Source organism: Lentzea sp. HUAS12 (assembly GCF_024125735.1).
GTDB lineage: Bacteria > Actinomycetota > Actinomycetes > Mycobacteriales > Pseudonocardiaceae > Lentzea > Lentzea albida.
Genome location: NZ_CP099738.1, coordinates 5,347,501 through 5,461,693, shown reverse-complemented (window position 1 = coordinate 5,461,693; position 114,193 = coordinate 5,347,501). Strand labels below are relative to the sequence as shown.

Genomic DNA, 114,193 nt, shown 5'->3' with positions numbered 1-114,193 from the left:
GCCACAGGTCGTCCCACCAGCGCATGGTGACCAGGTCGCCGAACCACATGTGCGCCATCTCGTGCAGCACGGTCTCGGCGCGGCGCTCGTAGAGGTAGCGCGTGACGCGGCTGCGGAAGACGTAGTCCTCGAGGAACGTGACGCAGCCCGCGTTCTCCATCGCGCCCGCGTTGAACTCCGGCACGAAGCACTGGTCGTACTTGCCGAACGGGTACTGCACCCCGAACGCCTTGTGGAAGAACCCGAAGCCCTGCTTGGTCTCCGTGAACAGCCGCTCGTGGTCCATGTGCGGGGCGAGCGAGGCGCGGCAGTAGATGCCGAGCGGGATCTTGAAGTCGCCCTCGACGAACTCGTCGCGCCACTCGGCGTACGGGCCGGCGACCAGGGCCACGATGTAGGTCGACATCGGCTTGGTGGTCGCGAACGTGTGAACGGCCGAGCCGCCCTCGCCGTCCTCGGTGGCGGTGATCTCGCCGTTCGAGATGACCTTCCAGTCGTGCGGTGCCGTCACCTGCATGGAGTAGACGGACTTGAGGTCGGGCTGGTCGAAGCACGCGAACATGCGCTTGGCGTCCGCGGTCTCGAACTGCGAGTACAGGTACACACCGCCGTCGACCGGGTCGACGAAGCGGTGCAGACCCTCGCCGGTGTTCATGTACCGGCAGTCGGCCTCGATCGTGAGCTCGTTGGTCTCCGCGAGGTCCGGCAGCCTGATGCCGTCCTCCTCGCGGTAGTCGGAGACGTCGATCTCGCTCCCGTTGAGCACAGCGCGGTGCACGGTCGCCGCCACGATGTCGATCCACGAGGAAGCACCCGGAGTCCGGCTGCGGAACACCACGGTGGTGGTGGAGCGGAACGTGTCCGTACCCGGCTTTCCGCCGCCGTCGGTCAGGTCCAGCTCGATCCGGTAGGACTCCACTTCCAGCAGCTCAGCACGGTCCTGAGCCTGGTCGCGGGTGAGGTTGGGCGCGGCCACTGGTCACCTCGTCTGCCACGCGTTTGGTTACGCGCTGACGTCGTCGGGAATGGTTATGACTCCCGCATCCAATCACGGAACCGGCGTACGGGAAGAGATGACAGGGTGATCTGGTTGGGCTGATGGGGCGATAACCGCACCCGACGCGACAGAACGCGACCGAAGGGGCACGCATGGCCGACAAGGCGAAGGTCGACTTCTACTTCGACCCTCTTTGTCCGTTCGCCTGGATCACCTCCCGGTGGATCCTCGAGGTGGAGAAGGTCCGCGACATCGACCTGAGCTTCCACGTGATGAGTCTTTCCGTGCTGAACGAGGGCCGTGACCTGCCCGAGCAGTACAAGGAGCTCATGACGAAGGGCTGGGGTCCGGTCCGCGTGGCCATCGCCGCCGAGCAGAAGTTCGGCAACGAGGTGCTGCCGAAGCTGTACACGGCGCTGGGCACGCGCATCCACAACGAGGGCATCAAGGACTTCGACGAGGTCATCCCGAAGGCGCTCGAGGAGGCCGGCCTGCCCGCCGAGCTCGCCGAGGCCGCCGACTCGACCGAGTACGACGAGGCGCTGCGGGCCTCGCACCACCGCGGCATGGACCCGGTCGGCATGGACGTCGGCACGCCGACCATCCACATCGACGGCGTCGCGTTCTTCGGCCCGGTGCTGACGAAGATCCCGCGGGGCGAGGAGGCGGGCACGATCTTCGACGGCGCCCGGCTGCTGGCCGGCTACCCGTACTTCTTCGAGCTGAAGCGCACCCGGACGGGTGACCTCGACTTCAGCTGAGCCCGGATTTTCTGTCAGGGGTGCTCGCTACCGTCCCTGACATGGCAGTTCACCGCGTCGAAGTCGCAGTCCAGGGCCCTTGGTCGCTGGCCACCTCCCGCGCGTTCTGGGAGGGCTTCACCCCGTCCGCGCTCCCCGAGCGCACGGGCGAGGCGCTGGAGGCGACCTTCCTGGTCGAAGGTGAGTGGCGCCGTGCTTCGGTCTCCGTGACCCAGCACGGCGCCACTGCTGTTCTGTCGCTGTCCGGCGCCGGCGACCTCGACCGCGCGGCGGCGCAGGTGTGCCGCTTCCTGTCCCTGGACGTCGACGGCCGCGCGTGGCCCGACGTAGGTCTGCGAGACCCGGTCATAGCTCTCGCCCAATCGTCGTTGCCCGGCTTGCGGCCGTGCGGCTTCTACTCGCCGTACGAGGCGGCGGCGTGGTCGGTGCTGGCCCAGCGGATCCGCATGTCGCAGGCGGCCGCCCTGAAGGCCTCGCTGCTCCGTGACGGGGTGTTCATCCCACCGGCGGAGCTGCGCGGTGCCGCCCTCGACCTACCCGGCCGCAAGGCCGAGTACCTGCGGGCGGTGGCCGAGGCCGCGCTGGACGGGGTGCTGGACGGCCCTCGCCTGCGTGCCCTGAAGCCGGCCGCCGCCGTGCTGGAGGTGCAGCAGGTCAAGGGGCTGGGGCCGTTCGCGGCGGAGCTGGTGGTGCTGCGCGGGGCCAACGCCCCGGACGCCGTGCCGCACAACGAGGCCCGGCTCAGCGACGAGGTGGCGGAGCGGTACGGCAGGCCGCTGGCCGAGGTGTCGGAGGCTTGGCGGCCTTACCGGACGTGGGCTTCGGTGCACCTGCGGGTGTTGCGGGAGCGGCGGCTGGCAGGGGTGCCGGCAGGTGCGCAGGCCGAGGCCGTGCCTGGCTGAGCCGCGCCGTGGCTGAGCGGCGCTTGGCTGAACGGCGCTTCGCTGAGCCGCGTCCGGCCGAGCCCGCGCTTGGCTGAGCCGCGTCTTGCGGAGTCGCGCCTGGCCGAGCTCGCGTCTCGCTGAGTCGCGCCCGGCCCAGCCCTGCCTCGCTGAACCGCGTCGCGACAGCCGTACCGCGCTTCCGGCGTGGGCTTGCCCGCCGCCTCTGCAACTCCGCCCCCATCTCCACCCCGACCCCCGCCCATCCCCGCCCCGCCCCATCCCCGCCCCACTCCGACGTGACCGCCGCCAGCCGATGTGACAGGCTGACCTGCTGTCAGCGCAGTGGTGTCACATCCGCCTGGAGGGCTCTCGTGATCGAGGTCGTCAACCCCGCCACCGAGGAAGTCATCGGCACGCTCCCCGAAGGCACACCGGCCGACGTGGACGCGGCCGTGGCCAAGGCCGTCCAGGCCTTCCCCGCGTGGTCGGAGACCCCGGTCGAGGAACGCGCCAAGGCCGTCCAGGCGATCATCGACGGCCTGAAGGAGCGCGCGGACGAACTGGCCGCCACCATGACCCGCGAGATGGGCACGCCCCTCACCTTCAGCCAGAAGGTGCAGGTCGCGAACCCCGTTTCGATCGCCGAAGGCGTCGCGAAGGTGCTGGAGGCCGGCTACTTCGAACCGGAGGAGATCGGCAACTCGCTGGTCTTCCGCGAGCCGGTCGGGGTCGTCGCGGCGATCACGCCGTGGAACTTTCCGCTGCAGCAGATGGTCGCGAAGGTCGTCCCGGCGCTCGCCGCGGGTAACACCGTGGTGCTCAAGCCGAGCGAGCTCGCGCGGGGGACCGCCGACCTGCTCGCCGAGATCATCGCCGGCGCGACTCCGCCGGACGTGTTCCAGCTCGTCCACGGCACCGGGCCGGTCGTCGGGGAGGCGCTGGCCGCTCACCCGGACGTCGACATGGTGTCGTTCACCGGCTCGACGAAGGCGGGGCGGCGGGTGTCCGCCGTGGCCGCGGAGACGGTCAAGCGGGTGGCGCTCGAGCTGGGCGGCAAGTCCGCGTGCATCGTGCTCGACGACGCCGACCTCGGGCGCGCGGTGAAGATCGCGGTCGCGAACTCGTTCATGAACAACGGCCAGGCGTGCAGCGCGTGGACCCGGCTGCTGGTGCCCGCCGAACGCCACGACGAGGCGGTCGAGCTGGCCGCCCAGGCGGCGAAGAAGTACACCCCGGCCGACCCCGCTGAGCCGTCGACGCGGATCGGGCCGGCGGTGTCGAAGGCGCAGCGCGACCGCGTCTTCGGCTACATCCGCAAGGGTGTCGAGGAGGGGGCGACGCTCGCCGCCGGTGGGCCGGAAGCCCCGCTGCCGCGCGGTTTCTACGTCACGCCGACGGTGTTCGGGGGCGTGACGCCGGAGATGACCATCGCGCAGGAGGAGATCTTCGGGCCGGTGCTGTCGGTCATGCCGTACGCCGACGAGGCCGACGCGGTGCGCATCGCGAACTCGACCATCTACGGACTGGCGGGTGCCGTGTTCTCCGCGGACACCGACCGGGCGCTGCGGGTCGCGAGGAGGCTCCGCACCGGGCAGGTCGACATCAACGCGGCCGCGTTCAACACGAGCGCGCCGTTCGGCGGGTACCGGCAGTCGGGCAACGGCCGCGAGTTCGGGCGGTTCGGGCTGGACGAGTTCTGCGAGGTCAAGTCGGTCCAGCGGTAATTGAGCTGCGCGCGGCGCCGCACGCGCGTATCACTGCGGGCATGGCTGACTCGGCGCTGAGCATCCGGACCATCACCGAAGCCGACCTCCGCGACTTCCAGGGGGTGATGGCGTGGGCCTTCCTCAGCGATCCGGCGGGGGAGGACAGCAAGTGGCTCAAGGTCCTCGAACCGGACCGGGCGCACGCGGTGTTCGACGGCGACGAGATGATCGGCACCGCCGGGATCCTGAGTCGGCAGATCACCGTTCCGGGTGAACGCCAAGCCCCGGCCGGAGCCGTGACCGTCGTGTCGGTGAAACCCGGCCATCGGCGTCGTGGCGTGGCTTCGCTGCTGATGAAGACGCAGCTGCACGGCATGCACGAGAACGGTGAGGCGGTCGCGATGCTGTGGGCGTCCGAGGGGGCGATCTACCGCAGGTACGGGTACGGCGAATACGCCACAAGCCTCGCCATGCTGACGATGCCGACGCGTATGCCGTTCCACAGCAACGTGCATGTGAGCGACGCACGGATCCGTCAGGTGACGCGAGAAGAAGCGCTGCCGGTCATGCGCGAGATCCACGAAAGGGTGTGGCGCAAGCGGGTCGGTTGGGTGAGCCGGGTCGAGCAGACGTGGGACGTGCAGCTGGGGGACCGCGAGGTCGACCGCAACGGGCTCACCTCCTACCGGTACGCCCTGCACCCCGAGGGGTACGTGGTGTTCCGGGTCAAGTACGCGGGGGATTCCGGCGGTCCGGCCAACGAACTGCACGTCCGCGAGCTCGTTTGCGAGACGGACCAGGCGTACGCCGACCTCTACCGGTTCCTGCTGGACATGGACCTGGCGGCGAGCATCTCCTTCTACACCGCCTGGGACGACCCGATTCTGCACATGGTCGACAACCCGCGGAAGGTCCGCCGCGAGGCGACCGACGCGCTGTGGATCCGGATCGTCGACGTCGACCGGGCGCTGCCGCTACGCGCGTACTCGTCCGATGTGGACAGCGTGCTGGAGGTCGAGGACTCGTTCTGCCCGTGGAACTCCGGCCGTTGGCGCCTCACGGTGAAGAACGGGGAGGCGGCGGTCACGCGCACCGAGGACCCGGCGGACGTGTCGCTGGACGTCGCCGCGCTCGGCAGTGTTTTCCTCGGCGGGCCACGGCTTTCCGTGCTCAGGCACGCACACCGCGTGGTCGAGCACACGCCCGGACACGTGGACGCGCTGACGTTGGCGTTCCTCGGCACACGTGAGCCACATTGCCCCGAGGTGTTCTGACGGAACTCACGGCCGTTGTTGCTCGTTGACGGATCACCTGGTGTGGGAGGTAATGCCGTGGGCACCGTCGTGTGGGTCGTAGTGCTGGTACTGCTGGTCGCTGGTGTGTTCTACCTGGTCAGTCAGAGCAACGCGCGCAAGGCGCGGGAGCTCGACGACGCCAAGGCGGAGGCACGTCGCTGGGTCGAGCGGCTGGGCGGGCAGGTGATGAGCCTCACCGGCAGCAACGCCGCCGCGACGCAGGCGCTGGCCGACGCGTCCGAGCGCTTCACCGCCGCCGGGTCGCAGATGGAGCAGGCCCGCACGATCCCGCAGGCCAAGCTGGTCACCGAGACCGCGATGGAGGGCCTGCACTACGTGCGCGCGGCCCGGCAGGCCATGGACATGGACCCCGGTCCCGCCCTGCCCGAGAGCGCCGGCCAGAAGCAGGCGGGTGCCGTCAGCGAGGACCGCCAGGTCAGCGTCGAGGGCCACCAGTACGCCGCGTCGCCGCACTCCGGTTCGGGCACGCCCTACTACTACCCCGGTGGCATGGTCGCCGGACGTCCGGTGCCGCGTGGCTGGTACTCCGAGCCGTGGTGGAAGCCCGCGCTCGTGGCCGGCGCCTGGGGCGTGGGCACGTTCCTGCTGATGGACGCCATGTTCTCCGGCATGCACGGCGTCGGCGACTACGGCATGGGCGACATGGGCATGGGCGACATGGGGGACATGGGCGGTGTCTCCGACGCCGTCGACATGGGCGACACCGGGGGCTTCGACTTCGGCGACATGGGCGGCGGGTTCGACTTCTAGCCCGCTACGGCTGGCAGACCGGGCACCAGAAGAGGTTGCGACCCGCGAGTTCGGTGGTCAGGACCTCGGTGCCGCAGAGGAAGCACGGCTCCCCGGCGCGGCGGTAGACGTACACCTCACCGCCGTGCCGGTCCACGCGCGGCGCCCGGCCCATGGCCTTCGGCATGTGCTCGCGGCGCACGGTGTTGATCTGCCCGACCTTCACGCCGTCCTTCATGAGCACGACGAGGTCGGCCCAGATCGCGTCCCACAGCTCGCGGCTCACCTTGGTGCCGGTCAGCATCGGGTTCACGTTGTGCCGGAACAGCACCTCGGCGCGGTAGACGTTGCCGACGCCCGCGAGGACGCTCTGGTCCATCAGCAGCACGGCCAGCGACTGCTTCGACCGGATGATCCGCTCGTAGGCGCGGTCCGGGTCGGCGTCGCGGCGCAAGGGGTCGGGCCCGAGCCGGTCGCGGATCGCCTTGACCTCGGCCTTGTTCAGCACCTCGCACGCCGTCGGGCCGCGCAGGTCCGTCCAGTGCGTCTCGCCGACCATCCGCATGCGGACCTGGCCCACGGGCAGCAGGACCGGCAGCGGCGACTCGGTGAACGTGCCGTACAGGCCGAGGTGGACGTGCACGATCGCGTCCGGGCCGTACACGTGGAACAGGTGCTTACCGTGCGCCTCGGCGCGGACGAGCTTCCGCCCGTCCACAAGGGACGCCGCGAAGCGCCCCTGTGGACTCGTGACGGCGACGGGCCCGCCCGCGTACCGGCGCTGGTGCAGCCGCGCGAGGCGGTGCAGCGTGTGGCCTTCGGGCATCAGGCCCTGTTCTCGTAGGCGCTGACCTGGTCGATGCGGCGCTGGTGGCGCGGCTCACCCGAGAACGGCGTCCTGAGGAACTCCGACACGATCTCGGTCGCCTCCTCGGTCGTGTGCTGGCGGGCGCCGATGCCGACCAGGTTGGCGTCGTTGTGCTGACGGGCGAGCTGCGCGGTGTCGACGTTCCACGCCAGTGCCGCGCGGGCGCCCTTCACCTTGTTCGCGGCGATCTGCTCGCCGTTGCCGGAGCCGCCGATGACGACGCCCAGGCTGCCGGGGTCGGCGACGACCTTCTCGGCGGCGTCGACGCAGAACGACACGTAGTCGTCCTGGGCGTCGTACTCGTGGGCGCCGACGTCGACGACCTCGTAGCCCTGCTCGGTGAGAGCCTTGGACAGGTGGGACTTCAGCTCGAAGCCAGCGTGGTCTGCTGCCAGATAAACGCGCACGTCACGAGTCTGACACGCTGGTGTGTGTGTTCAGCCAAGAGGGGTACCAGCTGAAGCTGGAATGGGGGCCCGAGGGCGTCCACGCGCTGCGGGACTGCGACGTGCTGGTCGTCGTGGACGTCCTGTCGTTCACGACGTCCGTCGACCTGGTCGTCGGCAACGGGGGCCAGGTGCGCCCGTCCCGCTGGAAGCCCGCTTCGGGCCGGACTTTGCGACCAGCGTCACTCGTCGACGCGACCGGGCTGGTCGAGCTGCCGTCGCCGAACGGGTCGAACCTCTGCGCGCTCGCGGGGGAGACCGGCGCACACGTGCTCGCGGCGTGCCTGCGCAACGCGTCCGCCGTCGCCAGGAGGGCCCAGGAGCTGGGGAAGACCATCGGGGTGGTCCCCGGCGGCGAGCGCTGGGGCCTCGACGTCCTCCACTCGGGTCCGCGCGAGTTCGGGCCGTTGCGCCCGTGCGTCGAGGACTACCTGGGTGCGGGCGCGGTCATCGCGGCGCTGGCGGGGAAGGCGTCGCCGGAGGCGCGGCTCGCGGCCACCGCGTTCCGGACCACCGACGTGCCGGCCGCGGTGCGGGGCTGCGGGTCGGGCCGGGAGCTGGTCGAGAACGGCCACCGCGCCGACGTCGACCTCGCGGTGCGGATCAACGTCAGCAGCGCCGTCCCCGTGCTGGTCGACGGGGTCCTGCGGTGATCGGGATCGCTCCGGGCGTGTTCGTCCGCCGGCACGCCGAACTCGACCTGACGCTCGGGCTCGTCGTGGGGTTCGGCGAGTCGCTGCTCGTCGACTCCGGCATGGACGTCGCGTTGGCACGCGAGGTGCGTCCGTCCCGGATCGTGTTGACGCACAACCACTTCGACCACGTGCTGGCGACCGAGGCGTTCCTGCCGTGCGAGGTGTGGGCGCACGAGGACTGCGTCGTGGACTCCGGGCTGCTCGAAGACCGGGCGAAGTACTACGACGACCCCTTCACCGGCACTCTCGTCGCGCCCACGCACACGTTCCGCGACACCGTCACGCTGGACGTGGGCGGGCGGCGCGTCGACCTGCACCACTTCGGTCCCGCGCACACCTCGCACGACGTGGTCGTGCACGTGCCGGACTGCGGTGTCGTGTTCGCGGGTGACCTGGTGGAGCAGGGCGCGCCCGCTCAGGCGGGTCCGGACGCGACGCCGTCGAACTGGCGCCACGTCCTCGACCGGCTGCTGGAACTGGACCCGCGCGTCGTCGTGCCGGGCCACGGGGACCCGGTCGACGCCCGGTTCGTGAGGGAGATGGCTATCCCGGAGGCCACGTGAGGCCGCGCCCGCCCAGGACGTGGCAGTGCACGTGGAAGACGGTCTGGCCGCCGTCCTTGCCTGTGTTGAAGACGAGCCGGTAGCCGGACTCGTCGATCCCCTCGGCCTTCGCCACCTGGTGCGCGGTGGCGAGAACCTGCCCCGCGAGCACCGGGTCGACGTCGCCGATCGCCGCGTGGTGCTCCTTGGGGATCACCAGAACGTGCGTGGGCGCCTTGGGGTCGATGTCGCGGAACGCGAGCGTCGTGTCGGTCTCGGTCACGACGCTCGCCGGGATCTCGCCCGCGACGATGCGGCAGAACAGGCAGTCGGTCACGCCCGCATCGTATTGGTACCGATCGGCCCTGTCGTTCATGCCCGCCGACGGTGAACCATGTCCGCGTGAAGGGCGCCAAACTGCTGGTGGTCGTGCGGTGCCTCATCAGTCTCGCGATCGGCGTGCTGCTCCTGGTCCTCGCGATCCGCTTCGGTGAGGCGCTCTGGCGGGCGTTCCACTAGTTCCTCAGTGGACGAAGCAGAACTCGTTGCCCTCCGGGTCGCGCATGACCTGGAAGCTGCCCTTCTCGTCGGTGTGCACGACACCTTCGCGGGTGGCGCCGAGGCTCACCGCCCTCACGACCGCGGCCTCGATGTCGTCGACCTCGAAGTCGAGGTGGAACCGGTTCTTCACGTCCTTGCGCTCGGGCACGGGCTGGAACGACATCCGCACCCCGCCGGGCGGTTCGACGTGCGCCCACCCGAGCTCGCGGTTCACCGGCTCACCGCCGAGCAGTTCCGCCCAGAACCGGACGAGCCTGCCCGGGTCGTTGCTGTCGATGACGATCTGTTCCAGCCTCACGTCTCCACCAGGTTCTCTCGGGCCCAGTCACAACAGAGGTCGAGCAGTCCGAGCACCTTGTGCCCCCGCGCCGTCAGCTCGTACTCGACCCGCGGCGGGTTCTCCACGAACGCCTCGCGCGAAACCGTCCCGTCGCGCTCCATCGCCCGCAACGTCTCGGCGAGCACCTTGGGCGTCACCCACGGCATCTCGGCACGGAGCTGCGTGAACCGCCGCCGCCCGTCCTGCAACGCCCGCAACACGTGCGCGGTCCACTTGTCACCGATGCGGTACGGCAGGTCGTGCGTGCATTCCACCTGCTCACCCCCGATATCGTTGCGGAAACCGGCTGTCCGCACCCTACCTTCGCGCTCATGGCGAAGATCGTTGTTTTCGGTGCGTCCGGCAGAGCGGGCCTCCAGATCGCGAACACCGCGCAGGCCCGCGGCCACGAGGTGACCAGGGTCGGTCGCGACCCCGGCGTGCGACCGGACGTGGCGGCGAACCACGACGTGGCGGTGAGCTCGGTGGTCGACCTGGCACGGGACCCGGCGGAGTTCTACACGGAGGTCTCCCGCGCGCTGGTCGCCTCCGGAGCGGGCCGCATCATCGTGGTCGGCATCTACACCCTCCTCGAAACGGCACCGGGCGTGCGCGTGGTCGACTCCCCGGACTTCCCGGCGGAGTTCCGGCCGTTCTGCCTGGGCCACGCGGCAGGAGTGGAGGTGCTGGCGGCGTCCACCGCGGACTGGCTGGTGATGAGCCCGGCGGGCAACTTCGGCGGCACCCCGACGGGCCGCTACCGCCTGAGCCAGGCGACCCCGTCCGACACCCTGACCTATGAGGACTTCGCCCTGGCAGTGGTAAACGAGATCGACCACCCAACCCACCGCCACACGCAGCTGGGCATAGCCTCAGCGTGACCTAAGTCACTGCTTGGACTGGCCGGCCAGGGGAGATGGGGGTCCGGGGGCGGGCCCCCGGCGTGGGGGTCTGGGGGCTCGGCCCCCAGAAGAAAATGCAAGAGACCGACCCGGTCTGCGCCCTCCGCAGACACGAGTCGGCCTCGGTCACGAGCGGGCGACGGGAATCGAACCCGCGTAGCTAGTTTGGAAGACTAGGGCTCTACCATTGAGCTACGCCCGCGTTGCCGCCCTGTGTGGGGCTGCGGTCGTTACTTTAGCGGGTGGCGGTAAGCTGGTTGCAACCGGGGCGTGGCGCAGTTTGGTAGCGCACCCGCTTTGGGAGCGGGGGGTCGCAGGTTCAAATCCTGTCGCCCCGATCGGTTGACGAAAGCCCTCGACGACACGTGCCGTCGGGGGCTTTCGACGTCCGGCCTCCTAGGCCAGGTACCGGCTCACCCAGGCCGCCAGCACCTCCGCCACGTAGCCCGCGTCGGCCCGATCGGTCAGCAGGTGGTCGGCCCCGTCCAGCGCCACGAACGACTTCGGGTGCCGGGCCGAGTCGAAGACGAGCCGCGCGTTCTCGATGCCCACCGTGTCGTCCTGCGGGGAGTGCATGACGAGCAGGGCCCGGCGCAGGCCGGAGATGCACGCCGTCTGGTTCTGCTGGTTGATGTCGAGCAGGAAGTCGTTGCTGATGCGGAACGGGCGGCCGGCCAGCAGCACCTCGGCCACGCCTTCCGCCTCGATCCGCGACTTCGACGAGCCGAAGAGGTGCTCGACGTGGGAGGTGTCGAAGGGGGCTCCGATCGTGACGACCGCGCGTGCCTCCGGGATCTGGTGTGCGGCGGACAGGACCGCGGTGCCGCCCAGGGAGTGTCCGATGAGGACGCTGGGAGCGCCGATCGTGTCGCGCAGGTGGTGTGCGGCGCAGACGAGGTCGTCGACGTTCGAGGTGAAGGTGGTGTTGGCGAAGTCGCCGCCGGACTGGCCGAGGCCGGTGAAGTCGAACCGCAGCACGGCCACGCCTCGTTCGGCGAGCCTGCGGGCTATGCGGGTTGCCGCCACCGAGTCCTTGCCGCAGGTGAAGCAGTGCGCGAACACCGCGGTGGCGACCACGTCCCCCTCGGGCAGTTCCAGGCGGCCCGCGAGTTCCTGGCCGTGGGTGCCCTCGAAGACCGCTTTCCGGTTGTTCATGACCTCTATGGTGCGTCACGTGCGTTACCAGTACCTCGACGGCCGGCTGCGGCAGGCGTTCGACGACGCCGGGCTCGATCGCGGGCAGCGGGCGTTGCTGCAGGGCGTGTTGCGGGCGCTGGATCCGGACGCGCACCTCGGGGAGCACGTGGCCGGGCTGACCAGTGCCGTGCTCGCGGTCACGCGTGCGCGGACGGCGTTGGAGAGCCACGCGACGGAGGACCAGCCCCGGTGGAACCTCCTGCGCCGCATCATCACCACCTCGCTGGCGTGCACGGACGCGGCCAAGCCGGCATTCGTCCACGGCGGGGCGGGCGAACTCGCCGGAGCGCGCAGGATCCTCAAGGGCGTCGACGCGGCCATCGCCGAGGACGGGCAGAAGCTGGATCCGCAGGTCACGGCAGCGGCGGCCGCGAAGCTCGATCCGGACGCGCTGGCGGAGGCCGTCAAGGGGTGGGTCGCTCCACTGTGGAACGGTGTCGCGCTTCCGTTGCGCGCCAGGATGATCGCCGAGGTCGCCGTCGTCGTGGCGGTGCACGGGCGGGACGGCGGGAACCTGCGCGCGGATCTGTTGCGGTGGCTCAAGAAGCCCGGCGACCTGACCGCGTTGCTGTGGCCGCGCGAACAACGGCACGTCGTGGCGCTCGTGGTCCGGGGTGCACGGCACCTCAGGCACCTGGACGAGCTGTTGCCACAGGCGCGGCAGGAGCCGTTGCACCGCACCAGGTTGCCGAAGGACGACTTCCTCAAGGACGCCGTCACCGGGTCGTCGGTGCTGGTGCGGCTGCCGGTCGAGGCGGCGGACGTGCACACGGCCGCGCTGCGCGGGCGCCGGGTGCTGAGCGAGGTGCTCGACCAGTACGCGGCGGGGGAGCGGCTCACCGAGTTGCACATCGCGCCGCTCTGGCAGGTCAGCGGGCCGAGTGGGCGGGTCACGCGGGGCGCCGAGCACCAGCGGACCGTGAACAACGCCTACCCGCTCACCGCGTACTGGCCCGAGGAGCTGCGCAGCGCGATGCGGGTGGCGAACCTCGCGCGTCAGGTCGACGCGCCGATGGCGGGCGCCGGGCTCGCGTGGAGCGCGCTGGAGGCGACGGGGCTCGACCCGGGCAAGATCGCGTGGCTCGCCAAGGGCTGTGCGCTGCAGATGCTGCGGCAGCACCTCGTCAGCCTGCACGTCGTGGTCACCAACCACGACTCCGGGCTGCGCGGGCCGCTCGACGCGCAGGTGCCGACCACCGGCGTGAAGCACCACCTGAAGTCGGTCGACTCGTGGCTCGAGGTGCTGATCCCGCACACCCGCCCGCACGCGCCGCTCGCAGCCGCCCAGGAGGCCGTGACCGCGCTCGCGGAGAGCGAGGGCGGTCTGGTGCGGGACCTCGTCGAACTGTGGCGGGGCAGGCTCGCCGACTCGAAGGCGCTCGCGGCCTGGCTGCGCGAACAGGAGGACACCGCCGCCGCGCTGCTGGAGTGGCTCTACGTCACCAGGAACCTCGCGTTCCACGCCGGGAGGTTCGCCTCGCCGACCGACACGCTCACCGCGCACGCCGGACAGGCCGTGGCGGACCTCACGCTCGAGTTCCTCGGCAACTGGCGGACCGTCGAGAGGCGGCAGGGCCGGCGGGAGACCTCCGCCGTGGAGATCTACCGCCGGCTCGCGCAACGGCAGGACCAGCTGGTCGCCCGGCTCAAGCGGGCGGGATCGGTCCGGAGGCTCAGCGTCGAGGACATCTCCGGGCCTGACGAGAAGTGGTGGTCGCGGGGGAGGAGTTGAGGCCGAAAGTTACGGCTTGGCCTTGGTGAGCCAGTCCTCGACCCGGTCCGGGTTCGCCTCGACCCACCGCTTCGCCGCCTCGTCGGGCGACATCTTGTACTTCGCGATGAACGACGCGACCGTGTCCTGCTCGTCGTTGCTCCACTGGAAGTTCTGGACGAGCCGTGCCGCGGGGCCGCCCTTGTCCATGAACTTCTTGGACGCGATCTTGTCGAGTTCGTAGCGCGGGTAGTCGCAGGCGACCTTGGCCGCGTCCGCGTCGCACCCGGCCTGGTACTGCGGCAGGTCGACCTTGACCAGCTCGATGTCGAGGTGCAGCCACTGCGGCTCGAAGAAGTAGCCGATCAGCGGCGTCTTCTTCTCCTGGGCCTGGCGGAACGCCTTGATCAGCGCTTCCTCGCTGCCCGCGTAGACGACCTTGTAGTTCAGGTCCAGGTTCTTGACGAGGGCCTCGTCGTTGGTGACGAACGACGGGTCGCCGTCGAGCACCTGGCCCTTGCCCTCGGACTGCGCCGTCCTGAACTTCTCGGCGTACTTGTTCAGGTTCTGCCAGTTCGTGATGTCCGGGAACTCCTTCTTCATCCACGGAGGCACGTACCAGCCGATCACTCCCTTGTTGCCGGACGGGCCGACCCGCACGGCGGAGCGCTTCTCGTCGATGTACTTCTGCTTCAGGTCCTCGTGTCCCCAGTTCTCGAGGATCACGTCGATCTCGCCGGAGTCGAGGCCCTGCCAGGCGGTCTGCTCGTCGACCTCCTTCTTCGTCACCTTGCAGCCGAGCCGCTTCTCGGCGAGGTACGCGACCACGGCCGCGTTCGCCTCGTAGCCGACCCACGGGTTGACCGCGATGGTGATCGAGTCGCAGGGCTCGGTGGGTGCTGCCGAACTGGAGCGCGGTGATGCCGTTGAACCACCGCCACAACCGGCAATCGTCAACACGAGCGTCATTGCCAGAGCGATTCTGGGCGCTTGCACGAACAACAGCTCCTCATCGGAGGGGAAGAAGCGGGGCAAGAAGACCGCTCAGTTCAGCTTTTCCCCATCCGTGAGATCGCGTCAAGTCATGGGATGACCGGTTGTCCACAAAGGATCAGGTTTGTATCGGCCCTTGACCGTACTCGTGTGAAGGTCAATGCTGTCGCGCATCGAGAAACGGTGTGCGCAGTCCGCAACAGGTCGGAGTGGTTTGGCGTGGATCCCGTGATTTCGGTCAGGGACCTGTGGAAGGTTTTTGGCCCCAGCGCAGCTCGGGTGGCGGCATCGGACGAGCTCAAAGCGTTGTCACGGCAGGAGTTGATGGACCGGACCGGTGCCGTCGCCGCCGTGCGCGGAGTGGACTTCGACGTCGCTCCCGGTGAGATGTTCGTCGTCATGGGATTGTCCGGTTCGGGCAAGTCCACACTGGTCCGTTGTCTCACGAGGCTCGTGGAACCGACCGCTGGAACGATCACGTTCGAAGGCGAGAACATTCTCGAAGCGGACGCGAAACGTCTGCGAGACCTGCGCAGGAACAAGTTCTCCATGGTCTTTCAGCACTTCGGTCTGCTTCCGCACAGGACGGTCGCCGACAACGTCGGTTACGGCCTGGAAATCCGCGGGGTACCGCGCGCGAAACGTGGGGAGCGCTCCCAGGAAGTGATCGACCTGGTGGGGCTGACCGGTTACGAGAAGTCCTTTCCGGATCAACTTTCCGGTGGTATGCAACAACGCGTCGGCCTGGCGCGCGCACTCGCGGGCGACCCCGACGTCCTGTTCTTCGACGAACCCTTCTCCGCGCTCGACCCGCTGATCCGGCGCGACATGCAGTCCGAGGTCATCAGGCTGCACCGCGAGGTCGGCAAGACGATGGTCTTCATCACCCACGACCTGAGCGAGGCCCTCAAGCTGGGCGACCGCATCCTGATCATGCGCGACGGCAAGGTCGTGCAGGTCGGCACCGGGGACGAGCTCGTCGGCGCGCCGGCGGACGACTACGTGCGCGACTTCGTGAGGGACGTGCCCCGCTCGAACGTGCTGACGCTGAAGTGGATCATGCGGCCGCCGCGGCCCGACGACGACCTCGACGGCCCCGAGCTGGCGCCGGAAACCGTGGTGCGGGAAGCGGTGCGCAGCGTGCTGAGCGCGGGCAGGCCGGTGAAGGTCGTCCGTGACGGCGAACTGCTCGGGGTCGTCGCAGACGAGGAGATCCTCGGGGTCGTGGCCGGGGAGGCGTGATCTTGGTAGCCGTCGCCGTCCCCACCTCGCAGCCCAGGGCGTTGCAGCACAGGAAGTCGCTGGTCCTCGCCGGGATCGTCGTCGTCTGGCTGGTGCTGTGGGTGCTGTTCCGCAACGTCTGGACGCTCTCGCTCGGCGCCGCCGACCTGACGCCGCTGCACCGCTGGATCAACGACGTCAACGACGCCGTCGGCGCGTCCAGGAACTCGAACCCCGTGTTCCTGTACTTCTTCAACGAGATCCGGCTCGTCATCGACGAGTTCGTGACGTTCGTTCAGGCCCTGATCGCGCAGCCGTCGTTCGGCAGGCCGGTGCCGGTGATCGGCTGGCTCGGCGTGGTCGCGATCGCGGGCTTCGTGAGCCTCGCGGTCGCCGGCTGGCGGGTCGCGCTGCTCGCCGTCGCGGGCTTCGTGTTCCTCGGCCTGCAGGGGTTGTGGCAGGAGAGCATGGACACGCTCTCGCTGACCCTCGCGGCCGTCGTGATCTCGCTGCTCATCGGCATCCCGCTGGGGATCTGGGCGGGCCTGTCCGACCGGGCCCACCGGCTCCTGACGCCGGTGCTCGACTTCATGCAGACGATGCCGACGTTCGTCTACCTGGCGCCGCTCACGCTGTTCTTCCTGATCGGGCCGGCGTCCGCGACCATCGCGACGCTGATCTACGCCGCCCCGCCGGCGATCCGGATCACCGCGCACGCCATCCGCTCGGTGCCGCGCAACACCGTCGAGGCGAGCGAGTCCCTCGGCGCGACGCGGAACCAGACGCTCGTGAAGGTGCTGCTGCCGTCCGCGCGCAAGACCATCGTGCTCGGCGTCAACCAGACGATCATGGCCGCGCTGGCCATGGTCACGATCGCCGCGCTGATCGACGCGCCGGGCCTCGGCAAGACCGTCGTGAAGGCGCTGCAGACCCTCGACGTCGGCACGGCGTTCAACGCGGGCCTCGCGATCGTGGTGCTGGCCATCGTGCTGGACCGCGTCACGACCGCCGCCGCGAACGAGCGCCGCGGGCTTCCGCGCTGGGCGTTGTTCGGCGGTGCCGCCGTGACGGCCGTCTGCGTCTACCTCTCCTACACCTACCTGTGGGCGGCGGAGTTCCAGTCGGACGTGGAGATCGGCAGCTCGATCAACAAGGGCGCGACGGCTGTGACGGAGTGGGCGCAGGACTCGCTTCCCGTGCTCACCGGCGGGTTCAAGGACTTCGTCACGTTCGCGTTGATCAACCCGCTGCAGGCGCTGCTGGCCGAGTCGCCGTGGTTCCTGGTGGCGCTGGTGGTCGTCGCGGTGTCGTTCCTGGTCGGCGGCGTCCGGTCCGCGGTCGTGTCCGCCGCGTGCGTCGCGCTGCTGATCGCGACCGGCCTGTGGCAGGACTCGATGATCACGCTGGCGTCCACGCTGGTCGCCACGATCCTGGTGATGGTCCTCGGGGTCGTCGTCGGCGTGTGGATGGGCCGCAGCAGGCGGGTGGACCGCGTGATCCGCCCGGTCCTCGACGCGGCGCAGGTCATGCCCGCCTTCGTCTACCTGGTGCCGTTCCTGGCGTTGTTCTCCGCGTCGCGCTTCACCGCGATCATCGCCGCGGTGGTGTTCGCCGCACCGGTGGCCATCAAGATCATCGCGGACGGCATCCGGGCGGTGTCGCCCGCAACGGTCGAGGCGTCCACGGCGCTGGGGTCGAGCTCGTGGCAGACGATCGTGAAGGTGCAGCTGCCCATGGCGCGCGGAGCGTTGACGCTCGCCGCCAACCAGGGCCTGATCTACGTGCTCTCGATGGTCGTCGTCGGCGGTCTCGTCGGTGCCGGCGCGCTCGGCTACGACGTGGTGGCCGGGTTCTCGCAGGGCCAGTTGTACGGCAAGGGGCTCGCGGCCGGTGTCGCGATCGTCGTGCTCGGCGTCATGCTCGACCGCCTCACCCAGGCGGCCGCCAAGCGGTGGACCAACTAGGAGGTCTGGACAGTGGCAAGGCACAGCGTGCTCGGAACTGTGAGCGCGGGGCTCGTGGCGCTCGTGGTTCTGTCTGGTTGCGGTGGCGCCAAGGTCGGTGACACCTCCTCGGGTGCGACCGGCGACTGCGGCACGTTCAACCTCGCGATCAACCCGTGGGTCGGTTACGAGGCGAACGCGGCCGTGCTCGCGCACGTGGCCGAGAAGGAGCTCAAGTGCAAGGTGACCAAGAAGGAGCTGAAGGAAGAGGTCGCCTGGCAGGGCTTCGGCACCGGTGAGGTCGACGCCGTGGTCGAGAACTGGGGCCACGACGACCTGCGCAAGAAGTACATCGACGAGCAGAAGACGGCCGTCAGCGCGGGTTCCACGGGCGTGAAGGGGCAGATCGGCTGGTACGTGCCGCCGTGGCTCGCCAAGGAGCACCCCGACATCCTGGACTGGAACAACCTCAACAAGTACGCGGACCAGTTCAAGACCTCGGAGTCCGGCGACAAGGGCCAGCTGCTCGACGGCGACCCGTCGTTCGTGACCAACGACGAGGCCCTGGTCAAGAACCTGAACCTGAACTACAAGGTCGTCTACGGCGGCAGCGAGACCGCGCTGATCCAGGCCTTCCGCCAGGCGGAGAAGGACAAGAAGTGGGTCATCGGCTACTTCTACTCGCCGCAGTGGCTGCTGAACGAGATCAAGCTCGAGAAGGTGAAGCTGCCCGCGTACACCGCGGGGTGTGACGCCGACGCCGAGAAGATCGCCTGCGACTACCCCGACTACGACCTCGACAAGATCGTGTCGAAGAAGTTCGCCGACGCCAACGGCCCCGCCGCCCAGCTGGTCAAGAACTTCAAGTGGACCAACGAGGACCAGAACACCGTGGCGAGGTACATCGCCGAGGACAAGATGAAGCCCGAGGACGCCGCCAAGAAGTGGGCGGACGCCAACGCCGACAAGATCAAGGCGTGGCTGCCCAAGGCCTAGTCAGAGCCTGAGCACGGCAGCGGGGTGTGGTTCCTGGACGAGAGGAACCACACCCCGCTGCTGTTGTGGCATCACGCGGCCTTCGGTCCGGCGGGAACCTCGGGCTCGTGGCGGTGCGTCATCCGGTGCCACCACGACCGCGGCTTCCCGCCGTTGCGGTAGTACTCCTGCACGCGGCGGGCGTCCTCCCGCAGGGCTTCCTGCCGGTAGTCCATCTCCGCCTTGATCGCCTCGGGCGTCCACTCCATCCGACTCACTCCTCAGGTCGTTGCTGACAACGATGAGAGTGCTCCTGAGGGGTGGCCGCTTGCATCGGACGATCACCTAAGGCATCGCCGCGAACCCCTTACCCGGGGGCCGCGACCGGTCAGTCGGTTCGTGCGTTGCCGCCTGCCGCCGGCCGGACGGTGGCCGTCGTGGCGCGGGCCTCGTTGTCGTCGGGCTTCGGGTCACCCGGCGACCAGTTCTCGATCACGGCCTTCGCGCGGAACGTCACCGCGCCCGTGGTCGCGTCCTGAGCGGAGTAGGTGTAGGCGAACGGGAACACGACCTGACCGGTCGGGGACGCCGCCACCCGCTGGGTGGAGTGCCCGATCTCCTGGTCGTAGGCGCCGTTCACGCCGACCTTGTAGAGCGTGACCTTGACGTCCTCGGCGTACCGGGTGTTCGCCACGGACACCTTGATCGGCTTCGTCTGACCCGCCCGTGCCGACGTGGGCACGGTCAGAGCCGCGATCGACACGTCGTGCGTCTCGACCTTGACCTCGGTCTCGCTCGACCCGGTGCGCCCGTCGGCCGTGGTGCCGGTCGTGACGACCCGGTACGTGCCGTCCTCGGCGTAGCGGTGCTGGAACACGGGCGTCGTCACCGGGTGGGTCGTGCCGTCACCCAGGTCGACGGTGCCGCTGACGAGAGGCCGCCCGGCCGGGTCGCCGGAGTAGTTGTTGAACCACAGGTCGGCGTACACCGACGGGAAGCCGGAGACGTACGTGAACGGGCTGATCTCCGGAGCGGTCTGGAGCCACGCCGTGAACGTGCCGGCGTCTTCGGCGTCCTCGGCCAGCCGCACCAGGTAGGTCTGGCCCGCCTTGGCCGCGAACACCGCGCCCTGGTCCTCGGCCTCGGACGACACGCAGTCCACTTCGGACAGGTCCGTGGCGAGGTGCACGCTGATCGACGCCCGCTGCGTGACCACCTGGACGAACCGGTCGCGGGTCGTGGTGTAGGAGTACCAGACGGACCGGGTCGCCGCGGTGTCGCAGCTCGGCGGCACCTCGCCGGGTTCGGCCGTCGCCCGGGACAGGTCGCCGTCGAACGTGGACGGCAGGGACGCCACCGCGGCGGAAGCCCTGCTGTCGTTGGGTTCCGGCGCGGAGGCGTTGAGCGTGAACGTCACCGGGCCGCCCCCGCCCGCGTAGTACTCGGCCAGCAGGAAGTAGTAGGTCCTACCCGCCTCGACGTGCACCGACTTGGCGCCGCCGACGCTGTACGTGCAGGTGCCCGGCTCCATGGACAACGCGCCACGCTGTCCGGTGTGGACGGACAGGAGCGGTCCGTAGCGGCCGCTCTGCGCCTTCGCGCGGACGATGCCGTCGCTGGGAGCCGTGTACTTGAGCCACACGGATCCCTGGCTGTAGGAGTAGCAGGAGGTCGGGTCGTCCGGCGCCTTGGTGGAGCCCGTGGTGTCGATGGTCGCGCTGAACGGCAGCGCCGTGATCTCGGTGGCGGTGTCGAAGTCGTCGCCCGCGGGCGGGGCGGCGTGCGCGACACCGGGTGCCAGCGCCGCCGTCACCGCCGCGGCGAGCGCGACGACCGACACGCGCAAACGCGTGGACAGTCTCATGGTTCCCAAGGTCAGTTCGCGAGAGCGGTGGTCGTGGCCGCCGGACGGACGGTGGTCGCGATCGCGATCACCTCGTTGTCCATCGGGCGTGCGTCCTGCACCGGGTAGGGCAGCGAGAGCACGGCGCGGAACGTCACCTTGCCGATCGCGGCGTCCTCCGGGGTGAAGGTGTACGCGAACGGGAAGGAGACCTTGCGGGTCGGGTGCGCCGGCACGTCGAGCGTGAGCACACCGACCTCCTCCCACCAGTCGCCGTCGCTGCGGAACAGCGTGACCGTGGCCTTCTCCAGGTACCGGGTGTTGCCGACCTGGACGGTGATCTGCTTCTGCTGCCCGGCCCGTGCCGAGGCGGGCGGGGTGAACTTGGTGATCGCGACGTCGTGCGTCTTCACCGTCACCGTGGTGGTGTCCGTGGCGGTGCGGCCGTCGGCGGACGTGGCGCTGACCGTCACCGTGTAGACGCCGTCCACCGAGTAGCGGTGCCCGACCTGCTCCTCACCGGTGGGCGCCGAGGTGGTGCCGTCCCCGAAGTCGACGACGGAGGTCACCGCGTTGCCCCACTGGGCGGAGTGGTCGAGGGTGAACCCGACGGTCTCGTAGACCGACCGGTCCCCCGACGAGCCGGAGTAGACGGACGTTTGCAGCGCGGGCGCCTCGTCCAGCCGCACCGTGACGGGCGAGGAGTTGGAGGTGGGGCCGGAGACCTGGATGTAGTAGGTCGTGCCCGCGTTCAGGCGCATCGCCTTGCCGTCGTAGTAGCTCGCGCCGGTGCACCCGACCTGGCGCAGTTCGGTGAGCGACGGGCCGTCGTAGATCGCGAGGCGGGGCCCGCTGCCGTTCGTCTGCACGCGGGCGAGCACCGACTGGGTCGTCGCGGGCGTGTAGGAGTACCAGGCGCTCGGCGATCCCTCGGCACCGGAGCAGCCCTGCGCCACCGGTTCGTCGGTCTCGTAGCCCGCCAGCGCGAGGTCAGGGCCCGGCGTGCTGAACGGCAGCGACGGCACGGACTGCGCGTCGGCGAAGTCGTCGTTGGCGAGCGGTGCCACCCGCTGGACCGTCAGGTTCACCTGCGCGCCCGGCGTGGAGGAGTCGCTGACCATGAAGTGGTACCTGGTGCCGGCCTTCGCCCGGAACGTGATCGGCCTGCTGTTGGCCGAGGTGCAGTTGTTCGGGAAGTACCTGAGATCACCCCGTTCACCGGTGAACGCCGTGGTGAGCAGCTGCCGGCTGCTGCCGTCCGTGCTGATCCGCAGGAACCCGTCCTCGGTGGCGGTGTGGCTGAACCACACCGAGCCGCGCGGCGAGTAGCCGTCGCACGCACCGGGGTCGTCGGGGGCGGTGGTCGCCTCCGACAGGCTCTGCTGCGCGGTGAACGGCAGCGCGGTGATCGGCGTCGCGGTGCCGATGTCGTCGTTCGACGGTGGTGCCGCGTGCGCGACACCCGGAGTGACGATCCCCAATGCGACCACGACGACAGCCGCGATCGATCTCCAAGAAGGCATGCGAAAAAGACCCCCCAAAACCCCCTGCCTCCACCTTCCCCCGACGGAGGCACTCGGGCACATGATGCGCCAGGCGGGGTGGAAGTTGACCACCCCGCCGCAAGTTGCCCCGAACGGCCTACTTCTGCATGGCCGTCACGTCTGCCGCCCACCGCCACGGCTCCGCGGTGCCACCGGGCAGCGAGTTGAAGTACTCCCAGCCCGCCACCCCACCGAAGTTCGTGTACTTGGTCTTGAGACTGGTCACGGTGTTCTTCAGGGTCGTCGTGGACACGTAGCCCGACCCGCCGTTGGCCGAGTTGGTGAGGACACCGAGCACGACCTTGTTCGCCGGGATCAGCCGCCGGTTGATGATCTGGTCGTAGTTCGCCGTGCTGCCCGCGTTGCCCCAGCCGTTGTAGAACTGGCCGTTGAACCACGCGATCTTCGAGCCGTGGCTGCGGTACAGGTCCTCGTAGTTGAAGCCGGACAGGTTGCCGCCACCCCACAACGCCGACGCGACCGGCGAGAGCGTGACGATGAAGTTCGCGCCGAAGTCGGTCTTGAGCTGGTCGATCACGCGGCGGATGCCCGCGATCGACATCCGCTCCTCGACGTCGAGGTCGACGCCGTTGAGCCTGTAGGTGCGGATCGTGTCGCGCAGCAACGGGTAGTAGGTGTCGAACTGCGTGTCGAGCCGCGCGAACGAGCCCTGCGCGGCGCCGCCGACCATGCCGATCACGTTGACGCCGCGGGCCTGCATGGCGGCGAGGTCGGCCCACATCTGGGTGTACCGCGAGTGCGACGGCGGGTGGTCGTTGAGGTGGACGATCCTGTTGTCGTTGAGGTGGATCGCGGCGACGAGGACGTCGGTGACGCCGGTGCCGCGGTCGAGCAGGGGCTTGGGCGAGACGTACGTGCCGGTCGCGCCGTTGCTGTACTGGGTCTGGTAGTAGACGACGGTTCGCTTCTGGGTGGCCGCCTGGGCCGGTGGCGCGGCGAGCGCCACCAGCAGCAGGGCCAGGAACAGCTTCTTCATGCGCTACCTCGTGAATCGCAGGGTGATCACTTGGAACGGGCGCAGCACCACCTCGGCCGTCGCGTCGGCCAGCGGCCGTTCGAGCAGGTCGGTCTCCTGGATCCGCGTGTGGGCGAAGGAGGTGCTGATCGAGGCGCGGGCACGGCCGCCGTGCGCCTCGTAGAGCCGGACGACGACGTCGCCCGACCGGTCGTCGGCCAGCTTCACGGCCTCGACCCTGACCGCGGGGTTGTCCGTGCGCACCAGGGGTTCCGGCGTCACGGAGCCGCGGACGGCCTGCGGCGGCAGGTTGATGCGGTAGCCGGCGTCGATGGCCGCCGGCAGGTCGCCGACCACGAGGGCGTAGCGGAAGCGGTGCTCGCCCTGGTCGGTCTCCGGGTCGGGGAAACGGGGTGCGCGCAGCAGGGACAGGCGCACGGTCGTGGTGGTTCCACCGTCCTCACGGGTGGTGCGGGTGACCTCGTGGCCGTAGGTCGAGTCGTTGACCACCGCGACGCCGTAGCCGGGCTCGCCGACGTGCAGGAAGCGGTGGGCGCAGATCTCGAACTTCGCGGCCTCCCACGAGGTGTTGGTGTGCACCGGGCGGTGCAGGTGGCCGAACTGGGTCTCGGCCGTGGAGACCTCGGCGCGCAGGTCGAGCGGGAACGCGATCTTGAGCAGCTTCTCCCGTTCCTGCCAGTCGACCTCGGTGTCGAAGTCGACCTGCTTCGCGCCCTCGCGCAGCCGGATGGTCTGGGTGAGCACGGAGTTGCCGAACTTCGCCCTGACCACGACACCGTCCGAGACATCGATCCGCTCGGACGGGATCAGGTCGGCCTTCCAGTTGCGGTAGAACGGGTCGATGTCCCAGGCGTCCCACTGGTTCGGGTTGTCGCGGTGCAGCTGCGGCATGCCGGCGAACCCGTGCGGCGGCAGGACCTCGCGGTCCTCCTCCAAATCGAGGATCGAGGTGACGATGCCCTCGGCGTCGATCGTGACGCGCAGCCTGCCGTTGTCCAGCACGCCGTCGGCCGGCGCGACGAACGGCCTGGGGGCGTCGCCGCCGAGCACGTCGAACGTCAGCTCGTCGTCGCCGTCGCCCTTCAGCGCGTCGATGGCGGTAGCGGTCAGGGCCTTCAGCTCGGACGCCACACGGGCGTAGGTGGCCTCGGCCTCGCGGTGCACCCAGGCGATCGAGCTGCCCGGCAGGATGTCGTGGAACTGGTGCAGCAGCACGGTCTTCCACAGCCGGTCGAGCTCGTCGTACGGGTAGTCGTGGCGCTGGAGCGCCGCGGCTGTGGCCCAGTGCTCGGCCTCGCGCAGCAGGTGTTCGCTGCGGCGGTTGCCCTGCTTGGTCTTGGCCTGGGTGGTGTAGGTGGCGCGGTGCTTCTCCAGGTACAGCTCGCCCGCCCACACCGGCGCGTCCGGATACTCGTCCTGCGCGGCCTGGAAGAACTCGCGCGGCGGTTCGACGCGCACGGTCGGGGAGCCTTCGAGGTTCGCGACGCGGTGCGCGGTCTCCATCATCTCGCGGGTGGGGCCACCGCCGCCGTCGCCGTAGCCGAACGGCACCAGCGACCGCGAGGCCTTGGCGTGCTCGGCGAACTGGCGAGACGCACGGGCCAGTTCCTCGCCGGACAACGACGAGTTGTAGGTGTCGACGGGCGGGAAGTGCGTGAAGATCCGCGTGCCGTCGATGCCCTCCCACCAGAAGGTGTGGTGCGGGAACTTGTTGATCTGGTTCCACGACAGCTTCTGGGTGAGGAACCACCGGGAGCCCGAGAGCTTGATCAGCTGGGGGAGTGCGGCGCTGTAGCCGAACGAGTCGGGCAGCCAGACCTCCTCGGTCTCCACGCCGAAGTTGTCCAGGAAGAAGCGCTTGCCGTGCACGAGCTGGCGGGCCATCGCCTCGCCGCCGGGCATGTTCGTGTCCGACTCGACCCACATGCCGCCGACCGGCACGAACTGTCCACTCCGGACCTTCTCGCGGACGCGGTCCCAGACGTGCGGGTGGTGGTCCTTCATCCACGCGTACTGCTGCGCCTGCGAGCAGGCGAAGTAGAAGTCCGGGTACTCGTCCATCAGCTTGGTGACGTTCGAGAACGTGCGCGCGCACTTGCGGACGGTCTCGCGCAGCGGCCACAGCCAGGCGGAGTCGATGTGGGCGTGACCGATCGCGGAGACCTTGTGCGCGGAGGCGTTGGCGGGCAGTGCCAGCACACCGGCCAGTTCCTCGCGGGCCAGGTCGGCGGTGGCGGCGACCTCGTTCAGATCGAGCGCGTCCATCGCCCGGTCCAGCGCGTGCAGGATCTTGTGCCGGCGCGGGTCGTGGTCGGGGAGCTCCTTCATCAGGCCCTGCAGCACCTCGATGTCGAGCATCAGGTGCCACACCTGCGGCTGGAAGACCGCGAGCTCGGCCTTGAGGATCTTGTACAGCGGCTCGGTGCCCGCGGTCTCCTTGTCGCCCAGCGCGGTCGGCAGGAACGGGTGGAAGTCGAGGATCGTCGGGTTGCCCGCGGCCTCCAGGTAGAACAGCACCTCGGAGCCGTCGACGGGCAGGTAGGTGTTGCGCGGCTCGATGCCTTTGATGGGCTCACCGGACGCCGTGTAGGCGAGGCCCTCGGACTGGAAACCGGGGCCGGGGTGGGTGAAGCCGAGGTCCAGCACGACCTCGACCTGCTTTCCTTTCCACGCCTCGGGGACCGTGCCGGTCAGCCGGAACCAGCTCGTGCTCCACGGCGCGCCCCAGGCGTCGCCGACCTGCGCCGGCGCGTAGGTGGCCGCGAGGGCTTCGGCGACCGGGACGGGTTCGTCCGGCACGGTCCAGACGGCGAGCTCCAGCGGTGCGGTCTCGCCGTAGACGGCCGGGCGGATGCGTTCCTTCAGCGTGCGGTTGAGTCGTTCTTCCAGCAGCGCGCGTTCGTCGTGCACGTGTTCACCCCAGCTCGATCGAAGCCCGCACGCCCTGGCGCGCGAGGCTCATCCACTCGTCGAAGAAAGCGCCGCCCGGACCCCAGGAGGGCCGGTCGCCGTGCAGCGTGATCGGCGTGCGCTCGACCGGTGCGTGCACTGCCTCGCGCACGATCCGGGCGATCGCCTCGCCGAGCGGCTTGGCCTCGCGTTCCGTCGTCAACAACCCCAACTCGTACTCGCGTTCGGGGAAGTCCACCAACGCACGGTCGACGTCGTGCGAGCACCACCACGTGACGCCCCACAGGTTCGAGCACGTCAGCACGTTCGCAAGCGTTTGCTCGGCGAACCGCGGCGCCTGCTCCGCGCTGATCTCGGGCTGGGCGGCACCGACCTCCTGCAGCCACACGGGCCGGTCCGGGTCCTTCGCGTGCGCCTTCGCCAGCTCGACGAGGTACTCGGCGTGGTGGACGCTCTCCACGGACATCGGCCCGTAGCGCTGCGCGGTGCCGTTGAAGACCCATGAGTGCACGGTGGTCATCGCGCCCTTGTTGGCCGCGTGCTCCGGCAGGAACGCGTGGTCGCTCTCGTACCAGACGGCGTCGTACTCGGAGTGGACGTGCGGGAGGCCCGGTGCGGCCTTCTCACACTCGTCGAGCAGCGCGTCGATCCACTCGCCGGCCTGCTCGGGCACGCACGGGTTCGACTCGGTGAGCAGGTTGACCTCGTTGCCCAGGGTGAAGCCGAGGAAGTTCGGCTTGTCCTTCAGGGCCTCGGCGAGCGTGCGGACGTAGAGGCGCTGCCCGTCGATCACGTCGGGGTCGGTGAAGATGTTGCGGCGGTGCCAGGTCTGCACCCACGACGGGTAGAAGTCGAAGCTCGACAGGTGCCCCTGCAGGACGTCGACCTGGACGTCGAGTCCTGTTTCGCGAGCCGCGTCGAGCACCAGGGCGAGCTGCTCGACGGCCTGCGGGCGGACCAGACCGCGGTTGGGCTGGAACACCGGCCACAGCGGGAAGACCCGCACGTGGTCGAGGCCGAGACCCGCGATGGACTCGAAGTCGCGCTGGACGTCGTCGAGGGAGAAGTCGAGCCAGTGGTGGAACCAGCCGTGGGACGGGGTGTAGTTCACGCCGAAACGCAATGGATCATCCCTTGATCGCGCCTTCTCCCACTCCGCGGAAGAAGTGCTTCTGCAGCAACAGGAACAGCAGGATCAGCGGCACGACGGCGATGATCGTGCCCGCCGCGACCAGCCGCTGGTTCTGCACGAACGTGCCCTGGAGGTACGCCAGGCCGATGGTGAGCGTGTACTTCTCCTGGTCGCTCAGCACGATGAGCGGCCAGAGGAAGTCGTCCCAGCTGAACATGAACGAGAACAGCGCCACCACGACCAGCGTGCCCTTCACCGACGGCAGCGCGAGGCGGGTGAAGCGCTGCCACGCGTTGGCGCCGTCGATGACCGCGGCCTCCTCGACTTCGGCGGGGAGTGCGAGGAAGGCGTTGCGCATCAACAGGACGTTGAGCGCGGCGATCGCGCCGGGCAGCACGACCGCCGTGAGCGTGTTGGTGAGGCCGAACCCGCGCATCACCAGGAACAGCGAGATCATGATCGCCTCGAACGGCACCAGGATGCTGCTCGCGAAGATCACCGCGGCGAACCGGCGGCCGCGGAACTCCAGGCGTGCCAACGCGTAACCGGCCATGGCCGCGCCCAGGCAGTTCGTGATGACGTTGACGCTCGCGACGCCGAGCGAGTTGAGCACGAACGACCAGACCGGCACCACGTCGGCGACGGCCGCGTAGTTGGCGAAGGTCGGGTCGTCCGGGATGAAGTCGGGGACGAACACGTCCTCGTCCGGCCCCTTGATGCTCGTGACGAACTGCCACAGGAACGGGCCGATGCTGATCGCGAGGATGGCGAGCAGACCGAGGTAGCGCAGTGCCAGGGAGCCGTGGGCGCGCTTCACAGCTGGTCCTCCCTGCGGTTGAGCCTGAGGGTGATCAGCAGCAGGCCGAGCAGGATGACGAAGAGCACCACGCTGAGCGCCGACGCGTACCCGACCTCACCGGTGAGGCCGCGGCCGACCGACTGGATGAGCATCACCAGCGTGGTGCTCGCCCCGCCCGGCCCGCCGGTGCCGCCCGACAGCAGGTAGATCTCGGAGAACACGCGGAACCCGTTGACCGCGCTCAGCGCCGCGACCAGCACCATCGTGGGCCGCAGGCTCGGCACGGTGACCGACCAGAACCTCCTGACCGGTCCCGCGCCGTCGACCATCGCGGCCTCGTGCAGGTCCTTCGGCACGTTCGCGAGCGCGGCCAGGTAGATCACCATGTAGTAGCCCAGGCCGCGCCAGACCGTCACCACCATCGAGCTGACCAGCAGCAGCGTGGAGTCGGTCAGGAACCCGATCCTGGTGCCGCCCAACGCCTCCACCACGCTGTTGACCAGGCCGCGGCTGTCGAGCAGCCACGTCCAGATGAGCCCGACCACGACCGTGGACGCGATCACCGGCGTGAAGAACGCCGTCCGGAAGATCCCGATGCCCGGCACGACCTTCTGCGCGAGCATCGCGATCAGCAGCGGCAACAGCACCAGCGGCGGGACGACGCCCACCATGTACAGCAGGCTGTTACGCGCGGCGGCCCAGAACTTGGGGTCCTGGACCATCCGCGCGAAGTTGTCCACGCCGGTGAACCGGCCGCCGCCCAGCGCGCTCGCGTCGGTGAACGCCAGCACGATCATGTTGAAGAACGGGAAGATGACGAACAGCAGGCAGATGGCCAGTCCTGGGGCCAGGAACAGCCACGGCGTGTACGGGCGGTGGGTCACGGTGCCTACTTCAGAAGCCGGTTGCACTCGGCGACGGCGTCGTCCAGCGCCTGCTTCGGCGACTTCTTGCCGAGCATGGCGTCGGCGAGCTGCTGCAGCAGCGCCTCGCGCATCTGGTCGCTGAACTGCACGGGCGTGTAGTTCACCGCCGTCTTGAGCTGCTTGGCCGCGGCCACCCGGACCCGTGCCTCGTCCGACCCGTCCTCGGTGGTGAAGTACGGGTCGTCGCCGCCCTTGCTGGTGCTGGGGAAGATCGAGGCGAGCTTGGCGAACGCCACCTGGTTCTCCGCGTTGGTGAGGAAGCGGCCGAACGCCAGTGCCGTGGCCTGGTTCTTGCTGCTCTTCGGCACGCTCACGCCGTGCAGGAACATGTTGGCGCTGCCCGTGTTCGTGATGGGCGTGGTGATGCCGATGTTCGCGTAGAGGCTGGGCGCGTCGGTCTTGAACTTGCCGAGGTCGTACGCGCTGCCCGCGTTCATCGCCGTCTGCTGCGCCATGAACTTCGCGCCGGCGCCCGTGTAGTTCTGCGTGAGCGCCTCGGGGATGAGCGCGCCCGCGTCGTACATGCGCTTGTAGGTCTCGACGAACTCGACGCCCTTGGGCTCGTTGAACGTGAACTTGTCGTTCTCGAACAGCTTGACGCCGTACAGGCCGAAGTCGGCGATGCTCGGGGTCTGGCCGAGGATCGCGACCTTCTTCTCAGCCAGCTTGAGCGCCGTGGCCTCGAGTTCCTTGAAGTTCGTCGGGGGTTTGGCCGGGTCGAGGCCCGCCTGCTGGAACAGGGCCTTGTTGTAGAAGATCGGGCCGGTGTTGAGGTACCAGGGGAAGCCGTAGCAGCCGCCCTTGCCGGGGATCTCGAACGCCTGCCAGGCGTTCTCGAGGTACTCGGGCCTGGCGTCCTTGAGGCTCTCGTCGAGGTCGACGAGCTGCCCCGCCTTGGCGAGCGGGAAGCTGAGGTCCGGCGGCACGTTGATGACGTCGGGCAGGCTGCCCGCGCTCGCGTCCGCCATGACCTTGGCCAGGTACCCGTCCGCGGGCTGGTCGACCCACTTCACGGTGGTGCCCTGGTGCTGCTTCTGGAAAGCGTCGACGACACCGTTGACGTAGTCGGTGTACTTGGGCTTGAGGGACCAGGTCTGGAACGTGATCTCGCCCGTGACCTGGCCTGATGCGCTCGATGACGTGTTGGACGTGCCGGACAGTCCACAGCCCGCCACGGGCACCGCCGCCAGGCCCGCGAGGAACGTGCGCCTCTTCATTGACACCCACCTCCTTGGTCGCGGACCCTAGCTAAACCGGTTTATCTCCGGCTAGCCTCCGAACGTCTTGTTGTCTGGTTCTGGACAGGGTGCGCGTGTGAAGAGGCCAACGATCAAGGACATCGCCGCGGCCGCGGGGGTCTCCAAAGGCGCCGTGTCGTTGGCCCTGAACGGCCGTTCCGGCGTGTCGGAGTCGACCCGCGCGCGGGTGCTGGAGGTCGCGTCCTCGCTCGGGTACCGGCCCTCGGTCACCGCCCGTGCCCTGTCGTCCGCCTCCGCCGACGCGGTCGGGCTGGTGCTGGTGCGCCCGCCGCGTGCGCTGGGGGACGAGGCGTTCTTCTTCCAGCTGATCGCCGGGATGCAGTCCGAGATGTCCTGCGCGCTGTTGTTGCAGGTGGTCTCGTCCCGGGAGGAGGAGATCGCGCTCTACCAGCGGTGGTGGGCGGAGCACCGGGTCGACGGGGTGTTCCTGGTCGACCTGCTGGTGTCGGACCCCCGGGTCGAGTTGATGACCGCGCTCGGGCTGCCGGCCGTGGTGGTCGGTGGAGCCGGCCACCACGGTTCGCTGGCTTCGGTGTGGGCTGACGACTACGCGGCCATGACGTCCGTGGTGGAGCACCTGAAGTCGTTGGGGCACAAGCGGATCGCGCGGGTGGCCGGGTTGTCGTCGTTGCTGCACACGGTCCGGCGGGACGCGGCCTTCGCCTCGTCCGTTGTGGACGGTGTGGTGGTGGCCGGCGACTACACGGCCGAGTCGGGAGCTGCCGCCACTCGGGCGTTGTTGTCCTCGGATGCTCCGCCTACGGCGATCGTGTACGACAACGACGTGATGGCGGTCGCGGGAGCCGAGGTGGCCGCGGACCTGGGGGTCGCCGTGCCGCAGGAGCTGTCGATCGTCGCGTGGGACGACTCGGTGCTGTGCCAGCACGGACGGCTCACCGCGTTGTCGCGGGACACGTTCGCCTTCGGGGCCAGGGCCGCGCGGGCGCTGGTCGCGGTGATCGAGGGCGCTTCGCCCACCGACGTCGAGGACGTCCTGCCGGAACTGGTCGTGCGGGCCAGTTCCGGGGTCGCGCCGGGAGCCTGAGGAGTCGCACGCGGCACCCGCGTGCGACTCCGGGCGTCAGGTCAGCGACGCGACCTGGTCGCTCACCACCTGGGCCGCCGCCGACACCAGGGCCGTCACCGCCGGGTTCGTCGAGTTGTCCTGGCGCCACCCGAACTGCGTGTACACGCGGAAGGTCGGGGACCAGGGCAAGCGGACCAGCCTGCCGTCGGCCAGTTCGGCGGACACCGTCACCTCCGGCATGAGGGCGATGCCCAGGCCCGAGGCGACCGCTCGCTTGGCGGCGTCGACGGAGTCCAGTTCCAGGACCGGGGCCCTCGTGTCGTCGTAGCCGAGGGAGTGCTCGAAGAGCTCGTGGTACGAGGCGCCGTTCTCCGCGCGGATGAGGGTGCTGCTCGTGAGGTCGTCCTCGGTGAGCGACTGGCGTTGGGTGAGCATGTGGTTCGGGCCCGCCACCATGACGAGGGGTTCCGGGCACAGCACCGTCGTTTCCAGGCCGTCGCGCGGTTCGATGGCGCCGATGAAGAACGCGCAGTCGAGTTGGCCGTCGCGCACCGAGTTCAGGTTGTTCAGCGCGTTGCGCGAGTGGAGTGAGAGTTGGACCGACGGGTAGCGCCAGCACATGTATTCGATGAGTGGTAGCAGACGGTAGTCGGTCAGGCTCTGAGCGGAACCGATGACGAGTTTGCCGTGCGGCTCGCCGTTCATCGTGATGGCTTTTCGAGCCTTTTCGGTGAGGTTGATGATGTTTCGTGCGAACGGGAGTAACTCCACGCCCGCGGACGTCATCTGGATACCTCTGGGGAGACGTCGGAAAAGGACGACCCCGAGGGCCTCCTCCAGCGCCTTGATGCGGGTGGTGATGGTCGGCTGCGAGCAGTTGAGCGTGGCTGCGGCCTTGGTGAAGCTCCCTGTCTGAACCACGGTCGTGAACGCGAGAAGCTGGCGTGTCTCCATCAGGCGGATCCTCGGGGTAAAACGGTGCGACGTCTTTTTCTCGTTCGTTCCCGTGGTCCTGTTACGGATGGTGCGGGAGCAGTAACGCTACCTGTCCGCGGAGGCGGGATGATTGGTGCTTATGGAGTCATCTCCACGGGGCACGGAAAGGCTGTTTCCGCCGAACGAGTGAAATTGTGGGCAATGTTTTGACGCGCCGTAGTGGGGTGACTTCCTTCTGTGAAGCCTTTCGCGAGGCGAACAATGAACGGGCCGGCGGGAAGCGGTGCGGACCTGTCCGGAGATCGCTTGGACGTGTGCCGCGGCGCGGCGGTTCCGGGGCGCGTGCGACGGCCGGGCCGGCGGTCCGTTGCCGCTCGGAGCGGGGTGGCGGCGGTCACGGTGCGGGTCTCGCCTAGACTCGCTGGGAATCCGGGCGCCCGCAGTGGTGGTACCGGCTGTCTTGCACGTTCTTGTTCGTATCGAGGAGTCCACGTTGAAGAGCACCGTCGAGCACCTGAGCCCGACGAGGGTCCGGATCAACGTCGAGGTGCCGTTCGACGAGCTCAAGTCGAACTTCGACCAGGCGTACCGGAAGCTCGCGAAGCAGGTCCGCATCCCCGGCTTCCGCCCGGGCAAGGCCCCCGCCAAGGTCCTGGAGAACCGCATCGGCCGCGCCCCGGTGCTGGACGAGGTCATCCAGGAGGCCATCCCGGCCAAGTACCTGGAGGCGGTCAACGCGGGTGAGGTGCGCACGCTCGGCCGTCCGGACTTCGAGGTCACCAAGATCGAGGACGGCCAGACGCTCGAGTTCACCGCCGAGGTCGACGTCCGCCCCGAGATCACCGTGCCCGCCTTCGGCGAGCTCGCCGTGACCGTCGACGAGCAGGAGGTCACCGACGAGGACGTGACCACCCAGCTCGACGAGCTCCGCGCCCGCTTCGGCACGCTGACCGGCGTCTCCCGCCCGGTGCAGACCGGCGACTTCGTGATCGTCGACCTGTCCGCCACCGTCGACGGCGAAGAGGTCGAGGAGGCGCGCACCAGCGGCCTGTCCTACGAGGTCGGCTCCGGCCAGCTCGTCGAGGGCATCGACGAGGCTCTCGTCGGCGCCTCCGAGGGGGAGACCAAGACCTTCACCACGACGCTCGTCGCCGGTGAGCACGAGGGCCGTGAGGCCGAGGTCACCGTCGTGCTGAGCACCGTCAAGGAGCGCCAGCTCCCCGAGCTCGACGACGAGTTCGCGCAGCTCGCCAGCGAGTTCGACACGCTGGAGGAGCTCAAGGCCGACCTGCAGACCCGCCTGGGCCGCGTCAAGAAGATGCAGCAGGGCGTGCAGGCGCGCGACAAGGTCCTCGAGGCGCTGCTGGAGACCACCGAGGTCCCGCTGCCCGAGGGCATCGTCCAGGGCGAGATCGACGCGCGCAAGCACGACGCCGTGCACGCGTTCGACCACGACGACGCGAAGTTCGCCGCGTGGCTGACCGAGCAGGGTCAGACCGAGGAGGAGTTCGACGCCGAGCTGCGCACGGCGGCCGAGCAGGCCGTCAAGACCCAGCTGGTGCTCGACTCGATCGCCGACGCCGAGCAGGTCACGGTGTCCGACGGCGAGCTGACCGAGCGGATCATCTACCAGGCCCAGCGCTTCGGCATCTCGCCGGACGAGTACGTCAAGCGCGCGCAGCAGTCCGGCCAGCTCGGCGCGATCTTCGCCGACGTCCGCCGCGGCAAGGCGCTCGCGAGCGTCGTGCGCCAGGCCGAGGTGTCCGACACCGCGGGCGCCAAGCTGGACCTCGACGAGCTCTTCGGCGAGACCAAGTCCGATGAGGACGGCCAGGAGGCGTGAGTGGATCGTCTGAGACGGGTGAAGCCCATCTCAGACGGGCAGTTCACGCGCCCTACCGCGAGCGGGCGAGCTCCATGAAATACAGCTGATAGCGAACGCGGGCGGTGTCGGGCATCTGACGCCGCCCGCCTTCGTTAAGGTCGATCGCAGAGAGTTTTCGCTTCCAGATTCGTTCCACCTGGAGTTAGGCAGGCAGACGTGACGCAGCACTCCTTCCCGACCCCCGAGATGCGGTCGGCCACCGCCGGGATGAACCTCAACGACTCGGTGTACGAGCGGCTGCTCCGCGAGCGGATCATCGTCCTGGGATCGCAGGTCGAAGAGGGCATCGCCAACCAGATCACCGCTCAGTTGCTGCTCCTCGCCGCTGAGGACCCCGAGAAGGACATCACGCTCTACATCAACTCGCCGGGTGGCTCCGTCACGGCGGGCATGGCCATCTACGACACGATGCAGCTGATCCAGCCGGACGTGGCCACGTACGCGATGGGCCTCGCGGCCTCGATGGGGCAGTTCCTGCTCTCGGCGGGCGCGCCCGGCAAGCGCCACGCGCTCCCGCACGCGCGCATCCTCATGCACCAGCCGTCGGCCGGTGTCGGCGGTACGGCCGCGGACATCGCGATCCAGGCGGACATGCTGACGCGCACCAAGCGCGAGATGGCCGAGCTCATCGCCGAGCACACCGGGCAGTCGGTGGAGACCATCACCCGTGACTCCGACCGCGACCGCTGGTTCACGGCGCAGGAAGCGCTGGAGTACGGCTTCGTCGACAAGGTCGTCACCCGCGCGCAGCCGGTCGGCGACTCGAACCACTGACGTCAGCTAGGAGACCTCAAGTGAGCCAGTTCCACATGCCTCAGTCGCGGTACGTGCTGCCGTCGTTCGTCGAGCGCACCAGCTACGGCATGAAGGAGTCGAACCCGTACAACAAGCTGTTCGAGGAGCGCATCATCTTCCTCGGCGTGCAGGTTGACGACGCTTCGGCCAACGACGTCATGGCGCAGTTGCTGGTCCTCGAGTCCGAGGACCCGGACCGCGACATCCTGATGTACATCAACTCGCCGGGTGGCTCGTTCACCTCGCTGATGGCCATCTACGACACCATGCAGTTCGTGCGTCCGGACATCCAGACGTACTGCCTCGGCCAGGCCGCCTCGGCCGCCGCGGTGCTGCTGGCCGCCGGCACGCCCGGCAAGCGCCACGCGCTGCCGAACGCGCGAATCCTGATCCACCAGCCCTCCATGGAGGGTGCGTACGGTCAGGTGTCCGACCTGGAGATCCAGTCGAACGAGATCCAGCGCGTGCGCCGCCTGATGGAGACCACCCTCGCGCGGCACACCAACCGGACGGCGGAGGAGGTTCGCGAGAGCATCGAGCGCGACCGCATCCTCACGGCCGACGAGGCCAAGGAGTACGGCATCGTCGACTCGGTGCTGCCCTACCGGAAGCTTTCCGCCAAGTCCTGAGGTGCCGGCGGACGGGCGAGGCGTGCTCGTGAGGAGCGCTCGCCCACCCGCCGTCCGGGGAGGTCCCCGACCCTGGGTACGTCCCAGGGGCTGGGAAACCACTCCGCGGACATCGCTCGCCCACCCGACACGCCGATGTGACCGGTCATCTGGCCTGATCGGCGCGTCGGGGGCACGCGGGTCCTCCCCTGAAACGGGGTCGGCCAGGTACCGTCAGGAGAACGGGCTTCGCACCCACAGCCAGTGGGACTGCCACAGCAAGTCAGCAGGCGCACTACAGCAGGTGTGCGCCGGAGGGGACATAGGTCAGCGGTCATGGCGCGTATCGGTGACGGCGGCGACTTGCTGAAGTGCTCTTTCTGCGGAAAGAGCCAAAAGCAGGTGAAGAAACTCATCGCCGGCCCCGGCGTCTACATCTGCGATGAGTGCATCGATCTCTGCAACGAGATCATCGAGGAGGAGCTGGCCGAAGCCGGTGACGTGAAGCTCGACGAGCTGCCGAAGCCCGCCGAGATCCACGAGTTCCTCGACCAGTACGTCATCGGCCAGAGTGATGCCAAGCGCACCCTCTCCGTCGCCGTCTACAACCACTACAAGCGCATCCAGGCGGGCGACCGCGGGCGCGAGGGTCGTGACGACGGCGTCGAGCTGGCCAAGTCGAACATCCTGATGCTCGGCCCGACGGGGTGCGGCAAGACCTATCTCGCGCAGACGCTCGCGAAGATGCTGAACGTGCCGTTCGCCATCGCCGACGCGACGGCGCTGACGGAGGCCGGGTACGTCGGCGAGGACGTCGAGAACATCCTCCTGAAGCTCATCCAGGCCGCCGACTACGACGTCAAGCGCGCCGAGACGGGCATCATCTACATCGACGAGGTCGACAAGATCGCTCGGAAGAGTGAAAACCCGTCGATCACGCGCGACGTGTCCGGTGAGGGCGTGCAGCAGGCGCTGCTCAAGATCCTGGAAGGCACCACCGCCTCGGTGCCCCCGCAGGGCGGCCGCAAGCACCCGCACCAGGAGTTCATCCAGATCGACACGACGAACGTGCTGTTCATCGTGGCCGGTGCCTTCGCAGGCCTGGAGAAGATCATCCAGGACCGGGTCGGCAAGAGGGGCCTGGGCTTCGGCGCCGAGGTCCGCTCCAAGGCCGAGACGGACGCGGCGGACTACTTCGCCGACTCGATGCCGGAAGACCTGATCAAGTTCGGCCTGATCCCCGAGTTCATCGGGCGTCTGCCGATGGTCGCCTCCGTCACGAACCTCGACAAGCCGTCGCTGGTCTCGATCCTCACCGAGCCGAAGAACGCCCTGGTCAAGCAGTACCAGAAGCTCTTCGAGATGGACGGCGTAGAACTCGAGTTCACCAAGACCGCACTCGAAGCGGTCGCCGACCAGGCGATCCTGCGCGGCACCGGTGCCCGAGGCCTGCGCGCGATCATGGAGGAGGTCCTGCTCCCGGTGATGTACGACATCCCGAGCCGCACGGACGTCGCCAAGGTCGTCATCACCGAGCAGACGGTGAAGGAGAACGTGAACCCGACCATCGTGGCCCGGCAGCCCTCGCGCCGAGAGCGCCGCGAGAAGTCGGCCTAGGTTCGAGCCACAACGCGAAGGGCGCCCGGGAAACCGGGCGCCCTTCGCGTTGCGGCGTTGTAGGGCGCGCGGCTTGGGGCGTGGTGGGGCGAGCCGGAGATGGGGCGGCGGGGCGGTGATGGCGCCGGGCACCCGAGCCGGCGTTGATGCGGCGGGGACGTGGCGGGTGCGCCGCGCTTCTCGGCGTCGATGAGGGTGAGGTGGCGGCCCAATCCGGCCGCCTGGGGCCATGGGACGCAACCACGACTTCCTTTCGCCCGCCGCTCAACTGGCTCCTGCCTGCCGCGTCCCGCGTCCCGCGCCCGCCTGCCGCTTCCCACCCGCGCGCCCGCCGTCCGCGCGTCTGCCTACCGCCTGCCGCCCGCTGGCCACCGAGCGCCTGCCCGCCTGCCCGCCTGCCTGCCGGCTTCCCACCCGCGCGCCTGCCACCCGCGCGCCTGCCGCCCGCGCGCCTGCCTGCCGCCCACCCGCTGGCCTGCCGCTGTCGCTTGGCAGGCTGGGCGCCAGCCGCGTGCCGCCCAGCCGCGTGCCGCCCAGCCGCGTGCCGCGCGGTTGTTTCCCGCTCTCCGGCAGGCCGCTCTCCGGTTGGCCGCCGCTCGCCCTGCCCGCCGCCCGCCCTGCCGCTTCCTGCCCGCCCGCCTCCCCGCGCTCCCTCCCCAGCGGCGGCTTCGCGCCCCCAGCCCCCAGGCACAACCCCCAAGCCCCAGCGCTCACGTGCCAGCGTCGCCGACCAGCACGCCGCTAGGGTGGGAGCCATGTCGCTGCCCCATGTGCTCCTGCTCCACGGCTACACCGGCTCCGGCCCCGGCCACTGGCAGCGCTGGCTCGCCCAGACCGTCTCCGAGCACGGCGGCCTCGCCGACCTGCCGCACTTCAGCAGCCCCGAGGCACCCGACCGCGACACGTGGCTGCGTGAGCTCGACACGCACCTGGAGGCGATGCCGACCGACCGCGAACGCGTGGTCGTCGCCCACTCGCTCGGGTGCCACCTGTGGCTGCACCACGCGGCTCGCGAGGGCATCGCCCACGTCGACCGCGTGCTGCTCGTGGCGCCGCCTCGGCTGGACCACCCGGAGCCGGCGATCAAGTCGTTCCTGCCGTCGCCGCTCGACCCGGCGAACCTGCGCCGGGCCGCCACGGAGACGCGGCTGGTCGCGGGGGAGGGGGACCCGCACTGCTCGATGCAGGACGCGAAGCAGCTCGCGGAGGCCTTGCGGATCGAGGTCGACGTGGTGCCGGGGGCCGGGCACATCAACATCGACTCGGGCTACGGGGAGTGGCCCGCGGTGCTCAAGTGGGTGCGGTCGAGGACGGTGCCGCTCTCGCCGCGCTAGCGGTGTGGCTCAGGACGTTGGCGGATACGCCGCCAAACGTTCCGAGCCACTGGACGAATCCTGGGGGGATGCATGATCGAACTGGACGCGCTCGTCGCCGAACATGGTGTCGTGGGCGCTCAGGTCGCCGTGCTGCACAACGGTGAGATCACCGATGTGGCGGCAGGCGTGCTGAACAACGTCACGGGGGAGAAGGTGACGACCGGCTCGATCTTCCAGATCGGGTCGATCACCAAGGTCTGGACGGCGACGCTCGTCCAGGAGCTGGTGAACGAGGGCCTGCTCGACCTCGACCGGCCGGTGCGGGACGTGCTGCCCGGGTTCCGGCTGGCCGACGAGGAGGCCGCGCGGGTCGTCACGCCCCGGCACCTGCTCACGCACACCGGTGGGTTCGAGGGGGATCTCTTCCACGACACCGGCAGCGGTGACGACATGCTCGAGAAGTACGTCGAGCGCCTGGCGGACGCGCGGCAGGTGGTCGCGCCGGGCGAGTTGTACTCGTACTGCAACAGCGGCTTCACGCTGCTCGGGCGGGTCGTGGAAGTGCTGCGCGGCAAGCCTTTCCGCGTCGTCCTGCGGGAACGCCTGATCGAGCGGCTCGGACTGCGCACCGCCGCCGTGAGCCACGCCGAGTACGCCTCGCGGGAATGCGCCACCGGGCACCTGGGCAAGGAGCGCACTCCCGCCGGGAAGCTCATGACCGAGGCCGACGCGCCGGCGGGCAGTGTGCTCGCGATGAGCGCGCGGGACCTCCTGGTGTTCGTCGGGATGCACCTCGGCACCGGTGAGTTCGACGCGCTGCGCGTCACGCAGGTCGTGCCGCCCGACTTCGGCCTCGGCGGGAAGCAAGGGCTCGGGTGGGCGCTGCACGAGTACGCGGGTGGTGTCACCGGCATGGGGCACACGGGGTCGACGCTGGGCTTCAACGCCTACCTGCGGGTGGTTCCCGAGGCCGGGCTCGCGGTCGCGGTCCTCACCAACGGCGGTGAGGAGCTGCCGCTGGTGCGCGCGGTCTACGAGCAGGTGTTCGGCGAACTGGCGGGTGTCAGGCTGCCCGAGTTCCCCACGCCGCCGCCCCTGCCGGTGCCGGTCGACGTCGAGCGGGTCGTCGGCGTGTACCGGTCGGCGGGCGTGGAGGTGCACGTCTCCGAGGGTGCGGGCGGGAGGGTGAACGTCCGGTACGTGGCGCTCGACCCCCTCTGGGAGGCCTTCTTCGAGGACGGCGAACGCGAGTACACCGGGCTGCGGGGCGACGCGCTGATCGCCGTCGAGAAGGACGAGGGCCACCACCCGGTCATCGTCCTGTGCGGACGCGACGAGGACGACAGGGTGAAGTACCTGCACTGGGGCCGCGCGGCCCAGCGCGTCTAGACGGCGCGCTTCGCGTACTTGGCGAGGAACTGCACGACGTCGGGCGTCACCTTCCGGTACAGCCCGTCGTCGTGGCCGCCGGGCTTGACCGCGCTCACCTGGGGGCGCACGTCGCGGATGAACCGGCGGGTGCCCTCGATGAACTTGTCCTTGTCGCCGATCCACACGCCCAGCGCGGTCGGGCCGGTCGCCCTGAGGTGGCGCAGCGGGTCGAGCGACGCCCACTCGGCCTCGCTCTTGAACGCGCGGCGCTTCGCCATCTCCGGCCACGTCGTGATGAGGCCGGGGGAGATGGCCGCGGCGGCTGCGACCGGGTCGCCCCGTTCGGCACGGCGGCGTGCGTAGAGCAGCGAACCGAAGCCGCCCATCGACACGCCCGTCACCGCGAACGGTTCGCCGTAGCCGCGTTCCTTGAGCCAGCGCGGGACCTCGTCGAGCAGCATGGCCATCGGGTCGTCACCGGGGACGTTCTCGTGCCAGTAGTTGTCGCCGCCGTCGACCGCGACGAACCCGAACGCGGGTACCGAGCCCTTCGCGACGGCCGAGGTCAGGACCTGGGGGAGGTCGCCGACGGCGGCGTGCCGGGCGTCGCCGCGCAGGCCGTGCAGCAGGATCGACATCGGCAGGCCGCGCGTGCTCGCGCCGGCCGGGAGGTAGAAGGCGAGGGTGATCTCGCGGTGGCGGGCGGCCGAGTAGACGCGCTCGAACCGGATCACGGGCTTCGCGACCGGGGTGGCGCGCACCTTGTCCGCCGTCGCGATCTGCTGCTCGACGGGACCGGACGACGACGACACGTACGTCGCGACGCCGGTGGCTGTCGCGATGACCACGCCCATCGCCGCGAGGAGGGTGCGGCGGCTGTACCTCGGTTCCCCCATGCTCACCTCATCGCGTGGGCACCGTTCCTCGTTTCCTGCTCAGAGGACGGAACGCACGCGTAAGGCAGTTCGTTCCTCACTCGAATAGCCCAGCCAGGTCAGCACGGCGTCAGTGTGCTCGCCGAGAGCCGGAACCGCACCCGGCGACCACTCGAAACCGGCCACGGGCGGCGGCAGCATCCGGGCCGTTCCACCGGGAACGCGCACGTCAACCCACGTGTCGAGCTGCGGGTGGGTGGACAGGTCGGTGATCGGCCTGGTCAGGGCTGCCGGCACGTCCGCACCGTCCAGAGTGGTCAGCAACTCGGCCGCGGTGAGGCCCGAAAACGCCTGTTCGAGCAGTTCCTGGAGCTCCGCGCGGTGCTCCACGCGGGACGCCACTGTGGCGAACCTCTCCTCCGGGGCGAGCCCGATCAGGCCGCACAGCCGCTGCCACTGCCCGTCGTTCTGCACGGCCAGGTGCACGGCGCCGTCCGCGCAGGCCACCGGCCCGTACGGCGCGATGCTCGGGTGGTGGGCGCCCGACCGCGGGGCCGAGGCGCCCGTCCCGGCGGCGTAGAGCATCGGCTGGTGCATCCACTCGGCCATCGCTTCGAAGAGTGACAACCGCAGTCGTGCGCCTTCACCCGTCCGGCCGCGCTGGAGCAACGCCGCGAGCACGGCCGCCTGGAGCTGGACGCCCGCCGCGATGTCCGCGACCGAGATGCCCGCACGGGCCACCACGTCGCCCTCACCGGTCAGCGACACCAGCCCCGCCTCGGACTGCACCAGCGCGTCGAACGCCTTGCGGTCGGCGTACGGGCCGTCCCAGCCGTAGCCGGACATCTCGCCGACGACCAGCGACGGCGGCAGGTCCAGCGCCAGCCGCGACCACACCCGCGGCGACAGGTTGCACAGCAGCACGTCGGCACGCGCGACCAGCCGCTCCAGCACCTCGCGGCCGTCGGGGTGGGTGATGTCGAGCGTCACCGACTCCTTGCCCGCGTTCGTCCACGCGAAGTACGAGGACACCTCGCCGCACGCCGAGTCGTAGTGGCGGGCGAAGTCGCCGGTACCAGGCCGTTCGACCTTGACGACCCGCGCGCCCAGATCGGCCAGCAGCCGCGTCGCGTACGGCACGGCGACGGCCTGCTCCAGGCTCACCACCACGACGCCGTCAAGCGGTCTCAACCACGCGCTCCCCACCGGTGTAGACGTTCATCGAGTCACCGCGCAGGAAGCCGACGAGCGTCATGCCCTGCTCCTCGGCCAGCTCGACGGCGAGCGACGACGGCGCCGACACCGCCGCGAGGACCGGGATGCCGGACATCGCGGCCTTCTGCACCAGCTCGAACGACGCCCGACCGGACACCATCAGCACCGCGCCGCGCAACGGCACCAGGTCCTGCAGCACCGCCCAGCCCAGGACCTTGTCGACGGCGTTGTGCCGGCCCACGTCCTCGCGCACGACGAGCAGTTCCCCGTCGACGAACAGCCCGGCCGCGTGCAGCCCACCGGTGCTCTCGAAGACCTTCTGCCGCTCCCGCAACGCGTCCGGGAACCCCGTGAGCATCTCGGGCGTGACCTTCACCTCGTCGAACGCGGGGGAGTAGCGGGTCTTGAGCTTCACCGCGTCCAGCGCGCCCTTGCCGCACACCCCGCACGACGACGTGGTGTAGAAGTTCCGCTCCACCCCCGTGTCCGGTGGCGGCACGCCCTCGGCCAGTGCGATGTCCAGCACGTTGTAGGTGTTCATGCCGTCGGGCCCGGTGCCCTCGCAGAACCGGGCGATCGAGATGTCCTGCGACGACCCGATCACGCCCTCGCTGAGCAGGAAGCCGTGCGCGAGCTCCACGTCCTGACCGGGCGTGCGCATCGTGACGGCCAACGCCTTGCCGTTGACCCTCAGCTCCAGCGGCTCCTCGGCGGCGAGCGCGTCCACCCTGCGGCGACGACCGCTCGGCGACACCCGTTCGACCGCTCGGCGCACCGTCACTCGGCCCATGTGCACATCTCCTTCGGACCGCTATGTTCCCCACCGACCAGGCTACGTGGGAGGGATTCCGGGGCATGGACGACGTCGTGATCGTGGGAGGCGGCCACAACGGTTTGGTGGCGGCCGCGTACCTCGCGCGGGCGGGGAAGTCGGTCAGGGTGCTGGAGAAGCTGCCGCACGTCGGCGGGGCCGCGGTGAGCGCGTCACCCTGGGAGGGCGTCGACGCCCGGCTCTCGCGCTTCTCGTACCTCGTGTCGCTGCTGCCCGACCGGATCGTGTCGGACCTCGGACTGCGGCTGGCGCTGAAGTCGCGCGCCGCGTCCTCGTACACCCCCAACGGCAAGACGGGGCTGCTCGTCGAACGCTCGCCGGGTGCGGCGACGGTGGAGTCGTTCGAGGCCGTCTGCGGGTCGCTCGACGACTGGGAGCGGTGGCAGCGCTGGTACGCCGACCTGGAGCTGATGGCCCAGGCCCTGGCGCCGACCCTGCTGGAACCGCTGGTGTCCCGCGACCACCTGCGCGTGCACGTCGACGCGGTGGCGCGCGGGCGGGTGTGGGAGCAGGTCTTCGAACGGCCGATCGGCGCGACGCTGCAGGAGCTGTTCGACAACAACCTGGTGCGCGGCGTCGTCGCGACGGACGCGTTGATCGGCACGCACGCCTCGCTGCACTCGTTGAGCGCCAACAAGTGCTTCCTCTACCACGTGATCGGCAACGGCACGGGCGAGTGGAAGGTCCCGGTCGGCGGCATGGGCGGGGTCACCGCCGAGCTGGAACGGGTCGCGCGCGAGGCCGGCGCGCAGATCGTCACGGGCGCCGAGGTGACGTCCGTCGAGTCGGACGGCAAGACCGCGGCGGTGACCTACGGGGACACCACGGTCGAGTCCCGGTTCGTGCTCTCGAACGTGGCACCATCGGTGCTGGGACGCTTGCGGGGCAAGGAGGTCGAGGACGCGCCCGGCTGCCAGCTGAAGATCAACATGTTGCTGCGCAGGCTGCCCGAGCTGAAGTCCGGCGTCGACCCGCGGCTGGCGTTCGCCGGCACGTTCCACCTCGACGAGTCCTACGACCAGCTGGAGACCGCGTACCTGGAGAGCGCGGCCGGCCAGGTGCCGTCGGTGCTGCCGGGCGAGATGTACTGCCACTCGCTGACGGACCCGTCGATCCTCGGGCCGTCGCTGCGGGGCCACGAGACGCTGACGTTGTTCGGCCTGCACCTGCCCGCGTCGCTCTTCCAGGGCCGCAACGAGGAACTGCGCGACGAGCTCGTGCGGCGCTACCTCGACCAGCTCGACGCGCACCTCGTGGAGCCGATCCGGGACTGCCTCACCACCGACGCCGACGGCAAACCCTGCATCGAGGCCCGCACCCCGCTCGACCTGGAGTCCGAGCTGGGACTGCCGGGCGGCAACATCTTCCACGGCGAGCTCGACTGGCCGTTCGCCGAGACCGGGGACCAGGTCGGCAGGTGGGGCGTCGAGACCGATGTGGACAACGTCCTCGTCTGCGGCGCGGGATCCCGGCGCGGCGGCGGGGTCAGCGGCATCGGTGGCCACAACGCGGCGAAAGCGGTCCTCGAACGAATTTGAGACATGTTCGATGACACCCAACGTCATCTCTGGTTACAGTTGCGCGTGTGGGGGACTTCTACGGGATCGCGGAGATCGCCGACGCCATGGGGCTCAGTCGGCAGCTGGTGGCTGTGTGGAGAAAACGGCGCTCCCACGGCATTCCCGAGCCGGACGCCGAACTCGCGTCCGGCCCGATCTGGCGGCGTGAGACGGTCGAGCCGTGGATCGAACGCACGCGCGGCCGCCTGGGCCTCGCCGGCACGCGCGAGTCCGCGAGCAGGAGCCTGAGGCTGCGCACGTGCCGTCGCGTGCTGAGGCTGGCGGCGCTGATGCTGGAGGAACCCCAGCGGCCGCGGGTGCTCAACGAGGCCGCGGACCAGTTGCGCGACCTGATCCACGAGGTCGACCAGTCGGCGGACGACGTCGTCGGCGCGCTGCTGCGCGAGCTCATCGAGCCCGTCCGGGATCCTGATGTGCCGGCCGAACTGCTCCGGGTGCCGGTGATCGAGTCGCTTCCGCTCGTGACCGCCGTGGCGCGGAACTCACCAGACTGGTGACGAGGGCGCCGAGCGCGGCCAGTGCCATGTCCGCGTGGGCGTCCCACATGTCGCCCTGCTGGCCGTTGTAGGCCTCGGCGACCTCGGGTGCGAGCGTCATCGCGATCGCCCACTCCAGCAGTTCGTACGCGGCGCTCGTCGCGAGCACGACCTCCAGCGACCGCAACCACTTCCACCGCAGCACCGCGGCGAGGCACACGCCGTAGCTGAAGTGCACGAGCCGGTCGAAGTGGTTGCGCTCCCAGGAGAACGCCTCCGACAGCCGCACGCCGAACAGCGCGTCCGTCCAGTCGTCGTACGGGACGAACGAGTAGATCCACCGCGCCGCGACCGTGTGCAGCGCGAGGAACAGCAGCGCCCACGCCCACTGCGCCGTGTCGAGGCGCTTCCTGAACAGCCACAACGCGAGCAGTGCCACTGCCGTCAGCGAGCTGTGCAACGCCTGCTCGGCCGGCCAGATCGGCCTCATCCACGTCACCGCCACCAGTGCGCCGAACGCGCCCAGCAGCCACCACTTCCCCCGAGTCATGGACGGGTTTATATCAGGGTTTATATATCAAGGTTTCTTGCTAAAGGTTCCTTGATGTGAGACCTTGGTGGCATGACCGACAGTCCCATCACCGACCCCAAGGCGCTGCGGGCGCTCTCGCACCCGTTCCGGTGGAAGCTGCTGCAGGTGCTCACCGAGCAGGGGCCGCACACCGCCACGCAGTGCTCGGAGAAGCTCGGTGAAAGCGTCGCGAGCTGCTCGTACCACCTGAACATGCTGGCCAAGTACGGGTTCGTCGAGGAGGTCGAGGGCGCGGGCCGGCAGAAGCCGTGGCGGATCGTGCGCGGACGCCAGTCCATCTCGTCGGAGGGGCTCGAGGGGGAGGCCGCGCTGGCCGCCGAAGCCGCCGCGATGGCCTACCTGGACCAGGAGTTCGAGCGCACCCGTGAACGCCTGCGGCGGCACGAGCACCTCCCGGAGGACTGGCGCAGGACGGTCGGCACCCAGGGCACCGTCAAGTTCCTGACGGCGGAGGAGGCCGTCGAGTACCACGCCGAGGTGCAGGCGCTCCTGGAGAAGTACGACGACCGCCGTCTCGACGAGTCGCTGCGGCCCGAGGGCGCGCGGGCGGTCAGGTACTTCCTGGCCGTGACGGTCGCACCCGAATAACAACCCACCTGAGGAGAACTCGCATGATCTCGCACCACGACGCGTTTGCTATCGCGAAGTACCGTCAGCAGGACTTCGAGGCCGACGCGGCCGCGCGCCGGCTCGTCAAGAAGACCGAGGAGACGAAGGCCGAACCCGAACGGCGCCGCTTACGGCTCTCCGTCCGGGTCCGGCACGCCTGAGTCAGGCCACGGGCTCCAGTCGCACGATGACCGACTTGGAGGTGGGCGTCCCGGAGATGTCCGCCTTGGAGTCCAGCGGCACCAACGGGTTCGCCTCGGGGAAGTACGTCGCCACGCAGCCGCGGGCGGTCGAGTAGGCGACGATCCGGAACGAGTCGGCGCGGCGCTCGACGACGCCCGTCGGGTCGTCCTTCCACTCTGAGACGATGTTGACCATCTGGCCGTCGGAGAACCCGAGCGCCGCCACGTCCTCCGGGTTCACGAACACCACGCGGCGGCCGTCCTTCACGCCGCGGTAGCGGTCGTCCAGGCCGTAGATCGTGGTGTTGTACTGGTCGTGGCTGCGCAGGGTCTGCATCAGCAGGCGGCCCTCCGGCACGTCGATGACCGTCATCTCGTTGGCCGTGAAGTTGGCCTTGCCGGTCGTCGTCGCGAACTCCTGCGAGTCGCGCGGCGGGTGCGGCAGCACGAAACCGTCGGGCTGGCGCACGCGCGTGTTGTAGTCGGCGCAGCCCGGCACGACCCGCGAGATGTGCTCGCGGATGACGTCGTAGTCCTTCTCGAACTCCTCCCACGCCACGGGGTGCGCGGCGCCGAGGGTCCTGCGCGCCAGGCGGCAGACGATCGAGACCTCGGACAGCAGCTGCTCCGACGCGGGCGCCAGCCGGCCGCGGGACCGGTGCACGACCGACATCGAGTCCTCGACCGTGACGAACTGCTCGCCCGAGTGCTGCACGTCGCTCTCGGTGCGGCCCAGGGCGGGCAGGATCAGCGCCGTCCTCCCGTGGACCACGTGCGAGCGGTTGAGCTTCGTCGACACGTGGACCGTGAGCGAGCACTGCTCCAGCGCCTTCTCGGTCACCGGGGTGTCCGGGGTGGCGCTGACGAAGTTGCCGCCCATGGCGATGAAGACCTTGCCGCGGCCGTGGCGCATCGCGTTGATGGCGTCGACGGTGTCGTAGCCGTGCTTGCGCGGCACCGAGATGCCGAACTCGATCTCCAGCGCCTTCAGGAAGAACTCCGGCATCTTCTCGTAGATGCCCATCGTGCGGTCGCCCTGCACGTTCGAGTGGCCGCGCACGGGGCACAGGCCCGCGCCGGGCTTGCCGATCATGCCGCGCAGGAACATGACGTTCGTGATCTCGCGGATCGTCGGCACGCTGTGCTTGTGCTGCGTGAGACCCATGGCCCAGCAGGCGATGGTGGCCTTCGAGTCGACGAACATGCCCGCCACGCGGGTGATCTGCTCGCGGGTCAGGCCGGTCGCGGTGAGCACGCGGTCCCAGTCGAGCTCGCGCAGGCTCTCGGCGTAGGCCTCGAAGCCGTGCGTCTTCGCCTCGATGAACGTCTTGTCGAGCTGGTCCCACTGCAGCAGCAGGTGCCCGATCGCCTGGAACAGCGCCTGGTCGCCGCCGACCTTGATCTGCACGAACTCGTCGGACAGCGCGGTGCCCCTGCCGACGACGCCCGCGACGTTCTGCGGGTTCTTGAACCGCATCAGGCCCGCCTCCGGCAGCGGGTTGATCGCGATGATCTTCGCGCCGTTCTTCTTGGCGTCCTCGAGCGCGCTGAGCATGCGCGGGTGGTTCGTGCCGGGGTTCTGGCCGATGACCACGATGAGGTCGGCGAGGTCGAAGTCCTTGATCGACACCGAGCCCTTGCCGATGCCGATCGTCTCGTTCAGCGCCGAGCCGGACGACTCGTGGCACATGTTCGAGCAGTCCGGCAGGTTGTTCGTGCCGAACGAGCGTACCAGCAGCTGGTAGAGGAACGCGGCCTCGTTGCTGGTGCGGCCCGAGGTGTAGAAGATCGCCTCGTCCGGGGTCGGCAACGCGTTCAGCTCGTCGGCGATCAGCGTGAACGCCTCGTCCCAGGCGATCGGTGTGTAATGCGTCGCACCCGGCCGCAGCACCATCGGTTCGGTGATCCGGCCCTGCTGCCCGAGCCAGTAGTCGGTCTTCGTCCGCAGGCTCTCGATGGAGTGCTCGGCGAAGAACGCGGGCCCGATGCGGCGCTTGGTGGCCTCCTCCGCGACGGCCTTGGCGCCGTTCTCGCAGAACTCCGCCATCTTGCGGTGCCCCTGCGGCTCCGGCCACGCGCAACCGGGGCAGTCGAAACCTTCGCGCTGGTTGAGCAGTCGCAACGTCTTCACCGTGCGCCCGACACCCATCTGCTCGACCGCGCGGTCGAGCGACACGAGCACGCCGGGGATCCCCGCGGCCCATGTCTTCGGGGTGCTGACTTCGATCGCGGACTCGTCGACGTCGTGCTGCGGGGGCTTGCTGCTCATGCGTCCCATTCAACGCTTATGGACGTCGGCGCCGCCAGCGCCCCCGAAGAACGCGGCGGCGTCGCCCGTCACGGGCCCCAAGGGGTTGAGCGGTCCGTGACGCTCAATTGTGATCGCCGTCACTCTCGCCCGGCACCTCTGAAAGAGTGATCAATCGCAGCCGCTGGTCGGCATCGGCGCGTTCGGGTCGAACCACTCCTCGGGCTTGCGGTCGTCCTCCGGGCTCTGCGTCGTCGTCGGCCGGAACCGCTTCTCGCTGAACATGGGCGCGAGGAAGCCTTCCTTCGCGGCCTGGCACCCCATCGAGTAGACGAAGCCGTCGACCTTGGGCAGCCAGATCCGGCCGTCCACGAGCTGGTAGTCGACGTCTGCCCGTTGCAGCGCGACGATCTCGTACTGGTCGAGCAACGACTTCTGGTCGCCGGGGTCGAAGGCGTAGGCGAACCGGTAGCTCGTGTGCACGACCGGGCGGCCGTGCTCGTCGCGGCCCGGCCACATGCGGCCGTCGACCTTGATCCCGTTCGGCAGCAGCGTGCTGCCCTTCTTGAGCCTGGTCAGCGAAATGGAGCCGGAGCTGGTCGCCAGCATGTCCCTCGTCTCGGGCGACATCATGCCCAGCAACGGCTCCAGGTCGTGGTCGGCGATCACCTTCGGGTCGAGGTGCCCGGCGACCAGCGCCTTGCGCGCGGCCTCGTACCCGGCCGCGTACTCCGGGTTCTGGTCGGGCGCGACGATGCCCTTCTCGCCGTCGGCCCACTGCTCGGCGGGCGTGCCGGCGAACGGGACCTCGGTGTTGACGCCCCGGTACGGCGCGACCTCGGTCGGCAGCGTGACGTCCGGCAGCGAGACGTCGCGGAACTCGCCCGCGCGGTGCATGCCGTAGAGCACCCCGCCGATGACGACGAGGGCGATCAGCGACACGACCTTGCCGCTGTGCCTGCGCAGGCGCGCCCGTCTGCGCATCTTGCGGACGTCCCGCTTCGCGCGTCTGTTCGCGGCGCGGATCCAGGCCGCGTCCTTCAGATCAGGATGATCTTCGATGTCGTGGTGCACGTGTTCCCCCAGATGATCGGCGCACATCATCGGGCACCCCGGTGGGGACGTGGTCCGCCCTGCGGGAATCGTCGCCGGGCCGTTATCAGGTATCTCGTTTCAAGTCGAGACCCCGGCCTCCGTAGACTTCTCGGCTGTGACTGAACTCGACACCGCAACCCAGCGTCCCGAACTCCCCGCCGCGTGGACTCCGGCGGAGGTAGAGGCGGAGCTGTACCAGCGGTGGGTCGACCGGCGGTACTTCGAGGCGGACGTCAAGAGCGACAAGCCGCCGTTCACGATCGTGCTGCCCCCGCCGAACGTCACCGGCTCGCTGCACATGGGTCACGCCATGAACCACAGCGTCATGGACGCGCTGACGCGCCGCCGCCGCATGCAGGGCTACGAGGTCCTGTGGCTGCCGGGCATGGACCACGCCGGCATCGCGACGCAGAACGCCGTCGAGCGCGACCTCGCGAAGCAGGGCCTGTCGCGGCAGGACCTCGGGCGCGAGAAGTTCGTCGAGCGCGTCTGGGAGTGGAAAGAGGAGTACGGCGGCAAGATCCTCGACCAGATGAAGCGGCTCGGCGACGGCATCGACTGGTCGCGCGAGCGCTTCACCATGGACGAGGGCCTGTCCCGCGCCGTCCAGACGATCTTCAAGAAGATGTACGACGACGGCCTGATCTACCAGGCCGAGCGGATCATCAACTGGTGCCCGCGCTGCCAGACGGCGCTGTCGGACATCGAGGTCGACCACAGCGACGACGAGGGCGAGCTCGTCTCGATCCGCTACGGCGACGGGGAGAACTCGATCGTCGTCGCGACCACTCGCGCCGAGACGATGCTGGGTGACACCGCGGTCGCCGTCCACCCGGACGACGAGCGCTACCGGCACCTCATCGGCACCGAGGTCGAGCTGCCGCTGACCGGCCGCCGCATCCCGATCGTCGCCGACGCGCACGTCGACCCGAAGTTCGGCACGGGCGCCGTCAAGGTCACGCCCGCTCACGACCCGAACGACTTCGAGATCGGCCAGCGCCACGGCCTGCCGAACCTCACGGTCATGGACGGCCGCGCCACCATCACCGTGCCCGGCCCGTTCCTCGGCCTCGACCGGTTCGAGGCGCGCCCGGCGATCGTCGCCGCACTGCGCGCGGAGGGCCGGATCGTCGCGGAGAAGCGGCCGTACGTCCACTCCGTCGGCCACTGCTCGCGCTGCAACACGGTCGTCGAGCCGCGCCTGTCGCTGCAGTGGTGGGTCAAGGTCGATTCGATCGCCGCCGCCGCGTCCGCCGCCGTCCGCGACGGCCGCACCAAGATCCACCCGGCCGAGCTGAACAAGCGGTACTTCGACTGGACCGACAACCTGCACGACTGGTGCATCTCGCGGCAGCTGTGGTGGGGCCACCGGATCCCGGTCCACTACGGCCCGAACGGCGAGGTCGTCTGCGTCGGACCGGACGACGAGGTGCCCACCGGTGAGGGCTGGCGCCAGGACGAGGACGTCCTCGACACGTGGTTCTCCTCGGGCCTGTGGCCGTTCTCGACGCTGGGCTGGCCGGACTCCACCGAGGACCTGAAGAAGTTCTACCCGACCTCGGTCCTGTCCACCGGCTACGACATCCTGTTCTTCTGGGTCGTCCGGATGATGATGTTCGGCCTGTACGCGATGGACGAGGTCCAGCCGTTCGACCACGTCTTCCTGCACGGCCTGATCCGCGACCAGTACGGCAAGAAGATGTCGAAGTCCAAGGGCAACGGCATCGACCCGCTGGACTGGATGGAGCGCTACGGCGCGGACGCCACCCGGTTCACGCTGCTGCGCGGCACGAACCCCGGTTCGGACATGGCCGTCGCCGAGGAGTGGGCGGCCGGCTCCCGCAACTTCACCACGAAGCTGTGGAACGCCACCCGGTTCGCGCTGGCCAACGGCGCGACGGTGGAGCGTCCGCTGCCCGCTCGGGACGAGCTGACGGCGGCCGACCGCTGGATCCTCGACGAGCTCGACGCGTTGGTGTCCACCGTGGACTCCAACTTCGAGGCGTTCCAGTTCTCCCGTGCCTGCGAGGCGCTCTACAGCTTCACGTGGGACGAGTTCTGCGACTGGTACCTGGAGATCGCGAAGGTCCAGATCGCGGACGGCCGCGCCGAGGCCACGCAGTCCGTCCTGGGCCACGTCCTCGACACGCTGCTGCGCCTGCTGCACCCGGCGATCCCGTTCATCACCGAGACGCTGTGGACGTCGCTGACCGGCGGTGAGTCGCTGGTCGTCGCCGACTGGCCGAAGCCGTCCGGTGCCGAGCGCGACCTGGACGCCAAGGCCGAGGTCGAGGGCCTGAAGAAGCTCGCGACCGAGATCCGCCGGTTCCGTTCCGAGCAGGGCCTCAAGCCCGGCCAGAAGGTCGCGGGCAAGGTCCGCGGCGCGTGCTGCGTCGGTCTGCTCGACCAGGTCCCGTCGGTCCGCGCGATGACGCGGCTCACCGAGCCCGGCGAGGAGTTCACCGTCTCGGCGACGCTCGAGGTCGGTCTGCCCAAGGGCGCGGTGAAGGTCGAGCTGGACCTGTCCGGCGCGATCGACGTCGCCGCGGAGCGCAAGCGCCTCGCGAAGGACCTGGCCGTGGCGCAGAAGGAGCTCGACGGCACGACGAAGAAGCTGGGCAACGAGGCGTTCCTCGCCAAGGCGCCCGCCGACGTCAAGGCCAAGATCGAGGAGCGCAAGGCCGTGGCCGAGTCCGAGATCGCCCGCATCAACGAGCGCCTCGCGGCGTTGCCGGAGGCGTAAGAACAGTGGAAACGAACCTCGACGAGTTCCTCGACGTCGAGAACGAGCTGAACCAGCGGTGGCCCGAGACCAAGCTCGAGCCGTCGCTGGACCGGATCAAGGCGCTCGCCCACGTGCTGGGCGACCCGCAGACGTCCTACCCGGTCGTGCAGCTGACGGGCACGAACGGCAAGACGTCGACGTCGCGCATGGTCGACGCGCTCTTCACGCGCATCGGCCTGCGCACGGGCCGGTTCACGAGCCCGCACCTGCAGCTCGCGACCGAGCGGATCAGCCTCGACAACCAGCCGATCTCGCCGGAGCGCTACGTCGAGGTCTACCGCGACATCGAGCCGTACGTCGCGATGGTCGACTCGCGGTCCGAGATCCGGATGAGCAAGTTCGAGGTGCTCACCGGCATGGCCTACGCGGCCTTCGCGGACGCGCCGGTCGACGTCGCCGTGGTCGAGGTCGGCATGGGCGGCACGTGGGACGCGACGTCCATCGTGGACACCCGCGTCGCCGTGCTGACCCCGATCGGCGTCGACCACACCGAGTACCTGGGCAACCGCCCCGAGGACATCGCGGTCGAGAAGTCCGGCATCATCAAGCCGGGCTCGGTCGCGATCATCGGCGAGCAGACGCCCGAGGTCATGCGGGTGCTGCTGGAGCGGGTGGCCGAGGTCGACGCGACCGTGGCCCGGTTCGGCAGCGAGTTCGGCGTGATCTCGCGGGCCGTCGCGGTCGGCGGCCAGATGATCACGTTGCAGGGCCTCAGCGGCGTGTACGAGGACATCTTCCTGCCGCTGCACGGAGAACACCAGGCGGCGAACGCGGCGATCGCGCTGGCCGCCGTCGAGGCGTTCTTCGGCGCGGGCCCGGACCGCCAGGTCAACGTCGACTTCGTCCGCGAGGGCTTCGCGTCGGTCATCACGCCGGGCAGGCTGGAGCGCGTTCGCAGCGCCCCCAACGTGTTCGTCGACGCCGCGCACAACCCGCACGGCGCCGCGGCACTCGCCAAGGCGCTGGAGTCGGAGTTCGGCTTCCGCAAGCTGGTCGCCGTCGTCGCGGTCATGTCCGACAAGGACGCCGAGGGCATCCTGTCCGCCCTGGAACCGGTCGTGCAGGAACTGGTGATCACCACCAACTCCTCGCCGCGCGCCATGGACCCGGACGTGCTCGCCGGCCTCGCCGTGCCGATCTTCGGCGAGGACCGGTTCGAGGTGCGCCCGAGACTGGTCGACGCCATCGAGGAAGCCATCCACCTCACCGAGGACGAGCAGTCCGGCGGCGGCATCATCGTCACCGGCTCGGTCGTCACCGCCGGTGAGGCCCGCGCGCTGTTCGGAAAGGAGCCGGCATGACCACCCCGGCCCCTCTGAAGAAGGACCCGATGAAGGCGTTCCGGGGCATCATGGCCGGCACGCTGATCCTCGAGGTCATCGTCGTCGCCCTGGCCCTGCCGGTCATCGCCAAGCTGCACGGCGGCGTCACCTCGCTCGTCGGCTGGATCGCGTTCGGCTTCATCGCGGTGTTCATCGCGATGTGCGCGTTCGTCCGCCGGCCGTGGGCGATCCCGGTCGTGGTGGGCCTGCACGTGCTGCTGATCGCCTCGTGGCTGCTGCTGCCGGCGATGGGCGTGATCGGCGTGATCTTCGGGCTGGTGTGGGGCTACCTGCTGTGGCTGCGCAGGGACCTGCTGCAGCGGATGGCCGAGGGGCGGCTGCCCGCGCAGCAACAGGCGGCACGGGAGCAGGCGGAGCAGGAGCAGGCCTGACCGCGTGCGGCGGTCAGGCCCGGCACGTCACCTCTGCTTGTTCAGATCCTCCTGGCCCTTCTCGTAACTCTCGTCCCAGTTGGCGCCTTCCTTGAACGCCTCGGACGCGCCGGTCCGCCCCAGGGCCACGGGCTTCACCGTGTCCGCGAACCCGTCCCGGCCGCGCGGCGCCATGATGTCGTCGACCCGGTTCGCCGCGTTCTTCGCCGCGTCGTTGCCGAACGTCAGCTTGTCGCGGATCGCGTTGTTGGCGCTCGCGAAGCCGTCCTCGATCTGCTTGACGGCGGCGTGGTTCTTGCCGATCGACCGGCCGACGCCCTTGGCCTTGCGGCCGATGTTGACCGCGGCCTTGGCGAGCGCGTCGGACACGCCCTTGAGGTTGTCGAACTTGCGCACGGCCTGCGCGAGCTTCATCAGCAGCTTGCTGACCTTGCCCGCGATCTTGCCCGCGGTCGACGCCGCACGGGCGACGGCCCAGCCGGTGAACGCGGCGATCGAGGCGCCGAAGCTGCACCAGCTCGTCGCGAGCGCGGTCACGGCGGCGATGATGAACTCCGCCACCACGTCCGCCACGATGTCGCGGATGATGCCGCGCACCGCCGCGACCAGGATGCCCGTGCCCCGGATGCCGGTGGCCACGGCGTTCGCGGCGCCTTCCAGCGCCTTGATCTGCTCGGCCAGCGTGGAGGCCGCCTTGCGGTAGCCGTCGCCGGACTGGCCGGTCCACGTGCTGGTCTGGCTGGTGGCGGCGGCCGCGTAGTCGTTGCCCACCTTGGCGCACGCCTTCGCGACCTCGCCCCAGGCGGCCGCGACGACGTTGATCGCGCCGGGATCGCCCGCCAGGTCGTCGAGCGGTTCCTTGAGGAACGACACGTGCTCGATCAGCCAGCCGATGCCCGCGCCCACGAGGGTGCCGAGCGGGTTCGCCACGAAGCCGAGCACGTCGAGCCCGAGGGCGACGCCGTCGAACGCCCAGTCGCTCGGGTTGTTGAAGTCCTCCGCGCACTTCCAGACGGTGTCGACGATCCGCGCACCGTCGGTGGCGTTGTCGGCACTGACGTCGAGAACCATCTGCTACCCCTTGTACTTCGCGAAGAGCTTCGCGTGGTCGTCGTCGGTCTCGCGCGTCGCGTCCGCGCTGTCGCGCAGCGCGTCGGCCACGTCCGGCAGCGCGTTCGCCAGCTCGTTGATGGAGTTCGCGATCGCCGCGATGTGGATGCGCACGGGAATGCTGAAGACCTGGCCGATGAGCCCGTACGTCTCGACGCCGAGATCAACGCTCTCGCCTCGTCCGGCGGCGCGCGTGAGCTCCATTCCGAACGACTGCACGGTGCCCGCGTGACTGATCACGTCGGCGGGCTCCATGGAAAATCCTGTCACCGGGACCCCTTACCGGTAGATGGTGCCGAACGGCTCGTCGTCGTCGCGCGGCCGTTGTTGTTGCCTCGGAGGCTGTTCCTCGGTCTCCTCCGGCGCCTGCGCCGCGGTGACCTGGTCGCGCAGGAAGTCCATGGCCGGCGTGCCGCCGATCAACGGCTGCATGGTCGCCTCCATCTGCCCGGCGACGGCCGCGTGTGCCCTGCTCACCGTTTCGGTGATCAGGGCGGCGAGCTGGTCGTGCGACATCCGCATCGCCGCGGGCGTCAGGCTGAGCTTCTCGAGCCGCCCGCCCGGCGCCATCCGCACCGCGACCGACCTGTCGGGACTGCTCACGTCCGCGCGCAACGCCTTGAGCTGGGCCTGCGTCTCCTCGGCTCTGCGCTGGATGTCGTTGACGCGACGCATGTAGTCGTCGAGCCGCTGCTGCCCAGCGCCCAGTTCTGCGGAACTCATGCCCCGTCAGACTGATCGGGCGGCGTTCCGGTTCCCCTTACTTCGCCACCAGTTGCGAGGCCATGTCCTTTGCGGACTGCCGGGTGGACAGCACGACGCCCAGCAGGGCCAGCAGCACCAGCGCGTCCCGTCCACCGGCCAGCCACACGACGACCGGCGCGTCGTGGATCGCGAGCACCACCTCGACGACCGCCCACACCGCGAGCGCCGCGAGGACCGCCGCCGGCACCCAGCTGCTCCCGCCCTGCGGCACCTTCTTCGCGTCGAGGTAGGACTGTCCATAGCGGACGATGCGGGCGGCGTCCTTGCGCACACCCTCCGCGATCAGCCCGATGACCGCGGCGACGAGCACCGCGAACCCGGCCAGCACCCCGGACGGCAGGTCGACGAGCCAGGCGTCCTCGATCGCGGGCCACGGCGACACGAACTCCCCGGCGCGGCGCGGAGCGTCGAAGAACGGCATCGAGGCCAGCCCCTCCGCGGCGGCCGTGCCCAGCGCGAGCCACGCCAGCAGACGCAACCGCCGCACCCGCCGCGTGACCGGAGTGGCCTTCACCTCCGCCTTGGTGACCGGCCACTTCTCGTCCGGCTTCGCCGTGCCCCGCCCCGGCACCAGCGACAACACCGCGGCCAGGAGGAACCACAGCGTCAGCAATCCGAGCGCGACGGCGGCGAGCGGTCCGGCGAGGAACCAGCGCGCGCTGTCGTTGCGCCCGGCCTCCCTCGTGGACCGGAACACGGCAACGTCCTGCTCATCTGGCTCCAGTTGCCCCGGCGCGAACGCGACCCGCTCGGTGCCGCCGCCGTCCCACCGCACGTCCGCCTCACACGCGTGGGACGTGCCGACGCCCCACCGCCCGATCGGGCCGTGCTCGGTGCACGACGTCACGGTGGCCGTGCCGACCTGCCGTGCTTCGAGCGCGCCGGTCAGGACGTCCGTGGTGCGGATCGTCGTGGCCAGGGCCAGGAAGGCGAGGACGGCGGCGAGTCCGAAAGCGAGTGCGCGCACCCGCCCACCCTAGACACCGGGAAGGCGACGGCAGGTCGCTTTCGGCAGCCGTCCGGGTTCACCCGATCGGGCCCCGAAGCCCGGACGAGGCCTGCGACCTGGCGCTATGCTGATCGGCGCACGATTCTGCGGGAAAGCACCGACCTGGGGGATGACGTGCTGCGGTCGTCCATCGAACTGTCCGACCTGGCCTTCGACGTGCTGTGGAAGCAGGAGGAGCTGGGGGAGCACCACCCCGCCCTGCCGGTCGGCTCGCCCGGCGAGACCGAGGACCAGAGCGACGTCCTCGCTGAGCTGCACCGAGTGGGGCTCGACCACCCGGACGTGAGGGGCGCGCTGCACCTGATCGCCAAGGCGGAGCACGACTACTCGGCCTGGATCGCGGTCGCGCCGCACGAGACCAGGCCCGTCGTCGTGGCGGCGAACGCGCAGGAAGGCGTGCTCGCCGTGCACGACAACGGGTTCGTGCAGCTGCACCCGATCCGGCCGGAGAACGCGCCGGAGGTCCTCGCGATGCAGCTGCCGGACGTCCCGGCGGGCCGCGGCGCGTCGATCAACGTGCACGAGACGGAGATCAACCTGCACCAGCAGGGCCTGGCGTCGCCGACGCTCTCGTTGCGCCGGTTGCTCGCCCGGCCCCGCAAGGGCACGGCGAAGCTGTACGCGGCCAGGCACGACGGCGAGGGCAGGCAGCGGGCCAAGACGTTCCTCACCACGATCGACTTCGAGGACGGCCGCTGGCTCGTGGTCAAGTACACCGACGAGAACCACCAGACGTGGGTGCACGCCACACCCGCGTCCCGCCAGGTCGTCGCCGACTGGCTGAAGCGCCTGACCTGAGGGATTTACCACCGCCTAACCGGACTGCCGCAGCGTCGCGGCCGTGAGAAAGCCTTTCGCCATCGCCTCCGCACTGGCCGCGACGCTGCTGTCCGCCGGGTTCTCGGGCACCGCCCACGCCGAGACCGTCCCGGGATGTGCCTCCGCCAAGCAGATCGGCACCACCGGGTACGTGAAGTACCAGGGCGCGACCATCGCGTCGGTGAAGCAGTTCGCCGGCTGCGGCAAGAACTACGCCTACACCTGGGTCTGGGACTCCTACGCCCAGAACCACTCCTTCCGCGTCACCAACTGGATCGCGGTGATCGACGGCACCGAGGAGTACCCCGGCAGCGAGTCCCGCAGCACCACCAGGCAGGAGCTCTGGGGTGCCGGCGGCGCCACGCTGGACAAGTGCACCCGCGCGGTGGCCAGCGTCACCGTGCCCGGTGGCGGCTACGTGAGCGGCTGGACCGACAAGCGCTGCTGAAGTTCACCCGCGGTTCGGCCGCTGGTCAGAACCGGCGACTAGAAACCGCGCATGACCTTCGACCGTCGTACGTTGTTCAAGGCAGGCGCACTCGGCACGGCCGCCGCCCTGGTGCCGGGTGGCGTCGGCCTCGCGAAGACCGACCGCCCGATCCTCACGCACGGCGTGCAGTCCGGCGACGTCACCTGGGACGGAGGCATCGTCTGGACCCGCGCGGACCGGCCGTCCCGGATGCTCGTCGAGGTGTCCCACGACCCGAAGTTTCGCCTCTCCCGCCACTTCCGCGGTCCGTTGCTCACCCCGGAGACCGGCGGCACGGGCCGGCTGCGCGTCTCGAGCCTGCTGCCCGGCCGTCCGGCCTACTACCGCGTGACGGCCGAGGACCTGCACGGCCGCAGCCGCAGCGAACCGGTCACGGGCAGCTTCACGACGGCCCCGCTCGGCCGGGAGGAGGTCAGCTTCGTCTGGTCCGGTGACGTCGCGGGCCAGGGCTGGGGGATCAACCCGGACATCGGCGGCATGCCGATCTTCAAGGCGATGGCCGACCGCAGGCCCGACTTCTTCGTCCACAGCGGCGACAGCGTCTACTCCGACAACCCGATGCAGGCGAGCGTGACGCTTCCGGACGGCCGGGTGTGGCGCAACGTCGTCACGCCGGAGAAGTCCAAAGTGGCCGAAACGCTCGACGAGTACCGCGGCCAGTTCGCCTACAACCTGCTCGACGACAACGTGAAGCGGTTCGCCGCCCAGGTCCCGAGCTTCGTCCAGTGGGACGACCACGAGGTCACCAACAACTGGTACCCCGGCGAGATCCTGGAGTTGCCGCAGTACACCGAGAAGCGCGTGGACGTGCTGGCACAGCGCGCTTTCCAGGCTTTCCACGAGTGGATGCCGATCGATCAGAAGCGTGCGGTCGACGGTCGCGTGTACCGGAAGTTCTCCTACGGCCGCAACGTCGAGATCTTCGTGCTCGACATGCGCACCTACAAGGACAGGAACACCTCGCCCAAGGACCAGCCCGGCGTCATCCTCGGCGCGAAGCAGGCCAGGTGGCTCGTCGACTCCCTGAGCCGCAGCACGGCCACGTGGAAGATCATCGCGGCGGACCTGCCGATCGGCCTCACCGTGCCGGACGGCGCCGACGTCGAGGGCGTCGCGAACGGTCTGCCGGGCGCGCCCAACGGCCGTGAGCACGAGATCGCATGGGTGCTCAGGGAGCTCAAGAAGCGCCGCGTCAAGAACACGGTGTGGCTGACGGCGGACGTCCACTACACGGCCGCGCACCACTACTCGCCCGACCGCGCGGCCGTCGGCGACTTCGACCCGTTCTGGGAGTTCGTGTCCGGTCCGCTGCACTCCGGCGCGTTCGGTCCGAACACGCTCGACCCGACGTTCGGCCCGCAGGCCGTGTTCGTGCACGCGCCACCTGCCGCCAACACCTCGCCGCTGGACGGGTTCCAGCACTTCGGCGAGGTCAAGGCGTCGCACCACGAGCTCACGGTGTGGCTGCGCGACTCCACCGGCGCGTCGCTGTGGTCCCGCACGCTGAAAGCCGCCTAGCAGGGACGTAGTGTCGGTGCGTGCCCATCTCGTTCGACACCACCGGCTTCCGTCAGCTTGACCAGAACACCTGGCAGCACGCCAACGGTGACCAGGCCGTGCTCACCTACTTCGGCCTGGTCCCGGACCTCCCGGCAGGGCTCGACGACCTGCCGAAGCTCCGGCACGACCTCGCGGTCATCCACGGCGAGGCCGGCTGCCTGGTCGAGGCGCACGTCGTCCAGCTCGGAGGGGCGCCCGCGTTGCTGCGGATCGTCAAGCTGCCGCTGCCGAACCAGCCCAACGGGCAGGTCTTCACCTGCTCGTTCACCATCCCGAAGGAGCGCTCCAGCGCCGTGCTGCAGCTGGTGGCGGCGGAGCGGGGGATGACGGGCGCGCGGGAGGCCGTGCTCGCCGCCGAGCTCGGGTTCGAGAACTGGGTCAGGCAACACCCGTACGCGCCCGAGCTGCAGGGCGTGCTGCCGTTCCACGCGGGCGACGACCCGCGCCACGACCCGAGATTCCCCGACCACCCGTTGTCGCGTGTGCGCGCGTGGGCCCACCATGTGGTCCGCACGGCGCAGGTGGATCCCGGGTTCGCCTCGTTGCCGCCGTTCCGGCCGCAGCCTCCGCCGTCTCCGGTCGAGCCCGGCCAGAGGCTCGTCACCGCCCTGCCGAGCCTCCCGGTCAGGGACTTCGTCGGCCTGCGGATCGGTGAGCAGACGACGTACTGGCGCACGACCGACGCGACGCTGGGGGAGATGCTCGGCCGCGGCCTCATGGGGCGCTCGCCGCTCGCCGACACCCGGTTCCGCGACATGCTCATGATCGACGTCGAGACCGGCGACGCGATGATCCCCGACCGCTTCACCACCAACGGCCAGATGACCGCGCACAGCACGCGTCTGCAGCAGGTCACGCTGGCCGAAGCCAATGCCGCGCTCTCCGACGACGACGTCATGGACGCCTTCAAGTGGGCAGGGCGGAAGTGCGGCGAGGCGGCGGAACGCGGCGAGTTCCTGTCGCTGGAGCCGATCGAGAACGACGGCGAGCAGGCCGATCCGCACGTGCTGCTGGCCGTCCAGCCGCACGAGGGGCAGCAGGTGGTCATCGCCCAGTTCTCGCCGCCGCCGGCCGGCGGACCGCTCGCGGGCTCGGCGAGCCGCAGCGCTCCGGCCACGCCCGAGTCCGTCGAGGGCATCGGCGTGATCGCCGGGCTGGCGGTCAACGAGTGGCGCTCACATCCGTTGAACATGGCGATCACCTACCGGCGTCCGGCGGGCTGATCGCAAATATTTGCAGAACCCGACGTATTGTTTCCTGCTGTTTGCCGTGGTTTCGTGCAGCAACCCTGCAAGAAGTTGCGACAAGGAGGTCGCGATGCGTCGGGTCGTCGCCGCGCTCGCTGCACTGGTTCTACTCCCCCTCACACCGGTCCAGGCCGTTGCCGCTCCACCGCAACGCCTCGCCGTGGGCGAGGTGGTGGACGTCGCGCCCGGTGTGCGCGACGGGGACGCGAGGCTCGCCTTGCCGCCCAAGCGCGACGACCTCCGGGGCGAGCGCTTCTACTTCGTGATGCCCGACCGGTTCGCGAACGGCGACCCCGGCAACGACCGCGGCCGCTCGAAGGCCGCCGAGCACGGGTTCAACCCCGCCGACAAGGGCTTCTACCACGGTGGCGACCTCAAGGGGCTGCGCCAGAAGCTCGACTACCTCGACGGCATGGGCATCACGGCGATCTGGATGACGCCGATGTTCCTCAACCGCTGGGTGCAGGGCGACTCCGCCGGCTACCACGGCTACTGGACGCTCGACTTCACCAAGCTCGACCCGCACTTCGGCACCACGCAGGAGATGCGCGACCTGATCCGCGACGCGCACCGGCGGGGCATCAAGGTCTTCTTCGACATCGTCGCGAACCACACCGCCGACGTGATCAAGTACCAGGAGGGCAAGACCCAGTACGTCTCGACGGGTGCCCAGCCGTACCTGGACGCGTCGGGCAAGCCGTTCGACATCGCGGAGTACGCGGGCCGCAAAGACTTCCCGAAGCTCGACGCGGCCAAGTCGTTCCCGTACACGCCGGTGAAGGACGGTCCGACGAAGTTCCCGTTGTGGCTCAACGACTCCACGCTCTACCACAACCGCGGTGACTCGACGTTCTCCGGCGAGTCGAGCGAGCAGGGCGACTTCTCCGGCCTCGACGACCTCATGACCGAGCACCCGCGCGTGGTCAACGGCATGAAGGACATCTTCACCAGCTGGATCGACACGCTCGACATCGACGGCTACCGCGTCGACACGGTCAAGCACGTCAACCTGGAGTTCTGGCAGGCCCTCGCGCCGCACGTGAAGCAGTACGCGAACCGCAAGGGCAAGAAGGACTTCTTCGTGTTCGGCGAGGTCTTCGACTCCTCGCCCGAGAACACCTCGAAGTACACGACCGAAGGCCGCATGCAGGCCACGCTCGACTTCCCGTTCCAGAGCAGCGCGCTGACCTTCCTGTCCGGCAAGGGTTCCCAGCGCCTCGGTGAGGTCCTGCTCGACGACGACCGCTACACCGACGCCGACTCCAACGCCTCGTCGCTGCCCACGTTCCTCGGCAACCACGACATGGGCCGCATCGCGTGGATGATCCGCAACGACCGGCCCGGCATCTCGGACGCCGAGCTGCTGGAACGGCTGAAGCTCGGCAACCAGCTGATGTACCTGTGGCGCGGCAACCCGGTCGTCTACTACGGCGACGAGCAGGGCTTCGCGGGCACGGGCGGCGACAAGCTCGCACGTCAGGACATGTTCGCCTCGAAGACGCCCGAGTACGCGGCGGAGAAGTTCGTCGGCTCCGACCGCACGGGCGCCGTCGACAACTTCACCACCTCGCACCCGCTGTACCAGCAGCTCAAGGCGCTGGCCGCGCAGGTCGACAAGGACCCGGTGTGGCGCGACGGCAACCAGGTCCTCCGCTACGCCGACGGGGACGTGTTCGCGTTCAGCCGGATCCTCGGCCGTGAGCACCTCGTCGTCGCGAACGCGGGCACCGCGCCCGCGACCGTCACCGTGCCGGTGTCGTCCGCCGGTTTCGAGAACGCCGCTGTGCGGAACGGGCGCGTCACGGTGACCGTGCCCGCGCTGTCGACGGTGGTGCTCAAGGGGACCGGCGACGTCGCCAAGTCCAAGCCGGCGCCGACGCTGGTCGCCCCGGCCGCCGGAACCGTGCTGGACGAGCGCGTCGAGCTCCGCGCGGACGGCATCACCGCCCCGAACGCCGCCGCGACCTTCGCCGCTCGCGTCGAGGGCACGCGCGACTGGACGGTGCTCGGCACCGACGACGCCGCGCCGTACCGCGTGTTCGCCGACCTCTCGGCACTTCCGGGTGCGGCTGTGGGCAAGCGCGTCGAACTGCGTGTCGTGGCGAAGTCGGGGGAACTCGGCGCGGACGGCGCGTTCGTGTCGCTCGTGGCCGCCCCGCCGCTGCCCGAGCCCGGCACGAAGAACCCGGACTGGCTGGTTGTGCACTACGCCCGCGACAACTACGACGGGTGGGGCCTGCACGTCTGGGGCGACGTCGAGACGCCGACCGAGTGGAGCGCTCCTCTGCCGTTCGCCGGGGAGGACGCCTACGGGCGCTTCGCCTGGGTGAAGCTGAAGCCGGGCGCCAAGTCCGTCGGGCTCATCGCGCACAAGGGCGACGAGAAGGACACGTCCGTCGACCGGGTCGTGGACCCGAGCGTCACGCCCGAGGTGTGGCTGAAGCAGGGCGACCCGTCCGTGCACCCGTCCGAGCAGGCGGCCACCGGCAAGGCGGTCGTGCACTACGTCGGTGACTCCGCAGGCGTTGTTGTACGTGTTGCTGGGCGGCCTGATGTGCTGCTCTCGAATGGTATTGCTGAACTACCGCCCACCACGGACTTCTCCGTCGTGCGCGGCACGACCGTGGAGGCCTCGGGCAAGTTCACGAGTGGCCACTCGTGGGTGGCGAACGGCAAGGTGCACGCTTCTCTTGCCGCCGCCGAGAGCCGCGCGGTGATCCACTACAACCGCCCGGACGGCGACTACACCGACTGGACGATGTACCACTGGACCGGCTCCGCGGAGCCGTCACCGGGCTGGAACCAGTCGCGCGTGCCGGACGGACGTGACCAGTTCGGCGTCTACTGGTCCGTGCCGCTCGCGGCCGGTGCGGCGGGCCTGAGCTACATCGTCCACCGCGGCGACGCCAAGGACCCCGGGCCCGACCAGTTCCTCGACCTGGGGCAGAAGGGGAACGAGGTGTGGCAGTTGCAGGGCGACGAGACCTACCTGCTGCCGCCGAACGCCGGTCCGGCCGCCGACGACGACCTGACCAAGGCCAAGGCGATCTGGATCTCCAAGGACAAGGTCGTCTGGGACGTGCCGTCGGTGCAGTCCGACGGCTACCGGCTGGAGTACGGCGCGAAGGTGCTGCGGCTCTCGCCCACGACCGACGAGGTCCCGGCGCAGTTCCCGCACCTGCGCGGGAAGCCGGTGTTCGCCGTGCGCGGGTTCGTGGACGAGGCGTTGCGGGACAGGCTCGTGGCCGTGCACGTCGACGCGGGCGGCGCGATCCGGCACCGCACGAGCGTGCAGATCGCGGGGGTGCTGGACGACCGCTATGCCGCCGCGGCGACGAGACTGGCGTTCGGGCCGGCGTTCGACCGCGACCGCGCGTCGGTCCGGTTGTGGGCGCCGACTGCTACCAACGTGAAGCTGCGGCTGTTCGACGAGCCGTCCGGTGAGCCTCGCAAGGTCGTGCAGCTCAAACGCGACGACGCGTCCGGCTCGTGGTCCGGTGACGGCAACTGGAAGAACAAGTACTACCAGTTCGAAGTCACCAACTGGGAGCGCACGGTCGTGGTCACCGACCCGTACTCCGTGGCGTTGTCGGTGAACTCGACGCACTCGCAGTTCGCCGACCTCAAGGACAGCCGGTCGATGCCGTCCGGGTGGGCGAAGGACGTCGCGAAGGGCATGGGCGGCGCGATCACCGAGCTGCACGTGCGCGACTTCTCGATCAACGACCAGTCGGTTCCGGCATCGGACCGCGGCACCTACAAGGCGTTCACGCACCGCGACTCGACCGGCATGAAGCACCTGAAGACGCTGGCCGCGGCGGGCATGGACACCGTGCACCTGCTGCCGACGTTCGACATCGCGACGATCCCCGAGAAGCGGTCCGACCAGGCCACGCCCGCGTGCGACCTGCCCTCGCTGCCCGCCGACTCCGACCAGCAGCAGGCCTGCGTCGGTGCGGTCGCGGCGAAGGACGGCTTCAACTGGGGTTACGACCCGTTCCACTACGACGTGCCCGAGGGCTCGTACGCCACGGCGGACGCGCAGAACGGCTGGGCGCGGTCGAAGCAGTACCGCGAGATGGTGAAGTCGTTGCACGACAACGGCAACCGCGTCGTGGTGGACGTCGTCTACAACCACACGGCGGCGTTCGGCGACGCACCGACGTCCGTGCTCGACAAGGTCGTGCCCGGCTACTACCAGCGGCTCAACCTCGACGGCTCGGTCGCGAACTCCACGTGCTGCGCCAACACGGCGACCGAGAACGCCATGATGGGCAAGCTCGTCGTGGACTCGGTGGTGCGGTGGGCGCGCACGTACAAGGTCGACGGGTTCCGGTTCGACCTGATGGGCCACCACCCGAAGGCGAACATCCTCGCGGTGCGCGCCGCCCTGGACGCGCTGACGGTCGAACGCGACGGCGTGGACGGGCGCAAGATCGGCGTCTACGGCGAGGGCTGGGACTTCGGCGAGGTCGCGGGCAACGCCCGGTTCGAGCAGGCAACCCAGGCGAACATGGCCGGCACGGGCGTCGGCACGTTCAGCGACCGGCTCCGGGACGCGGTGCGCGGAGGCGGTCCGTTCGACGACGACCCGCGCGTGCAGGGCATCGGCTCCGGTCTGGCCGGCGACGTTAACTCCTCACCCGCCAACGGGAACGTGGCTGCGCGGCTGGAGAACTACAGCGACCTGGTGAAGCTCGGCATGGCGGGCAACATGGCGTCGTACCGGTTCCAGTCCACGGCCGGTCCCGTCGTCGCCGGGCGCGATGTGCAGTACAACGGCTCTCCCGCCGGGTACACGGGGCAGCCGTTGGAGGCCATCACGTACGTGGACGCGCACGACAACGAAGCGCTGTTCGACGCGTTGATGTACAAGCTGAAGCCCGAGACGTCGATGGTCGACCGGGTGAAGATGCAGACCGTGTCCCTGGCGCCCGCGTTGCTCGGGCAGGGGCGGCCGTTCGTGCACGCGGGTACGGAGTTCCTGCGCTCGAAGTCGTTGGACCGCAACAGCTACGACTCGGGCGACTGGTTCAACGCCTACGACCCGTCGTTGCGCGACAACGGGTTCGGTCGCGGGCTGCCGCCCAAGGCCGACAACGAGGCGAAGTGGCCGTACGCGAAGCCGTTGCTGGCCGGGCCGAAGCCCGCGCCGGCGGACATGAAGGCCTCGCTCGACGCGACCCTCGAGTTGCTGCGGATCCGCCAGACGTCGCCGTTGTTCTCGCTGGGCAGCGCGGACCTGGTGCAGCAGAAGGTCTCGTTCCCCGCGGCCGAGCCCGGTGTGATCGTCATGCACGTCGACGACACCGTCGGGCCGGACGTGGACCCGGCGCGTCGAGGACTGGTCGTGGTCATCAACCCGTACCCGACGGACAGGGCGGTCACGCTGCCCGCCGGTGACTGGAAGGCTGTGACCAGCGAGAAGAAGGTCGGTGCGGCACGATCGGTAGTCGTGCTGGAGCGATAGTCCCGCCGCAAAACAGTTTTGTTGCAGATTGGTTTGGTACCTTGGTGCTCATGGGCACGAAGGGGTGTACCGACCTGTTGATGCTGCTGCACCGGACGGGTCACGCACTGGAGACCGAACTGACGGCGCGGCTCGCGGAGATCGGACTGACTCCGCGAGCCCGCTGCGTGTTGTCCAGCGCCCTCGACGCGGATCTCACGCAGACCGAGATCGCCGATCGCGTCAGCATCGACAAGACGACCATGGTCGTGACGATGGACGCCCTCGAATCCGCTGGGTACGCGGAGCGCAAGCCTTCACCGACGGACCGCCGTGCGCGCGTTGTGGTGGTGACGGATCTGGGCCGCGAGATCGTGGCGAAGGCCGCTGACGTGCACGACGAGGTGGTCGGCAGCGTGCTGGGGTCGCTGCCTGAAGACGAGCGAGAGGGCATGGTCAACGGCCTGACGAGGCTGGTCGAAGGCCGGTTGGGCACTCCTGTCGCCTGTGAGAGGCCGCCGCGCAAGCGTGCTCTTCGTCATGCGGTTGGGTAGAAGATAGTCCCGTACAAAACTATCTGCTACGGTCCCTCTTATGACTTCAGGGGGATCGAGAACCGACGCGCGCTGGCTCGCGCTGATCGTGCTGTGCGCGGGGATGTTGATGATCGTGCTGGACCAGACGATCGTGAACGTCGCGCTGCCCGCGATCGAGGAGGACCTCAAGTTCGGCCAGGCCGGGTTGGCCTGGGTCGTGAACGCGTACCTGATCGCCTACGGCGGTCTCCTCCTGCTCGCGGGTCGCCTGGGTGACCTGATCGGGCACAAGAAGGTGTTCCTGATCGGCCTCGGCGTCTTCACGGTCGCGTCGTTGCTGTGCGGTCTGTCCGTCAGCGCCGAGATGTTGATCGTGTCCCGCTTCGTGCAGGGTGCGGGCGGTGCGCTGGCCACGTCCGTGACGCTGGGCATGGTCGTGACGATGTTCCCGAAGCCCGACGAGCAGAGGCGTGCCATCGGTGTGTTCAGCTTCGTCGCGGCGGCGGGCGCGTCCCTCGGGCTGTTGCTCGGTGGCGTGCTCACGGACGCCATGTCGTGGCACTGGATCTTCTTCGTGAACATCCCGATCGGCCTCGTCGCCGCCGTTGCGGCCGTGCGCCTGGTGCCCGACTCGGAAGGCCTGGGGCTGCGGGAAGGCGCGGACGTCCTCGGGGCGTTGCTGATCGTGGCCGCGGTGATGCTCGGCGTCTACACGATCGTCAAGGCCGAGCACTACGGCTTCGGCTCCGCGCACACGCTGGGCCTCGGTGCCGTGGCGGTGGCGTTGTTGGTGGGATTCGTGCTGCGCCAACGGACTGCCGCGAAGCCGTTGCTGCCGTTGCGGGTGTTCAAGTCCCGCAACGTGACGGGCGCGAACCTCGTCCAGATCTCGATGGTCGCCGGCATGTTCGGGCTGTTCTTCCTCGGCACGCTCTACATGCAGCTCGTGCTGCAGTACACGCCGTTGCAGATCGGTCTGGCGTTCATGCCCGTCGCCGGTGCCATCGCGATGTTCTCGGTGTCGCTGTCGGCACGCCTCAACACCCGGTTCGGCGAGCGGAACATGCTGATCGTGGGCCTGCTGTTCATGCTCGCCGGCATGCTGGTGTTCACGCAGGTGCCGGTCGACGGGTCGTACGTCGCGCACATCCTGCCCGCGGTCGCGCCGCTGGGGATCGGGCTGGGGCTGTCGTTCCCGGCCCTGATGACGCTGGCGATGTCCGGTGCCTCGCACGGCGAGGAAGGGCTGGCGTCCGGTCTGGTGAACACGACCGCGCAGGTCGGTGGCGCGCTGGGGCTCGCGGTGCTGGCGACGACCTCGACGAGCTACACGTCGTCGTTGCTCGCGTCGGGCGTCGGCCGGCTGGAGGCGCTGACCTCGGGCTTCCACCTGGCGTTCTGGATCTCGGCCGCGCTCGTCGCGGTGGCGCTCGGTCTCGCGGTGTTCGTGCTGCGGCAGGTCGCCGTGGCGCGGGACGCCCAGCCCGTTCTGGTGCACTAGGAGAAGGGGAGGGCGCACGAACCGTGCGCCCTCCGCCCGTTCGATCAGATCTGCAGCTCGGTCTCGATGCGCTTGAGCTGGTGCCGCGCCAGGGCGAGGTTCGAGACGTCCCTCTCCAGGACCAGGTAGAGGAACAGCGAGCCCCTGGCCTTCACGCCGCCCATCAACCGGATGAGGTGGTACTGGCGGTGCAGGGTGATCAGGATGTCCTCGATGGTGTCGCTGAGACCCAGCGTCTGGATGACCCGGAGCTTCGACCGGACGACCTCGGTGTTGCCGGCGGCCGCGATCTCCAGGTTCAGCCAGTCGCCGCCGCCGCTCGTGCCGAGCGACATCCCGCTGTCGTAGTCGACCAGCGCGACGCCGACGGCGCCGGAGATGGACATGGCCTCTTTTAGTGCGGTGTCGATGTTCATCAAACTCCACTTTTCTGTGTCAACTGGTGATCGAGGCAACGTGGTCGGCTCGCTCCCCGATCGCGTGCGGACACGTCTCCACATCGATGAGAGCAATGAACCGAATGCGGACATGTGCTACGACCATTTTTTTCGGTGGATGGTGCGTCAGGGGGTCATGATCGAACCGATCCGTTCGATCGCCGGCCGGGTCTCGTGCAGGAGGCGCCCGAGGTTCAGGCCCTTGTCCCCGAGCACGACCATCAGCGCGGTCCGGCTGATGGAGTACACGGCCATGTAGCCTTCGCTGCCGAACACAACGGTCTGGCGGAGCGCGCCCAGACCGACCACCTCGGCCGCCTGGCGCGCGATGCCGAGATCGGCGGCCGCGAGCGCCGAGATGTGCGAGGGTTCGACGTTCTTCGCGACGTCGGTGAGAATCGGGATCCCGTCGGACGCGGCGATCACCGTGTCCGTCACTCCGGCGACGTTCTCTCTGACTTTCCGCAGTTCGGCGGCCAGGGCGTCGTAGTCCAATCCAGTTCCTTTCCGCTGCCCGGCCCCGGAGCCCGAGGGCGCAGGGAGGGCAGACCCCAGTGCGAAAAACTGAAGGCCGTCGCCGGCGGGGCGATGTCCAGCAGTTCCTCACCGAGCATTCGGGAGATCTCGGCGGTGACCGGGTGGAGGCTCCTGCCGGTCGCGAAAGCGATGTCCCGCGCACTGCGCCTTCCCGTGGCGTGCGCGACGATCTCCCGTCGTTCCTCGGACGACGGCGTCCTCCGTCCCGGCACCAGCCGGTCCCGGTAGGGGGAGAACGGGACCGTCAGCGCGTCGAGCAGGCCTGCCACGTGCTCGAGCAGGAGAGCCGGCGCGATGCCGTTCGCGGGCAGCAACGGCACGTCGGTGGAATCGGTGTCGATGACGCATTCCTCCACGTCACCGGCGGCGGTGGCGAACGCTCCGTCGTGCAGGGCGGCCAGGGCGACCGCCTCCACCTCGGCGGGCCCGACGGACCCGCGCGCGACGAGCGCGTCCCGGAGAGACCCGGCGGCGACGCTCTCCACGAGCGCCGCGTCCCACTCCTCCGCGCTGATCACGCCCGAGCTCACCAGCAGCGTGTCCGCTCCCGGGGAACCGGCGCTCTCCACGGCGACCACCACGCCTTCGTGCAGGTGGAACACCCCACCGGCATTGCCGGAAACACGCAACACCCCCGTGACACGGCGGTCGTGGGATTGCGTCAAGGCACATTCGAGGGCGTCGAATGCGGCTCGATGGTCGCGTAACAGAGGTCACTCCGAGTCAATTCGATCTAACCGAGCGGAATCGTGTCGAATAACCGCCCAATCGGGCACTTCTGGCTCATCGAAGGAGTGACCGACGCCGTTACTTCTTACCTGTCGGTATCGGAAAAGTGTGCGGGTAACTACACGATCGAGTGAATGATTCCAGATCGCGTGGCAACATTTTCGAAAAGTATTTATTCGACTTCTATGGGCTTTTCAGTGGTCGGCGAGTTCTTCGCGCTCGCGCACCTCGTCGGTCCGCAGAATGGCGAACTTCCGGTCGTGCGCGCCGAGCACTTTCAGGAAGCCCGGGCTCGTCTCGAACACGTAGACCTCGCGGTCGTCGTTGATCCGCTCCTTCGGCACCCACGGCGTGCTGACGACGGCGGCCACCACGAGCGCGGACCCGGCCAGCAACCACGCGAACCACTTGAGCAACCACCGCGCGTTCCGGATGGCCAGCACCATCGCCGCCCCGATCACCACGGCCCCGGCCGCCAGCCACCACCGGTGGTACGTCAGCGTGTGCGACACCATCAACGCGATGAGCACGATCAGCGTGAGCAACGCCGTCGTGTTCGCCCGCTCGGGATCCCTGCGCGTGCGCAGGTAGAAGAAGAACGTCGCGGGCGTGACGATCATCAGCAGCACCGTGCTGATGCGGTCATCGGCCATGAACGTGCCGAGGAACAGACCGGGCGCGTCGTCCAGCTCGAGCGTGTGCAGGAGCGCGAACGCCGTGTGCCAGTCGTAGTGGGAGACGGCGAGGAGGCGCAGGAGGACGAAGAGGACGGCGGCGCCGGTCAGCGCGGAACCCGTGTGCTTTGCACTCACGCGCAGCACTATGTCGCATCGGCCACCGATGCAGCTGCGTTGGCGTATCCCGGGTCACAGTGGTCCGGACGTGCGCGGTTACCCTTGTCCGCACATCCCGTACCTGTTTTCGAGGAGTCACACCGTCGTGTCCGAGCGCACCCTGGTTCTCGTTAAGCCCGATGGCGTCGCCCGTGGTCTCGTTGGCGAGGTGATCGCCCGCATCGAGCGCAAGGGCCTGAAGCTCGCCGCCCTCGAGCTGCGCACCGCCGACCGCGCCACCGCCGAGCAGCACTACGCGGAGCACGACGGCAAGCCGTTCTACGGCGACCTGGTCGACTTCATCACCGGCGGCCCGCTGGTCGCGCTGGTCGTCGAGGGCGTCCGGGCCATCCCGGCCTTCCGCCAGCTCGCCGGCGGCACCGACCCCGTCGAGAAGGCCACGCCCGGCACGATCCGCGGCGACTTCGGCACCGAGGTCCAGTACAACCTGGTCCACGGGTCGGACTCGGCCGAGTCGGCGGAGCGCGAGATCAAGATCTGGTTCCCGAACCTCTGAGGGTTCTGGGTTTTCGGGGGACGGTCTGCGCAGCTGGTGCGCGGGTCGTCCCCCTGTTTCGTTGGCGCGCTGCTCGGATGTTCCGGCTGCTTCCTGGGGCTCCGCCCCGGACCCCGCCAATCTGATCAAAAACCGGGCCAGCGCCCTCGGCAGGTAGATGGCACGCCTGGTGCTCACGGCGGCTGCGCGTTGCGTTGGTTGGTTGCGGTCCGTGGGGTGGTTTCGTAAAGACGGCTCGCCTGCGGCGTCGCGGGTGATCAGCTCCTCCTCCGTGGGCTGCTCCCCAACCCGCCAGCCGCGGCCCCGTTCAAAACCGTCCCCTCCGGATAGCCGAGCGGCAGGTACATCCACACGTCATCCCACCGCTCGCTCCCCACGGCGATCGCATTGGGCATCCGCCCGCACTCCCGGAACCCGAGAGCCTCATACAGCTCGATCGCGCCGTGGTTGTTCCCGCGCACCCCGAGCATCAAGATCTCGAGGCCGCCAGCACGCGCGTTCTCCACCAGCCCCTCGACCACCAGCCGCCCCAGCCCCAAACCCCGGGCCGAGGGGTGCGCCATGATCTGCTGGATCTCCGCCCGGTGCTGGAAGACGGCGGTCGAGCCGCGCCGCCACAGGCCCACGGCCCGCACCACGCCGTCCACGCGCGCCACCGCGAAGGCCGCGTCGCCGTCCCTCACCAGCTTCAGCACGGTGTCCAGCCACGAAGAGACGCGCTCGAAGGAGGGCGGCGAGTGGTAGCCGACCGCGCCGCCCGCCGCCACCACGTCGTGCACCACCTCGTGGATCTCGGCGCGGAGGTGGTCGTCGGCTTCCGAGAGCCAGTGCAGCGTCCTGGACATGCGCTGATCGTAATTGCGTCGAGAATTGTCAGACCCCTTCGTTAACGTCGGGTGGGTGGACAACCTCGTTGAGGCCAAGGCCCTGACCAAGCACTTCGGATCGTTCGAGGCCGTGCGCGGCATCGACGTCGAGGTGCGGCGGGGGGAGGCGTTCGGGTTCCTCGGGCCCAACGGGGCCGGGAAGTCGTCGACCATGCGGATGATCTCGTGCGTGTCCGGGCGCACGGGCGGGGATCTGAAGGTCCTCGGCATGGACCCGGCCACGCAGGGGCCGCAGATCCGGGCGCGGCTCGGCGTGGTGCCGCAGCTCGACAACCTCGACACCGAGTTGACGGTCCGGCAGAACCTGCAGATCTACGGGCGGTACTTCGGGATGTCGCGGGCGAAGTGCCGCGCGAAGGCCGAGGAGTTGCTGGAGTTCGCGCAGCTCTCGGACCGGGCCGACCACGAGGTCGAGCCGCTCAGCGGTGGCATGAAGCGGCGGCTCACGATCGCGCGGTCGCTCGTCAACGACCCGGAGCTGCTGCTGCTCGACGAGCCGACGACGGGGCTCGACCCGCAGGCGCGACATCTGTTGTGGGACAGGCTGTTCCGGCTCAAGCAGGACGGTGTCACGCTCATCATCACCACGCACTACATGGACGAGGCGGAGCAGCTCTGCGACCGGCTCGTGGTCATGGACGGCGGGCGGATCGCGGCCGAGGGGTCGCCCAGCGAGCTGATCAACCGGTACTCGACCCGCGAGGTGCTGGAGCTGCGGTTCCAGCCCGGTGCGGAGAAGCCCGACCTCGCGCGGTTCGCCGAACGGGTCGAGGTCTTGCCGGACAGGTTGCTGCTCTACACGCAGGACGGTGAGCACGCGCTGAGCGAGGTGCACGCCCACGGGGTGCAGCCGGTGCAGAGCCTGGTGCGGCGCAGTTCGCTGGAGGACGTGTTCCTGAGGCTCACCGGCCGGACGTTGGTGGACTGATGGAGACGTTGAGGGCTTCCTGGTTCGGGTTCGAGAAGACCTGGACGTGGTACCGGCGCAACTGGCGGGCCACGGCGGTGTCGAGCTTCCTGACGCCGGTGCTGTTCCTGCTGGCGCTCGGGCTGGGGTTCGGGTCGCAGGTGCAGTCGACGGCGTTGATCGGCGGCGTGCCGTACCTGCAGTACCTCGCGCCCGCGCTGGTCGTGGTCACGGCGGTGCAGGGGGCGACGTTCGAGTCGACGTTCCCGGTCATGTCGCAGTTCATGTGGCAGAAGTCGTTCATCGCCATGGTGGCCACCCCGATCACGCCGGCGCAGGTGCTCTACTCGCAGGTGATGTGGATCGGATCGCAGTTGTTGCTGCGGTCGATCGTGTTCGTCGGCATCGCCGTGGCGCTCGGTGCGGCGGCGGGGCCGGGCATTCTGCTGGCGATCCCGGTCGCGACGCTGGCGGGGCTGGCGTTCAGCGCGCCGCTGGTGGCCTACAGCGCGACGCTGGAGAAACCCGAGGCGTTCAACAACATCTTCCGGTTCGTGCTGATGCCGATGACGTTGTTCACCGGCGCGTTCTTCCCGGTCAGCCAGCTGCCTGACTGGTTGCTGCCGCTCGTGTGGCTGACGCCGGCGTGGCACGGCATCGAGCTTGCGCGAGGCGCCACCTTCGGCACGTTGGACCTCTTACCGGCGTTGGGGCACACCGCGTACCTCGGCGCGTTGGTCGCTGTCGGCGTCGCGCTCGGCGTGAAGTTCTTCCACCGGAGGCTGGCGGTATGACGCAGACCCTCGACCGCGCCGACCAGGCCAAGCCCGCCAGCGTGGGGCTGCTGTGGCGCGTGATCCCGCCGGGGCTCTACGGGCGCAGGGCGAGCATGCTCGTCGAACGGTCCGCGGTGGTCAACAAGCGGGCGTGGTTCGTGCTGGTCGGCGGGGCGTTCGAGCCGATGCTGTTCCTGTGGTCGCTGGGGCTCGGGTTCGGGCAGATGGTCACGGCGGTGGCCGGGCCGGACGGGCGGCCGATCAGCTACGCGGCGTTCGTGGCGCCCGCGCTGCTGGCGGCGAGCGCGATGAACGGTGCCGTGTACGACGCGACGTTCAACGTGTTCTTCAAGTTCAAGTACGCGAAGCTCTACGACGCGATGCTCACGACGCCGATGGGGCCGATGGACATCGCGATCGGCGAGATCTCGTGGGCGTTGCTGCGGGGCGGCCTGTACTCGGCGGGGTTCCTCGGCGTGATGCTCGCTATGGGGCTCATCGCCTCGCCGTGGGCGTTGCTCGCCCTGCCCGCGGCGCTGCTGGTGGCGTTCGCCTTCGCGGCGGTGGGCATGGCGGCGACGACGTTCATGCGGTCGTGGCAGGACTTCGACCTGGTGCAACTGGCGGTGCTGCCGCTGTTCCTGTTCTCGACGACGTTCTACCCGCTGTCGGTCTACCCGGGCTGGCTGCAGACCGTGGTGACGTGGACGCCGCTCTACCACGCCATCGAGCTCATGCGCGGCCTCACGCTGGGCGTGGTCGGCTGGGGCATGCTCGGCCACCTCGCGTACTTCGCCGTCCTGGCGGCCTTCGGGACGGTCGTGGCGGCGCGCCGGCTGGGGAAGTTGTTGCTGGACTGACCGCGTTCGGCCCCGCCGCCACGGGGCCGTTACTCTGGTCGTGTGAGTGTCGAGTCTGTTTTCCCCAGGTTGGAGCCTCTGCTGCCGCGGATCTCCAAGCCGGTGCAGTACGTCGGCGGGGAGCTCAACGCGACCGTCAAGGACTGGGACGCGGCGTCCGTGCGCTGGGCTTTGATGTACCCCGACGCGTACGAGGTCGGCCTGCCCAACCAGGGCGTCATGATCCTCTACGAGATCCTCAACGAGCTGCCGGACGTGCTCGCCGAGCGCACGTACGCCGTGTGGCCGGACCTCGAGAAGCTCATGCGCGAGCACGACGTCCCGCAGTTCACGGTCGACGGGCACCGCCCGCTGAAGGCGTTCGACCTGATGGGCATCAGCTTCGCGACGGAGCTGGGCTACACGAACATGCTGACGGCGCTGGACCTCGCCGGCATCCCGCTGCACGCCGCCGACCGCACCGAGGCCGACCCGATCGTGGTCGCCGGCGGGCACGCGGCGTTCAACCCGGAGCCGATCGCGGACTTCGTGGACGCGGCGGTGCTCGGCGACGGCGAGGAGGCCGTCCTCGAGATCACCGAGATCGTCAAGACGTGGAAGGCCGAGGGCTGCCCCGGCGGCCGCGACGAGGTGCTGACGCGCCTCGCCGAGACCGGCGGCGTGTACATCCCGCGCTTCTACGACGTGGAGTACCTGCCCGACGGCCGCATCCAGCGCGTCGTGCCGAACCGCGACCGGGTCCCGTACCGCGTCTTCAAGCGCACCACGATGGACCTCGACGCGTGGCCGTACCCGAAGCAGCCGCTGGTGCCGCTGGCCGAGAGCGTGCACGAGCGGATGAGCGTCGAGATCTTCCGCGGCTGCACCCGAGGCTGCCGCTTCTGCCAGGCGGGCATGATCACCCGCCCGGTGCGCGAGCGGTCCATCGAGGGCATCGGCGCCATGGTGCAGAAGGGCCTGGAGGCCACCGGCTTCGAAGAGGTCGGCCTGCTTTCGTTGTCGAGCGCCGACCACAGCGAGATCGCCGAGATCACCAAGGGCCTCGCCGACCGCTACGAGGGCACGAACACGGGCCTGAGCCTGCCGAGCACCCGCGTGGACGCGTTCAACATCGACCTCGCGAACGAGCTCTCCCGCAACGGACGCCGCTCGGGCCTCACCTTCGCGCCCGAGGGCGGCAGCGAGCGGATGCGCCGCGTCATCAACAAGATGGTGTCCGAAGAGGACCTCATCAGGACGGTGTCGGCCGCGTTCTCCAACGGCTGGCGGCAGGTGAAGCTCTACTTCATGTGCGGCCTCCCGACCGAGGAGGACGAGGACGTCCTGCAGATCGCCGAGATGGCGAAGAACGTCATCCGCGCCGGCCGCCAGGCCAGCGGCCGCAACGACGTCCGCTGCACCATCTCGATCGGCGGTTTCGTGCCCAAGCCGCACACGCCGTTCCAGTGGGCCCCGCAGTGCGACCCGGACACGGTCGACGACAGGCTGCGCAAGCTCCGCGAGGCCGTCAACGCCGACCGCAGCCTCGGCCGCAACATCGGCATGCGCTACCACGACGGCAAGCCGAGCCTCATCGAAGGCCTGCTCAGCCGCGGTGACCGCCGCATCGGCAAGGTCATCGAGGCCGTGTGGCGCGACGGCGGCCGGTTCGACGGCTGGAGCGAGCACTTCAGCTACGACCGCTGGACCGCCAAGGCCGCGGAGCAGCTCGAACCGCTCGGCGTCGACCTCGCCTGGTACACGACCCGCGAGCGCGAGGAGCTGGAGGTCCTGCCCTGGGACCACCTCGACTCGGGCCTCGACAAGGAATGGCTCTGGGCCGACTGGCAGGACGCCCTCGACGAGCGCGAGCAGGACGACTGCCGCTGGACCCCGTGCTTCGACTGCGGCGTCTGCCCGGCCATGGGCACGGACATCGAGGTCGGCCCGACGGGCCGCAAGCTGCTGCCGATCTCACCGGTCGGCGTCGGCTCACCGGTGAAGAACCCGGCCCTCACGCCGTGAGGCGCGGGTAGGGGACACGAGCTGAGGGACAGGGCCTGCGAAAGCGGGCCCTGTTTCGCGTTGTGGGCCACACGGCGTGGGCACGGCCTCTGGGCGGGCGGGCAGCCCACACAACGTCGCCCGCAGACGCTGGGCGCGCACGGCCACCCAACACGCGCACGTCACCGTCGGCGCCCTACGCGCACGCCACCATTCGCGCCCCACCCGCGCAAGGCCGCCCGTCGCACCGAACGCGTGCGGCCTCCGTTCGCGCCTCACGCGATCCACGCGACCCACGCGACCCACGCGACCCACGCGATCCACGCGACCCACGCGACCCACGCGACCCACGCGACCCACGCGACTGTTCGTGCCCTACGCGCGCACGCAACCGTTCGCGCCTGCACGCGCGCACACCACCACTCGCGCTCGACGCGCGCACCCCACCGCGAGAGACCCACACAAGCCACCACCCGGCAGCCGTGCCCCAACACCAGCCCAGAACCAGAGCGGCTACTTCGTCACCGCGGCCAAAGCGTCCACCAGCCCGTGACCGTAGAACGAGTTGTACTCCGAGTACCCGGTGCAGAAGGCGTCCTGCACCCCGGTCCCGTTCAAGTCGTAGTCCGCCGGGCAAGCCAGCGTCTCGGCCTGCGAGTTCAACATCCGCCCCAACGACACCGCATCGGCCTCGGGGTGCACGGACGCGATCAAAGCCGCCACCCCGGCCGCGTGCGGCGCCGCCATCGACGTGCCACACGAGTAGTCGTACCCGGAAGGCACGGTCGACAACACACACCCGTTGGGCGAGCGCACATCACCACCGGGAGCCGTCACGTCGATCGCGCCCAGCCCGTACGAGCTGTACCCCGCCTTGGTCTTGGTCGACTCCACCGCCGACACGCCGACCACGTTCTTGAGCTGCGCCGGCAGCACCACGCAGGTCGAGTCGACCGGCCTGGTCTGCGCGTCGCCGTTGGTCGGCGACATCGAGTCGCGGCCGGGGCGGGACAGGTCCGCGGCGGCGTTGCCGGCGGCGGCGACCGTCAGGACGTTCTGCGAGGTGGCGTAGTCGACGGCGCGGCGCACGGCCTCGTAGATGACGCGCTGGCCCGGCTCGCTCTGGCAGGTGAAGAGGTACGGGTCGATGAAGTAGCTGTTGTTGGTGATCGTCATGCCCTGTGCGGCGGCCCACATGAAGCCGCACACGGCGTACTCGGGGTAGATGAAGCCCTCGTCGTCGACGACCTTCACGGACGCGATGCGCACACCGGGCGCGACGCCCACGACACCGCGGCCGTCGTCCGCCGCGGCGATGGTGCCGGCGACGTGCGTGCCATGGGGCGAGGTCGTCGGGGCCCACGCGGACGGGGTCGTGTCGGGCTTGCCGGTCAGGCAACCGGCGGAGAGCTCCGGGGCCAGCGCGTCCACCAGGTCCGGGTGGCGGGCGTCGACGCCCGAGTCCAGCACGCCCACGACGACGGACTTGGACCCCGTCGTGACCTCGTGGGCGGCGGGGGCCTTGATGAGATCCATGTCCCACTGCTCGCCGGAGCGCACGCCGGACGGGCGGAGCAGTTCCGTGTCGTCCTTCTTGCGCTTCGGGGAGCGCTTCACGCTCTCGGCCTGGGCGCTGTACGCGCGCTGCGGGCCGATCAGCTTGAGGAACGACGGGTCCGGTGAGGTCGCCACGGCGACCGAGATCTCGGGGTAGTAGACGGTCGTCGTGCCGCAGGCCTCTGTGATCTCCGCGTCCGCCATCGCAGGGGTCGTGAGCTGCGAGAACACCACCAGGTAGCGCAGCAGCGGACCGGGCTGGATGCATTCCGGGGTCACCGGGGAGACCCAGGGCTGCGCGGCCGCGGGCAGGGACGCCGCCAAACACCCGGCCGCGAGCAGTGCGGTCATCGCCGCCGCTCGAGCGCGGTGGAGCAGAGGCACCAGGGACCTCCAGGTAGGCAGGGCGTCCAGTCAGCCGGACCGTAGCCACGCGCAACGATCTAGACAAGCTGAACGTTCTGAATCAGGTTCACGGTACCGTCCTCATGGACGAACAGCCTGCGCCGATGGGACCGCTCACCCGTCGGAACACCACTCGGGAGCACCACTGAGCCGCAACCTGCCCAACAACCCCTCCGCCGCCGCGGTGCAGAAACTGCGCCTGCGCTACACCAAGCGGGGGAGGCTGCGATTCACTTCGCACCGCGACATCGCTCGCACGTTCGAACGCGCGCTGCGCCGGGCAGGCGTACCCATGGCCTACTCCCAGGGGTTCAGCCCTCACCCGAAGGTGTCGTGGGTCGGCGCCGCGCCGACCGGCGTCGCCAGCGAGGCGGAGTACGTCGAGGTGTCCGTGGTCGAGCAGGTGGACCCGGTGGCGCTCAGGGCCGCGCTCGACGAGGCGTTGCCGCCCGGCATCGACGTCGTCGACATCGTCCAGGCGCGCGGGGGCAACCTCACCGAGCGCATCGACGCGAGCGAGTGGCGGATCGAGCTCGACGGGGTGGAGCCCGCCGAGCTCGCGAAGGCGGTGGAGGTCTTCCTCGCCGCCGAGTCCGTCGAGGTCGAACGCCTCACCAAGAACGGCACGAAGATGCTGGACGTGCGGCCCGCCGTCGTGTCGGCGCTGGTCGAACCCCGTTCGAGCGACGCCCGACACGATGACACCGCTTTGTCACAACCGTGTGGGATACTCATGACGGTCGTGCGGCAGGTAACGCCTACCGTCCGACCCGACGACGTGCTGAATGCGCTTCGCGTCGTGGCCGATCTCGTGCCGCCGGTACCTGCGAGAGCAACCCGGATGGCGCAGGGAAGGCTCGACGGCGATGGCGGACTGGTGGACCCGCTCCAGCAGGACAAGGAGTCCTGACGAGCGACGGGACGTCACGTCCGCGAAGCAAACAGGAGGAGCGGCGCTGACAGCGGCGTCGTCGTGGGACCTGCGCAAGCGTGCGCCCGGTGAGGCGCCACGCCACTGCGCGCGAGGCAAGGATTCCCGCCGCGAGCAGCGGTGGAGAGACAAAAGAGAGGCCCCTGCGCGGCCGCGTCCTCACGGGACGCGCCCGGGGGTGGAGGAGCTGCATGTCGAACAAGGAACAGCCTGCCGGTGGGACCGGCGGGCAGGGTGTCGTTGCCGCGCGCCCTGAACTGGCGGACCTGCCGGACAAGCTGCGGGTCCACGCACTGGCGAAGCTGCTGTCCGTCAGCAGCAAGGACGTGATGACGGCGCTGGCCGACCTCGGTGAGGTCGCCCGCAGCGCGCAGTCGAGCGTGAGCCGCGACGTGGCGCTGAAGGTCGCCGAGACGCTGGTCGAGTGGGACGACGTGGTCACCGGTGAGGTCACCGAGGACTACGAGGCCCCCGCGATCCCGGCGTTCGAGGCACCGGCGCTCGCGCCGGTCTTCGCCGCGCCGAGCGCGGTCTTCCTGCCGCCGACGCCTGTCGAGCGCCCGAAGGCGCCCGTCTCGCCGTTCGTGGTCGAGGAGGAACCGGTCGCCGAGGAGAAGTCCGTCGGTGAGATCGCCGCGGACGAGCTCGACGCCGCCGAGGCCGAGCAGGACGCGGACGCCGATGCCGACGTCGACGGTGACGACGAGGGCGACAGCCGCCGTCGCCGCCGCCGGGGCCGTCGTGGCCGCGGCCGCGGCAAGGGCACCGACGCCGAGACCGGCGAGGAGACCGACGAGGCCCAGGCCGAGGAGTCCTCCGAGAGCACCGAGTCCGACGACGCCGCCGAGGCCGAGGACGAGGGCGACGAGAGCTCGACCCGCCGTCGCCGCCGCCGTCGCCGTCGCAAGACGGGCGCCGACGACGAGGTGACGTCCGAGGACGACCCGCCGAACACGGTCGTGCACGTCCGCGAGTCCCGCGACGCGCGCGACGACAAGGCCGACTCCGAGGCCGCGCAGAGCGAGGTGCGCAGCATCCGCGGCTCCACGCGCCTGGAGGCCAAGCGCCAGCGCCGCCGCGACGGTCGCGAGGCCGGCCGCCGCCGCGCCCCGGTGCTGACCGAGGCCGAGTTCCTGGCCCGCCGCGAGGCCGTGGCCCGCACGATGGTCGTCCGCGAGCGCGGCGACCGCACCCAGATCGGCGTGCTGGAAGACGGCGTGCTGGTCGAGCACTTCGTCACGTCGTCGGGCTCCGGCTCGATCGTGGGCAACGTGTACCTCGGCCGCGTGCAGAACGTGCTGCCGAGCATGGAGGCCGCGTTCATCGACATCGGCCGCGGCCGCAACGCCGTGCTCTACGCCGGTGAGGTCGACTGGGACGCCGCCGGTCTCGAGGGCAAGTCCCGCAAGATCGAGCAGGCGCTCTCGAGCGGCGACTCGGTGCTCGTCCAGGTCACCAAGGACCCGGTCGGCCACAAGGGCGCCCGCCTCACGACGCAGATCAGCCTCCCCGGCCGCTTCCTCGTCTACGTGCCGGGCGGCGGTGCCACGGGCATCAGCCGCAAGCTGCCGGACAACGAGCGCAAGCGCCTCAAGGACATCCTCAAGCGCGTCGTCCCCGAGGACGCCGGCGTGATCATCCGCACCGCCTCGGAGGGCATCTCCGAGGAGGAGCTCGGCCGCGACGTCACGCGTCTGCAGGCCCAGTGGAAGGTCATCAAGGAGAAGTCCGAGAGCACCTCCACCAAGGCCCCGACGCTGCTCTACGAGGAGCCGGACCTGCTGGTGAAGGTCGTCCGCGACCTGTTCACCGAGGACTTCGCCCAGCTCGTCGTCCAGGGCGACGAGGCGTGGGACGTCATCGACGGCTACGTCCGCCACGTGGCGCCGGACCTGCAGGACCGCCTGAAGAAGCACGTCGGCAACAACGACGCGTTCGTCGAGTACCGCATCGACGAGCAGCTGATGAAGGCGCTCGACCGCAAGGTCTGGCTGCCCTCGGGCGGCTACCTGATCATCGACCGCACCGAGGCGATGACGGTCATCGACGTCAACACCGGCAAGTTCACCGGGTCGGGCGGCAACCTCGAGGAGACCGTCACCCGCAACAACCTGGAGTCGGCGGAGGAGATCGTCCGCCAGCTCCGGCTGCGCGACATCGGCGGCATCATCGTCATCGACTTCATCGACATGGTGCTCGAGTCGAACCGCGACCTGGTGCTGCGCCGCCTGACCGAGTGCCTCGGCCGCGACCGCACGCGCCACCAGGTCGCCGAGGTCACCTCGCTCGGCCTCGTGCAGATGACGCGCAAGCGGGTCGGCACCGGCCTGCTCGAGGCGTTCAGCCAGACGTGCGAGCACTGCCGCGGCCGCGGCGTCGTCGTGTCCACCGAGCCCGTGCACTCGCACGGCGGTGGCAACGGTGGCGGCCAGCAGCAGCAGGCGCAGGGCGGTGGCCGCAAGTCGCGCCGCAACAAGGGCGGCGGCGATCAGGCTGTTGAGACCACCGAGGTCGTCGAGGCGTCGGTCGAGGCCCCCGAGGCGCCGGCCGAGCCCGAGGTCGTCATCGAGCCGGGCGAGCCGGAGGACACCTCCGAGGACGTGGTCGCGGCCGACCAGGAGCACGAGGGCCACGGCCGTCGTCGCCGGCGTCGCCGCGGTCGCGACAAGGAGCCGCAGGCCGTCGTCGACGCGGTCGTGGTCGAGGAGCAGGCGGTCAACGGCCACGTGCCGCACGAGGTCGCCGAGGACCCGGCCCCGGTCGAGGTCGACCCGGTCGTCGTCGCCGAGCCCGAGCCCGTGGTGATCGAGGAGACGGCCGAGGAGCTCGTCGAGCCGGTCTCGCCGGAGCCCGCCGCCGAGCAGCCCGTCGTGACGGGCCGCATCGGTGCGCAGCAGCCTGCCGTCACCGGTCGCATCGGTGCGCAGCAGCCCGCTGTCACCGGCCGCATCGGCGCGCAGCTGCCCGCACCGGTCGCCGAGCCCGAGCAGGAGCCCGTGCAGGCCGCTGAGTCGGTCACCGCTCCCGCGCCGGTCACCGCACCCGAACCCGTCGCCGAGGCCCCAGCGGCCGTCGTGGAGGCCCCCGCGGCCCGCCCGCGGCGCCGTGCGGCCAAGCGCGCGGCCGGTGCCCCCGCCGCGACCGAGGCGCCCGCCCCGGTCGTCGTGGAGGTGCCCAAGCAGCCCGAGGTCCAGATGCCCGCACCGGTGGTCACCACCACCCGCAGGCGCCGCGCCGTGTCGCGGCCCGCGGGACCGCCGGTCCAGGAGGACTGACGCGCGAGAAGTGAGACCGGGGTCGCCTGCTCAGGCGGCCCCGGTTTTGCTTTGCGCCAAAGGGATGTGAGGGACGGCATAGCCTGCGGGAACGCGATCCGGGCCCCCCGGTTTGCTCCCGGCGTACCCACTCCCGTAACCTTGTTGACGGCCCGCCATCCGACGGGTCCTGTCGTGTGCCTCCTCTGGTGCCTGTGGTGGAAACACCGTTCCCAGATTGGTTGGCGCATGGCCCGTCACCATCGAGTAGCAGGAGACTTCCGTCCTGATGTACGCGATCGTCAAGACCGGCGGCAAGCAGTACAAGGTCGCTGTCGGCGACATCGTCGAGGTCGAGAAGCTCGAGGGCGAGCCGGGCACCGAAATCTCCCTCCAGGCGCTGCTCGTGGTCGACGGCACCGACGTCACCGCTGACGCGGACGCCCTGGCGAAGTTCTCGGTTACCGGCAAGCTGGTCGAGCACACCAAGGGCCCGAAGATTCGCATCCACAAGTTCAAGAACAAGACCGGCTACCACAAGCGACAGGGTCACCGTCAGAAGCTGACCCGCGTCGAGGTCACCGGCATCACCGGTAAGTGAGGACCTGACTTCTCATGGCACACAAAAAGGGTGCATCCAGTTCCCGCAACGGCCGTGACTCCAACCCCCAGTACCTGGGTGTGAAGCGGTTCGGCGGTCAGGTCGTCAAGGCCGGCGAGATCCTGATCCGCCAGCGCGGCACCAAGTTCCACCCCGGCGTCGGCGTCGGCATCGGCAAGGACGACACGCTGTTCGCCCTGCTGCCGGGTGCGGTGGAGTTCGGTACGAAGCGCGGTCGCAAGACCGTCAACATCGTCCCGGTCGCGGTCTGAGGACCGTCTCCGCGACGTAGTTAGCACGATCTACCGAGCGACGTGTGCCCGCCGACTGCGCGGGCCACGTCGCTCGTTTTTGTTTGACGAGTTGTTGCGACGGGCCGGATGACACCGGTCACCCGGCTCCGCCCCTCGTTTTTGTCTCCGTCTTGCTTGCTCGCGAGCAAGTTGCTTGAAGGGAAGTAGTTCCGTGGCCCGCTTCGTAGACCGGGTGGTGATCCACGCTGCCGCCGGCAACGGGGGCAACGGGTGTGCTTCAGTGCACCGCGAGAAGTTCAAGCCGCTCGGCGGCCCGGACGGCGGCAACGGGGGCAGTGGCGGCAACGTCATCCTCGTCGTCGACTCGCAGGTGCACACCCTGCTGGACTTCCACTTCCGCCCGCACGCCTCCGCCACCAACGGCAAGGCCGGCGCCGGTGCGAACCGCGACGGCGCCAACGGCGAGGACCTGGTCCTGCGCGTCCCGGACGGCACCGTCGTGCTGACCGAGGACGGCGAGATCGTCGCGGACCTCGTCGGCGAGGGCACGCAGCTCATCGCTGCCGCGGGTGGCCGTGGCGGTCTGGGCAACGCCTCGCTCGCGTCCAAGGCGCGCAAGGCCCCCGGTTTCGCGCTGCTCGGTGAGCCGGGCGAGACGCGCGACCTGGTGCTGGAGCTCAAGTCCGTCGCGGACGTCGGCCTGCTCGGCTTCCCGTCGGCCGGCAAGTCGTCGCTGATCTCCGTGCTCTCCGCCGCGAAGCCGAAGATCGCCGACTACCCGTTCACGACGCTGGTGCCGAACCTCGGCGTGATCACCGCGGGCGAGACCATCTTCACGATGGCGGACGTTCCCGGCCTGATCCCCGGAGCGTCGCAGGGCAAGGGCCTCGGCCTCGACTTCCTGCGCCACATCGAGCGCACCGCCGTGCTCGCCCACGTCGTCGACTGCGCGACGTACGAGCCCGGCCGCGACCCGATCGCGGACATCGACGCGCTGGAGAAGGAACTCTCCGAGTACACCCCGGCGCTGGGCGGCAACTTCGAGGACCGCCCGCGCGTGGTGATCCTCAACAAGGTCGACATCCCGGACGCCCAGGACCTCGCCGACATCGTCCGCCCCGAGATCGAGGCCCGCGGCCTGCCGGTCTTCGAGGTGTCGACGGTGTCCCGCCAGGGCCTGCGGGAGCTGACGTTCAAGCTGGCCGAGGTCGTGCGCGAGTACCGCGAGGCCCAGCCGAAGAAGGAGTCGACCCGAATCGTGCTGCGGCCGACCGCCGTGGACGACCAGGGCTTCACCGTGACCGAGGACCCCTCGGTCGAGGGTGGCTTCATCGTGAAGGGCGAACGCCCGGAGCGCTGGATCCGCCAGACCGACTTCTCCAACGACGAAGCCGTCGGTTACCTCGCGGACCGCCTGAACAGGCTGGGCGTCGAGGAGAAGCTCGTGAAGATGGGCGCTGTTCCCGGCTGCCAGGTCACCATCGGCGACCTGATCTTCGACTGGGAACCGACGACCCCGGCCGGCATCGCGATGACGATGACCGGACGTGGCACGGACGCCCGTCTCGAGCGCAACGACCGCATCGGCGCCCACGAGCGCAAGGCCCTGAAGAAGGCCCGCCGCGCGCCCGGCGAGTACGGCGACGACTTCGACGAGGAGTAAACGGTGACGGCCCCCGCGGTCTCACAGGCTCGGCAGGCGGTCGCTTCGGCGCACCGCATCGTGGTCAAGGTCGGGTCTTCCTCTTTGACCACAGCGGAAGGTGGCCTCGACCCGGCGCGTCTTGACGCGCTGGTCGACGCCCTCGCCGCACGGTCCGCCGCAGGCAGTCAGGTCGTGCTCGTGTCCTCGGGCGCGATCGCCGCCGGCCTGGCGCCGTTGAAGATCTCCCGCCGCCCGCGCGACCTCGCCACCCAGCAGGCCGCGGCGAGCGTCGGGCAGCTCACGCTCGCGCACGCCTACGCGAACTCGTTCGGCCGCTACTCGCTGACGGTCGGCCAGGTCCTGCTGACCGCGGACGACGTGGTGCGCCGCGCGCACTACCGCAACGCCCAGCGCACGTTCGACCGCCTGCTCGCCCTCGGCGCGGTGCCGGTCGTGAACGAGAACGACACCGTTGCCACCGAGGAGATCCGCTTCGGCGACAACGACCGCCTCGCCGCCCTGGTGGCCCACCTGATCGGCGCGGACGCGTTGTTCCTGCTGTCCGACGTGGACGCCCTCTACTCGGGCGACCCGCGCAAGCCGGGTGCCGTGCGCATCTCCGAGGTCGTGTCGGCGTCCGATGTGGACGGTGTGCAGGCCGGAACCGCGGGTGCCTCCGGCCTCGGCACCGGGGGCATGGCCTCGAAGCTCGCCGCGGCACGGCTGGCGTCGTCCGCGGGCATCCCGGTGCTGCTCGCCAGTGCCACCGAAGCGGGCCGCGCGCTGAGCACCGCGGACGTCGGCACCGCCTTCGCCGCAACCGGGTCGCGCCTCACCGCCCGCCGCTTCTGGCTCGGGTACGCCACTGACGCCAACGGCCGCCTGCACCTCGACGACGGCGCGGTCGCCGCGGTCGTGGGCAGGCGTCGCTCGCTGCTGGCCGCCGGCATCACCGGCGTGGACGGCTACTTCGAGGCGGGCGACGTCGTGGAGCTGGTCAGCCTCGCTGGCGAGGTCGTGGCCCGTGGCGTGGTCGGGTACGACGCGGCCGAGCTGCCGTCGTTGATCGGCCGCAAGAGCCACGACCTGGCTCTGGAACACCGCCGTGAGGTCGTGCACGCGGACGATCTGGTGCCGCTGCACCGCTAATGTCGGTGCATGGCCCGGATGCATGACGTCGTCATCGACTGCGCCCACCCCGCGTCGTTAGCCCGGTTCTGGGCGCAGGCGCTCGACGACCACGAGATCGCCCCGTACGACGACGCCGAGCTGGCGCGGTTGAGCGCCATGGGCGTCGACGACCCGGAGGACGACCCGTCGGTGCTGCTCGACGGGTCGCCGCGGTTCTTCTTCAACCGCGTGCCGGAGCCGAAGACCGTCAAGAACCGCGTGCACGTCGACCTGTGGTGCGACGACGTCGAAGCCGAGGTGGCCCGGCTCGTCGCCCTGGGGGCGTCGGTGGTGAGCCGCGACGGGATCTGGTTCGTGCTGGCCGACCCCGAGGGCAACGAGTTCTGCCTCAGCTCAACCGAACACCCTTTGTCTCCGGAAGGGTGAGCACCGTCAGAAACGTGATCACGGCGGCGACGGCGACGTACCAGAAGAACACCGTGCCGCCCACGGCCTGGATCACCAGCGGCGCGGTGCCGCCGAACACCGCGACGGTCAGGTTGTACCAGGCGCCGATGCCGAGCCCGCGCAGTTCGGTCGGGAACAGCTCGCTCATGATCGCGGGCGCGATCGACGTCATCGCCGTGTACAGCCCCAGTCCCACGGCGAACACGATCACGAGGTTCACGAGACCCGGTTGGACCAGCGACGACAGTGGCACGACCAGCAACGCCATCGCCGCCGACCACACGAGCATCTGCGGTTTGCGGCCGTAGCGGTCGGCCGTCCACCCCAGCGGGTACTGCAGTGCGATGAACACGACGGTGCCGATCGAGAGCGCCAGGAACACGTCGATGTCGTTGACGCCCTTGCTCTTCACGGCGAACGGCGTCAGCGCGGAGAAGAACGTGTAGAAGCTCAGCGTCGAGAGCAGCGTGATGCCGATCAGCTGCCCGACGGCCTTCGGGTGCTCCTTCAACGTGATCAGCAGCGGGTTGCGGAGCTGCTCGGCCTTGGCCTTGTTCTCCTCGAACTGCTCGGTCTCCTTGAGCTCCCGGCGCAGCCACAGCCCGATCAGGCCGAGGACACCGCCGATCAGGAACGGCACGCGCCAGCCGTAGGAGGCCATCGCGGCCTTGTCGAGGTTGCGGGACAGGAAGAAACCGAGCAGCGACGCGATCAGCACCGCCGCGCCCGTCGAGATGTAGAAGAACGACGAGTAGCGGCCGCGGTGGGAGGCGGGCGCGATCTCCGCGAGGTACGCCGACGCGTTCGACACCTCGCCGCCCAACGCCATGCCCTGCGCGATGCGGGCGAGCACCAGCAACGCCGGTGACAGCCAGCCGACCTGCTCGAACGTCGGCAGCAGGCCGATCACGACACTGCCGCCGGACATCAGCACGATCGTCAGCAGCATCGCGGTGCGGCGGCCCTTGAGGTCGGCGAACCGGCCCAGCAGGTAACCGCCGAGCGGGCGGAAGAAGAAGGCCAGCGCGAACGTCGCGAACGTGCTCAGCAGCGCCGCGGTCTCGTTGCCGGAGGGGAAGATCTGCGTGGCGAAGTAGATGCTGAAGGCCGTGTAGATGCCCCAGTCGTACCACTCCACCGCGTTGCCGGCGCTGGATGCGACGAGCGTGCGCACGGGCAGTCGATGCGTCTGCGATGTAACCGCCATAGACGCACCCAATCACATACGGCGACGAATCGGTGCGTATGTCTCGACCGGATCGTTGGTCAGGAAGTCGACGATGATCGCGTTGCAGAGCGCGGGTTTCTCGTGCAGCAAGCCGTGTGACGTGCCGGGAACGACTGCCAGCTCGGCGTTCGGCAGCGCCCGGTACATGGCCGTGGCGTGTTCCAGCGTCACCTCGTCGTCGTCGCCGATCATGACCAGCGTGCGGTTCTGGAGCGTCCCGAGGTCCGTCCCGGTCAGGGCGGGGGAGCGGTGGTGCATCGGCGTGAGTTCCGTGGCCGGGTCCCAGCCGTCGTGGTGGTATACGCCGCACACGACCACAAGCCGTTGCACGAGGTCAGGTCTCAGCACGGCGGTGAGAAGCGCCACGGTGGCGCCGTCGCTGCACCCGAGCAGGTGGGCGGGCCCGGTCCGTTCCAGGAACTCGACGGTCTCGTGGGCCATCTCGGTGTGGTCCTGAGTGGCCTGGTTCGTCCGATGTGGTGCGTGCAGGGCGAAATCGGCGAAGGCGTCGAACTGCGGTCCGAACGCCGAGGGGTCCGCGCCGCCGGGGTGCAGGAGCACAAGTGAGTCAGCCATGTGCGTGTGGACCTCTCTCGTCGTCGATACTCATCGCCGTGCGATCAATTGGTTTGGTGACGTTGGTGGTCCGCGACTACGACGAGGCGATCCGCTTCTACGTGGAGGGACTCGGGTTCACGCTGGTCGAGGACCTTCCGCAGGGCGACAAGCGCTGGGTCGTGGTGTCGGCGGGGGAGGGGACGTCGCTGTTGCTGGCACAGGCTGACACAGGTCAGCAGCAGGCACGAGTGGGCGACCAGACCGGTGGCCGGGTCGGGTTCTTCCTCAACACCGACGACTTCGACCGCGACCACGCCCGCATGACCGCGTACGGCGTGTACTTCCGCGAGGCGCCGCGCGACGAGGTCTACGGCCGCGTGGCCGTGTTCGAGGACCTCTACGGCAACCGCTGGGACCTCCTTCAGCCCGCCCGCGCCTGACCGGGCGACACCCCGACGATCCGCTTGAACGCCCTGCTGAACGCGGCCTCCGACTCGTAGCCGAGACCACGGGCGATCTCGCTGACCGTGCTGTCGCGGTCCTTGAGGCGGTTCATCGCGACGTGCATGCGCCACCGCGTGACGTACCGCATGGCCGGCTCACCGACGAGCTCGGTGAACCGCGCCGCGAACGCCGACCGCGACATGGCCGCCTGGTGCGCGAGACGTTCGACGGTCCAAGGCTGCGCGGGATCCCGGTGGATCAGCGCGAGAGCCTGCCCGATGTGCTGGTCCTGCAACGCCCCCAGCCAGCCGGTGCGCGCGGCCGGGTCGTTGGCGAGCCACGAGCGGATCGTCTGGATCACGAGCACGTCCGCGAGCCTCGTGATGACCGCCTCACCACCAGGCCGCACGGCCCGCGACTCGGCGGCGATCAGGTCGATCGTGGCCCGCATGTCGTCGGCGCGCCGCACGTACAGCACGTTCGGCAACATGGTCACGAGGTGCTTCGCGGCCGGGTGGTCGAAGCGGACCGCGCCGCACACGAGGTGCGTCACCTCGCCGCCGCCCCCGTGCCGCAGGATCGCGTAGTTGTCGGTCTCGAACTCGTGCGGCAGCGTCGTGACGACCGGTGACTCCGCCTCGCCGTGGAACAGCCGGTGCTGCTGCCCACCCGGCACGAGCAGCACGTCGCCGGGCTCGAGCGAGAGCACCTGCCCGTCGACCTCGACGTCGCACCGGCCGCTGGTGAGGACGTGGAACCACAGGCAGTCGCCCATGTCGGGCATCACCGCACCCCACGGCGCCGTGAGCTCGTTGCGGCAGTAGAAGGTGCCGGACATCCTCAACAGGTGCAGTGCCTCGCCCAGCGCGTCCGTCATGCCGCTCATTCTGGACGAACGAGCAAGCCCGCGCGATGAACTATCATTGAGAGTCCGGCGTCGGGCGGTCAGAGTTGTCGCTCATGGGGACACTCACGCTGATCGCAGTCACCGCCACCGGCCTGATGGCCGGGGTGTTCTTCGCCTTCTCCGTCGCCGTCATGCCGGGCCTCGCGGACCTGACCCCCGCAGACGCCCGCGCCGCCATGCGCCGGATCAACGCCCGCATCCAGAACCCGGTGTTCCTGCTGCTGTTCCTCGGCACCGCGGTCGTGTGCGGCATCGAGGTCTTCCAGGGCCGGATCACCGGCGGCCTGCTCTACGTCCTCGGCTGCTTCGTGCTGACGATGGTCGTCAACGTGCCGATGAACAACCGCCTCGAACGGACCGACGACGCCTACTGGCCCGACTACCTGCGCAGGTGGACGCTCTGGAACCACGTGCGCGCCATCGCCTGTACCGCCTCGACCGTCACCCTGCTACTCGGATTCTGAGCCCGTTCCTCGGACGCATGGCGGCGAGCCCGGTCGGCGTGAGGCGCTGGGGCAGCAGCTCCGGCTTCTCCTTCTCCAGCAACACCTTCAGCATCACCGTCAACTCGGTCGTGGCCAACCCGGCGCCGACGCACCGATGCGGCCCGCCACCGAACGGCAGGAACTCGTGCGGCGCCGGCTTCGCCTCCCACCGGCCGGGGTCGAACCTCAGCGGGTCCGGGAAGACCTCGGCCAGCCGATGCGTGACGTACGGGCTGTACATCAGGAACGTGCCCTGCCCGATCTTCTTCCCGGCGAACTCGAACGGCTGTGCCGCGACCCGCGCCGACACCACGGCCGGCGGGTACAGCCGCAGCGTCTCGTTGACGACACCGGCCAGGTACTCGTCGTCCTTCTGCGCCCGCTCCCAAGCCCCGTTGTGCCGCAACAGGTTGAACACCGCCCACGCCATTGCGCCACTGGTCGTCTCGTACCCGGCCGCGATCAGCGTGACGACCTGGTCCCGCACCTCGAGGTCGCTCAGCCCGTCACCCCGCACGAGAGAGGCGAGCACGGCACCGGCCTCCCCGCCCTGACGAGCCGCCTCGATCGCCTGGTACACCTTCGCGTCCACAGCGCGCCGCGCCCTCATGGCGTTGTGCCAGGCAGGCGCCCTCAACGTCCTGAGCAGGGTGACGACGGCCGGGTTGCGGTCGATCAGGTTGATCAGCACCTGCAGGTGCGCACCGAAGAAGTCCGACTCCTTCGCCAGTTCCTCACCGAACAACGCATGAATCGTGCTGCGCCGAATGGCCCGCCGGAACTCCTGGTAGGCGTCCACCACCTCACCGGCCCGCCACGAGTCCACCGCAGCCTCGGCGTTGGCCCGCATGACCGGCACGTAACCCGCGATCTGCCGATGAGCCAACGCGGGCTGCACGAACCGGCGCCGCCGCTGGTGGTCCTCACCGTCGCTCACGATCAACGACGTGGGCCCGTCCACTGGCACGAGCGACTGGAAGGCCCGCTCCACCTCGAACAACTCGGGGTGGGCGAAGAGGAACCGGTTCGCCTCGGGCCCGAGCAGGTAGGTGTACGGCCCCAGCCGCACGACCGGCCCGAACCGCCGGTACAGCCCGATCAGCAGATCAGCCTGCCGGTACCGCACGACCTCCGGAGTCATGCCGCTGACAGTGCCACACGGCCCGGCCGGTCCGGCACCGTCAGTTCGTCACCGCCAGCGCGAAGGGCAGCACGGCCGGCACGCCCTCCTTCCTGAGCATCCGAGCCGCCACCGTCATCGTCCACCCGGTGTCGATGTGGTCGTCCACCAGCAGAACCGGACCGTCCACACCGGACACGTCCGGCGTCTCACCCGCCCGCACCAGACCGGCGAGACGCTGCGCGGAGTTGGCCTTGTGCGTCGACTCGCCGAGCCACACGGTGCCGAGGAACGGCAGCCGGCCGATCTCCGCGATCTTCTGGCCGAAGCTGCCGACCAGTTCAGGACGTCGGCGCGAGCCGACCGTCACCACGCCGACCGGGCGTTCGTCCCAGCCCCACGCCGTCAGCACCTTCACGCACGCCGCGAACACGTCGTCCGGGATCTCGCGGTCGGCGCCGTCCGCGAGCAGGTCGCGCAGGCGGTTGCCCCAGCCGATGTCGGTGAGGCGGCCGAGCGCCCTGCCCGTGGCCGCCACCTCGGCCGCGGGGATCTTGCCGGACAGCGGGACGCCGATCGCGTTCATGCCCGTCGGCCACATCTTGCGCGGCGCCACGTCCAGGCCGGGCCGCAGCAACCGCTCGCGAGCCGCACCCGCCGCGGTCTCCGACACCTCGACCGACAGCCGCTCGCCGGTGCAGTTGTCGCAACGGCCGCAGTCGTGCGACGTCGGGTCGTCGAGCTGGTCCTGCAGGAACTTCATCCGGCACGCGTCGGTGCGCAGGTACTCGATCATCACCTGCTGCTCGGCCCGACGCGCCTCCGCGATGCGCGCGTACCGCTCACCGTCGTACTCCCACGGCCGGCCCGTCGACTCCCAGCCGCCCTTCACCCGCCGGACCGCGCCGTCGACGTCCAGCACCTTCAGCACCACCTCGAGCCGCCCGCGCGACAGCTCGACCATCGGCTCCAGCGCCGCCGTCGACAGAGCCCGGCCGGCGCCGTCGAGCGCGGACAGCACCTGCCGCACCACCACCTCGGGCGGGAACGCCAGCGACGCGAAGTAGGCCCAGATGTCCCGGTCCTCGTGACCCGGCAGCAGCACCACCTCGGCCCGTTCGACACCACGGCCCGCACGGCCGATCTGCTGGTAGTACGCGATCGGCGAGGACGGCGCGCCGACGTGCACGACGAACCCCAGGTCCGGCTTGTCGAACCCCATGCCGAGCGCGGAGGTGGCGACGAGAGCCTTGACCTTGTTGCTCAACAGGTCTTCCTCGGCCCGCTCCCGCTCGGCGGGCTCGGTCTTGCCCGAGTACGCGGCCACCGCGAAGCCGCGCGAGGCGAGGAACGCCGCGATGTCGTCCGCCGCCGCCACCGTGAGCGTGTAGATGATCCCGGACCCCGGCAGGCGTTCGAGCTGCTCGGCCAGCCACCCGAGCCGCGACTCCGCGGTCGGCAGCAACGCGACCGACAACCGCAGGCTGTCGCGGTCCAGCGGCCCGCGCAGCACCAGCGTGCCCTCGTCGGCCCCGAGCCCCAGCTGCTCGGTGACGTCGTGGACCACCCTGTCGTTGGCCGTCGCCGTCGTCGCCAGCACCGGCACACCCGGCGGCAGCTCCGTCAGCAACGTCCGCAGCCTCCGGTAGTCCGGCCGGAAGTCGTGCCCCCAGTCCGAGATGCAGTGCGCCTCGTCGACGACGAGCATGCCCGCCGACGCCGTCAGCGAAGGCAGCACCGAATCGCGGAAGTCGGGGTTGTTCAGCCGCTCCGGACTCACCAGGAGCACGTCGACCTCACCCGCCGCGACCTGCTCCTGCACGGCGTCCCACTCGCCGGGGTTGGCCGAGTTGATCGTCACCGCGTGCACCCCGGCCCGCGCCGCCGCGTCGATCTGGTTGCGCATCAACGCGAGCAACGGCGACACGATGACCGTGGGCCCCTCACCGAGCTGGCGCAGCAACGCCGTCGCGATGAAGTACACGGCCGACTTGCCCCAGCCCGTGCGCTGGACGACGAGAGCCCGGCGGCGCTGGGCCACGAGCGTGTGGATCGCGGTCCACTGGTCCTCACGCAGGACGGCCTGCGGGCCCGCCAGTGCCCGGAGCCGTTCCTCGGCCAGTTCACGCAACGCGATGTCGTCCATGGGGAGCAAGCTTGCCAGCCTGTGTCTGTTGGCCGCTGCTCCGCAGCGGCGGCGAGTTCGCCGGGAAGTCTGCCGTCCGGCCGCCGGTTCGGGCCGAATCGCCTTCGGCGGTTGACCTGAACCGGCGGCCGGACGACCGACGCGAACTCGCGAAGTCGGTCGTGGTCGTGGCAGCAAGCCTGCCAGGGAGGTCTGACAATTGTGATTGTCGCAGGTCGTAAGCTGTGTGACGTGACTGATGACCTGCGCGACCAGGTACACGCAGCAGCTCGCCGCGCCCGCGTCGCCGCCGACGAACTCGTCCTCGCCACCCGCGAGCGCAAGGACACCGCGCTCCGCGAGATGGCCGCCGCCCTCCGCAAGCGCGCGCCAGAGATCATCGAGGCCAACCAGAAGGACCTCGACGCCGGCAGGGCAGCAGGTCTGCCGGACAACATCCTCGACCGCCTCAAGCTGAACGAGGACCGCGTCGAAGGCGTCGCCGTCGGCCTGGAAACCGTTGCGGGACTGGGCGACCCGGTCGGCCAGGTGATCACCGGCGGCATCCTGCCGAACGGGCTCGAGCTCAAGCAGGTCCGCGTCCCGATGGGCGTCGTCGGCATGGTCTACGAGGGCCGTCCGAACGTGACGGTCGACGCCGCCGGCCTCGCGCTGAAGTCCGGCAACGCCGCGCTGCTGCGGGGGTCCTCGACCGCCGAGAACTCCAACACCAAGCTGGTCGAGGTCCTGCGCGACGCACTCGAAAGCGTGAACCTGCCGGCCGACGCGGTGCAGCTCCTGCCGTGCCACGACCGCGCGTCCGTCACCCACCTCATCACCGCCCGCGGCCTCGTCGACCTGGTCATTCCGCGCGGCGGCTCCGGTCTCATCAACGCCGTCGTCGAGCAGGCCACGGTTCCCACGATCGAGACCGGCGTCGGCAACTGCCACGTCTACGTGGACGCGCACGCCGACCTCGACATGGCCGAGGCGATCGTCCTCAACGCCAAGACGCGCCGCACGAGCGTGTGCAACGCGGCGGAGTCCCTCCTGGTGCACAAGGACGTTGCGGACGAGTTCGTCCCGCGCATCACCAAGGCGTTGCAGCAGGAGAGCGTGACGATCCACGGCGACGAGCAGTTCGCGCGGCAGGCGGACGTCCTGCAGGCCAACGACGAAGACTGGGGCACCGAGTACCTGAGCCTCGACATCGCGGCGAGGGTCGTCGACTCCCTCGACGACGCGGTGAAGCACATCGCGACGTACGGCTCCGGCCACAGTGAGGCCATCGTCACGAACGACGTGGCGGCGGCACGCAGGTTCACGGCCCGTGTGGACGCGGCGGCCGTGTTCGTCAACGCCTCCACGGCCTTCACGGACGGCGCGGAGTTCGGCATGGGCGCGGAGATCGGCATCTCCACGCAGAAGCTGCACGCCCGCGGTCCCATGGGCCTAACCGAGCTCACCTCCTCTAAATGGGTCGTGTGGGGCGAAGGGCACACACGTCCGAAGGCGTAGCTCCTACGTTCGGAGACATGGCTCCCACCTATCCGTTCTCCGAAGCTGACGGCCTGACCCTCGATCCGACCTATGAACGTCTACGGCGCGATGAGCCCGTCTCGCGCGTGACGTACCCGTACGGCGGCGAGGGTTGGCTCGTCACGTCGTACGAAGAGACGAAGTTCGTCCTGGGCGACCCGAGGTTCAGCCGTGCGCTGACGGTCGGCCAGGACGTGCCGCGGATGCAGCCGCTCATCGCACCCGGCGGGTCGATCCTCACGCACGACGGCGCCGACCACGCGCGCATGCGCCGGCTGGTGTCGAAGGCGTTCACGGTGCGCCGGATCGAGGAACTGCGGCCGCGCGCCCAACAGATCACCGATGAACTCCTCGACCGCCTTCCCGACCCCGGCGACCTGGTCGAGGGCTTCACCATGCCGTTCCCGATCACGATCATCTGCGAGCTGCTCGGCGTGCCCTTCGAGGACCGCGAGGAGTTCCGCGGGTGGTCGAACCAGGTGCTGGCCACGATCGGCGGGCACACCCCCGAAGAGGCCATGCACGGCATGATGAAGCTGCACGCCTACTTCGTCGAGCTCGTCGCGAAGCGCCGTGCGCATCCCACGGACGACCTGATGGGCGCACTCGTCGCCGCGCGGGACAACGACGACAGGCTGTCCGAGGACGAACTCGTCCGGTTCGGCATCACGCTCCTCGTGGCCGGCCACGAGACGACGGCGAACATGCTCGCGAACAGCGTCATCACGCTGTTCGAGCACCCGGACGCCATGAAGAGCCTCCAGGACGACCCCGAGAAGCTGCCGAACGCCATCGAGGAACTGCTGCGGTACATCCCGCTGGGCAGCGGCGCCGGGTTCCCCCGCATCGCGACCGAGGACGTCCAGGTCGGCAACGCGCTGGTGAAGCGGGGTGACGCCCTGCTGGTGGTCGCGTCGTCGGCGAACCGTGACGAGACGATGTACACCAACGGCGCCGAACTGGACCTCGAGCGCGAAGTCGGCCAGCACATGCAGTTCGGCCACGGCATCCACTTCTGCCTCGGCTCGCAGCTCGCCCGGATGGAACTGCAGGTCGCGCTGGGCACCCTGCTGCGCCGGATGCCTGGTCTGCGGCTCGCCGAACCCGTCGAGTTCCGCAAGGGTTCGCTGGTCAGGGGGCCTTTGAGGCTCGCCGTGGCCTGGTGAAGGAAAATCTTGGGCGAACCGCGTAATGGGGGAGCGGCCCGCGCGTTCCTCCAGTGCGCGCGGCTTTGCTTCGGGGTAAGCCGCGACCCGCACGGCCCGCCCTCCCCCTGGGCCGTTCGGTGTGATCAGCACGACCGGCGTCAGGTCTCGGGAGCGGCCCGGCGCCGGTCTACGCTGTTTCGATGCGCATCGGCGTCATGGGTGGCACGTTCGATCCCATCCACCACGGCCACCTCGTGGCCGCCAGCGAGGTGCAGGCCAGGTTCGACCTGGACCGCGTGATCTTCGTGCCGACGGGTCAGCCCTGGCAGAAGGCGTCGCGGGAGGTCTCCGCCGCCGAGGACCGCTACCTGATGACGGTCATCGCCACGGCCTCCAACCCCCGGTTCTCCGTCAGCAGGGTCGACATCGACCGCGACGGCCCCACGTACACCGTGGACACGCTCACGGACCTCAAGAAGCAGTACCCGGACGCCGACCTGTTCTTCATCACCGGCGCCGACGCGCTGGAGCAGATCCTGTCCTGGAAGCGCGCCGCGGACGCGTTCGAGCTGGCCCACTTCATCGGCGTCACCCGTCCGGGCTACACGCTGAACGACCGGCACCTGCCTCCGGGGTCCGTCTCGTTGGTCGAGGTCCCGGCCATGGCCATTTCGTCGACCGGCTGTCGTGCCCGCACCGCCTCGGGTCAGCCGGTCTGGTACCTCGTGCCCGACGGAGTCGTCCAATACATCGCGAAAACAGGCCTGTACTCCGAGTCGTAACCACGTTCGAGTGGATTTTGCGTGCATTCGAGCGCGCGGGGAGCAACAATCAGCGGGTTGTTGCTGGTTCGTGGAAGGCAAGACTTTGGCTACAGGCACCGTGAAGTGGTTCAACGCCGAAAAGGGCTTCGGGTTCATCGCGCCCGACGACGGCTCGGCAGACGTCTTCGTGCACTACTCGGAGATCCAGTCCAAGGGTTTCCGTTCGCTCGAGGAGAACCAGAAGGTCGAGTTCGAGGTCGGCCAGGGCCAGAAGGGGCCGCAGGCCCAGCAGGTCCGCCCGCTCTAAGCTTCGGCACCGGCGAAGGCCACCTCAGGGCGCTGAGGTGGCCTTCGTCATGCGTGGGCGCGAAGTACCCGTTGGCGCTCGCCGGTACCCTCAGTAACTCGTGTGGGCGTATCGACGCCCGCCGGAAGTCAGAGGAGTGACGTGGCAGCCACCGACGAGGCACGACGGCTGGCGCTGGTCGCGGCGAACGCAGCGGCCGACAAGAAGGCGCACGACGTGACGGTGCTCGACGTCTCCGACCAGCTCGTGATCACGGACGTGTTCGTGATCGCGTCCGCTCCCAACGAGCGGCAGGTCGGCGCGATCGTCGACAACATCGAGGAGAAGCTGCGGGAGGCCGGCACGAAGCCGGTGCGCCGCGAAGGGGCCCGCGAGGGCCGGTGGGTGCTGCTGGACTTCGTCGACGTCGTGGTGCACGTGCAGCACGTCGAGGAGCGCAGCTTCTACGGCCTGGAGCGGCTGTGGAAGGACTGCCCGCGCATCGAGTTCGAAGCGGACGTCCCCGCCGAATCCACGGCTGAATGAGGTAGCTGATGGCCCTGAGCCGGCTCGTGCTGTGGCGGCACGGTGAGACCGACTACAACGCGACAGGTCGCCTGCAGGGTCATCTGGACTCGGCGCTCACCGAGACCGGCTTGAACCAGGCCAGGTTCGCCGTGCCGGTGCTCGCCGGGTTCGAACCGGAGATCGTCGTGGCCTCCGACCTGCAACGCGCGCGCAACACCGCCGGCGTGTTCACGTCGTCCGCGGACGTCCCGCTGCGGATCGACGAGCGGCTGCGCGAGACCCATCTGGGCAAGTGGCAGGGCCTGACCGTCGCCGAGGTGGAGCAGGAGTGGCCGGGTGCCGTCGGCGTCTGGCGCACCGACCCGACCTACACGCCGCCCGACGGCGAGTCGCGCGTCGAGGTGGCCGAGCGGGCCATCCAGGTCGTGAACGAGGTCGACGCGGAGTTCTCCGAGACCGTCCTGCTGTGCGCGCACGGTGGCCTGATCAGCGCTCTGACCGGCCGGTTGCTCGACCTGCCGGTGGAGAACTGGTCGCAGCTCGGCGGCATCTCGAACTGCCACTGGACGGTGTTCACCCGCCGCAACGACCGGTGGCGGCTGTCGTCGTACAACGCGGGCACCACGCGTTGAGACTGCTCGTCCTCGGGGACTCGCTGTCGTTCTTCGGGCCTTCCGGGCCGCTTCCCGCTGATCATCCGCAGCTGTGGCACAACATCTGCGCCTCCGCCCTGGGGGGTTCGGCGGAGCTGGCGGCCGGGTTCGGGTGGACGGCGCGGGACGCCTGGTGGGCGTTGACCGGGGATCCGCGGATCTGGTCGTTGCTGCCCCGCACGGACGTGCTGGTGTTCGCGGTGGGCAGCATGGACACGCTGCCCTCGCCGTTGCCCACGTACCTGCGTGAGGGGCTGCGTTATGTGCGGCCGGACTGGCTGCGGCGTTGGGTGCGTGCGCGCTATCAGTCCGTGCAGCCGCGGTTGGCGCCTTACACGCGGGCGTCGCTGCCTCCCGCGCTGACGGCGCGGTACCTGCGGGACATGTTGCAGTCCGTTCGCAACCTCCAGTACACGATGCCGGCGGTCGGGATCGTGCCGTCGGTGCACCGCGCGGCTACGTACGCGTACGCGCATCAGGGACACGCGGCTGCGGTCGCGGCCGTGCGCGGGTGGGCCTCAGGTGCGGAAGTGCCGTTGCTCGACCTGCCAGCGGTGATCGGGGAGCACGTGCGGTCCGGTGCCGGGAACCCGGACGGGATGCACTGGGGCTGGGAGGGGCATGAACTCGTGGGCAAGGCGATGGCCGAACTCATCTCCTCCGTGGCGCTGAGTCCCTCGGAGGAGTGAGCCACGTAGGCTCGTCGCTCGTGCGCATCTCCATCGTCACCGACTCCACGGCATACCTGCCCGAGGGGTTCGCGAAGCGCCATGCGATCACCGTGGTGCCGTTGCACGTGGCGGTGGACGGTGCCGGACGCCTCGACGGCGTCGACTTCGGCCCCTTCGAGCTGGCCGCCGCCCTCGCCGAGCACCGCAGGGTGACCACCTCCCGTCCCACGCCCGGCGAGATGGCCGACGTGTACCGCGAGGCGTTGTCGACGTCGGACGAGGTCGTGTCCGTGCACCTCTCCCGCGAGCTGTCCGGCACGTGGGAGGCCGCGCGGCTGGCGGCCGAGGAGGTCGATCCGTCCCGGATCCGCGTCGTCGACTCGCGCTCGACGGGGATGGGCCTCGGGTTCTCGGTGCTGCGCGCGTGCACGGCCGTGACCGCCGGCCATTCGTCCGCCGAGGTGGAGGAGGCTGCCGCGGCGGCCGCCTCCGAGACGCGGATGTTCTTCTGCCTCGAGACGCTCGAACACCTGCGCCGGGGTGGCCGGATCGGCACGGCGGCAGCGCTGGTGGGGACCGCGCTGGCCGTGAAACCGTTGCTGCACATGGACGACGGCCGGATCGTGCCGCTCGAGAAGGTGCGCACGATGGGCCGCGCGGTGGGCCGCCTGGTCGACCTGGCGGCGGCCGCGGCGGGCGACGGCCCCGTCGGACTGGCCGTGCACCACCTGGCCGCTCCCGAACGCGCCGCGGAGCTTGCCACTCGTCTCGACGAACGCCTGCCCGGCTCGACGGGATGCGTGATCTCAGAGGTCGGTGCGGTGATCGGCGCGCACACGGGTCCAGGCGTGCTGGGCGTCGTGGTGCTGCCGGGAGGACCCGACAGCATCCCACACACCCCCGACAATTCCCCGTCCCAGAGCGACGAGTGATCGCGACCTGTCCACAACCCGCGAGTAATCCACAGACCCGGAGCTGACCCCACCTCCCCGCCCACCCCGCTCCGTAACGTCGCTCGCATGCTCCCCCGCTCCCACCCGGACCCCCTCCCGACCGAACGCCTGGCCGCCCTGGCCGACAAGGTGAGAGCCGACCCGACCCTGGTCTACGCCCGATCAGAGGACTCGGACGAACACGGCCCGCCACTCCGCCGCCGCTTCCGCCTGCCGAACCTCCCCCGCCGGGGCCTGCTGGCCCTGGGCGTGGCCGTGGCGTGCGCGGTCATAGGCCTGGGCAGCTGGTGGCAGAGCCCCGCCGCCGAACCGGCCCCGGACCTGGCCCTGGTCAGCACGTCGGCCCCGGCCCCCGACCTGGTGGTGAACGTGATCGGCGAGGTGGCCACCCCGGGCCTCGTCACCACGACGTCCGGCGCCAGGGTGGCCGACGCCATCCACCTCGCGGGCGGCATGAAGCCGGGCACCGACCTCCACAACCTCAACCTCGCCCGCAAACTCACCGACGGCGAACAGATAGCTGTGGGCATCCCACTCCCACCCCCAGCCCAGCCAGGCGCACCTCAGGCAGCCGCGCCCCAGCCCAAGCTGAACCTGAACTCCGCCACCCCGACCGAACTGGACGCCCTCCCCGGCGTAGGCCCGGTGACGGCCCAGCGAATAGTCGACCACCGCACCCGCAAGGGCCCCTTCGCCTCGGTGGACCAACTCCGCGACGTAGAAGGCATCGGCGACTCGAAGCTGGCCAAGCTGGCCGACCTGGTCCACACATGACCACCACCGGCATCGCCAGAACCACCGCCGGCAAGGCCGCCGCGGCCGTGGCCCTCTACCACCGCACCAGGGCCCAGTACCTGCACCTCACCCGCCAGACCCTGATCCCGGCCGACCACAACAACCTCCCGCGCCCCCTGACGCTCACCTTCCCGCTGCACCGCTCCCAACCCCGACCCGCCACACCCCGCCGCCGCCCACTGGCCAGGGTGATGCACCACTTCCTGGCCGCAGCCTTCCCGCCACTGCCAGCCCCAGCCCCGTCAGCCCCGGCCCCGTCAGCCCCGGCCCCGTCAGCCCCGGCCCCAGCACCGACGCACCTCACACAGCGCGCCTGCCGCTTCTGCGAGGCAACAAACCCAAGCGCCGCCCCCGACCACCACGGCTAGCGCCACCGAACCCACGTCCCACCCCAGCCCGCCCCACGTTCCGCAGGCTCGGCCGTGCTCTCACCGAGCCCGCAAGCCCGGCTTCGCAGGTCACGAGCCCACGCAGGCGCCTGTCCAGGCACGACACACCTCGCCCAGGCCGATCCGGCCAGCCCCAACCCAACCGGCCCCACCCAGGCGCCTGTCCACTGCACCCGGCCGATCCCACCCGTCCTCCTGGGCCCAGCGACCTTCCCTTCGCCTCGAAGTCCCGGTCTTCCCCCAACCGATCCGATCGGAGCCAGCCATGCCATCCGTCCGCATCACCACCACACCCCGCCACCCCCGCAGCGACACCGCCCGCCACCACCCGTCGGCCGCCGCCCCGAAGTTCTGCCGCCCGCACATCCCACCCACCCCGCCTACCCCGCCGCGCCCACCACCCCGCCCACCCGAACCTGCCCCAACCCCGCCAAGGCAGCCCCACCCGTGACACAAGACCTCCCGCCGCCCCAGGGAGCCCCCAATGCTCCGCAAGCACCCGATAACCCACGACTTCCGCCTGGTCCCGGCAGCCGCCGCAGTCTGGGCAACAGCCGTGGCAGGCCTCTTCCTCAGCTGGCAGGCGGCAGCGATCACCGGCCTGGCAGCAGGAGCGATCGGCCTGGCGGCGTGGCGCAGGGCCTGGTGGAACAGGACCTGCGCGATCGCTCTCCTGGTCTCCGGCCCGCTGGCAGCGGCCTGGGTGGGCGGCCACGTGCTCAAAGCCGAAACCCACCCGCTCCGCCTCGCTGCGAACGAAGGCCGCAGCACCACGCTCACCGTCGAGCTCACCACCAGACCGAAGGGAATCCGGGCCGCGGGCTTCGGCGGGACGCAGGCCGGCGTGGAGAACGTCGTGATCCGGGCGACGGCGGACGGTGCCCAGTTGGTGCTGCTGACGCCGGCGGACGGGTGGCGGGATCTGCTGCCAGGTCAGCAGGTCACGGTCAAAGGCTCGCTCGCCCCACCCAGGGGCGGAGATCTGGCGTCGGCGTTGCTCCGAGTGCGCGGGCCGCCGCAGGACGTGCGACCGCCGCCGTTCTGGCAGACCTGGGCCGACCAGCACCGTGACGGGCTGAGGCAGGCCAGTGCGGTCCTGGACGACGAAGAAGCCGGACTGCTGCCCGCACTGGTGGTGGGCGACACCGAGCGGATGGTGCCGCGCATCGTCGAGGAGTTCCGCACAGCAGGGCTTGCTCACCTGCTCGCGGTGAGCGGCGCGAACCTGGCGATCATCTGCGGTGCTGTCTACCTCCTGACGAGGCGGCTCGGGCCGCGTCCGGCGGCGGCTGCGGCGTTCGTCGCGCTGGTCGGGTTCGTCGTCCTGGCCGGGCCCGAGCCGAGTGTGCTCAGGGCGGCGGTCATGGGCGCCGTCGCGCTGCTGGCTTTGGTGGTGGGGCGGCAGCGGTCCGCGGTGCCCAGTCTGGCGACGGCCGTGCTCGTGCTGGTGTTGCACGATCCGGCGCTGGGTGGTGAGCCGGGGTTCGCGTTGTCCGTGGTGGCAACGGCTGCGTTGGTGCTCGTCGCGCCGAAGTGGGCGCGGGCGCTGAAGAAACGCGGTGTGCCGAACGGGGTGGCCGAGGCGATCGTCGTGCCGATGGCCGCGAGCCTCGCCACGGCTCCCGTGGTGGCCGGGTTGTCCGGGCAGGTGAGCCTCGTGTCGGTGGTGGCCAACCTGGTCGCCGGACCGGTGGTGGCGCCGGCGACGGTGCTGGGTGTGGTGGCGGCGGCAGTTGCGCCGCTCTCGCCTCAGGTCGCTGAGGTCGTCACCCACGTGGCCGGGCCGGCGGTGAGTTGGCTGGTTCTGGTCGGGCGGCAGGCGTCGGTCGTGCCCGGAGCGGCGGTCGGCTGGCCGGACGGCTGGAGCGGGGCCATCGCGCTCACGGCGGTCACCGTGGCGGTCGTGTTGTTGTTGCGGTTCAAGAAGACGCGGACGTTGGTCGTCGCTGTGCTCGTCGGCGGGTTCGTGGTGCTGGTGCCGTTGCGAGTGGTGGCGCCGGTCTGGCCGCCCGACGGGTGGAAGGTCGTCAGTTGTGACGTGGGCCAGGGCGACGCGCTGGTGCTCGCCACCGACGACCCGGAGACGGCGGTGCTGGTCGACACCGGGCCGGATCCCGGCGCGGTCGACCGGTGCCTGAAGACGTTGGGAATCAACAAGATTCCGCTGGTCGTGCTGACACACCTGCACGCGGACCACGTCGGTGGCCTCGACGCCGTGCTCACCGGGCGTGTGGTGGGGGCGGTCGCGGTCGGGCCGCTCAAGGAGCCCGCGTGGGCGTGGAGGGAGGTCAGCAGACGAACGCGCGCTCACGCCGTGCGGGTCGTCGAGCCGAAGGCGGGCGAGCGGTTCGCCTTGCCAGGACTGGAGTTGGAGGTGATGGGCCCCAGGAGGCCACCGGTCGCCGAGGACGAGAACACGACGGTGAACGACTACTCGCTCGTGCTCAAGGCACACACGAGAGCGGGCCGGGTGTTGCTCACCGGCGACGTCGAACTGGCCGGCCAGGCGGCGCTGCTGGGGGAGCGGGACCTGAACGCCGAGGTGCTCAAGGTGCCTCACCACGGCAGCCGCTACTCACTGCCCGCGTTTCTCAAGGCCGTGCGGCCGCGGGTGGCGCTGGTCAGCGTCGGCACGGGCAACAGGTACGGGCACCCGAGCGCGCACGTCATCGACGTGTTGCGGGCGGGAGGCGCCTTGGTGTTGCGCACGGACAAGGACGGAGACCTGGCGGTACTGCCGGGAAACCGAATCGTACGAAGGAGAAGAGATGGTCTGGGTCAGGTTGTTCAACGCGCGCTACCCGATCGCCGGCGGCACGCCCGGCCTCGCATGGGCGCTGTGGCAGACGAACTACACGGCGACGCCGTGGCCGCACGACGAACTCAAGCCCGATTTCGGTTACTACATCTGCGAAACACTCGAAGACGGCACCCGCGCCGTCACGTACCGGGCGACGACCACGCACGTGCTGCCCCCGACGAAGGCCGAGTCGCCGGAAGAGGCATACGACCTCGTCGCGGAGCACGTCTTCGACGACGAACTGCGGATCGCGCCGGACATCTGGCACGACTACCACTACAACGCGCTGAAGGCGGAAGCCCCGTGGCCGCAACGGATCGTGGCGTGGCGCGCGACCGTGGAGCAGGTCGGGCCGCACGTGGTCGACGGCCTGCTGCGCTTTCCCCGCACGGGCTGGCTCGAGACGGACGCGATCGCCCTGTGAGGCGTCCCGCGCAGTCACAAAGCGGCTCGGGGACGCGTGTGCGCCCCCGAGCCGGAAGGAGGTGATCCGGGGTGATTAACCCAGTGCCTTGATGACGGCCTCGGCCGACGGCGGGACCGTCGCGCGCGGGCCGACCGTGTCGCCCAGTGCGTCGAGGGTCTTGAGGCCGTCGCCGGTGATCAGCAGCACGGTCTCGGCGTCGGGGTCGAGCTGGCCCGTCTCGATCAGCTTCTTCGCCGTCGCGACGGTCACGCCGCCGGCGGTCTCGGCGAAGATGCCCTCGGTGCGGGCGAGGAGCTTGATGCCCTCGACGACCTCTTCGTCGGTGACGTCCTCGATGGCGCCGTTGGTGCGGCGGACCGCGTCGAGCACGTACGGGCCGTCGGCCGGGGCCCCGATCGCCAGCGAGCGGGCGATCGTGTCCGGGCGGACCGGGCGGATGACGTCGTGGCCCGCCTTGAAGGCGGCGGAGATCGGGGAGCAGCCCGTGGCCTGCGCGCCGAACACCTTGTACGGGGAGGCTTCCACGAGGTCGAGCTGGCCGAGTTCGCGGAACGCCTTGTCGACCTTGGTGAGCTGCGAGCCGGAGGCGATCGGCACGACGATCTGGTCGGGCAGGCGCCAGCCGAGCTGTTCGGCGACCTCGTAGCCGAGGGTCTTGGAGCCTTCCGCGTAGTACGGGCGGACGTTGACGTTGACGAACGCCCAGTCCTCGTTCTCCGCGGCGAGCTCCTGGGCGAGGCGGTTGACGTCGTCGTAGTTGCCGTCGACGGCGATCAGCGAGCCGTCGTAGACGGCGCTCATCAGAATCTTGGCGCGCTCGAGGTTGGAGGGGACGAGGACGACGGACTTCCAGCCGGCGCGGGCCGCGGCCGCGGCGACGGCGTTCGCCAGGTTGCCGGTGGACGGGCAGGCCAGCACCTTGAAGCCGAGTTCGCGGGCGGCGGCGAGGGCGACGCCGACCACCCGGTCCTTGAACGAGTGCGTGGGGTTGCCGGTGTCGTCCTTCACCCAGACCTTGCGGACGCCCAGGGCCTTGGCGAGGTTGTGGGCCTCGACCAGGCGGGTGCCGCCGGGGTCGGTGTTCGGGTGCTGTTCCACAGTGGACGGAACGGGGAGGAGGCCGCGGTAGCGCCAGATGGACTTGGGGCCGGCCTCGATGTCCTCGCGCCGGATCTTCCCGAAGTCGTAGGCCACTTCCAGCGGCCCGAAACACTCGAGACAGGCGTATTCAGGAGCGAGAGGGGTTTCGTTGCCGCACTCCCGGCACAGCAGCGCGCGGGCGGGGCCGAGGTCGAACTTGGTGCTCGTGGGCACACTGACAGCAGTCATCGCGAGGTATCTCCTCATCTGTCCCGCGAAATCGAACGGGTCGGAATTGGCACCGTGATCGTCTGCACTCAGATGCGCGCACAGGTATGTGTGCACACAGCGCTGACGCCGGTTGCCGGGGCTTCTTCGGGCCGGTCCCTCTGCCCCTCTGGATGAGCGGTGTTCAGTTGTGGCCACCAACCTACGGCATGTGTCGGTTGCCGATCCACAATCGCCCACGATCCGGGACGTGGGAGGATGCCGGTCGTGAGCGCACCGGAGTCACTGCACCTCGTCGTCGGCGAAGAGGAGCTGCTGGTCGAACGGGCTGTTCGCGCGGCTCTCGAGGCCGCGCGGAAGGTCGATCCGAGCGCCGACCTGACCCGCGTCCAGGTGACTGATCTCACCCCTCCTGAGCTCGCCGAACTGGTGAGTCCGTCGCTGTTCGCGGAGGGGCGGGTGATCGTCCTGCAGAACGGTCAGGACATCAGCAAGGAGGTCGCCGACACGGTGCTCTCCTACGTCAAGGCGCCCGCGGACGGGGTCACGCTCGTCGTCGTGCACACGGGCGGTGGTCGCAGCAAGGCGGCCAAGGACCTGCCGGGGCAGCTGAAGAAGGCCGGTGCCGCGGTCACCGAGTGCGGCAAGGTCACCAAGCCCGCGGAGCGCGAGGCGTTCGTGCGCAACGAGGTGCGGCAGGCGGGCGGCAAGATCGACCCGGAGGCCGTCGCCACGCTCATCGACGCCGTCGGCACGAACCTGCGCGAGCTCGCGGCGGCCGCCTCGCAGCTCGTGTCCGACACCGACGGCAAGGTGACGATCGAGGAGATCCGCCGCTACCACCAGGGCAAGGCCGAGGTGACGGGGTTCGCCGTCGCGGAGAAGGCCGTCGTGGGGGACAGGGCGGGCGCCATGGAGGCGTTGCGCTGGGCCATGCAGCTCGGTGTGCCGCACGTGCTGGTCGCGGACGCGCTGGCGGACGCGGTGCGCACGGTCGCGCGGGTGTCCGCCGTGGGCCGCGCCGACCCGTTCAGCCTGGCCGGGCCGCTCGGCATGCCGCCGTGGAAGATCAAGAAGGCGCAGGCCCAGGCCCGAGGCTGGGACCAGACGGGTCTCGCGGACGCGATGCAGGTGGTCGCGGGGCTCAACGCGGACGTGAAGGGCGTGGCGGCCGACGCCGACTACGCGCTGGAGCGCGCGGTGCTCCGGATCGTGGCCGCGCACAGCCGACGCTAGGTCAGCGCCTCGGAATCCCGATCAGGTACTGGGCGCCGGTGAAGCCGGGTTCGACGCCGATCGTCCACGTGAACGTCGCGGTGTCGCGCAAGCCGTCGACCATCCGCCGCAGTTCCGCGCGCCCGTACATGCGCAGGAACGACACCAAGCTGTCGAAGAACATCATGAACGGCAGCACCGGCACGACGTACGTCAGCGCCAGCCGCAGCAGGTAGCGCGGCAGGGGATTGCGCTGGAACGGCGCCGCGAGCAGCACGGCCAGCGTCAGGAAGAACGGGAACACCAGCACGTAGAGCCACGACCGTTTGGTGTCCACGACCACTATGGGCTGCCGGGTGTCGACGGCGTTCTGCAGCATGCGCGTCGCCAGCGCGGGCGGGAAGTGGTGGAAGGCGCCGTAGATCGTCCGCGTGCCTTCCAGCCGGCAGTCCGTGGCGTCGACCGACGACGACACGTGGTCCACCGAGCAGCACGAGTCCAGCCGTCGCCGATTGGAAGCGGCGACGCGCTCGAACGCGGGCACGTTCGGCACCAGGTCGGTCAGCGTCACCCAGGTGTGGACACCTGAGGCGTGCAACCGCCGCTGGATCAGCGGCAGCGGCCCTCCCGAACCCGAGCAGAGGTCGACGATCCGGTGGTCCGCGCCCGACCGCAGGGCGAGCGCCAGCGGGCGGGAGTACTCGCGCGCCGCGTCCGTCAGCCGGTAGATCGTGAGGATCGACTCCGTGTGCAGGGTCCGCAGCACGGGCGGGGTGCCGTCGAGGTCGTGCAGCTCGAAGAAGTCGAGACGCGGCAGCGATTCCATGAGGACTACGCCTACACCAATGACGCGGTCGTGTGCGCATGAACACGAAAGGGCTCCACCTCCCGGAGGAGGTGGAGCCCTCTCAGCAGAAGCTCGAAGCTCCGCGTGCGAGATCAGCCCTCGAGGGAGTTCGCGCGCAGCGCCATCGCCGACTTCTTGTTGGCGGCCTGGTTGGCGTGGATGACGCCCTTGCTGGCGGCCTTGTCGAGCTTGCGGGACGCGTCCTGCAGCAGCTCCAGGGCCTTCGCCTTGTCACCGGCCTCGGCAGCCTCGCGGAACTTGCGGATGGCCGTCTTCAGGGACGACTTGACCGACTTGTTGCGAAGGCGGGCCTTCTCGTTGGTCTTGATCCGCTTGAGCTGGGACTTGATGTTCGCCATGCGACATCACCCTTCTTGTCGAAACCGGGGTTCGTGACGCGCTTGGTCGGCACCGGCCACGAGGACCGGGTCTCCTCCACGGCGGAGAGCCGCGCGTTCACGACGACGAAGGATATCAGGCCAGCTCAGCGCACCGTGAAGGTGGCCTTGTCGGCACCCACCACGGCCTCGTAGCCACCGCGGGCGACCTCACGCCGTCCGCCGCCGTCCACGTCGCCGACGGTCAGGGCCAGCTGGGAGAGCGCGAACGGCACCTCGACCTGCTTCGACTGCCCTGCGGCGAGTTCCACGCGGGTGAAGCCCACCAGACGGGCGTCCGGGGTCAGCACCGGGGAGGCCGGTTGGCGGACGTGGACCGGCACCACGGCCGTGCCCGCACGCGGGCCGGTGTTCGCCACGGTGAACTTCACCACGCCGTTCGAACGGTCCACCGACACCGACGGCCCCGAAGTCGTGAACGACGTGTACGACAGCCCGTGCCCGAAAGCGTAGAGCGGGTCGTACTTCGCGCCGGCCGAGGTGTTCGCGCCCGGCAGCTGGTCGTAGGTGAGCGTCGGATCGCCCAGCGTCCGGGGCCACGAGATCGGCAGCTTGCCGCTCGGGTTGACGGCACCGAACAGCACGTCGGCGATCGCCCGTCCGCCCTCGCTGCCCGGCAACCAGCCCGCGACCAACGCGTTCGCGTCGGCAGCAGCTCCCAGCACCTGCGGCCGCGCGGTCAGCAGCACCACGACCACCGGCTTGCCGGTCGCCTGCACCGCGTCCACCCACGCCTGCTGCTCCGGCGTCAGCACCGGGTTCTCCGTGTCGGCGGGCCCCTCCGCGCCGGGCTTCTCACCCAGCACCACGACCACCGCGTCCGCTCCCGCCGCCTCGGACACCGCCGCGGCCTGAGTCGGGGCGTGCACCACGGACGCACCGGGAACGGCCTCGCGCACACCCGTCAGCACGGTCGCGGTGGGCGGCAACGGCGAGTCGTCCGGCACGCCCTGCCAGTCGACGGTCCACCCACCGAGCTGGCGGCGCACGTCGTCGGCGGTCTCCCCGGTCACGACGATCTTCTTGGCGCCGACCGACAACGGCAGCACGCCGTCGTTCTTCAGCAGCACGGTGCCCTCGGCGGCGGCCTTGCGCGCGAGGTCCCGGTCCACGCCCACCACGGTGCCGTCGGCCTTCGCCGGGTCCACGTACGGCTTCTCGAACAGCCCGAGGTCGAACTTGAGCGTCAGCACCCGCCGCACGGCCTGATCGATCCGCCCGCGCGACACCGAGCCGTCACGCACGTTCGCCAGCAGCAGCGACGTGAACTCGGCCGCGTTCGACGGTTCCATCGCCATGTCCACCCCGGCGTTGACGCTCATCGCGATCGCCGTCTTGTAGTCGGGCGCGACCTTGTGCCGGTCGACCAGGTACCGCATGTCCTGCCAGTCCGAGACCGCGACGCCCTTGAACCCCATGCGGTCCCGCAACTGCGTCTGCAGCATGTACTTCGACGCGTGCACGGGCACACCGTTCACCGAACCCGAGTTGATCATCACCGTGCGCACGCCCGCGTCGAACTGCGCCTGGAACGACGGCAGCACCAGGTCCTGCAACTGCCGGATCGGGATCTGCGCCGCCGCCCGGTCGTGCCCGTTCGCGGGCGCCGAGTACCCGGCGAAGTGCTTCGCGGTGGCGGTCAGCTGCGCGGTGTCGTCCACCTTGGACTGCTGCCCGCGCACGTTCGCCGCCGCCAGCTGCCCCGCCAGGAACGGGTCCTCGCTGTAGGTCTCGTAGTACCGGCCCCACCGCGTGTCCCGCGCGATGTCCGAGACGGGCGCGAAGTTCCAGAAGACACCGGTGGCGCGCAACGCTTTCGACGCGGACACACCGATCTTCTCCTGCAACGCGGGATCCCACGTCGCGCCGAGCCCGATCTGGTGCGGGAACATCGTCGCCGAGATGACGTTGTTGTGCCCGTGCACGCCGTCCGACCCGTAGATGATCGGGATCTTCAACCGGTTCTTCTCCAACGCGTGGCGCTGGATGGCGTTGTTCATCTCGGCCCACGCCCTGGGCGTGTTCTCGACCGGTGAGTCACCGCCGCCGGACAGGATCGAGCCCACGTGCGCGTCCGAGAGAACGGCCTTCAGGCAGGACTCGACCAACGGCCCGTTGACGTTGTTGCAATCACCGCGCAGTTTCCCGACGCGGATCTGGGTCATCTGCCCGACCTTCTCCTCGAGCGTCATCCGTCGCAGCAGGTCCTCGACCCGCCGTTCCGTCGACGCCCGGTTGTCGAGGTACAGCTCCTTGCCGGCCGCCAGACCACCGGCCGGTGTCATCGACGCGATCACCACAGCGACGCCCAGCACGCCGAGACCGGCGCGTTTGCGGGAGAACAAAGACAAGACTCCTCCACGTTCCCGGTGCGCCCGCCGCACACGATCGCGTGGGCGAACACGACCGGCACACCTCCGAACGGAGGAACTCGCTGCAAGCGTTTTCATACTGGTGAAACGCCTGATCAGCCACCTGCGCCGAAAGGAGGAAAAATGGCCGCCATGACAGTGCCCGCGCTACCCGAGGAGTCGTTCAGACGGGTGCTCTGCGTCGTCGCGCACCCCGACGACATGGAGTACGGCACGTCCGCGGCGGTCGCCCGCTGGACCGCCAAAGGCATCGAGGTCGGCTACCTCCTGCTGACCCGGGGTGAGGCAGGAATGCCGAACCCGCCGGAGGAGACCGCACGGCTGCGGGTCGCCGAGCAACGGGCCGCGTGCGACGTCGTCGGCGTCGAGCACCTGACCGTTCTCGAACACCCGGACGGCGTCCTCGTCCACGGACTCGACCTGCGCCGCGACATCTGCCGCGAGATCCGCCGGTTCAAACCCGACGTCGTGTTCGGCAGCGGGTACGAGATCGAGACGCCGTGGGGCTTCGACCAGGCCGACCACCGCGCGGCCGGCCTCGCCACCCTCGACGCGCTGCGCGACGCCGGCAACCGCTGGGTCTTCCCCGAGCAGGTGGAAGAGGGCCTCGAACCGCACTCACCGCGCTGGTACCTGCAGGTCGCGATGGGCGACGACGCCACGCACGGGGTCGACGTCACGGGCGAGCCGTTGCGCCGGGGCGTGGCCTCGCTCGAAGCGCATGCCGCGTACCTCGCCGCGCTGCCGGACCACCCGGCCCCCGCGGACCTCATCCCGATGTTCGCCACGATGGGCGGCAAGGCCATGGGCGTCGAGCACGCCGTGCTCTTCCGCGCCCACGACCTCCAAGCACCGCCCGAGTTCTAGGACTCGTCGTCGGGCTTCTTCGGCGGCCTGCCGCGGCGAGGCATCTTCTTCGCCTCGCCCGGCAGCCGGCCCGCGTCCGCCAGCGCACGCCGCAGCAGGAACTCGATCTGCGCGTTGGTGCTGCGCAGCTCGTCGTTCGCCCACCTGCTCAACGCGTCGTGCACGGCCGGATCGAGCCTGAGCAGAACGCTTTTGCGATCCGCCATCAGGTGTACAGCGACCCGGTGTTCACCACGGGCTGAGTGGAACGGTCACCGCACAGGACCACGAGCAGGTTCGACACCATCGCGGCCTTGCGCTCCTCGTCGAGCTCGATGACCTCGTGGTCGGCGAGCCGCTCCAGCGCCAGCTCGACCATGCCGACGGCGCCTTCGACGATCCGCGTCCGCGCCGCCACGACGGCGCCCGCCTGCTGCCGCTGCAACATGGCGTGGGCGATCTCCGGCGCGTACGCGAGGTGCGTGAGCCGCGACTCGATCACCCTCACGCCGGCGGACTGCACGCGCGCCGCGATCTCGATCGCGAGCGTCTCGGTGATCTCGTCCGCGTTCTCCCGCAACGACAGGCCCGTCTCGGCGTGGTTGTCGTACGGGTAGCTGTTCGCGATGTGCCGCACTGCGGTCTCGGTCTGGATGCCGACGAACCGCACGAAGTCGTCGACCTCGAACCGTGCGCGCGCAGTGTCCTCGACCTGCCACACGACCACCGCGGCGATCTCGATCGGGTTGCCGTCGGCGTCGTTGACCTTCAGCGTCGCCGTCTCGTGGTTGCGGATCCGGACGGAGATCTTCTCCCGCGTGGTGAGCGGGTTCGCCCACCGCAGACCGTCCGTGCGCACCGTGCCCACGTAACGGCCGAGGAACTGCAGCACGCGCACCTCACCGGGTGCGACCGTGAAGAGCCCCTTCCAGATCACAGCGGCAGCCAGGAACAACAGCACTCCGGTGAGCAGCAGCCCGACCGCCGGGTCGCCGTCGGCGGCATCGGTCGTCTTGATCCCCTCGATGAACGTCCACACGCTCACAGCCAGCACCGCCAACCCAGCGAAGAACATGAGGAGACCGGGCAGTTCCCGCGCTTGCTTCTCGCGGACGACAGGCGCCGGCATCTGAACCGTCGTTTCGATGGATGCACTCATCCAGGACCCCCTAGCGAAGTAGTAGCTAAGTGATATCACTTTTTTCGCGGTGATCGCAAGTTACGCTGCGTCGCATGAGGGCGAAGAAGCAGCGCGTGGCCGCGTACGGGGTGTGCATCAACGAGAACGACGAGATCCTGCTCGCGCGCTGGCTTGGCCCTAAGGGCAAACGTTGGATCCTCCCCGGAGGCGGCATCGACCACGGCGAGCACCCGTACGACGGGGTCGTCCGGGAGGTCGAGGAGGAGACCGGCTACGTCGCCGAGGTGGTCCGCCTGCTCGGCATCGACTCCGAGTTCCGCGAGGAGCCCGACCGCGACTACCACGCACTTCGGATCATGTACGAGGTGCGGATCGTGGGCGGCGAGCTGCGCAACGAGGTGGGCGGCTCGACCGACCTCGCCCAGTGGTTCCCGCTGGCAGACATCGGACAGCTGGAGCGCGTGCCGTCACTGGACACGGCTCTCGGTCTGTACCGGACCTCGCCACCAGCCGGAATCTTGCGGTAGCTTCCCCCTACCGCCGCCGACGACCCAACACCGGAGTTGGCGAATGATCCGATCACTGGCCGCAGTCGGCGCGGCCGCCCTGCTGTCGTCCTTCGTTCACGTGCCTGCTTTCGCTGCTGTCGTCGGCGTCTCCAGCGTGTCCTCCCTGCAGGCCGCACTCGACACCGCACGACCTGGTCAGCGCATCGTCCTGGCGGACGGTGTGCACGCCACCGACCAGCCCGTCAAGATCACGAAGTCCGGCATCACCGTCGCCGCCGCGCACGCCGGCCGCACGGTCTTCACGCGAGGGGGCCTCGAACTCGGGGCTGTCCGCGACGTGACGATCGAGGGGTTCGTGTTCGACGGCACCAGCTCGATGTCCGTCCCGCCCGAGGCGCAGGCCACGCGCATCACCCGCAACACCTACAGCGGGAACAAGGACGGCGCCTCGCTCTCCGTCAGCGCGGACGACGTCCAGGTCGACCACAACACGTTCCAGAACCGGAACAACGAGGGCGTCTACCTGCAGATCACCGGTCCGGGCAGCGAGATCGCCAAGCGGACGTGGATCCACCACAACTACTTCTACAACCACCAGTTCACCGGCGCGAACGGCGGCGAGTCGA

At 69.5% G+C, this 114,193-nt stretch carries 106 protein-coding genes, 2 tRNA genes and 1 riboswitch (2 of these 109 running past the window's edge); of the genes, 62 read left to right on the top strand and 46 right to left on the bottom strand.

The features are described from left to right. Positions 1 to 976, bottom strand: partial view of an aminopeptidase N gene (gene pepN / locus ND450_RS24505; RefSeq protein WP_253321029.1) — the start only. 1,586 nt of this gene lie to the left of the window's left edge; the window shows 976 of its 2,562 coding nt (coding positions 1–976); the start codon lies at positions 974 to 976; the stop codon falls past the left edge of the window. Positions 977 to 1,149: 173 nt separating this feature from the next. Here pepN and ND450_RS24500 point away from each other — a divergent pair, with 173 nt between their 5' ends. From ND450_RS24500 to ND450_RS24480, 5 genes are all read left to right on the top strand, one after another. Then, positions 1,150 to 1,758, top strand: coding sequence for a DsbA family protein (locus tag ND450_RS24500; RefSeq protein ID WP_253321028.1), 609 nt, complete (start codon positions 1,150 to 1,152; stop codon positions 1,756 to 1,758). A 41-nt stretch (positions 1,759 to 1,799) separates the two neighbouring features. After that, entirely contained in the window at positions 1,800 to 2,660 is an 861-nt protein-coding gene (locus ND450_RS24495; RefSeq protein WP_253321027.1) for a DNA-3-methyladenine glycosylase, read from the top strand. A 353-nt stretch (positions 2,661 to 3,013) separates the two neighbouring features. Beyond that, positions 3,014 to 4,366, top strand: coding sequence for an aldehyde dehydrogenase family protein (locus ND450_RS24490; RefSeq protein WP_253321026.1), 1,353 nt, complete (start codon positions 3,014 to 3,016; stop codon positions 4,364 to 4,366). A gap of 41 nt (positions 4,367 to 4,407) precedes the next feature. After that, a complete protein-coding gene (locus ND450_RS24485) occupies positions 4,408 to 5,622 on the top strand; it encodes a GNAT family N-acetyltransferase (RefSeq protein ID WP_253321025.1) in 1,215 nt (404 codons plus the stop codon). 57 nt (positions 5,623 to 5,679) lie between these two features. Further along, complete coding sequence (locus tag ND450_RS24480) at positions 5,680 to 6,414, top strand: hypothetical protein (protein WP_089922196.1); 735 nt, start codon at positions 5,680 to 5,682, stop codon at positions 6,412 to 6,414. 4 nt (positions 6,415 to 6,418) lie between these two features. Here ND450_RS24480 and ND450_RS24475 read toward each other — a convergent pair whose 3' ends face one another. Together ND450_RS24475 and ND450_RS24470 are read right to left on the bottom strand one after the other, a co-directional pair. Continuing rightward, a complete protein-coding gene (locus tag ND450_RS24475; protein ID WP_253321024.1) occupies positions 6,419 to 7,219 on the bottom strand; it encodes an Fpg/Nei family DNA glycosylase in 801 nt (266 codons plus the stop codon). Beyond that, complete coding sequence (locus tag ND450_RS24470; RefSeq protein ID WP_253321023.1) at positions 7,219 to 7,668, bottom strand: ribose-5-phosphate isomerase; 450 nt, start codon at positions 7,666 to 7,668, stop codon at positions 7,219 to 7,221. Before ND450_RS24470 ends, ND450_RS24475 begins: the two co-directional genes overlap by 1 nt. 26 nt (positions 7,669 to 7,694) lie before the next feature. Between ND450_RS24470 and ND450_RS24465 the strand changes: the two genes are divergently transcribed. Next, positions 7,695 to 8,360 carry a 2-phosphosulfolactate phosphatase gene (locus ND450_RS24465; RefSeq protein ID WP_371927408.1) on the top strand — a complete coding sequence of 222 codons (666 nt, stop codon included), beginning with the start codon at positions 7,695 to 7,697 and terminating at the stop codon, positions 8,358 to 8,360. Further along, on the top strand, positions 8,357 to 8,965 hold the full coding sequence (locus ND450_RS24460) for an MBL fold metallo-hydrolase (RefSeq protein ID WP_253321021.1): 609 nt from the start codon (positions 8,357 to 8,359) through the stop codon (positions 8,963 to 8,965). The genes ND450_RS24465 and ND450_RS24460 overlap by 4 nt, the downstream gene beginning before the upstream one ends. Here ND450_RS24460 and ND450_RS24455 read toward each other — a convergent pair. The 3 genes from ND450_RS24455 to ND450_RS24445 all read right to left on the bottom strand — a co-directional run bounded on the left by ND450_RS24455 (position 8,946) and on the right by ND450_RS24445 (position 10,099). Then, a complete protein-coding gene (locus ND450_RS24455) occupies positions 8,946 to 9,281 on the bottom strand; it encodes a histidine triad nucleotide-binding protein (protein ID WP_371927407.1) in 336 nt (111 codons plus the stop codon). The two genes, ND450_RS24460 and ND450_RS24455, sit on opposite strands and share 20 nt — an antisense overlap. Before the next feature lie 186 nt (positions 9,282 to 9,467). Further along, the gene (locus ND450_RS24450) at positions 9,468 to 9,803 is read right to left on the bottom strand and encodes a VOC family protein (protein ID WP_253321019.1); all 336 of its coding nucleotides are present in this window, start codon (positions 9,801 to 9,803) and stop codon (positions 9,468 to 9,470) included. Continuing rightward, the gene (locus ND450_RS24445; protein ID WP_253321018.1) at positions 9,800 to 10,099 is read right to left on the bottom strand and encodes a helix-turn-helix domain-containing protein; all 300 of its coding nucleotides are present in this window, start codon (positions 10,097 to 10,099) and stop codon (positions 9,800 to 9,802) included. The genes ND450_RS24450 and ND450_RS24445 overlap by 4 nt, the downstream gene beginning before the upstream one ends. A 57-nt stretch (positions 10,100 to 10,156) precedes the next feature. On the opposite strand from ND450_RS24445, the gene ND450_RS24440 reads away from it, so the two are divergent. After that, the gene (locus ND450_RS24440; protein ID WP_253321017.1) at positions 10,157 to 10,705 is read left to right on the top strand and encodes an NAD(P)-dependent oxidoreductase; all 549 of its coding nucleotides are present in this window, start codon (positions 10,157 to 10,159) and stop codon (positions 10,703 to 10,705) included. A gap of 152 nt (positions 10,706 to 10,857) precedes the next feature. On the opposite strand, the gene ND450_RS24435 is transcribed toward ND450_RS24440, so the two are convergent. Further along, positions 10,858 to 10,928: transfer RNA gene (locus ND450_RS24435), tRNA-Gly, on the bottom strand. Positions 10,929 to 10,990: 62 nt separating this feature from the next. Here ND450_RS24435 and ND450_RS24430 point away from each other — a divergent pair. Further along, positions 10,991 to 11,064 (top strand) — tRNA-Pro (locus ND450_RS24430). Positions 11,065 to 11,122: 58 nt separating this feature from the next. On the opposite strand, the gene ND450_RS24425 is transcribed toward ND450_RS24430, so the two are convergent. Further along, positions 11,123 to 11,881, bottom strand: coding sequence for a S9 family peptidase (locus tag ND450_RS24425; RefSeq protein WP_253321016.1), 759 nt, complete (start codon positions 11,879 to 11,881; stop codon positions 11,123 to 11,125). 19 nt (positions 11,882 to 11,900) lie between these two features. Between ND450_RS24425 and ND450_RS24420 the strand changes: the two genes are divergently transcribed. Next, positions 11,901 to 13,655 (top strand): hypothetical protein, encoded by a 1,755-nt coding sequence (locus tag ND450_RS24420; RefSeq protein WP_253321015.1) that lies wholly within the window; start codon positions 11,901 to 11,903, stop codon positions 13,653 to 13,655. A 9-nt stretch (positions 13,656 to 13,664) separates the two neighbouring features. Here the strand turns inward: ND450_RS24420 and ND450_RS24415 are convergent, their stop codons facing one another. Continuing rightward, positions 13,665 to 14,603 (bottom strand): ABC transporter substrate-binding protein, encoded by a 939-nt coding sequence (locus ND450_RS24415; RefSeq protein WP_253321014.1) that lies wholly within the window; start codon positions 14,601 to 14,603, stop codon positions 13,665 to 13,667. Between the two features lie 21 nt (positions 14,604 to 14,624). Here ND450_RS24415 and ND450_RS24410 point away from each other — a divergent pair, with 21 nt between their 5' ends. Genes ND450_RS24410 through ND450_RS24400 form a run of 3 tightly spaced genes read left to right on the top strand, consistent with a single transcriptional unit; the run spans position 14,625 to position 18,787 of the window. Further along, entirely contained in the window at positions 14,625 to 15,869 is a 1,245-nt protein-coding gene (locus ND450_RS24410) for a glycine betaine/L-proline ABC transporter ATP-binding protein (protein ID WP_253321013.1), read from the top strand. Next, positions 15,866 to 17,812, top strand: a complete 1,947-nt coding sequence (locus ND450_RS24405; protein WP_253321012.1) for an ABC transporter permease subunit — start codon at positions 15,866 to 15,868, stop codon at positions 17,810 to 17,812. Before ND450_RS24410 ends, ND450_RS24405 begins: the two co-directional genes overlap by 4 nt. Before the next feature lie 12 nt (positions 17,813 to 17,824). Continuing rightward, on the top strand, positions 17,825 to 18,787 hold the full coding sequence (locus ND450_RS24400) for an ABC transporter substrate-binding protein (RefSeq protein WP_253321011.1): 963 nt from the start codon (positions 17,825 to 17,827) through the stop codon (positions 18,785 to 18,787). Between the two features lie 71 nt (positions 18,788 to 18,858). On the opposite strand, the gene ND450_RS24395 is transcribed toward ND450_RS24400, so the two are convergent. The 9 genes from ND450_RS24395 to ND450_RS24355 form a co-directional block, all read right to left on the bottom strand. After that, positions 18,859 to 19,035 (bottom strand): hypothetical protein, encoded by a 177-nt coding sequence (locus ND450_RS24395; RefSeq protein ID WP_253321010.1) that lies wholly within the window; start codon positions 19,033 to 19,035, stop codon positions 18,859 to 18,861. 119 nt (positions 19,036 to 19,154) lie between these two features. Further along, positions 19,155 to 20,630: a PKD domain-containing protein gene (locus ND450_RS24390; protein ID WP_253321009.1), complete on the bottom strand. Its 1,476-nt coding sequence runs from the start codon at positions 20,628 to 20,630 to the stop codon at positions 19,155 to 19,157. A gap of 11 nt (positions 20,631 to 20,641) precedes the next feature. After that, positions 20,642 to 22,132, bottom strand: coding sequence for a PKD domain-containing protein (locus tag ND450_RS24385; RefSeq protein WP_253321008.1), 1,491 nt, complete (start codon positions 22,130 to 22,132; stop codon positions 20,642 to 20,644). Positions 22,133 to 22,250: 118 nt separating this feature from the next. Next, a complete protein-coding gene (locus ND450_RS24380; RefSeq protein ID WP_253321007.1) occupies positions 22,251 to 23,150 on the bottom strand; it encodes a glycosyl hydrolase family 18 protein in 900 nt (299 codons plus the stop codon). Between the two features lie 3 nt (positions 23,151 to 23,153). Continuing rightward, complete coding sequence (locus tag ND450_RS24375) at positions 23,154 to 26,060, bottom strand: glycoside hydrolase family 38 C-terminal domain-containing protein (protein ID WP_253321006.1); 2,907 nt, start codon at positions 26,058 to 26,060, stop codon at positions 23,154 to 23,156. A 4-nt stretch (positions 26,061 to 26,064) separates the two neighbouring features. Beyond that, a complete protein-coding gene (locus ND450_RS24370) occupies positions 26,065 to 27,171 on the bottom strand; it encodes a cellulase family glycosylhydrolase (protein ID WP_253321005.1) in 1,107 nt (368 codons plus the stop codon). A gap of 16 nt (positions 27,172 to 27,187) precedes the next feature. Further along, entirely contained in the window at positions 27,188 to 28,009 is an 822-nt protein-coding gene (locus ND450_RS24365; RefSeq protein WP_253321004.1) for a carbohydrate ABC transporter permease, read from the bottom strand. Next, the gene (locus ND450_RS24360) at positions 28,006 to 28,875 is read right to left on the bottom strand and encodes a carbohydrate ABC transporter permease (protein WP_253321003.1); all 870 of its coding nucleotides are present in this window, start codon (positions 28,873 to 28,875) and stop codon (positions 28,006 to 28,008) included. The genes ND450_RS24365 and ND450_RS24360 overlap by 4 nt, the downstream gene beginning before the upstream one ends. Positions 28,876 to 28,880: 5 nt before the next feature. Then, on the bottom strand, positions 28,881 to 30,134 hold the full coding sequence (locus tag ND450_RS24355; RefSeq protein ID WP_253321002.1) for an ABC transporter substrate-binding protein: 1,254 nt from the start codon (positions 30,132 to 30,134) through the stop codon (positions 28,881 to 28,883). A 97-nt stretch (positions 30,135 to 30,231) separates the two neighbouring features. On the opposite strand from ND450_RS24355, the gene ND450_RS24350 reads away from it, so the two are divergent. Then, positions 30,232 to 31,221, top strand: coding sequence for a LacI family DNA-binding transcriptional regulator (locus tag ND450_RS24350; protein WP_253321001.1), 990 nt, complete (start codon positions 30,232 to 30,234; stop codon positions 31,219 to 31,221). A gap of 36 nt (positions 31,222 to 31,257) precedes the next feature. Here the strand turns inward: ND450_RS24350 and ND450_RS24345 are convergent, their stop codons facing one another. Continuing rightward, positions 31,258 to 32,157, bottom strand: a complete 900-nt coding sequence (locus tag ND450_RS24345; protein WP_089922218.1) for a LysR family transcriptional regulator — start codon at positions 32,155 to 32,157, stop codon at positions 31,258 to 31,260. A gap of 475 nt (positions 32,158 to 32,632) precedes the next feature. Between ND450_RS24345 and tig the strand changes: the two genes are divergently transcribed. The 6 genes from tig to ND450_RS24315 all read left to right on the top strand — a co-directional run bounded on the left by tig (position 32,633) and on the right by ND450_RS24315 (position 39,749). Continuing rightward, positions 32,633 to 33,982, top strand: a complete 1,350-nt coding sequence (tig, locus tag ND450_RS24340; RefSeq protein ID WP_253321000.1) for a trigger factor — start codon at positions 32,633 to 32,635, stop codon at positions 33,980 to 33,982. 228 nt (positions 33,983 to 34,210) lie between these two features. Further along, the gene (locus ND450_RS24335) at positions 34,211 to 34,798 is read left to right on the top strand and encodes an ATP-dependent Clp protease proteolytic subunit (protein ID WP_253327984.1); all 588 of its coding nucleotides are present in this window, start codon (positions 34,211 to 34,213) and stop codon (positions 34,796 to 34,798) included. 35 nt (positions 34,799 to 34,833) lie between these two features. Then, on the top strand, positions 34,834 to 35,448 hold the full coding sequence (locus tag ND450_RS24330) for an ATP-dependent Clp protease proteolytic subunit (RefSeq protein WP_253327983.1): 615 nt from the start codon (positions 34,834 to 34,836) through the stop codon (positions 35,446 to 35,448). A gap of 315 nt (positions 35,449 to 35,763) precedes the next feature. Then, entirely contained in the window at positions 35,764 to 37,044 is a 1,281-nt protein-coding gene (gene clpX / locus ND450_RS24325) for an ATP-dependent Clp protease ATP-binding subunit ClpX (protein ID WP_089922221.1), read from the top strand. A 755-nt stretch (positions 37,045 to 37,799) separates the two neighbouring features. Then, positions 37,800 to 38,378, top strand: coding sequence for an alpha/beta hydrolase (locus tag ND450_RS24320; RefSeq protein WP_253320999.1), 579 nt, complete (start codon positions 37,800 to 37,802; stop codon positions 38,376 to 38,378). Between the two features lie 72 nt (positions 38,379 to 38,450). After that, entirely contained in the window at positions 38,451 to 39,749 is a 1,299-nt protein-coding gene (locus ND450_RS24315) for a serine hydrolase (protein ID WP_253320998.1), read from the top strand. Here ND450_RS24315 and ND450_RS24310 read toward each other — a convergent pair. From ND450_RS24310 to fdhD, 3 genes are read right to left on the bottom strand one after another with little or no spacing between them, the layout of a single operon-like run. Continuing rightward, the gene (locus tag ND450_RS24310; protein ID WP_253320997.1) at positions 39,746 to 40,627 is read right to left on the bottom strand and encodes an alpha/beta hydrolase family protein; all 882 of its coding nucleotides are present in this window, start codon (positions 40,625 to 40,627) and stop codon (positions 39,746 to 39,748) included. The two genes, ND450_RS24315 and ND450_RS24310, sit on opposite strands and share 4 nt — an antisense overlap. A gap of 39 nt (positions 40,628 to 40,666) precedes the next feature. Next, the gene (locus ND450_RS24305; protein ID WP_253320996.1) at positions 40,667 to 41,797 is read right to left on the bottom strand and encodes a CaiB/BaiF CoA-transferase family protein; all 1,131 of its coding nucleotides are present in this window, start codon (positions 41,795 to 41,797) and stop codon (positions 40,667 to 40,669) included. After that, positions 41,784 to 42,611 (bottom strand): formate dehydrogenase accessory sulfurtransferase FdhD, encoded by an 828-nt coding sequence (gene fdhD / locus ND450_RS24300; RefSeq protein WP_253320995.1) that lies wholly within the window; start codon positions 42,609 to 42,611, stop codon positions 41,784 to 41,786. The genes ND450_RS24305 and fdhD overlap by 14 nt, the downstream gene beginning before the upstream one ends. Positions 42,612 to 42,676: 65 nt before the next feature. Between fdhD and ND450_RS24295 the strand changes: the two genes are divergently transcribed. Both ND450_RS24295 and ND450_RS24290 read left to right on the top strand, forming a co-directional pair. Then, positions 42,677 to 44,191: an NAD(P)/FAD-dependent oxidoreductase gene (locus ND450_RS24295; protein WP_253320994.1), complete on the top strand. Its 1,515-nt coding sequence runs from the start codon at positions 42,677 to 42,679 to the stop codon at positions 44,189 to 44,191. Between the two features lie 47 nt (positions 44,192 to 44,238). Beyond that, positions 44,239 to 44,730, top strand: coding sequence for a hypothetical protein (locus tag ND450_RS24290; RefSeq protein ID WP_089922227.1), 492 nt, complete (start codon positions 44,239 to 44,241; stop codon positions 44,728 to 44,730). Here ND450_RS24290 and ND450_RS24285 read toward each other — a convergent pair. Beyond that, positions 44,621 to 45,259: a DUF2238 domain-containing protein gene (locus ND450_RS24285; protein WP_253320993.1), complete on the bottom strand. Its 639-nt coding sequence runs from the start codon at positions 45,257 to 45,259 to the stop codon at positions 44,621 to 44,623. The two genes, ND450_RS24290 and ND450_RS24285, sit on opposite strands and share 110 nt — an antisense overlap. A gap of 72 nt (positions 45,260 to 45,331) precedes the next feature. On the opposite strand from ND450_RS24285, the gene ND450_RS24280 reads away from it, so the two are divergent. Further along, positions 45,332 to 45,889, top strand: coding sequence for a helix-turn-helix transcriptional regulator (locus tag ND450_RS24280; protein WP_253320992.1), 558 nt, complete (start codon positions 45,332 to 45,334; stop codon positions 45,887 to 45,889). A 23-nt stretch (positions 45,890 to 45,912) separates the two neighbouring features. Continuing rightward, positions 45,913 to 46,071 carry a hypothetical protein gene (locus ND450_RS24275; protein WP_253320991.1) on the top strand — a complete coding sequence of 53 codons (159 nt, stop codon included), beginning with the start codon at positions 45,913 to 45,915 and terminating at the stop codon, positions 46,069 to 46,071. Position 46,072: 1 nt separating this feature from the next. Here ND450_RS24275 and ND450_RS24270 read toward each other — a convergent pair whose 3' ends face one another. Both ND450_RS24270 and ND450_RS24265 read right to left on the bottom strand, forming a co-directional pair. After that, on the bottom strand, positions 46,073 to 48,361 hold the full coding sequence (locus ND450_RS24270; RefSeq protein WP_253320990.1) for an FdhF/YdeP family oxidoreductase: 2,289 nt from the start codon (positions 48,359 to 48,361) through the stop codon (positions 46,073 to 46,075). A gap of 150 nt (positions 48,362 to 48,511) precedes the next feature. Next, a complete protein-coding gene (locus tag ND450_RS24265; RefSeq protein ID WP_253320989.1) occupies positions 48,512 to 49,441 on the bottom strand; it encodes a hypothetical protein in 930 nt (309 codons plus the stop codon). Positions 49,442 to 49,550: 109 nt separating this feature from the next. Between ND450_RS24265 and ND450_RS24260 the strand changes: the two genes are divergently transcribed. The 3 genes from ND450_RS24260 to ND450_RS24250 are packed head-to-tail and all read left to right on the top strand — an operon-like array spanning position 49,551 to position 53,934. Next, positions 49,551 to 52,178: a valine--tRNA ligase gene (locus tag ND450_RS24260; RefSeq protein WP_253320988.1), complete on the top strand. Its 2,628-nt coding sequence runs from the start codon at positions 49,551 to 49,553 to the stop codon at positions 52,176 to 52,178. A 5-nt stretch (positions 52,179 to 52,183) separates the two neighbouring features. Continuing rightward, on the top strand, positions 52,184 to 53,521 hold the full coding sequence (locus tag ND450_RS24255; protein ID WP_253320987.1) for a folylpolyglutamate synthase/dihydrofolate synthase family protein: 1,338 nt from the start codon (positions 52,184 to 52,186) through the stop codon (positions 53,519 to 53,521). Further along, positions 53,518 to 53,934, top strand: a complete 417-nt coding sequence (locus ND450_RS24250; protein ID WP_089922234.1) for a DUF4233 domain-containing protein — start codon at positions 53,518 to 53,520, stop codon at positions 53,932 to 53,934. The genes ND450_RS24255 and ND450_RS24250 overlap by 4 nt, the downstream gene beginning before the upstream one ends. A 27-nt stretch (positions 53,935 to 53,961) precedes the next feature. Here the strand turns inward: ND450_RS24250 and ND450_RS24245 are convergent, their stop codons facing one another. From ND450_RS24245 to ND450_RS24230, 4 genes are read right to left on the bottom strand one after another with little or no spacing between them, the layout of a single operon-like run. Then, positions 53,962 to 55,005, bottom strand: coding sequence for a hypothetical protein (locus ND450_RS24245; protein ID WP_253320986.1), 1,044 nt, complete (start codon positions 55,003 to 55,005; stop codon positions 53,962 to 53,964). A 3-nt stretch (positions 55,006 to 55,008) separates the two neighbouring features. Then, a complete protein-coding gene (locus ND450_RS24240; protein ID WP_089922236.1) occupies positions 55,009 to 55,299 on the bottom strand; it encodes a hypothetical protein in 291 nt (96 codons plus the stop codon). A 24-nt stretch (positions 55,300 to 55,323) separates the two neighbouring features. After that, positions 55,324 to 55,767, bottom strand: coding sequence for a YbaB/EbfC family nucleoid-associated protein (locus tag ND450_RS24235; protein WP_253320985.1), 444 nt, complete (start codon positions 55,765 to 55,767; stop codon positions 55,324 to 55,326). Positions 55,768 to 55,804: 37 nt separating this feature from the next. Then, entirely contained in the window at positions 55,805 to 56,776 is a 972-nt protein-coding gene (locus ND450_RS24230; RefSeq protein WP_253320984.1) for a DUF6346 domain-containing protein, read from the bottom strand. Positions 56,777 to 56,932: 156 nt separating this feature from the next. Here ND450_RS24230 and ND450_RS24225 point away from each other — a divergent pair, with 156 nt between their 5' ends. The 7 genes from ND450_RS24225 (at position 56,933) to ND450_RS24195 (ending at position 68,420) form a co-directional block, all read left to right on the top strand. Next, positions 56,933 to 57,616 carry an ESX secretion-associated protein EspG gene (locus ND450_RS24225; protein ID WP_253320983.1) on the top strand — a complete coding sequence of 228 codons (684 nt, stop codon included), beginning with the start codon at positions 56,933 to 56,935 and terminating at the stop codon, positions 57,614 to 57,616. Between the two features lie 43 nt (positions 57,617 to 57,659). After that, the gene (locus ND450_RS24220; protein WP_253320982.1) at positions 57,660 to 58,085 is read left to right on the top strand and encodes a hypothetical protein; all 426 of its coding nucleotides are present in this window, start codon (positions 57,660 to 57,662) and stop codon (positions 58,083 to 58,085) included. A 51-nt stretch (positions 58,086 to 58,136) separates the two neighbouring features. Continuing rightward, the gene (locus ND450_RS24215) at positions 58,137 to 59,645 is read left to right on the top strand and encodes an alkaline phosphatase (protein ID WP_253320981.1); all 1,509 of its coding nucleotides are present in this window, start codon (positions 58,137 to 58,139) and stop codon (positions 59,643 to 59,645) included. Between the two features lie 20 nt (positions 59,646 to 59,665). Beyond that, positions 59,666 to 60,910, top strand: coding sequence for a hypothetical protein (locus tag ND450_RS24210; protein ID WP_253320980.1), 1,245 nt, complete (start codon positions 59,666 to 59,668; stop codon positions 60,908 to 60,910). A 94-nt stretch (positions 60,911 to 61,004) separates the two neighbouring features. After that, entirely contained in the window at positions 61,005 to 66,404 is a 5,400-nt protein-coding gene (gene pulA, locus ND450_RS24205; RefSeq protein WP_253320979.1) for a pullulanase-type alpha-1,6-glucosidase, read from the top strand. Positions 66,405 to 66,454: 50 nt separating this feature from the next. Beyond that, entirely contained in the window at positions 66,455 to 66,937 is a 483-nt protein-coding gene (locus ND450_RS24200; RefSeq protein ID WP_253320978.1) for a MarR family winged helix-turn-helix transcriptional regulator, read from the top strand. A gap of 40 nt (positions 66,938 to 66,977) precedes the next feature. After that, positions 66,978 to 68,420 (top strand): DHA2 family efflux MFS transporter permease subunit, encoded by a 1,443-nt coding sequence (locus ND450_RS24195; RefSeq protein WP_253320977.1) that lies wholly within the window; start codon positions 66,978 to 66,980, stop codon positions 68,418 to 68,420. Between the two features lie 44 nt (positions 68,421 to 68,464). Here the strand turns inward: ND450_RS24195 and ND450_RS24190 are convergent, their stop codons facing one another. The 4 genes from ND450_RS24190 to ND450_RS24175 all read right to left on the bottom strand — a co-directional run bounded on the left by ND450_RS24190 (position 68,465) and on the right by ND450_RS24175 (position 70,935). Further along, complete coding sequence (locus ND450_RS24190) at positions 68,465 to 68,836, bottom strand: hypothetical protein (protein WP_177230226.1); 372 nt, start codon at positions 68,834 to 68,836, stop codon at positions 68,465 to 68,467. 147 nt (positions 68,837 to 68,983) lie between these two features. After that, on the bottom strand, positions 68,984 to 69,283 hold the full coding sequence (locus ND450_RS24185) for a roadblock/LC7 domain-containing protein (protein ID WP_253320976.1): 300 nt from the start codon (positions 69,281 to 69,283) through the stop codon (positions 68,984 to 68,986). 8 nt (positions 69,284 to 69,291) lie between these two features. Then, positions 69,292 to 70,026 carry a hypothetical protein gene (locus ND450_RS24180; protein WP_253320975.1) on the bottom strand — a complete coding sequence of 245 codons (735 nt, stop codon included), beginning with the start codon at positions 70,024 to 70,026 and terminating at the stop codon, positions 69,292 to 69,294. Positions 70,027 to 70,317: 291 nt separating this feature from the next. Beyond that, positions 70,318 to 70,935 (bottom strand): hypothetical protein, encoded by a 618-nt coding sequence (locus tag ND450_RS24175; RefSeq protein ID WP_253320974.1) that lies wholly within the window; start codon positions 70,933 to 70,935, stop codon positions 70,318 to 70,320. 127 nt (positions 70,936 to 71,062) lie between these two features. Between ND450_RS24175 and ndk the strand changes: the two genes are divergently transcribed. Beyond that, complete coding sequence (gene ndk, locus ND450_RS24170) at positions 71,063 to 71,473, top strand: nucleoside-diphosphate kinase (RefSeq protein WP_089928249.1); 411 nt, start codon at positions 71,063 to 71,065, stop codon at positions 71,471 to 71,473. 257 nt (positions 71,474 to 71,730) lie between these two features. Here ndk and ND450_RS24165 read toward each other — a convergent pair whose 3' ends face one another. Continuing rightward, the gene (locus ND450_RS24165; RefSeq protein WP_253320973.1) at positions 71,731 to 72,318 is read right to left on the bottom strand and encodes a GNAT family N-acetyltransferase; all 588 of its coding nucleotides are present in this window, start codon (positions 72,316 to 72,318) and stop codon (positions 71,731 to 71,733) included. A 55-nt stretch (positions 72,319 to 72,373) separates the two neighbouring features. On the opposite strand from ND450_RS24165, the gene ND450_RS24160 reads away from it, so the two are divergent. From ND450_RS24160 to ND450_RS24145, 4 genes are read left to right on the top strand one after another with little or no spacing between them, the layout of a single operon-like run. Next, positions 72,374 to 73,288 (top strand): ABC transporter ATP-binding protein, encoded by a 915-nt coding sequence (locus ND450_RS24160; RefSeq protein WP_245786730.1) that lies wholly within the window; start codon positions 72,374 to 72,376, stop codon positions 73,286 to 73,288. Then, a complete protein-coding gene (locus tag ND450_RS24155) occupies positions 73,288 to 74,061 on the top strand; it encodes an ABC transporter permease (protein ID WP_253320972.1) in 774 nt (257 codons plus the stop codon). Before ND450_RS24160 ends, ND450_RS24155 begins: the two co-directional genes overlap by 1 nt. Then, the gene (locus ND450_RS24150; protein ID WP_253320971.1) at positions 74,058 to 74,903 is read left to right on the top strand and encodes an ABC transporter permease; all 846 of its coding nucleotides are present in this window, start codon (positions 74,058 to 74,060) and stop codon (positions 74,901 to 74,903) included. The genes ND450_RS24155 and ND450_RS24150 overlap by 4 nt, the downstream gene beginning before the upstream one ends. A gap of 42 nt (positions 74,904 to 74,945) precedes the next feature. Continuing rightward, on the top strand, positions 74,946 to 76,907 hold the full coding sequence (locus tag ND450_RS24145) for a TIGR03960 family B12-binding radical SAM protein (RefSeq protein WP_253320970.1): 1,962 nt from the start codon (positions 74,946 to 74,948) through the stop codon (positions 76,905 to 76,907). 492 nt (positions 76,908 to 77,399) lie between these two features. Here ND450_RS24145 and ND450_RS24140 read toward each other — a convergent pair whose 3' ends face one another. Beyond that, complete coding sequence (locus ND450_RS24140) at positions 77,400 to 78,794, bottom strand: S8 family serine peptidase (protein WP_253320969.1); 1,395 nt, start codon at positions 78,792 to 78,794, stop codon at positions 77,400 to 77,402. Positions 78,795 to 79,032: 238 nt separating this feature from the next. On the opposite strand from ND450_RS24140, the gene ND450_RS24135 reads away from it, so the two are divergent. From ND450_RS24135 to ND450_RS24105, 7 genes are all read left to right on the top strand, one after another. Continuing rightward, positions 79,033 to 79,758, top strand: coding sequence for a TIGR03936 family radical SAM-associated protein (locus ND450_RS24135; RefSeq protein ID WP_089928223.1), 726 nt, complete (start codon positions 79,033 to 79,035; stop codon positions 79,756 to 79,758). A 212-nt stretch (positions 79,759 to 79,970) separates the two neighbouring features. After that, positions 79,971 to 83,054, top strand: coding sequence for a translation initiation factor IF-2 N-terminal domain-containing protein (locus ND450_RS24130; RefSeq protein ID WP_253320968.1), 3,084 nt, complete (start codon positions 79,971 to 79,973; stop codon positions 83,052 to 83,054). A 268-nt stretch (positions 83,055 to 83,322) separates the two neighbouring features. Next, positions 83,323 to 83,634, top strand: coding sequence for a 50S ribosomal protein L21 (rplU, locus tag ND450_RS24125; RefSeq protein WP_065913850.1), 312 nt, complete (start codon positions 83,323 to 83,325; stop codon positions 83,632 to 83,634). 14 nt (positions 83,635 to 83,648) lie between these two features. Further along, entirely contained in the window at positions 83,649 to 83,906 is a 258-nt protein-coding gene (gene rpmA / locus ND450_RS24120; protein ID WP_053735607.1) for a 50S ribosomal protein L27, read from the top strand. Positions 83,907 to 84,099: 193 nt separating this feature from the next. Then, a complete protein-coding gene (obgE, locus tag ND450_RS24115; RefSeq protein ID WP_253320967.1) occupies positions 84,100 to 85,551 on the top strand; it encodes a GTPase ObgE in 1,452 nt (483 codons plus the stop codon). Positions 85,552 to 85,554: 3 nt separating this feature from the next. Further along, complete coding sequence (gene proB, locus ND450_RS24110; RefSeq protein WP_253320966.1) at positions 85,555 to 86,682, top strand: glutamate 5-kinase; 1,128 nt, start codon at positions 85,555 to 85,557, stop codon at positions 86,680 to 86,682. Between the two features lie 9 nt (positions 86,683 to 86,691). Then, the gene (locus ND450_RS24105) at positions 86,692 to 87,090 is read left to right on the top strand and encodes a VOC family protein (protein ID WP_089928211.1); all 399 of its coding nucleotides are present in this window, start codon (positions 86,692 to 86,694) and stop codon (positions 87,088 to 87,090) included. On the opposite strand, the gene ND450_RS24100 is transcribed toward ND450_RS24105, so the two are convergent. Both ND450_RS24100 and ND450_RS24095 read right to left on the bottom strand, forming a co-directional pair. After that, on the bottom strand, positions 87,053 to 88,318 hold the full coding sequence (locus tag ND450_RS24100; protein ID WP_253320965.1) for an MFS transporter: 1,266 nt from the start codon (positions 88,316 to 88,318) through the stop codon (positions 87,053 to 87,055). The two genes, ND450_RS24105 and ND450_RS24100, sit on opposite strands and share 38 nt — an antisense overlap. A 12-nt stretch (positions 88,319 to 88,330) precedes the next feature. Then, positions 88,331 to 88,915, bottom strand: a complete 585-nt coding sequence (locus ND450_RS24095) for an alpha/beta fold hydrolase (protein ID WP_253320964.1) — start codon at positions 88,913 to 88,915, stop codon at positions 88,331 to 88,333. A gap of 38 nt (positions 88,916 to 88,953) precedes the next feature. On the opposite strand from ND450_RS24095, the gene ND450_RS24090 reads away from it, so the two are divergent. Continuing rightward, entirely contained in the window at positions 88,954 to 89,337 is a 384-nt protein-coding gene (locus tag ND450_RS24090; protein WP_253320963.1) for a VOC family protein, read from the top strand. Here ND450_RS24090 and ND450_RS24085 read toward each other — a convergent pair. Beyond that, positions 89,319 to 90,218, bottom strand: a complete 900-nt coding sequence (locus tag ND450_RS24085) for an AraC family transcriptional regulator (RefSeq protein ID WP_253320962.1) — start codon at positions 90,216 to 90,218, stop codon at positions 89,319 to 89,321. The genes ND450_RS24090 and ND450_RS24085 overlap by 19 nt on opposite strands. Positions 90,219 to 90,301: 83 nt before the next feature. On the opposite strand from ND450_RS24085, the gene ND450_RS24080 reads away from it, so the two are divergent. Continuing rightward, entirely contained in the window at positions 90,302 to 90,712 is a 411-nt protein-coding gene (locus ND450_RS24080) for a DUF1772 domain-containing protein (protein WP_253320961.1), read from the top strand. Here the strand turns inward: ND450_RS24080 and ND450_RS24075 are convergent. Together ND450_RS24075 and ND450_RS24070 are read right to left on the bottom strand one after the other, a co-directional pair. Beyond that, entirely contained in the window at positions 90,690 to 91,874 is a 1,185-nt protein-coding gene (locus ND450_RS24075; RefSeq protein ID WP_253320960.1) for a cytochrome P450, read from the bottom strand. The two genes, ND450_RS24080 and ND450_RS24075, sit on opposite strands and share 23 nt — an antisense overlap. Positions 91,875 to 91,914: 40 nt before the next feature. Continuing rightward, a complete protein-coding gene (locus ND450_RS24070; protein ID WP_253320959.1) occupies positions 91,915 to 93,999 on the bottom strand; it encodes an ATP-dependent DNA helicase RecQ in 2,085 nt (694 codons plus the stop codon). A 198-nt stretch (positions 94,000 to 94,197) separates the two neighbouring features. Between ND450_RS24070 and ND450_RS24065 the strand changes: the two genes are divergently transcribed. From ND450_RS24065 to ND450_RS24020, 10 genes are all read left to right on the top strand, one after another. Next, on the top strand, positions 94,198 to 95,496 hold the full coding sequence (locus tag ND450_RS24065; protein ID WP_371927783.1) for a glutamate-5-semialdehyde dehydrogenase: 1,299 nt from the start codon (positions 94,198 to 94,200) through the stop codon (positions 95,494 to 95,496). 17 nt (positions 95,497 to 95,513) lie between these two features. Further along, positions 95,514 to 96,683 (top strand): cytochrome P450, encoded by a 1,170-nt coding sequence (locus ND450_RS24060; RefSeq protein ID WP_253320957.1) that lies wholly within the window; start codon positions 95,514 to 95,516, stop codon positions 96,681 to 96,683. Positions 96,684 to 96,865: 182 nt separating this feature from the next. After that, positions 96,866 to 97,447: a nicotinate-nucleotide adenylyltransferase gene (nadD, locus tag ND450_RS24055; protein WP_089928187.1), complete on the top strand. Its 582-nt coding sequence runs from the start codon at positions 96,866 to 96,868 to the stop codon at positions 97,445 to 97,447. Between the two features lie 85 nt (positions 97,448 to 97,532). After that, the gene (locus ND450_RS24050; protein WP_030468099.1) at positions 97,533 to 97,736 is read left to right on the top strand and encodes a cold-shock protein; all 204 of its coding nucleotides are present in this window, start codon (positions 97,533 to 97,535) and stop codon (positions 97,734 to 97,736) included. Between the two features lie 141 nt (positions 97,737 to 97,877). Further along, a complete protein-coding gene (gene rsfS, locus ND450_RS24045) occupies positions 97,878 to 98,261 on the top strand; it encodes a ribosome silencing factor (RefSeq protein WP_053735595.1) in 384 nt (127 codons plus the stop codon). Positions 98,262 to 98,269: 8 nt separating this feature from the next. After that, on the top strand, positions 98,270 to 98,875 hold the full coding sequence (locus ND450_RS24040) for a histidine phosphatase family protein (RefSeq protein WP_253320956.1): 606 nt from the start codon (positions 98,270 to 98,272) through the stop codon (positions 98,873 to 98,875). Beyond that, a complete protein-coding gene (gene octT / locus ND450_RS24035; RefSeq protein ID WP_253320955.1) occupies positions 98,872 to 99,585 on the top strand; it encodes a diglucosylglycerate octanoyltransferase in 714 nt (237 codons plus the stop codon). The genes ND450_RS24040 and octT overlap by 4 nt, the downstream gene beginning before the upstream one ends. A gap of 20 nt (positions 99,586 to 99,605) precedes the next feature. Continuing rightward, positions 99,606 to 100,499 (top strand): DegV family protein, encoded by an 894-nt coding sequence (locus ND450_RS24030; RefSeq protein WP_253320954.1) that lies wholly within the window; start codon positions 99,606 to 99,608, stop codon positions 100,497 to 100,499. 87 nt (positions 100,500 to 100,586) lie between these two features. After that, complete coding sequence (locus ND450_RS24025; protein WP_253320953.1) at positions 100,587 to 101,294, top strand: ComEA family DNA-binding protein; 708 nt, start codon at positions 100,587 to 100,589, stop codon at positions 101,292 to 101,294. An 894-nt stretch (positions 101,295 to 102,188) separates the two neighbouring features. Continuing rightward, positions 102,189 to 104,993 carry a DNA internalization-related competence protein ComEC/Rec2 gene (locus ND450_RS24020; protein ID WP_371927406.1) on the top strand — a complete coding sequence of 935 codons (2,805 nt, stop codon included), beginning with the start codon at positions 102,189 to 102,191 and terminating at the stop codon, positions 104,991 to 104,993. Between the two features lie 10 nt (positions 104,994 to 105,003). On the opposite strand, the gene thrC is transcribed toward ND450_RS24020, so the two are convergent. Next, positions 105,004 to 106,260, bottom strand: coding sequence for a threonine synthase (thrC, locus tag ND450_RS24015; protein WP_253320952.1), 1,257 nt, complete (start codon positions 106,258 to 106,260; stop codon positions 105,004 to 105,006). Between the two features lie 11 nt (positions 106,261 to 106,271). After that, a riboswitch (SAM riboswitch) is annotated at positions 106,272 to 106,419 on the bottom strand. A gap of 87 nt (positions 106,420 to 106,506) precedes the next feature. On the opposite strand from thrC, the gene holA reads away from it, so the two are divergent. Continuing rightward, on the top strand, positions 106,507 to 107,475 hold the full coding sequence (gene holA, locus ND450_RS24010; RefSeq protein WP_371927405.1) for a DNA polymerase III subunit delta: 969 nt from the start codon (positions 106,507 to 106,509) through the stop codon (positions 107,473 to 107,475). Position 107,476: 1 nt separating this feature from the next. Here holA and ND450_RS24005 read toward each other — a convergent pair whose 3' ends face one another. The 3 genes from ND450_RS24005 to ND450_RS23995 form a co-directional block, all read right to left on the bottom strand. Next, complete coding sequence (locus ND450_RS24005; RefSeq protein ID WP_253320950.1) at positions 107,477 to 108,280, bottom strand: hypothetical protein; 804 nt, start codon at positions 108,278 to 108,280, stop codon at positions 107,477 to 107,479. Positions 108,281 to 108,393: 113 nt separating this feature from the next. Beyond that, the gene (gene rpsT / locus ND450_RS24000; protein WP_089928157.1) at positions 108,394 to 108,660 is read right to left on the bottom strand and encodes a 30S ribosomal protein S20; all 267 of its coding nucleotides are present in this window, start codon (positions 108,658 to 108,660) and stop codon (positions 108,394 to 108,396) included. A gap of 125 nt (positions 108,661 to 108,785) precedes the next feature. Next, complete coding sequence (locus tag ND450_RS23995; RefSeq protein WP_253320949.1) at positions 108,786 to 111,050, bottom strand: glycoside hydrolase family 3 N-terminal domain-containing protein; 2,265 nt, start codon at positions 111,048 to 111,050, stop codon at positions 108,786 to 108,788. Between the two features lie 144 nt (positions 111,051 to 111,194). On the opposite strand from ND450_RS23995, the gene ND450_RS23990 reads away from it, so the two are divergent. Then, a complete protein-coding gene (locus ND450_RS23990) occupies positions 111,195 to 111,938 on the top strand; it encodes a PIG-L deacetylase family protein (protein WP_253320948.1) in 744 nt (247 codons plus the stop codon). Here the strand turns inward: ND450_RS23990 and ND450_RS23985 are convergent. Continuing rightward, a complete protein-coding gene (locus ND450_RS23985) occupies positions 111,935 to 112,144 on the bottom strand; it encodes a hypothetical protein (RefSeq protein WP_253320947.1) in 210 nt (69 codons plus the stop codon). The genes ND450_RS23990 and ND450_RS23985 overlap by 4 nt on opposite strands. After that, entirely contained in the window at positions 112,144 to 113,046 is a 903-nt protein-coding gene (locus ND450_RS23980; RefSeq protein ID WP_253320946.1) for an SPFH domain-containing protein, read from the bottom strand. The genes ND450_RS23985 and ND450_RS23980 overlap by 1 nt, the downstream gene beginning before the upstream one ends. 104 nt (positions 113,047 to 113,150) lie before the next feature. Between ND450_RS23980 and ND450_RS23975 the strand changes: the two genes are divergently transcribed. Both ND450_RS23975 and ND450_RS23970 read left to right on the top strand, forming a co-directional pair. Beyond that, on the top strand, positions 113,151 to 113,585 hold the full coding sequence (locus tag ND450_RS23975) for an NUDIX hydrolase (protein WP_089928147.1): 435 nt from the start codon (positions 113,151 to 113,153) through the stop codon (positions 113,583 to 113,585). Positions 113,586 to 113,628: 43 nt separating this feature from the next. Continuing rightward, on the top strand, positions 113,629 to 114,193 hold the beginning of the coding sequence (locus ND450_RS23970) for a polysaccharide lyase 6 family protein (protein WP_253320945.1). 782 nt of this gene lie beyond the right edge of the window; 565 of the gene's 1,347 nt are visible here — the first part of the coding sequence; its start codon is at positions 113,629 to 113,631; its stop codon lies beyond the right edge, outside the window.

Excerpts from the sequence above, each read along its gene's own strand:
- ND450_RS24500 (WP_253321028.1), top strand. The coding sequence starts at position 1,150 with ATGGCCGACAAGGCGAAGGTCGACTTCTACTTCGACCCTCTTTGTCCG.
- ND450_RS24495 (WP_253321027.1), top strand. The coding sequence starts at position 1,800 with ATGGCAGTTCACCGCGTCGAAGTCGCAGTCCAGGGCCCTTGGTCGCTG.
- ND450_RS24485 (WP_253321025.1), top strand. The coding sequence starts at position 4,408 with ATGGCTGACTCGGCGCTGAGCATCCGGACCATCACCGAAGCCGACCTC.
- ND450_RS24475 (WP_253321024.1), bottom strand. The coding sequence starts at position 7,219 with ATGCCCGAAGGCCACACGCTGCACCGCCTCGCGCGGCTGCACCAGCGC.
- ND450_RS24440 (WP_253321017.1), top strand. The coding sequence starts at position 10,157 with ATGGCGAAGATCGTTGTTTTCGGTGCGTCCGGCAGAGCGGGCCTCCAG.
- ND450_RS24425 (WP_253321016.1), bottom strand. The coding sequence starts at position 11,881 with ATGAACAACCGGAAAGCGGTCTTCGAGGGCACCCACGGCCAGGAACTC.
- ND450_RS24415 (WP_253321014.1), bottom strand. The coding sequence starts at position 14,603 with ATGACGCTCGTGTTGACGATTGCCGGTTGTGGCGGTGGTTCAACGGCA.
- ND450_RS24395 (WP_253321010.1), bottom strand. The coding sequence starts at position 19,035 with ATGGAGTGGACGCCCGAGGCGATCAAGGCGGAGATGGACTACCGGCAG.
- ND450_RS24390 (WP_253321009.1), bottom strand. The coding sequence starts at position 20,630 with ATGAGACTGTCCACGCGTTTGCGCGTGTCGGTCGTCGCGCTCGCCGCG.
- ND450_RS24385 (WP_253321008.1), bottom strand. The coding sequence starts at position 22,132 with ATGCCTTCTTGGAGATCGATCGCGGCTGTCGTCGTGGTCGCATTGGGG.
- ND450_RS24380 (WP_253321007.1), bottom strand. The coding sequence starts at position 23,150 with ATGAAGAAGCTGTTCCTGGCCCTGCTGCTGGTGGCGCTCGCCGCGCCA.
- ND450_RS24355 (WP_253321002.1), bottom strand. The coding sequence starts at position 30,134 with ATGAAGAGGCGCACGTTCCTCGCGGGCCTGGCGGCGGTGCCCGTGGCG.
- ND450_RS24345 (WP_089922218.1), bottom strand. The coding sequence starts at position 32,157 with ATGGAGACACGCCAGCTTCTCGCGTTCACGACCGTGGTTCAGACAGGG.
- ND450_RS24335 (WP_253327984.1), top strand. The coding sequence starts at position 34,211 with ATGCGGTCGGCCACCGCCGGGATGAACCTCAACGACTCGGTGTACGAG.
- ND450_RS24330 (WP_253327983.1), top strand. The coding sequence starts at position 34,834 with ATGCCTCAGTCGCGGTACGTGCTGCCGTCGTTCGTCGAGCGCACCAGC.
- clpX (WP_089922221.1), top strand. The coding sequence starts at position 35,764 with ATGGCGCGTATCGGTGACGGCGGCGACTTGCTGAAGTGCTCTTTCTGC.
- ND450_RS24320 (WP_253320999.1), top strand. The coding sequence starts at position 37,800 with ATGTCGCTGCCCCATGTGCTCCTGCTCCACGGCTACACCGGCTCCGGC.
- ND450_RS24315 (WP_253320998.1), top strand. The coding sequence starts at position 38,451 with ATGATCGAACTGGACGCGCTCGTCGCCGAACATGGTGTCGTGGGCGCT.
- ND450_RS24310 (WP_253320997.1), bottom strand. The coding sequence starts at position 40,627 with ATGGGGGAACCGAGGTACAGCCGCCGCACCCTCCTCGCGGCGATGGGC.
- fdhD (WP_253320995.1), bottom strand. The coding sequence starts at position 42,611 with ATGGGCCGAGTGACGGTGCGCCGAGCGGTCGAACGGGTGTCGCCGAGC.
- ND450_RS24295 (WP_253320994.1), top strand. The coding sequence starts at position 42,677 with ATGGACGACGTCGTGATCGTGGGAGGCGGCCACAACGGTTTGGTGGCG.
- ND450_RS24285 (WP_253320993.1), bottom strand. The coding sequence starts at position 45,259 with ATGACTCGGGGGAAGTGGTGGCTGCTGGGCGCGTTCGGCGCACTGGTG.
- ND450_RS24280 (WP_253320992.1), top strand. The coding sequence starts at position 45,332 with ATGACCGACAGTCCCATCACCGACCCCAAGGCGCTGCGGGCGCTCTCG.
- ND450_RS24275 (WP_253320991.1), top strand. The coding sequence starts at position 45,913 with ATGATCTCGCACCACGACGCGTTTGCTATCGCGAAGTACCGTCAGCAG.
- ND450_RS24270 (WP_253320990.1), bottom strand. The coding sequence starts at position 48,361 with ATGAGCAGCAAGCCCCCGCAGCACGACGTCGACGAGTCCGCGATCGAA.
- ND450_RS24265 (WP_253320989.1), bottom strand. The coding sequence starts at position 49,441 with ATGTGCGCCGATCATCTGGGGGAACACGTGCACCACGACATCGAAGAT.
- ND450_RS24250 (WP_089922234.1), top strand. The coding sequence starts at position 53,518 with ATGACCACCCCGGCCCCTCTGAAGAAGGACCCGATGAAGGCGTTCCGG.
- ND450_RS24245 (WP_253320986.1), bottom strand. The coding sequence starts at position 55,005 with ATGGTTCTCGACGTCAGTGCCGACAACGCCACCGACGGTGCGCGGATC.
- ND450_RS24240 (WP_089922236.1), bottom strand. The coding sequence starts at position 55,299 with ATGGAGCCCGCCGACGTGATCAGTCACGCGGGCACCGTGCAGTCGTTC.
- ND450_RS24235 (WP_253320985.1), bottom strand. The coding sequence starts at position 55,767 with ATGAGTTCCGCAGAACTGGGCGCTGGGCAGCAGCGGCTCGACGACTAC.
- ND450_RS24215 (WP_253320981.1), top strand. The coding sequence starts at position 58,137 with ATGACCTTCGACCGTCGTACGTTGTTCAAGGCAGGCGCACTCGGCACG.
- pulA (WP_253320979.1), top strand. The coding sequence starts at position 61,005 with ATGCGTCGGGTCGTCGCCGCGCTCGCTGCACTGGTTCTACTCCCCCTC.
- ND450_RS24200 (WP_253320978.1), top strand. The coding sequence starts at position 66,455 with ATGGGCACGAAGGGGTGTACCGACCTGTTGATGCTGCTGCACCGGACG.
- ND450_RS24195 (WP_253320977.1), top strand. The coding sequence starts at position 66,978 with ATGACTTCAGGGGGATCGAGAACCGACGCGCGCTGGCTCGCGCTGATC.
- ND450_RS24190 (WP_177230226.1), bottom strand. The coding sequence starts at position 68,836 with ATGAACATCGACACCGCACTAAAAGAGGCCATGTCCATCTCCGGCGCC.
- ND450_RS24165 (WP_253320973.1), bottom strand. The coding sequence starts at position 72,318 with ATGTCCAGGACGCTGCACTGGCTCTCGGAAGCCGACGACCACCTCCGC.
- ND450_RS24155 (WP_253320972.1), top strand. The coding sequence starts at position 73,288 with ATGGAGACGTTGAGGGCTTCCTGGTTCGGGTTCGAGAAGACCTGGACG.
- ND450_RS24150 (WP_253320971.1), top strand. The coding sequence starts at position 74,058 with ATGACGCAGACCCTCGACCGCGCCGACCAGGCCAAGCCCGCCAGCGTG.
- ND450_RS24140 (WP_253320969.1), bottom strand. The coding sequence starts at position 78,794 with ATGACCGCACTGCTCGCGGCCGGGTGTTTGGCGGCGTCCCTGCCCGCG.
- ND450_RS24130 (WP_253320968.1), top strand. The coding sequence starts at position 79,971 with ATGTCGAACAAGGAACAGCCTGCCGGTGGGACCGGCGGGCAGGGTGTC.
- rplU (WP_065913850.1), top strand. The coding sequence starts at position 83,323 with ATGTACGCGATCGTCAAGACCGGCGGCAAGCAGTACAAGGTCGCTGTC.
- rpmA (WP_053735607.1), top strand. The coding sequence starts at position 83,649 with ATGGCACACAAAAAGGGTGCATCCAGTTCCCGCAACGGCCGTGACTCC.
- ND450_RS24105 (WP_089928211.1), top strand. The coding sequence starts at position 86,692 with ATGGCCCGGATGCATGACGTCGTCATCGACTGCGCCCACCCCGCGTCG.
- ND450_RS24100 (WP_253320965.1), bottom strand. The coding sequence starts at position 88,318 with ATGGCGGTTACATCGCAGACGCATCGACTGCCCGTGCGCACGCTCGTC.
- ND450_RS24095 (WP_253320964.1), bottom strand. The coding sequence starts at position 88,915 with ATGGCTGACTCACTTGTGCTCCTGCACCCCGGCGGCGCGGACCCCTCG.
- ND450_RS24085 (WP_253320962.1), bottom strand. The coding sequence starts at position 90,218 with ATGACGGACGCGCTGGGCGAGGCACTGCACCTGTTGAGGATGTCCGGC.
- ND450_RS24080 (WP_253320961.1), top strand. The coding sequence starts at position 90,302 with ATGGGGACACTCACGCTGATCGCAGTCACCGCCACCGGCCTGATGGCC.
- ND450_RS24075 (WP_253320960.1), bottom strand. The coding sequence starts at position 91,874 with ATGACTCCGGAGGTCGTGCGGTACCGGCAGGCTGATCTGCTGATCGGG.
- ND450_RS24070 (WP_253320959.1), bottom strand. The coding sequence starts at position 93,999 with ATGGACGACATCGCGTTGCGTGAACTGGCCGAGGAACGGCTCCGGGCA.
- ND450_RS24060 (WP_253320957.1), top strand. The coding sequence starts at position 95,514 with ATGGCTCCCACCTATCCGTTCTCCGAAGCTGACGGCCTGACCCTCGAT.
- nadD (WP_089928187.1), top strand. The coding sequence starts at position 96,866 with ATGCGCATCGGCGTCATGGGTGGCACGTTCGATCCCATCCACCACGGC.
- ND450_RS24040 (WP_253320956.1), top strand. The coding sequence starts at position 98,270 with ATGGCCCTGAGCCGGCTCGTGCTGTGGCGGCACGGTGAGACCGACTAC.
- ND450_RS24025 (WP_253320953.1), top strand. The coding sequence starts at position 100,587 with ATGCTCCCCCGCTCCCACCCGGACCCCCTCCCGACCGAACGCCTGGCC.
- ND450_RS24020 (WP_371927406.1), top strand. The coding sequence starts at position 102,189 with ATGCTCCGCAAGCACCCGATAACCCACGACTTCCGCCTGGTCCCGGCA.
- thrC (WP_253320952.1), bottom strand. The coding sequence starts at position 106,260 with ATGACTGCTGTCAGTGTGCCCACGAGCACCAAGTTCGACCTCGGCCCC.
- ND450_RS24005 (WP_253320950.1), bottom strand. The coding sequence starts at position 108,280 with ATGGAATCGCTGCCGCGTCTCGACTTCTTCGAGCTGCACGACCTCGAC.
- rpsT (WP_089928157.1), bottom strand. The coding sequence starts at position 108,660 with ATGGCGAACATCAAGTCCCAGCTCAAGCGGATCAAGACCAACGAGAAG.
- ND450_RS23990 (WP_253320948.1), top strand. The coding sequence starts at position 111,195 with ATGGCCGCCATGACAGTGCCCGCGCTACCCGAGGAGTCGTTCAGACGG.
- ND450_RS23985 (WP_253320947.1), bottom strand. The coding sequence starts at position 112,144 with ATGGCGGATCGCAAAAGCGTTCTGCTCAGGCTCGATCCGGCCGTGCAC.
- ND450_RS23980 (WP_253320946.1), bottom strand. The coding sequence starts at position 113,046 with ATGCCGGCGCCTGTCGTCCGCGAGAAGCAAGCGCGGGAACTGCCCGGT.
- ND450_RS23975 (WP_089928147.1), top strand. The coding sequence starts at position 113,151 with ATGAGGGCGAAGAAGCAGCGCGTGGCCGCGTACGGGGTGTGCATCAAC.